Source organism: Herbaspirillum lusitanum (assembly GCF_046025995.1).
Classification (GTDB): Bacteria; Pseudomonadota; Gammaproteobacteria; order Burkholderiales; family Burkholderiaceae_D; genus Herbaspirillum; species Herbaspirillum lusitanum_A.
Genome location: NZ_JAQQFM010000002.1, coordinates 519,044 through 634,386, shown reverse-complemented (window position 1 = coordinate 634,386; position 115,343 = coordinate 519,044). Strand labels below are relative to the sequence as shown.

The window sequence follows — 115,343 nt, the reverse complement described above, 5'->3', positions numbered from 1 at the left end:
GTTAAGTTCAGTAGATCAAAAAACTGCATGCGCCGGGATGCGTCTGCCGCCCCGTTCAAATGCCCTCAGGCACTCACATCTTCAGCACCTGATCGCGCGGGCCGTCGGCCACAATCTTGCCGCCGTCGATGGCAATGATTCTGTCCATATGCTTGAGCAAAGCAGGACTATGCGTCGCCACCACCAAGGTACGCTGCGCCGAAAAGGCAATCAGATGCTCGATGATGCGCGCCTCGGTGCCCTGATCGATGCCGGTGGTCGGTTCGTCCAGCAGCATGATGCGCGGCATGGCGGCAATCGTGCGCGCCAGCGCCACCATCTGGCGCTGGCCGCCGGACAAGTTGCCGGGCGCCTTCAGCACCTGATCCAGGCGCAGTTCGCCGCGCGCGATCAGATCGCTGAGCCCGGACACCGCCAAAGCTGCTTCATACACATTGCCGGGCACGCGATCGCCGATGAAGATATTCGCCGCCAGGCTGCCGTCGAAGACGAAGGGTTCTTGCGGTTTGAAACCTATGCAGCGCATGCGCACCGGCGCCGCATAGGCGGTCACGGCGACGCCGTCGATCAGCACGTGGCCCTCCTCCGGCCGATGCAAACCCGCCAGCGCGCGCAGCAAGGTCGATTTTCCTGAACCTGAACGGCCGACGATGCCGACCTTTTCGCCGGGACGGATGGTCAGTGAGACATTCTGCAGCGTGGGCTTTTCTTTCTTGTCCAGATGCAGCATCAGATTGCCGACCTGAATCAGGCCGCCCATGTCCTGACGCATGACATCCACGATCGCCTGTTCCGGCTCATCGTCGAAAATGTCATCGAACTCGGCCCGCGCGCGCTTGAACATGTCGATACGGCCCAGCAACAGCGAAACGGTGGACAAGGTCGATGCGGCGCGGCTGATCAGCAAGGAGCTGGCGATCAGTGCGCCGACCGTCAGCACATTGTCTTCCACCAGATAGACGCCCACCACCAGCGTAGCCACTGCGATGATGGTGTAACCGACCGTCGCAACGGCGTAGCCGACATTGCCCCAGAAACGGCTCTTTGCCAGCGCCAGCGCATTGTCGCTGGCGTCGTTCAGGAAAGCGCGCAGCAGACGCTCCTGCAGCGGCGAGGTCTTCAGGGTATCCATGCCGAACACGATGCTGGCCAGCTTATCGATCTTGCCGATGCCCGCCTTCATCGCGGCATTGGCGTAATCGATGGTCGGCACCTTGAACAGCAATTGCGTGGTGACCAGCAAGGCGCCCCCGACCAGAATCACCCACACCATGTGGCCGCCGATCAGACCCAGGACCACCAGATACAGCAGCAGGAACGGCAGATCGACCAGCAGCAGCATGTAGTTCGACGACAGCAGATCGCGCGCCGAACTGAGGTCGCGATATTTGGCCAGCACCACGCCCACCGGTGCATTGACTTTGGCGCTGAGCAGACGGCGCGCAGACACGGCATCGAACTCGACGTCCATGCGGCCGGCCAGTTGCTCGATATAGAACACGCGGATGATGCGCAGCACCAGCTCCAGCACGATGAACAACGCCATGCCGAGGGTCAGCATCCACAGCGTTTCCGGGATGTGATTGCCGATCACCTTGTCGTACACCAGGCGCGAATACACCGGCATCAGCAAGCCCAGCAGATTCACCAGTATCCCGGCCACGATGATCTCGACAAAGCGGCTGCCGTAGGCGCGCAGCAGCGACAGATAAGTCGGGTCCTTGCGCAGGGCCTGAAGATCGGCCTGCGGCTGGTCGACGTGAATCTGATCGCTTTCGTTCATGCTGCCACTCTCCCGGTGAAACTGTTCAGGCTGCGCCTGCCCTCAAACTGAAACTCAGGATGAAGTCGGCTTGTTGGCGGCCGACATTTCGCGGATCGCTTCGCGCAGTTCGAGACGCAGATCCTTGACCATGGTCTGGCGGCCGGTGCGCATTTCGTCGATCACGGTCTGCCAGTTGATGTTCTGACGCATCAGCGCTTCGGTGATCGAGGTCAGCGATTGCGGAATCGCGCTCAGGCTCTTGACGCGGTCGTTCTGCATCGCCATGTGCTTGGCCAGATCGATCTGCAACTGACGCGCCGACAAGGCATCGCGCGCCATATTGCTGGAGTTCTCGCCGATGGTGTTGCCCAGCTCGCCCAGACGCGACGCCACGGTCGAGTGAATTTCGCCCTGGTGCTGAATCGCGCCCAGTTCGTCGGCCATGCGGATCGAAATCTGATTGAGCAGATTCGGCAACTGCGCGATGTTCTGCGCCGACTTTTCGTTGACGTTGGCCAGTTCCGACTGCTGCGCCTGCAATGAGGTCAGCGAAGTGGATAAGGACATCTGACCGGCCTGGATGGTCGACATGATCTGCGGCAGCACGTCGAAGGTGCGCAGCGCGATGTCGCCGTTGACCGAGAGGCGCTCTTCCAGCAGCGACAGGCTGTCGGTCAGATCGCGCGCAGAGGTAATCTTTTGATTGATGATCTGGCCGACGTTGCGGATTTCTTCCAGCGTCTGCTGCCCCACTTCGTGCATGCGCGGACCGAAGGCCACCAGCTGGCGCAGATTGCGCGACTCTTCCATGCTGTCGTTGAACAGCTGGACGATGTTGTTGAGGCGATCGTTCAGGCCTTCCAGCTTGATGCCGGCCTGCAGCGAGGCTTCCGAACTGTTGCGCGCAGCCATGATGGATTCGCGTTGCAGCACCATCAGATCCTGCAGGAACTCGGCGAGGAAGGTTTCCGACACGCCCTGGCGCTGCGTCGCGGCCGGGCCGGAGGCATCGTGAATCACGTGCTGCACCATTTCGCTGATGCATTCGCGCGCGCGCGCCACCAGCTTCTTGCCGGCGCCGCGCAGCGGGGTCAGCGTCAGCCCCAGCACCAGAGAACCGATCAGACCGAACATCGAGGCCGAAAACGCCGTGCCCATGCTGGCCAGCGGTTTTTGCAGATCGGCCACCAGATGCAGGAAGGAAGCATCCATGTCGCCGCCCTGGCTGGCCTTGCCGAAACCGTCGATCAGTGCTGCCGTGCCGACCAGCGTTTCCAGCAGACCGATAAAGGTACCGAGCAGACCGAGCGCGATCATGAAGCCGGCCAGGAAATGCGGAAACTCCAGTTTGGCTTCCAGGTGCGCCTGCAAATCGGCCAGCGAACGTTCGATGGTTTCCTGCTCGATACGCGATGTCAGACGTCCCTTGGTGCTCGCCACACTGACCAGCACCTTGCCGATTTCACTGCCGACGAATTCGGGCGCCTTGCTCAGATCGTCCATCGACTCGCCGGCAGTGGTACGTGCATAAAACTGACCCAGCTTGCCGAACTCCCAGTTCACGCGCCACAGGTTGTAGCCGATCAGGCCGACCCCGAACAAGGCCACCGAAATGATGAACAGGTTCAGAAACGGATTGATATGAATCGCGTGCAGCACGAAGTCCCGGAACAGGAAACCTCCCAGCAGCAGGAACAGCGAGGGAATGGCAGCGAGTGCATAGAAATGGCGCAGATTTTTCATACGTTCAAAGTTCCGGGGAAGTGGACGCAAACAACAACAAGGTCAACCATGCCGGCGGCGTCGGAGGAAACCGGCGCCGCTGCATCGTCTGAATTGAAAAACGAAAACGTGCGGGCGCTCATCGCGGCTCCCGCAGCGCCGTCTGGCCGAAACGGCTCAACGGCGACATGATGTATTGCCAGACGGTGCGACGACCGACGATGACGTCGGCGGTGGCGGTCATGCCCGGCATCAGCGCCAGATTGCGCTGCAATTCACCCGCGCCGCGCTTGACCTCGATCTTGACGCGGTAGAAACGTTCGCCGCGCTGTTCTTCCGGCACGGTGTCGGCGCTGACCTCGGTCACCACCCCCTCCATCGCGCCGTAGACGCCGTAGTCGTAGGCAGAAACTTTCACGCGCGCCGGCGCGCCGGTTACCAGCTGGGCACGGTCCGACGGAGAAATTTTAGCTTCGATCACCAGCTTGTCGTCGGTGGGCGTCATTTCGATAATCGGATCACCCGGCTTGACCACGCCGCCGATGGTGTTCATCAGCACCCGGTTGACCACGCCATCCATCGGCGCCCGCACTTCGGAGCGCGACACGCGGTCGTTGCGTGACTTGATTTCTTCCAGCAGACGCGCCAGTTCGGTTTCATTGGCGGTAAGTTCGGTGCGGGCATCGGAACGGAATTTGGACGTGGCTTCAGCCATCTTGGCCTGCGACTCGGCGATCGCCGCATTCAGGCGCGGGATCATGGCGTTGGTGGCGCTCAGGCGGCTTTGCGCGTCCTGGGTCTTGGCCTGCGCCTGGATGTCTTCCAGCTGCGACGCGGCGGCGCGCTCCAGCATGCTGTGAATCAGCTTGGACTGGCGCTGCGCCAGTTCGTATTCGCTGACCTGACTTTTCTGGCGGCTGAGAGCTTCGCCCAGCTCGGCCTGACGTTGCGCAGTCTGCTCGCGCAGCACGCTGAGTTCTTGCGTCAGTTTGGATTGGCGTGCCGAGAAGGACGCCTGTTCGCTTTGCACTGCAGGATCATCGCGCGCCAGATCAGCCGGCATCTGCAGCACGCCGGCGCCGCTGGCTTCGGCCGAGAGCCGGGTGATCTTGGCGCGCAGGCCGAGAATCTTGACGCGGCCTTCGCCCAGATCGGCATTGGCGCGCACATCGGCGATGGAAATCAGGGTCTGCCCTTTTTTCACGGCAGCGCCCTCGCGCACCAGGATGGCGGAAACGATGCCGCCTTCCAGATGCTGAATCACCTGATTATGTTCGGAGGCGACAATGCGACCGCTGCCGCGCACCACCATGTCGATCGGCGCGAAGATCGACCAGATCAGCAGCAACAACAGCAAGACGGTGCAGACCAGCACGAACAGGCGCGGACGCGGCATGCGGGTCCAGTCTCCGAGGCGTCGATCCAGCTTGGGCGCGATCCGCCGCATGACGCCTTTGCTGCCGGCGGCAAGCGCGCCGTCAGTGGCTGATTTGAACGCGCCGCCTATCATTTATTTGGCTCCCGCCGCCAGGTATTGCACAATCACGCGCGAGTTGGATTCGGCACCGTTTTCGGCGGTCGCCACACGACTCACCACGCGCTCCTTGTCGACCCCTGCATCAATCAGGTGATTGCGCACGGCAACGGTGCGGTAATACGCGCGACGACGGCTCTCGCTGTACTCCGCCGAACCAATCACGCCGGTCACCACGATCTTGCCCTGCGAGGCCTTGGCGCGGCGCACCCAGTCGCCGATGCTGCCGTCGAGCGACTTGGCTGCGGCGTCATTGAGCTGGGTCGAGTCGTTGTCGAAATTGATCACCACCGACTTTGAACTGCCGTCCACCCGTACGCCGGGCGCGATTTCCTTGGGCGTGGGCTCGGTCTTGACCTGAATAGCGTTGTTGCTGGCGGCGGCGTCGCTGCGCAGGCTGCCGGCATCGGATTGCAGCGGCGGCGCGGCGGCCAGTTTGGTCTTGAGCACCGCGACTTCACGCCGCAGTTGCTCCAGCTCCTGGTTCTGGGAACGGTCTCTGGTTTCGCTCTGGATCTGCGAGCTATTGACGGCCTGGCCGTCCGGCGCATTGACCGGATCGACCTTGCTCTTGGTCTTGACGTTGGCCGATTCGATTTGTGTCTGGCCCTGCGCCACCAGCTTGCTGACCTTCATCTGCGCCAGCTTCTGCGAGTAGTAGAACAGCGTCACGACGAACACCACGACCACGAAAATCATGACCAGCACGACGTTGGACAACGCGTCCACAAACCCCGGCCAGAAATTCTGTTCCTTGCCCCCTTCCATAGCTCCCCAAGCCCCTTATTTCTCTGATGGCGACTGATTGATCGGTGGTGTCTGCGGCTGCGGCATCACTTGCGGCTGATCCGGCACCAATGGCTGTTGCGGCTGTTGCGGCTGTTGCTGCCGTTGTTGCGCCTGCGACGCCTGAGGCGGCGCCGACGTGCGGCCGGTATTACGCAAAATCTGATAGCTGATATCGGCCTGCTGGAACAACAGCGCAGCAAAATCCATGCGCGCCTGATAAGCCTGCTGATACGCATCCAGCACGTCCAGCAACTGCTTGCTGCCGGTGGACAGTTGCTCGAGGAAGACGTCGGCCACATTGGCGGTGGTCTGATAGGCCAGGCGCGAGATTTCCATGCGCTTGCGCACTGCGCTCAGGGTGCGATAGTTGATCTCGACCTGCTCTTTCAGCTTGCGCTCCAGATCGAGCGCGGTGTTGCTCTTTTCCACATACTTGGCGCCGATCTGCTTCTGGTAGTACATGTCAGTGCCGCCGTTGAGCAGGTTCATGCTCATGACCAGCATCAGACGGCGATCGGTCGCCAGTTGCAGGCTGCCGTCGCCGGTATTGACGGCGCCGCCGGCGCCGCGCGTCTTGGTTTGCGTCAGCTCCACCGCGAAGGTGGGCGAAAAGCGCGAACGCGCCGACTTCAATTCTTCATTGGCGGCATCGACGTCGCGCCGCGCGGCCAGAATGCCGGGGTTGGTTTCGTAGATGTCTTTCAGCGCCAGCTTGGAGGTCAGCGGCACCGCCGGCATCATGTGGTCCGGCACCTCGACCTTGCGAATGTCTTTACCGGTGAGCTGATTGAGCGACACCATGGTGCTTTCCAGCGCGCCTTCGGCTTCGGCCACTGCTGCCTGTGCCGTCAGGGAACGGCCGCGCACGCGCTCAAAATCGATACGGCTGGCGCCGCCGCCTTCCAGACGCTTGCGCATATAGTCCAGCAAGGCATTCATGCGGGTCGAATAGCTGCGCGCGAAGGTCAGCGAAGCGTAGGCGCGCATGACGTCGTAATAGGCCTTGATGGAGGTGTAATACAGCGTTTCGCGAGCGTCGTCGCGGCGCAGATCGGCCGCCTTGGACATGGAGCGCTGCTTCTGGAAATCGAAATAGGAGCCCGGCGCAAAGATGGGCTGACGACCGATCAGGGTCACATCCCAGCGCTTGTGGGTGGAGGCGTCGGCGACGCTGCCGGTGGCCGGATCGATGGCCGAAGATGGCGACGAATATTCACGCCCCTTCTGCGCGCGCAGATCAATGGTCGGCCCCAGCTGGCCCAGCGCGGCCTTCATCGCATAATCGGCCTGATCGGCCTGAGCCGAGGTCGCGGCATAGCTGTAGCTGTTGTTGAGCGCCAGATCGAGCACTTGCTGCAGACTCAGAAACGGAATCTGCTCGCCTTCGATATCGATCGCCACCTGAGGCAGTGCGATGGCATTGCCTGTAAAGTCAGCATCGGACTGGCGCAACAGCACCAGAATTTCATCGTCCGGACCGGGAACGGCGTTGGCATCCAATGGGGGGAAAACAGGAACCGGCGCCTGCGCGGCCGCGGTAAGGGCGGCAGCCCCGGCCGGATCGGCGCCGAGGCGAATTTGTGGCGGCACTGCCAGCGCATCTGCCGGCTTTTGCTGAACGGTGGCCGCGACATCCTCCGCAGGCGTTTGGGAATTCTGAGCTTCGGAGGCAGTCACCCATCCAAGCTGAGCAAGCAGACCGAAGAAAATACCAAAGAAAAAATTCTTGCGCTTAGACACTATCATTGAACAAACAAGACCAGCACCAGACTAGCCCCCGCCCCATCACGAATGAAGAAAATTGACAGCCTTTCAGAGTAGCTGCCGCGACATCACTGACTTCAATCGCCCCCCGATTCCGATGGCGACGTTTCTTTTTATTGATGTTGAAAGATTACCAATTATACGTGAGGCAATCTTTGCTTTATGACAAAAATAATTCTAACACTTGCAGGTTGCAGGAAAATTACAGAAAAACCGTAAAAAACCATTTAATTTCAATTGACTCGGTGCATTTGATAACAACGCCGCAATTATCTTCAGGTTGACCTAAAAGCGCCATAAGGACTTTCAGAAAAGTTGCCAAATCGCAAAAGAAACAAATAAAAGTGCAGTTGAAAAACCACATAAGCACACCATATCTGCGCAATCGTTTCATTTAGTTTTACTGTTCGTCGCTTTCCCTGGATTCATTCAGTCATTCATTCTGTTTTATTGATGAGGTAAACATGGCATCACCCGAGAAGCAAACCCTGGGCTTTCAGGCCGAAGTCAAACAACTGCTGCAGTTGATGATCCATTCGCTGTATTCGAACAAGGAAATTTTCCTGCGCGAACTGGTTTCGAACGCATCCGACGCTGCCGACAAGCTGCGCTTTGAAGCAATCAATAACGGCGCGCTGTTCGAAAACGACCCCGAACTGAAAATCAAGATCAGCTTCGACAAGGCAGCCCGCACCATCACCATTTCCGACAATGGCATCGGCATGAGCCGCGAAGACGCGATTTCGCATCTGGGCACCATCGCCAAGTCCGGCACCAAGGAATTTTTCTCCAACCTGTCGGGCGACCAGCAAAAAGATGCGGCACTGATCGGCCAGTTCGGCGTCGGCTTTTACTCCGGCTTCATCATCGCCGATCGCATCACGGTCGAAACCCGCCGCGCCGGCCTGCCTGCGAGCGAAGGCGTGCGCTGGGAATCAGAAGGCGCCGGCGAGTTCTCGATCGAAGCGATCGAGAAGGCGACCCGCGGCTCCGACATCATCCTGCATCTGCGCGAAGGCGAAGATGAGTTCTTGTCGAGCTGGCAACTGAAATCGGTGATCCGCAAGTATTCCGACCATATCTCGCTGCCTATCCTGATGCAGAAGGAAGAATGGGACGAAGAGAAGAAGGAAACGGTCCTCAAGGACGAACTGGAAACCGTCAACCAGGCCAGCGCGCTGTGGACCCGCAGCAAATCGGACATCACGCCTGAACAGTACGAAGAGTTCTACAAGCACATCTCGCATGACTACGGCTCGCCGCTGGCCTATACCCACAACCGCGTGGAAGGCCGCAGCGAATATACCCAACTGCTGTACATCCCGACGCGCGCGCCGTTCGACATGTGGGATCGCAACAAGCGTGGCGGCATCAAGCTGTACGTCAAGCGCGTGTTCATCATGGACGATGCCGAGCAGCTGATGCCGGTCTATCTGCGCTTCGTCAAGGGTGTGATCGATTCGGCCGATCTGCCGCTCAACGTATCCCGTGAAATCCTGCAGGAATCGCGCGACGTCAAGGCGATACGTGAAGGCTCGACCAAGCGCGTGCTGAGCCTGCTGGAGGAACTGGCCAACAGCGACGAGCAGGAACAGAAAGACAAGTACGCCGGCTTCTGGACCGAGTTCGGCCAGGCGCTGAAGGAAGGCATAGGCGAAGATGCACCCAACAAGGAACGCATCGCCAAACTGCTGCGCTTCGCCTCGACCCACAATGACTCGGACGCCCAGACCACTTCCTTCGCCGATTACATCGGCCGCATGAAGGAAGGTCAGAGCAAGATCTATTACGTCACCGGCGAGAGTTATCACGCCGCCAAGAACAGCCCGCATCTGGAAATCTTCCGCAAGAAAGGCGTGGAAGTCTTGCTGCTGACCGATCGCGTCGACGAATGGATGCTGTCCTTCCTGCAGGACTTTGAAGGCAAGGAACTGGCTTCGGTAGCCAAGGGCGATCTGGATCTGGGCACGCTGGAAAATGAGGCAGAGAAGAAGCAGCACGAAGAAACCGAAACCCAGTTCAAGGAACTCGTCGACAAGATGAAGACTTCGCTGGGCGACAAGGCCAAGGACGTGCGCGTGACCTTCCGTCTGACAGACTCGCCGGCCTGCCTGGTGGCAGACGAAAACGAATTGTCGGGCAATCTGATGCGCATGCTGAAAGCGGCCGGCCAGGCTGCACCGGAAGCCAAGCCGATTCTGGAAATCAATCCGGATCACCCCCTGGTGCAACGCCTGAAGTACGAAGAAGCCAAGTTCGACGACTGGTCGCACATTCTGTTCGACCAAGCTTTGCTGGCCGAAGGCGGCGCGCTGAGCGACCCGTCCGGCTTCGTCAAGCGCCTCAACGACATGCTGCTGGGCATGGCGTCGAAGTAAGCGACTTGCACGTTCTGCAATAAACGTCTTGCTTCATGTGGCGCCGGTGATTTTTGCAGCACGCCGGCGACCACACTGAAAGATAAGCTTGTTGCTACTGACGGCGGCCACCACGGCCGCCGTCGGCTTTTCAGCGTGCCGCATTCACGCTGCCCTCCCTCTCCTCCTCACTCGGATCGGCTCAATGACAGTTGCCACAAGCGCGGCTGATCCTATACAGTGAAGCCCATCATTTGCCGAGGAGAACCGCATGACCCGCACATCACTCCGTCGTCTGGCCGCTTCATTGCCATTCCTGCTATCCATCGCTGCTACCGGCAGCCCAGCCTTTGCCGCCGATCCGGCGCCGCTCGCTGGCTGCGCCGCCAAGCGTCAGGATGTGCAGACCCAACTGGACTACGCCCGCGCGCACAAGAACAAGGCGCAGGAGGCCAAACTCAACATCGCACTCAAGCAAATCGAAGAAAACTGCACTGACGAAGGCTTGCGTCGTGAACGCGAAGCCGACGTCAGCAAGAAGGAAAAGAAAGTCGCCGAACGCAAGGCCGAGCTGGAAGAAGCCAAAGCTGCAGGCAAGAACGCCAAAGTCGGGAAGTTGCAAAAGAAACTGCAAAGCGCAGAAGATGAACTGGCGAAAGCCCAGAGCCAGCTCTCGAAATAAAATCATCGACGCACTCGTCCGCCAGCAGCGGACGCAGTGCATCCGGGCCCATCCGACACATCCGCACCGCGAGACTGCGGCATCTGCATCACCCACATGGAATTCAACTTCATCAGCCCGCGCAAGAATGCGCTGGTCTACCTCATCAAGATTCTCAGCGGTTCATTGATACTTTGGTACGGCCTGCGCGCGCTCGGCGTTGAAGAGCCCTACTGGGCCATGATCTCGCTGATCATCGTAACCGAGCCGGATATGACGGTGGCCAAGGCCAATTTTCGCGCGCGCCTGATCAATACGATTTCGGGTTGCATCATTTCATGCGTGGCACTGGTGATCTTCGGCGCGACCTTCCTGACGCTGATCGTTGCATTGACGGTGTCGGTACTGGTGGCGATGCTGTTTCAGAATTACCCCAGCAACTGGCGCCTGGGCCCGGCCACGGTGGTCATTCTGCTGTCGGCGGCATTCTCCGGCAGCGGCCTGAATCAGGAACTGCACCTGGCCTTGATGCGTGTCGGCGAAGTGATTGTCGGCAGCACCGTGGCGCTGCTGCAGACCGTGATTTATATGCAAGTCATCAAATATCGCAAGCGCACTGCCGATGACACAGACCATTGATTTTTCCTTGCACGGCGAACGCGTGCTGCTGCGCAGCTGGCGCGCCAGCGATCTGGCGCCATTCGCCGCGCTCAATGCCGACGCCGATGTCATGCGCCACTTCCCTTCGCGCCTGACGCGCGAAGAAAGCGATGCACTGGTGATGCGGATCCAGACGCATTTCATCAAGTATGGTTTCGGGCCCTGGGTGCTTGAGATTCCCGGCCAGATCGAGTTCGGCGGCTTCGTCGGCTTGCTGCACGTTTCTTTTGATGCGCCCTTCACACCCGCCGTCGAAATCGGCTGGCGCCTGCTGCCGCAACTATGGGGCAAGGGCTATGCCACTGAAGCGGCGCAACTGGCCTTGCGCTACGCTTTCGAATCGCTGCATCTGAAACGCGTGGTCTCGTTTACGGCGCCGGCCAATCTTGCCTCGCTGGCGGTGATGCACAGGCTGGGCATGCAGCCCGCACTTCCATCTGAATTCCAACACCCCAAACTGCCGCCCGGCCATCACCTGCAATTGCATAAGCTGTTTGAGATCAGACTGGAAGAATGGCTGTCGCGCAAAGCCTGACGCAGCCGGGCTTGCGCATGGCAATCCGAAATCAACGCCAGGACATTCGATGTGATGAGGAAGACAATGCAAGAAGTGAAACAGCAAAACCGTGAGTGAAGCAATAAAAAAGCCGGCTTGCGCCGGCTTTTTACTTACTGCAGAACGTGCAAAGCGTTGAATTACGCTTGCTCGCCCTTGACAGCGATGGTCACATCGATGACGACATCGGTGTGCAGCGCCACGGAGACCGGGTGCTCGCCCACGATCTTCAGCGGGCCGTTTGGCAGACGCACTTGCGACTTTTCGACCGGGAAACCCTTCTTTGCCAGCGCATCAGCGATGTCGAAGTTGGTCACGGAACCGAACAGACGGCCATCAACGCCGGCCTTTTGTGCGATTTCAACAGTAGTGCCGCCCAGCTTTTCGCCTTGAGCTTGTGCTGCTGCCAGCTTTTCAGCTGCTGCCTTTTCCAGCTCAGCGCGCTTTGCTTCGAATTCAGCGATAGCCGATTCAGTAGCACGACGAGCCTTGCGTTGCGGGATCAGGAAGTTACGTGCGAAACCGTCCTTGACGCGGACAACTTCACCCAGACCGCCCAGATTGGCGACTTTTTCCAACAGAATGACTTGCATGTTTTTCTCCTATATCCAGTCGTCGATTACGCGTTGTGCAGATCGGTGTACGGCAGCAGCGCGAGGTAACGTGCGCGCTTGATTGCTGTATCGACTTGACGCTGGTAGTGGGCCTTGGTGCCGGTCAGACGTGCTGGCATGATCTTGCCGTTTTCCTGAACGAAATCCTTCAGGGTGTCGACGTCCTTGTAATCCACCTGTTCAACGCCAGCGGCGGTGAAGCGGCAGAATTTCTTGCGCTTGAACAGCGGGTTTTGCTGTTGACGCTTGTTTTTCAGTTTGCTTTTATCGAACTTTTTACCGAATGCCATTTTTGGCTCCTGTATCTTAAATTGGGTTAAACCTGTGTGAACGGGTCAAAATCAATGATGTGAAACACAAGGCTTTTGCTGTTGCGATTCTTGCGGGCCAGAAATCCGGAAAACCGGAACAATCCACCCAACGGCGTCTGACTGAATCGACCTGAAATTTCTCCGGCGGCCATGGCCACCATTTCAAATTCGACCAGACGCTTGATACCTGCCTCAACCTGTTCCGACTGATGCTGCAATCTTGCCTGCACGATCGGAATGCCTGCCGGGGTATAACGCACTACATCGCGCTCTGCCACGGTGCCTACAAATTGAAACTGATTCACGCTCCGTTCATTCGCAAAAATCGTCAGATCAGCAATTAAGCTGCTGGTGCTTCAGTGCGGCTCTTGGCTGCGTCTTCCTTCTGTACTGCCTTCAGGATTGGCGAAGGACCGGTTTCGGCCTTCTTCATCTTGACGGTCAGGTGACGCAGAACGGCATCGTTGAATTTGAAGCCGGTTTCGATTTCGGCCAGTGTTTCGCTGTCGACTTCGATGTTCAGGCAAACGTAGTGCGCCTTGGCCAGTTTTTGAATCTGATATGCCAATTGACGACGACCCCAATCTTCGACGCGGTGAACCTTACCGCCGCGAGTTGTGACGATGCCCTTGTAACGCTCGATCATCGCTGGAACTTGCTCGCTTTGATCCGGATGGACGATAAATACGATTTCATAATGACGCATGTAGACTCCTTTTGGACTGATTGACAAATCGCCCACCCCGGCGTCAAGACGGGTGTGGGAAGAGGAAAACGCGCAATCATACAGAAGAACCGCTAAAAACTCAATTCTTTCAATGCTTTGCGTGAAAGATGCCGAGTGCGCTGGCGGTTTTACCACGATCCCCATTGCGCCTCCTCGGGAGAAATTGCGCTTGCCTTGCGCAAATGTTGCATTGACACAAACAGACAACTGTATAAAAATACAGACTGTTGATCCAACCAGTCCTCACCCGGAAAGCCCGCCACCATGCTGAAACTGACTGCGCGCCAGGAACAGATTCTCAACCTGATCAAGAACGCGATCGAAAATACGGGCTTCCCCCCGACACGCGCCGAAATCGCCACCGAACTGGGCTTCCGCTCCGCCAATGCAGCCGAAGAACATTTGCAGGCACTGGCCCGCAAAGGCGCCATCGAAATCTCTCCCGGCACTTCGCGCGGCATTCGGCTGCGTGAATCCGGCCTCAGCAGCCAGGCCCGCCAGATGGCGCTGCCGCACCCCGCCCTGATGCAACTCAGCCTGCCGCTGATCGGACGCGTCGCCGCCGGCTCACCGATTCTGGCGCAGGAACATATAGAGAAGAACTTCCAGGTCGATCCAGCCTTTTTCCCCACCAAACCCGACTATCTGCTGAAGGTACGCGGCATGTCGATGCGCGACGCCGGCATCCTCGACGGCGATCTGCTGGCGGTCAAAAAGGCCGATCAGGCCCGCAACGGGCAGATCGTGGTGGCCCGCCTAGGCGACGATGTCACGGTCAAGCGCTATCAAAAAACCGGATCGCTGATCGAACTGCTGCCGGAGAATCCGGATTTCCAGCCCATCCAGATACGCGCCGGCGAGGAGGATTTCGTATTGGAAGGTTTGGCCGTGGGACTCATGCGCAACTGGGGTTGATGCGGACAGCGTGATATTGAGATTGAATGGCTCGTCACGCAACAGCGGCTCCGATCACTCACTCTCAATATCTAGAGCTATCTATATATATGCATGCGGAGCAACTGCTGGTGAGCAGAAAATACTCGCCTTTGGCCTCTCAAGCCAAAGTATCAGCGTGCAGACTATATAGATACGCCGTCCGGCAACGCCATCCAGAAGAAGTTATTGATCAGTAGCGCCCTCCGGCACCACCATCGAGAAACGCCCTGCAATTTGCGGCCAAACGCTCAAAAGCCCCAAACGATAGTTACCAATAGTCGACCAATTTCAATCCGATAAGTCAGCCCGCGCCAAAACGCGGGCTTTTTTGCTTTCTGTTTGACAATTAGGAAGCGGGCTTTGACGCATATGATGCAGGCTATAGAATTCTGTCAGCACTGCACGCAGCTATAGCACAAGACAAGTTCGCAGCATTCCTTATCCATACTCAAGCCACCGATACCACCTACACATCGCAAGGGAAATGTTTGATGTCCACGCGCAAGAGCAGCACTAAAACCGCCAAAATCTCGGGCAATCCTCAACTGAAAGACCTGCTCGATGTGCGGGAATGCCTGGACTTGCTGGATAACCGCAAGGTCGAGGAAGCAAAAAGACTTTGCCTCGAAGTGCTGAAGCGAGCACCAACATTGGTGTTCGCCAACCACGCACGCGGCCTTATCGCGTTGCGGGAAGAAGCGTACAAAGAAGCTGAGACCTATCTGCGCAAAGCCGTCAGCGCCGATCCTCAGAATGCCGAATACATCACCAATCTGGCTGGTTCAATCCTGAAGCAGGATCGTATCGATGACGCCATCAAATGTTACGAACAAGCCATCGCCATCGACACGGAAAATCGCGAAGCCCGCGTCGGCCTTGCCAATGCGCTTCACGAAAAAAACGATCCGGATGCCTCCATTGCCTACTTTGAAGATGCAGTAAAGCGCGAACCCGAAGCCCCCGGCCCGCTGTCGCACCTGGGCCGCGCGCTGATCGATGCCAAGCGCTACAACGAGGCCATCGCCACGATTCTGAAGTCACTGGAACTGCAAATCAGCTTCGCCCCCGCACACACAGCCCTGGGCGAAGCGTTTTATGCAATGGAGATGCTCAAGGAGTCGCTGGAGTCGCACAAGACATCCCTGCTGCTGGATCCGAACGACATTTATGCGCACAACAAGATTGCAGATACTTACCTGAAACTCAAGGATGCTGACAAGGCGCACGAACACTATCAACGCGTCATCGAGATTGCGCCCAAAGACCCGAACAGCTACGCCAAGCTGGCCGCCAGCTATTTCGGCACCCAGGATCGTTACGATGAGGCCATGGCGCTGTTCCGCAAATGCCTGGAGCTCGATCCAAGGCACGCACTTACCTACAACAATATCGGCGCGGTCATGTACGACCACGGCGAAACGCACGAGGCGCTCGATTATTTCGTCAAAGCACTGGAGCTGAAGCCCAACTATCTGACGGCGACACACAATCTTGCGCTAGGGCAATTGCTTCACGGCGATCTGAAGGAAGGCTGGAAAAATCATGAAAGCCGCCTGACGGTCAAAGAACGCAATCACGTCTATCGGCTTATTCACAAATTATTCGGCATCATTCCCAAATGGGACGGCGTGTCGTCGCTGGAAGGCAAACGCATTTTGCTGATGCACGAACAAGGCTTCGGCGACAGCATTCAATTCGTCCGCTACGTCAAATTGCTGCTGGCGCGCGGCGCCCAGGTCGCCTTGCATGTAAAGGATCCGCTTTACCGCCTGTTCCATAGCGTATCGGATCAGGTCATCCTGGTTCGCGAAAAAGATAAGCTGCCGAAATGTGACTGCGCCTATGTGTTAATGAGCTTGCCGCACGCACTGGGAACCGACCGCGTCGAAGACATCCCGTCCTATCCGTCTTATCTGGCCTCGCCCCCCGAAGACCGGGCGCGATGGAAGATCAATATGGCCAGCATATCAAAAAACCAAAAAGCGCTGAAGGTAGGCTTTGTCTGGGGCGGCAATCCGGAACATGGCAATGACCGCAAGCGTTCAATGCCCCTGGATAAATTACTGCCGCTGTTTCACACCCCGAACGTCGAATTCTATTCGCTGCAAAAAGGCGGCCCGGTCGCGGATCTTAAAAACATCCCGCCTGGACTGCCGGTTTTTAATATCGGAGAGGATTTCAAGGATTTCGCCGACACGGCAGCCGCAATGGACAACCTGGACCTGATCATCAGCGTCGACACCTCGGTGGTGCACCTGGCGGGCGCGCTGGGAAGACCTACGTGGACGCTGTTAGCCTTCACCCCCGATTGGCGCTGGCTCAAGGATCGCGAAGATTCGCCGTGGTATCCGAGCATGCGCCTGTTCCGTCAACCGAAGGCTGGCGACTGGGACGATGTGGTGAGCCGGATGGGGCAGGAACTGATCAAATTGCGAGACAGCAAGACCGCGGCTTAAATACCCGCCAATACAAAGCTCGCCGGGCAAAACGTACCCCGGCGAGCTTTTCTTATCAGGAAATTCCTTAAATCAGAGGAATTTCTCCCTCCCCAACAAAATTCTCCTAAAGTTTTTCCAAATGCCGTCGAAATATGACTTGCTTGGATCATTAAAGCACGTGGTTTTAGTTCGGATGGCACAGGAAAAAGAATTTTGCGAATAGCCCTAAACTTTTTCCGATACCTTCCGATAAAGCATACAACAGCGGTTGAATCGCCTGAGGCTCATGGGTAAAAGACCAAAGTTAAGCACTGAAACTCGGATTATCGGTCTCAAATCTTAGGAGAATTAACATGGCATCAGTCATTAATACCAATATTGCGTCGCTTAACACGCAACGCAATTTGAACACCTCGCAATCGTCGCTGAATACTTCGATTCAACGTTTGTCCTCCGGTCTGCGCGTCAACAGCGCCAAGGATGACGCCGCCGGCCTGGCAATTGCCGACCGCATGAACGCTCAGGTCAAGGGCCTGGCCGTTGCACAACGTAACGCCAACGACGGCATCTCGCTGGCGCAAACCGCTGAAGGCGCCCTGAGCACCGTCACCGACAACCTGCAACGTATGCGTGAACTGGCCGTTCAAGCCACTAACGGTTCGAACAGCGCTCAAGATCGCAAGACACTGAACGACGAATACAAGCAACTGTCGGACGAAGTTTTCCGCGTCCTGAACGGCACAACTTTCAACGGCCAAAACCTGTTCACCGGTGTTGGTTCGGGCGCCAGCGCCGGCACAGGTGCTGACTCCGCCAACGTTTCGGCTTCGCTGACTCTGACTTTCCAAGTCGGCGCCAACGTTACCGACAACAAGCTGAATGACCAGATCAGCATCTCCCTGTCCGACCTGTCGAACGACTCGACCATGGCTGACGTGATCGGTACCAGCGCCAAGGGCCTGATCGGTCTGGGCACCACCACCAGCGTCGACTCCGCTCAAGTGACTTACACTTCGGCCAAGGCTGCTCTGGACAACCTGTTCGCAACCGGCTCGACTCTGACTGCTTCGGCACTGGCTTCGTCGGCAGTGACTCTGCAAACAGCGATCGACAGCGCCAAGCTGGATCTGGACAAGGCAATTGCCGACCCGACCGCACAAAGCGATGCGCAAAAAGCGATCAAGAATCTGGACAAGGCGATCAGCCTGATCTCCTCCAAGCGCGCCGAGTTCGGTGCGGTTCAGAACCGCTTCACCGCCGTCATCAGCAACTTGCAGATTTCGAGCGAAAACATCACCGCATCGCGCAGCCGTATCATGGATACCGACTACGCGGCGGAAACTGCCAACCTGACCCGTGCGCAGATTCTGCAACAGGCTGGTACAGCGATGTTGTCGCAAGCGAACTCGGCACCGCAATCGGTACTGTCGCTGTTGAAATAAGTCTGACAGCTAGGTAGCATGACGTGCGGGGGATATGGAAGTATTCTCCGCACGTTTTTTTGTCAAAGGGAGTAACACCATGTCGATTTCCCCGCTCAATATAACGGCTGCAAGCGATTCAGGAACTGCGTATGCAGCACCAAAATCAGCAGCGACAACTCCAGATCCAGTGGTATCGACGATTGCAGCACCTGCTACGCCGGAAGCGCGCCGCGCCTCGGAAAGCGATGTCGCAGATGCGGTGGACAAGCTCAACAGCTTTGCCAGCGCCAATGCAGCAGCAATCACTTTCTCCCAGGACAAGGAAACTGGCAAAACCATCGTGAAAGTTGTCGACACGGCAACCGACAAGGTATTGCGCCAGATCCCCAGCCTGGAAGCACTCGAAATTGCGAAGTCCATCGACAAGCTGCAAGGCCTGTTGATCAAAGACAAAGCTTGATCAAGTCTGGTACGAACTGTTGTTTGCGAATTCAGTCATGCGCAGATATGTTTCTCTCGCGCATGATATCTTTCGCCTTCACTAGTTCATAACAGATTTGCATTTGTTCTTCTATTCTGGCACCACCGCTTCGGCGAAACCGATCGCCAGAAAGCGGAACTCATGAAGGACCTTGGGCGGTAAGGCGTAACTCCATCTGCGATGGAACGCTTATTCGATACCGGACAAGATGCACAGTAGAAAACAGGAGTGAAAAATGGCCACCTCTACCGGGACGATTTCAACCTCAGCCGGGCCCCTTGATGTAGCAACCCTCGTTTCGCAATTGATGACAGCGGAAAGCCAGGTTCTTACTCCGCTCACCACACAAGCCAGTAGCTACAACACGCTCATTTCGGCATACGGCAATCTGAAGAGCGCCGTCTCCAGCTACCAGTCGGCACTGACCGCCCTGACTTCGGCCAGCTTCAGCGCACAAAAAGCAAGCGTCAACAATAGCGGCACCGGCACGACACTTACCACGGATCCGTTTACCGCAGACGTCAACAGTGACGACTCGACCAAAATCCTGGCACAAAAAATCCAGTCTGCAGGCTATCCAAGCTCGCAAACCTTTAACGCCGGAGACTCCCTGGCGATCAAGATCGGCACCAACTCGCCGACCTTTATCACGCTGCAGGCAAACTCCACGCTGTCTGGCGTGCGCGATGCCATCAATGCATCGAAAGCAGGCGTAACGGCCTCCATCACGACCGATGGCAACGGTGACCATCTTGTACTCGAATCGAATACCGGGGGCACGGCCAACACCATCAAAGTGACGGCCAACAATAGCTTGTCGACCCTGGCTTACGATGCATCCAGCAGCAATCCAAGCACCGTTACTCAGATTCAGGCAGCGCGTGACGCGACCGCAGCGGCGTCCGGCAGCTATACCATCGCGGTTTCCCAGTTGGCGCAAGCGCAAAAAATTAGCTCGACCGGCTTTGCATCGGGGACGACGTTCGACTCCGGTATTCTGGCGATCAAGACCGGCGACGGTTCGACTGCCATCATCAAGCCGACCAGCAATTCGCTGGCTGGCGTGCGCGATGCGATCAATGCAAGTTCTGCCGGCGTATCGGCAACCATCGTCAGCGATGGCACCAACGATCACCTGGTCATCGCAGCCAAAGACAGCGGCTCGACCAACTCCATTCGCATCACCGGCACCGAGAGCTTCTCTTCGCTGGCATTTGATCCGTCAGGAAAAATCACATCGACCGGCATTACCACCGGTCAGACATTTGACACCAGCACCGGCGGCTTGTCGCTGAAAGTCGGCGACACCACAACCGCCATTTCCTTGAGCGGCACGCCTTCGCTTGCCGACATCAAGACCGCTATCAACAGCGCCAATGCAGGCGTAACAGCCTCGATCACCAATGACGGCACCAACGATCATCTGGTGCTGACGCCAACCGGCAGCAACACCGTTGCGCTGACGGGCACAGGAGACTTTTCAACGCTGACCGGCAGCACCATGGGCCAGTTGTTGACTGCTCAAGACGCAAAACTGAGCATTGATGGCGTGGCGGTGACCAGCAAAACCAACAAGGTCACGGATGCGATTTCCGGCGTGACCCTGAATTTGTCCAAGGTCACTACCTCCTCCGACAACTTCACGCTGAATATAGCCAACGACACGACCGGCGTGACATCTACTGCGACCAGCTTCGTCTCGGCCTATAACACACTGGCCAAGGCGATCGCCGGTATGACAGCCCAAACGCCGTCGACCACATTGGGCACTTCCACCAGCTCTTCGCCCCTGGCCAGCGAATCGTCGGTGCAGAACATCATGACGCAGTTGCGCAGCACGCTGTTCGGCACGGTTGACGGAGGCAATGGCATCAGCACGCTGTCCGATATCGGCATTTCCTTCCAGAAAGACGGAACGCTGGCACTGGATTCGACCAAACTGTCGACTGCCGCCACCAATAATTTTGCCGGCATCAATAACCTCTTTACATCAACCAATGGTATTGTGACCAAGCTGCAAGCGCTGGTGACCAATATTCTGAGTGACGATGGTATTATCGCGACCAAAACGAATGGTTTGAAAGCCAGCCTGAAGATCAACACGGATCGTCAGACTGCCATCAATACCCGTCTCAGCAACATGAAAGACGCGTACACCACGCAATTCAACACATTGAATGTCACCTTGGCTAGCATGAATGCTACGCAAAGCTATCTGACACAGCAGTTGGCCAACTTGCCGAAGGCCAGCTGACCTAGTCAAATAGTCAATTCGCACGCGGGAGAATGTAATGTTCGGAACAATGAAACGCGGCGCCAACGCCTACGCCAATATCGGCGTGGAAACAGGCGTGATCGCCGCGAGCCCGCACAAACTGATTTCGATGCTGTTCGACGGCGCCCTGGTTTCGATCGCAATGGCCAAGAAATACATGAGCGCCGGCGACATCAAGAACAAGGGCGAATCGATCACCAAAGCCATTCTGATCATCGACAACGGTTTGCGCGCCAGCCTGAACAAGAATGTCGGTGGTGAAATCGCGCTGAATCTGGACGCGCTGTATGAGTACATGAGTCGCCGGCTGTTTACTGCCAACACCAGCAACGACCTTCAGATTCTGGACGAAATCCATGGCCTGCTGGATGAAATTCGCGGCGCATGGGAGCAGATCAATCCAGACGGATATTCCGGCGCTGCGCAAAACATCAACGCCGACACCAGCAACCCCAGCTACGCGAAAGCCTGAACATGAATGGCGAAGAAGTCATCGGACTCTACGAATCGATCGCTCAATTGACCGATCAGATGCTGGCTGCCGCACGCGTGGGCAACTGGGAACAACTGTCTGCACTTGAGTCGGAGTGTGAGGGCTATATCAAGACCCTCAAGCAAAATGAATCAGAAGTCACACTGACCGAAGACAAGCGTACGCGCAAGATCGATATCATCAAGAAAATCCTGGAAGATGACCGCGACATCCGCAATCTGACGGAACCGGGATTGAAGCGTCTTTCAGCGCTGATTCACAACAATAGCAACGAACGCAAACTGGCTCAGACCTACGGCGCTAATCAAGGGGGCTGATCGTGCTGCCACTGGCCGACGCAACCAGCTATGTCAAGCCCGTCGCCCCGGTAGACGCTGCAACTGCAATCGTTTCGATTGCAGACACCAAGCAGGAAGCGGTCAGCCGTCTTTCGCAAATTGCGATCGGCCAACAGATGCAAGGCCGCATCCTGTCGAACTTCAACGACGGCACCTATCTCGTCCGCATCGCCAATACAGCGGCACGCATGGTGCTACCGGCCAATGCCAAGACAGGCGATTCGCTGATGCTGACCTTGGTTGCCAAGGATCCGCGTCCAACCTTCTCCATCGTAGAAGGCAGTCACCAGCAAGACGAAGAAAGTGCAGCCGTGTTGCTCAGCAACGCCGGCCGCGCCATGCAGAAGGACCTGAAATCCCTGCGCTCGGCTCAGCAAGGCGGCACCGGCCAGGTCGCCGAAAATCCTCAACTTCCCGATGCGACCGGCAAAAGCGGCCAAGGAGCCCCCCTCTCCAGCACTAGCACCTCACTCAGCTCCGCCGGCAAACTGATCAGCACCCTGCTGCAAGCTTCGCAAGAAGATGGCATTGCCAATCACATCGTCACGACAGGCGCCCTGGCGCCGGCCGGCGCCAGCAGCACACAACTGGCCGGCGCGCTGCACGACAGCCTCGCCTACAGCGGCGTTTTCTATGAGTCGCACGTCGCGGCCTGGAGTGAAGGCAAGCGTCCGGCGGAAGAATTACTGAAAGAACCTCAGGCTCAGGCTGCCAAATTGCTCGCACCCGGCACTGTGCTGGACCAACAGGATCCGGCGCACACGCAATTGGGGCAAATTATCAATGTGCAGCTCAATACGCTGGAGCAACAACGCATCGTTTGGCAGGGCGAGGCATGGCCGGGCCAGCCCATGGAATGGGAAATCAATCAGGAACAGAATTCGGGCCACAAGCAAGATAACGCCGACGAATCAGCTCCCACCTGGCATAGCGTGGTGCGCTTCAACTTCGAACATCTCGGTACGGTAGCGGCATCCATACGCCTGATCGGGCAGCAGATCCATGTACAGATCCGCACCGACAGTGAGCAAGCAAGCAATGCCCTGAAGACAAATAGCCGCATGTTTGCAGACTCCATGGCTGCGGCAGGCACTTCTCTCGACTCTTTAATGGTGAAGCAAGATGGAGAAGAAGCCTAATACTGCCCCTCTGATCCCGATGCAGACCGCAGTGGCCCTGGCTTACAATGCCAGTCAGGTTGCTCCGAAAGTGGTAGCCAAAGGCAGCGGGCTGGTAGCGGAAGCGATCATCAGCAAAGCACGCGAAAGCGGTGTATTCGTGCATGAATCAAAAGAGCTGGTTTCATTGCTGATGCAGGTAGAACTCGATCAGCAGATTCCACCAGCGTTGTACCGCACGGTCGCCGAGCTTCTGGCATGGCTTTATCGTATTGAAAATATGCAATTAAACGAGCAGTAATGTATCATACGGGGTTAATTCAAACGAAGAACAAACCCCGGGGATAAGCGAGCTTATCTCGCGAATTCAGACGTAGGACGCAAGACGCACAGATGGCCACTAACGACGAAATTCATGACGAAGATTCTCCCTACCGTGTTCACTCGCGTAGAGAAATCGTCTCTTTGCTGACCAGCATGATGGAACGCAATCAGCTGCTGAGTCTGCTGATCAAGGGCGGTTCGGAATCCGTAATTACGTCGATTCTGGAAATCGATGAAGACGACGATTCTGTCGTTTTCGATGCAGCCCCGAGCGCCATGCTGAACGAAAGCATATTGCAGAGTTCGCGCATTGCATTCGAAGCGCTGTACAACAATATCCGCATCACTTTTACCAGCGAGAAGGCGCATCAGTGCGTTTATCAGGAACGCCCCGCACTCAAGATCACGATTCCTCCTAGCGTGGTTCGCCTGCAGCGCCGCGAATATTTCCGGATTGCCACGCCGATCGCCAAACCGCTGCGTTGTACCTTCCGCGTGACCAGACCCGACGGCTCTTTCGACACCATTGTTACGCTGCTCAACAATATCAGTGCCGGCGGCATCGGCATTACCGATGAAAAGAAACTGCTGGATCCTACCGTTGGCCGCATCTACGAAGATTGCCAACTGGAAATGACGGACAACACGCTGGTATCGGTGAAGTTGCAGATTCGCGATTGCAAGGAAGTCAAACTGGCCAGCGGCAAGACCGTAAATCGCTTCGGTTGCGAGTTCATCGACATACCACGTGCGGTTCTGGCGGCAATTCAACGCTTCATCACCAAGCTGGAGCGCGAACAGAATGCCAAGGCTTCTGGAATGATCTGATTTTCAACCCCGCACAAACAAAAAAGCCCGCAGATTGCGGGCTTTTTTTTGCATCGGCGACAATTATTCGGGCACATCACTCGAACGACACAAGGAAGCAACACAGAATGAGGCGCCGCACCGTATACAAGCGACTTAAAAGTCCGCCCCTCCGCTACCGCCACCCCGCGCGCCAAGCAATCAAAGCCAGCGCGGGCGAGCAGAAACCCACAACAGATCTACACTTGCATGGTCATGATGTCGCGATAAGCAGAAACCAGCTTGTTGCGCACCTGGATGCTGGTCTGAAAAGAAATACTCGCCTTCTGGCCGGCAATCATCACATCCGACAAATTCACGCTGTTGTCGCCCAACGCGAAGCTCTGGGACATCTTGGCGGCCGCCTTCTGGGAATCATTCACCTGGTCCAGCGAAGACTTCAGCACGTCGGCGAAATCCACCCGGGTCGCAGCCTTTTCGCCCTGGGCAACCGAGGCCGCCGGCTCGACATTGCCCTGTGCGCGGGCCGCTGCCGCCTTCAATTGCGCGACCATCGCCTCAATTCTGCTGGTATCAATTACAGTGCTGCTCGCCACGATTCACCTCGCCGATCAAGTCAAATTACGCTGCCCGCCATCGCGTCCGCAATGACGGTTTGTATAGCAGAACCTTATCATGGGAGCATTTACAACTAGTAACAATAAGGGGGGAATTTGCCATTCTGTTCAAAAGATCAAAATCTTCGGCTCACCGGACAATCCAGACTAGGGAAAAATCCTATTCAAGGACAGGGAAGCAGTGAAGAAAGTTATTTTTAGCTCGGCATCCGAGAATTCGATCAAGAGGACATCATGGCGGTAGCAGCCGACGGCACGCTCACCAGCGACGGCAATGCAACTGCCAACAACGATAACTCCGTTGGCAGCGATAACGCGCTCACTACTCAGGCTGCGCCTCGCGGCATAGCCGGTTACGCCAATACTCCGCAAGGCCGGCGCGTCATGCTGATGGTTGCAGCCGCAGCTGTCGTAGCGCTGATGATCGGCATCTGGATGTGGAGCCAGAAGGTCGAGTATCGCGTCCTGTTCTCCAATTTCTCTGATCGCGACGGCGGCGCAATTGTCGCTTCGCTGCAGCAGATGAACGTGCCCTACAAGTACTCGGAAGGCGGCTCCGCCATTCTGGTGCCTGAAAACATGGTGCATGATGCTCGTCTGAAACTGGCTTCGCAAGGCTTGCCCAAGGGCGGCAACGTCGGCTTCGAGCTGATGGAAAACCAGAAGCTGGGCATTTCCCAATTCCTCGAGCAGGTCAACTTCCAGCGCGCGCTGGAAGGCGAACTGGCCCGCTCGGTACAATCCATTTCTTCGGTGCAAACCGCCCGCGTCCACCTGGCGCTGCCCAAGGCATCGGTCTTCGTGCGCGATCAGCAAAAGCCGACCGCCTCGGTGGTGCTGAGCCTGTACGCCGGCCGCATGCTCGATCAGCAACAAGTCAGCGCCATTGTTCACCTGGTCGCCAGCAGCGTACCGGAACTATCGCCTAAATCGATCACCATCGTCGATCAGAATGGCAATCTGCTGTCCGACACCACCAAACAGCAAGCCGCAGGCCTCGATCCGACTCAGTTGAAGTATGTCCAGGATCTGCAGCAAGACATCGTCAAACGCGTCGAATCGATCATCGCGCCTATCGTCGGCAACGGCAATGTGCGTGCCGAAGCGACTGCCGACGTCGATTTTTCGCGCACCGAACAAGCCGCCGAAAGCTACAAGCCGAACCAGACGCCTGACAGCGCAGCGGTGCGCAGCAAACAAAGCAGCGAATCGCAGAACTCGTCGAACAGCACCTCCGGCGTACCGGGTGCACTGACCAATCAGCCGCCGGCTCCTGCCACCGCGCCTATCGTCAATCCGCAGGCTGCCAATGCAGCCGCCAACGGTCAGGCTGCTACGCCGAACGGTGCGACGCCGGCGCCGACCACCAGCGGCACGTCGCACAAAGACGCGACCATCAACTACGAAGTCGACAAGACCGTGCGCTACACCCAGCAACCGATGGGCGGCGTACGTCGTCTGACCGTGGCGGTGGTGGTGAACTACAAGCGCTCGCTGGACAACACCGGCAAGGTCGTGATGAAGCCGCTGACCGACGCCGAGAAGACTCAGATCACCGATCTGGTTCGCGAAGCAATGGGTTACAACAAGGATCGCGGCGACTCTCTGAACGTGGTCAATACCCAGTTCAACAGCGAAATGGAACCGGAAGTTCCGCTGTGGAAACAGCCGGACATGATTCAGCTGGCCAAGGAAATCGGCAAGTACGTCTTGCTGGCCGCGGTGTTGCTCTACCTCTACTTCGGTGTGCTGCGTCCTATCATCTGGAAGCTGTCGGGCCGCGAAGAACGCGAACGTCTGGCTGCAGAAAAGGCGGAAGCAGAAGCCGCAGCAGCGATGGCGGCAGGCTACGATCCGGACGATCCGGACGCCATCGTCAACCTGTCCGGCGCCGAAGAAGAGCCGGACGAGCGCGCGGTCTACAAGCAGAATCTGGAAACCGCCAAACAGTGGGCCAAGAACGATCCTAAACTGGTGGCAAGCATCATTAAGACATGGGTGAACAATGAGTAACGACGGCGTTCAGAAGGGTGCCATCCTGATGCTGGCACTGGGCGAAGACGAGGCTGCGGAAGTCATGAAATACCTCGGCCCGCGCGAAGTGCAAAAGCTGGGCGCCGCCATGTCGGCAATGAAAAACATCAGCTTCGAGGAAATCAACGATGTGCTGATCGACTTCGTCGGCGAAACCGGCCAGGCCTCTTCGCTGGGCCTGGATTCCGACGAATACATCCGCAGCGTGCTGACCAAGGCGCTCGGCGACGACAAGGCCACTTCCCTGCTCAACCGCATTCTGGGCGGTCGCGATGCCAGCGGTATCGAAAGCCTGAAGTGGATGGATGCACAATCGGTGGCGGAGCTGATCCGCAACGAACACCCGCAGATCATCGCCACCATCCTGGTCCACCTTGAGCGCTATCACGCCTGCGACATCATCAATAGTTTCACGGAACGTCTGCGCAACGATGTGATCCTCCGTATAGCGACGCTGGACGGTGTCCAGCCCGCGGCCTTGCGTGAATTGAATGACGTTCTGACAAAATTGCTGACCGGCAATGAAAGCCTGAAGAAGCAGCAGATGGGCGGTATCCGCACCGCTGCTGAGATTCTGAACTTCATGTCGGGCGAGAACGAAACTTCGGTCATGAACAATCTGCGCGGCTACGACGAAGACATGGCGCAGAAGATCATGGACGAAATGTTCGTGTTCGAAAACATTATCGATATCGACGGCCGCGGCATCCAGCTGCTGCTGCGCGAAGTGCAGTCGGAATCGCTCATCGTTGCGCTCAAGGGTGCATCGCAAGGCTTGCGCGACAAGATCTTCAGCAACATGTCGCAACGTGCGGCGGAAATGATGAAAGAAGATCTGGAATCGAAAGGACCGGTTCGTCTGTCCGAAGTGGATGCCCAGCAAAAGGCCATCCTGCAGATCGTGCGCCGTCTGTCCGACGAAGGTCAGATTGTTCTCGGCGCCAAGGGCGAAGATGCGTTCATCTGATGGTCGCAAGGCGGCATCAATATGCGCGCCGGCCTTGCCCATGTTTCGCCCTGTTGTTTCAGTTGGAGTTTAAGTAATGCGCGCGAAGAACATCATTCCCAAAGAAGAAATGACGCCTTACCAGCGTTGGGAACTTGCGTCCTTCGACGAGGAACCGCCACAACCCGAACCTCAGCCGGAAGCGGAAGAGGAACTGGGCGAAGAACCGCCGCCGGTGCCGCAGTTGACGGCAGAACAACTCGACGCCATCCGCGAAGCTGCGCGCCAGCAAGGCTATGCCGAAGGCCGTGAGCAAGGCATGCAGGCCGGCCGCGCCGAAGGCTACATGGCCGGATTGCAGCAAGGCCAGTCGGAGGTCAACGAAACCATCCAGCATTTCCGTCAGATCGCCGTCAACTTCGGCGTTGAGGTTTCGCATTGCAGTGAAACCATGGCGCCCGAGATGCTGACTCTTGCGCTCGACATCGCCAAGGCGATGCTCAAGACTGCGCTCAAGGTCAAGCCGGAACTGGTGCTGCCGACTGTGTCCGCCGCCATTCACGCCCTGCCCGTATTGCATTTGCCAGCCTACCTGTTCCTCCATCCGGACGACGCCGCGCTGGTGCGCGAGCATCTGAAGGATGAGCTCGAACAGCACAACTGGAAAATCGAAGAAGACGACTATCTCGAGCGCGGCGGCTGCCGCGTCGAAACCCGCAGCAATCAGATCGATGCCACCGCGCAGACGCGCTGGCACCGCATCGCAGAATCCCTGAGCAAACAGCTCGATTGGCTGGATTGAAGATCATGAATGCGTGCAACGAAGGCTACTGCTCCCCGCCGTTCGCTCACGCTGAAGTCGTCGGCCAGGCATGCCGCCATGGCCATTCGAGCAACTTCAGCGAGGCCGCGCGATGAATTCTCCCATGCCCACCCACAGCAGTCTGTGGCAAGCCTATCTCCATAATTGCAGTAGCCTGGTCAACATGACCGAGCCGACCCAGACCGCCGGCCGCATTACACGGGTGGCCGGTCTGGTGATGGAAGCAGTCGGCCTGAAAATGCCGGTCGGCAGCCCCTGCACCGTTCCCTTGCCGAACGGCACGCTGATTGAAGCCGAAGTGGTCGGCTTTCAGGATGACCGCCTGTTTCTGATGCCGCAAAGCGACGTCGAAGGCATCGTGCCCGGCACCAAGGTATTTCCGGTCGAGCCGGTCAAGCCGCCGCCGCGCACCGGTCCCATCACCTTTACGCCGCGCCGCGCCGATGAGCACAGCCGCCGGCTGCCGGTCGGCGATGAACTGCTGGGACGTGTGCTGGATGGCGCCGGCCGCCCGCTCGACAGCCTCGGCCCGCTGCATACCGAACGCTCCGCTCCGCTTGCCGTGCGCGCCGCCAATCCGCTGTCGCGCGCACCGATCGAAGAAATCCTCGATACCGGGGTACGCGCCATCAACAGCATGCTGACGGTAGGACGCGGTCAGCGCATGGGCCTGTTTGCGGGTTCCGGCGTCGGCAAGAGCGTGCTGCTCGGCATGATGGCGCGCTACACCAGCGCCGACGTCATCGTGGTCGGACTGATCGGCGAACGCGGCCGCGAAGTGAAGGAATTCATTGAGCAGATTCTCGGCACCGAAGGCCTGGCGCGTTCGGTCGTGGTTGCAGCGCCGGCCGATACACCACCGTTGATGCGATTGCAGGGCGCGGCTTACGCCACTGCGATCGCCGAATATTTCCGCGATCAAGGCAAAAATGTATTGCTGATCATGGATTCGCTGACCCGCTATGCGATGGCGCAGCGGGAAATTGCGCTGGCCATCGGCGAACCGCCGGCGACCAAGGGCTATCCGCCTTCCGTCTTCGCGAAATTGCCGGCGCTGGTAGAACGCGCCGGTAACGGCGAGGTCGGCGGCGGCTCGATCACCGCCTTCTACACCGTGCTGACCGAAGGCGATGATCAGCAGGATCCGATTGCCGATGCCGCACGGGCGATTCTGGACGGCCACATCGTGCTCAACCGTCTGCTGGCAGAAGCCGGCCACTATCCTGCGATCGACATTGAGCAGTCGATCAGCCGGGCCATGCACAGCATCACCAGCGATGATCATCAGCGCAAGATGCGCCATCTGAAGCAGCTCTATTCGCGCTTCCAGCGCAGTCGCGACCTGATCAGCGTGGGCGCTTATGCCGCAGGAACCGATCCGGTATTGGACGAGGCTATTGCCTTAATGCCAAGAATCGAAGCATTCCTGCAGCAAGGCATTCATGAGCAGGCCGGTGTTGCCGAGAGTTTGGGGCAACTTACCGCTCTGTTTGAATGATTGAGCCACTGAGCGGAAAAATATAATCTAAGCACCATGGCTACGACCTCTGCCCTCGAGACGCTGATTGAACTGGCGACCAAAGATACCGACGAAGCGACAAAACGCCTCGGCCGGGCGGTACGCGTGAGCGAAGAGGCGCAGCAGAAGTTGAATATCCTGCGACAATACCGCGATGACTACGCGTTAAGGTTTCAGGACAACCTCACCGCCGGTTTGACGGCGATGAGTTTTCGGAATTATCAGTTGTTCCTTGAAAAGATCGACACGGCGATTGCCGGCCAGGAAGACGTAGTGCGCATCACTCAGCAGAAAGTGGCTGAAGCACGCACCGCCTGGCAGGCTTGCGAACGCAAACGGATGTCTTACGACACGCTGCAGACGCGCGCCAAGCAGGCGGAATTACAGCGTGAAAACAAGCGCGATCAGAAACAGACGGATGAGCATGCATCGCGCATCTCGTTTTATAAACGGTAAGAACGGTAAGCACTGGACTGGCGAACATTATGAACACACCATTGGCGCTGTTGAATGTCATTTCAGGCGTGGTCAGCGGCACGCGCTCCTCGGCCCCGCAGGCTGACAGCATGACGGCTGACGTTCCCTTCAACCAGGTTCTGAACAGCCAGGTGAACGGTCGCAACAGCGAAAACCAGTCTAAGGAACAACCGAAGGAAGCCACACCCGCTCCGGCTGCTGCAGCCAAGCCGGCCAGCTCGACCACGTCGACCGCCAGCGCAGATGCGCAGAAGGATGAAGCCAAGGACGAAGAAGATAGCGACGGCGACGATACCAGCACCGCCGCATCGGCACAGATGCTGGCGCTGGTTGCCAATCTGCAGCAGAACGCCGTCAAGCCGGTCGCCGGCAAGGGTGAACAAGGCGAAGACGCGACCTTGCTGGCCAAGTCCGCAGGCAAAAAAGGCCTGAGCGACAAGAGTCTGCTGCAGGACGGCGAACAGGTACAGAAGGACGATGGCAAGGCCGTTGATTTTTCGTCGCTGCAAGACGCCGCCAACGGCAAGACAGCTAAAGCCAAGCCCGTGGCGGAAGCGGTGCAAACCGACGCTGCCGCATCGGCCAAGACGCAAGCCCAGGCGAAGCCTGGTGCAGAACTGCAAACCGACAGCAAGACCAGCGCTCAGCAGCAACCGGATGCATTGAATGCGCGTGCCGTCGAGGTCAAGCCCGCAGTCGAGTTGACCGCCAAGGTCGAGCCCCTGCAAAATACCCCTGCCCCGACCGCCATTCCTGGCCTGCAACAGGCCATGGCAGCCATACAACCGCAAGCAGTGACCGGCGTGCCGGTCGACAAGCTGATGCCGTCGGTCGGCAGCGCCGGCTGGGATCAGGCAGTCGGCCAGAAAGTGGTCTGGATGGTCGCCGGCGGCCAGCAAACCGCTTCGCTGACCTTGAACCCGCCGGATCTGGGCCCGCTGCAGGTGGTCATCCATGTGAACAATTCGCAGGCCGACGCCACCTTCATCACGCAGCAACCTGAAGTCAAGCAGGCGCTTGAAGCGGCCATGCCCAAGCTGCGTGAAATGATGGATCAGGCCGGCATTCAGCTGGGCCAGGCCACTGTCAATACCGGTATGCCGAATCAGCAGCAAGGCGCATCGCAACAGCAGTCGCGCAACGCATCGCGCAGCGGCGCCGATCAGGGTACTGAGGGCGATGCCGAGGTGGCGCTTGCCGCAAGCGGCAACATCACCAGCAGCGGCCAGGGTCTGGTCGATACCTTTGCCTGACGGGTATCAGGCAGCAGAATCAAACGGGGTGAAAGTGGTCAAGGGAACCACGGGGGAGCAGGAATTGAACGTCCGCGCCTGAATAATATTAAATAAGAAATTTTTTTTGCCGTTAAAGCACTACCGCGCAGACGAGTACGAAAGGAAATTAGATGGCGACCAGCCCGAAAGCAAAAGCAGCACCGAAAGGCGCTGAGGCAGCAGAAGCACCAGCGAAGTCCAGCAAGAAAATGTTATTCATCATCATCGGCGTCGTGCTGGTGCTGGTGCTCGGCGGCGGTGCCGCTGCCTTCCTCCTGATGGGCGGCAAGGGCAAAAAAGCCGATGCCGAACATGCGGAAGAAAAGGCTGAATCGAAAACGCCTGTATTCGTCGTGATCGAGCCGTTCGTCGTCAATCTGCAGCAAGAAACCGGCGACCAGTTCCTGCAAGTCGCGATGACATTACAAGTACCGAGCGCTGAAACCGCCGAATCGCTCAAGCTTTACATGCCGCAAGTACGCAGCCGTCTGCTGATGGTCCTGTCGAGCAAGAAGGCATCCGAATTGCTCACGGGCGAAGGCAAGCGCAAACTGACGGACGAAATCGTTGACCAACTGGGTGAACCGTTCTCCGGAAACGGCAAGGGCCCCGTCATCAATGACGTCTTTTATACATCTTTCGTGATTCAACAGCAGTAAGAGACCATGGCCGAGCACTTTCTCTCACAGGAAGAAGTCGATGCCCTATTGAAGGGTGTGACCGGGGACGAAGACGAAGAAAAAGTCGTCGAAGAAGTCCCCGGTACGGTTCGCACCTACAATCTGGCAACGCAAGAGCGCATCGTCCGCGGACGCATGCCCACGCTGGAAATCATTAACGAGCGTTTTGCGCGGCTGTTCCGCATCGGCCTGTTCAATTTCATTCACCGCACCGCCGAAATTTCGGTGGGCCCGGTAAAGGTTTCCAAGTACAGCGAATTCATTCGCAATCTGGTGGTGCCGACCAATCTGAACCTGGTCCACATCAAGCCCTTCCGCGGCATCGGACTGATCGTGTTCGATCCGCAATTCGTGTTCCTGCTGGTCGACAACATGTTCGGCGGCGACGGCCGCTTCCACACCCGCATCGAAGGTCGCGAATTCACGCCGACCGAGCAGCGCATCATCATGCGCGTGCTGGAAATCGTCTTCGAAACCTATGCCAAATCCTGGGAACCGATCTATCCGATCGAATTCGAATTCATCCGTTCGGAAATGAACACCCAGTTCGCCAACATCGCGACCCCGAATGAAGTGGTGGTGTCCACCACCTTCACCGTCGAGCTCGGTCCGGTGAGCGGTGAAATTCACGTCTGCACGCCCTACTCGATGATCGAGCCGGTGCGCGACCGCCTCACCAGCAGCATGCAGGGTGAAGCGCTGGAAGTGGACAAGCGCTGGATCCGTCTGATGAAACAGCAGATCCAGACCGCTGAAGTGGAAATGATCGTCAATTTCGGCACCGCCCGCGTGACCTTTACCGACTTGCTGAATATGGAAGTCGGAGATGTCATCCCGCTGCAAACAGCCAAGACTGTTAATGCACAGGTCGATGGCGTGCCTGTGATGGAATGCAGCTATGGCAAATTGAATGGCCAATATGCTTTACGCGTAGAAAAGCTGCTCTCCATCACGCAACATGAAACACCCGAAAGCTTTCAAGGAGATTAGCAATGGCTGAAGACAATGTAGAAGGTCAATCCGCGGCCGAAGACGATCCATGGGGCGCGGCACTGGCCGAGCAGACCGAAGCCGAAGAGTCGCAGAAAAAAGGTCAGATGGAGGATGATGCCGGCATTACGGCACAACCGGCCGCTGCCACCATTTTCAAGGATCTGAGTTCGAGCGATATTCAGACCAATACCCCCAACGACATCGATTTCATTCTCGATATCCCGGTTCAGCTGACAGTCGAACTGGGTCGCACCAAGATCGCCATCAAGAACCTGCTGCAGCTGGCGCAGGGCTCGGTGGTGGAACTCGACGGCATGGCCGGCGAGCCGATGGACGTGCTGGTCAACGGTTGCCTGATTGCCCAGGGCGAAGTGGTGGTGGTCAACGACAAGTTCGGTATCCGCCTGACCGATATCATCACGCCAGCAGAACGCATCCGCAAACTGAATCGATGAAACGATTGAAGGCAGCATCCAGCCTCAGCGCACCGGCAGCAAAGCTGGCAAAGGCGCTGAGGCTGGGATTCGCAACAAGCGTGGCGGCCGGCATGCAAACGCTGGCGTTGGCGGCGGATGCAACGGTCAGCGGCCCCGGAGCTGCAGCGGCAGTTACAGCTCCGGCAACACCGTCAGCAACGACGGTCGCAGCCAACTCTTCCATGCCGTCGCCGACCGGCAGCGTCTTTACCATGATGCTGGGGTTGATTGCGGTGCTGGCCATCATGGCCGCCATTGCCTGGCTGTTCAAGCGCGCCGGTCTCACGCAAGGTCTCTCCGGCAATTCGGCGGCAAAGATCATCGGCGGCGTCAGCGTCGGCACGCGCGAACGCGTGATGGTGATCGAAGTCGCAGATCAATGGATCGTGGTCGGCGTTGCGCCGGGCCGCGTCAACGCCCTCGCCACCATGCCGCGCCAGGAACACGCCGCGCCGGCCAATACTCCGGTGGGCGCCGGCTTCTCTTCATGGCTCAAGCAGACCATGGATAAACGCAATCAAGGTCATCAAGGCAACAGCAGTGGCAGCAACTCCTGAACTTCATTCTTCCCGTTCCTCCGATATGACGCCGACCAAGTTCCTGCAGCGCATGTTGCGGGCAGTCTCGTCCGTGCGCCTCACTCAGCTGTTGCGCCTGTGGCCGGTCCTGATCGTGTGTCTGCCGCTAGCGGCTTCGGCGCAGCAAGGCATTCCAGCCTTCACCAGCACGCCCACCGCCGGCGGCGGCCAGTCGTACACGCTGCCGATCCAGACGATGGTGCTGCTCACCTCGCTGTCGTTCATTCCTGCGGCCTTGCTGATGATGACCTGCTTTACGCGCATCGTCATCGTGCTGTCGCTGCTGCGCCAGGCGCTCGGTACGCAATCGACGCCACCGACCCAGGTGCTGGTCGGGCTGTCGCTGTTTCTGACCTTGTTCGTGATGGGTCCGGTGTTCGACCGCATCTACACTGAGGCCTATCAGCCCTTCTCTGAAAACAAGATTCAGATGATGGAGGCGATGGAAAAAGGCGCCGCGCCGCTCAAGGAATTCATGCTCAAGCAGACCCGTGAAGCGGATCTGGCGCTGTACGTCAAACTGTCGCGCGGACCTGCGCTGCAAGGCCCTGAAGATGTGCCGCTGCGGGTATTGATTCCGGCCTTCGTCACCAGCGAGCTGAAAACCGCTTTCCAGATCGGCTTCGCCATCTTCATCCCCTTCCTGATCATCGACATGGTGGTCGCCAGTATTCTGATGGCGATGGGGATGATGATGATGTCGCCGGCCATTGTGTCCCTGCCGTTCAAACTCATGCTGTTCGTGCTGGTGGATGGCTGGCAGTTGCTGATCGGTTCGCTCGCGCAAAGTTTTTACTGAGGAATTCAGATGACTCCAGAATCAGTCATGACGCTCGGCCGTCACGCCATGGAAGTGACCTTGATGATCGCTGCCCCGATGCTGGCGACCGCGCTGATCATCGGCCTGGCGGTCAGTATTTTCCAGGCCGCAACCCAGATCAACGAAGCCACTCTGTCCTTCATCCCCAAGCTGATCGGCGTGTTTCTGGCGCTTATCATCGCCGGCCCCTGGATGCTTACCATCATGCTGGACTACATGCGCGAAATGTTCGGCGGCATCCCGGCCATGGTGCAGTGAAGTCGGCAAGAACATCGCTGTCAGTCCTGCCGCGCCGCCCTCAGGCGGCGTTCTTGATTGAGGCTGCGGCAATGCTGTCCGGCTTCGTCGCGATCATTGCTCCTGCAAGCGGAACTGCAACTGCTGCCGCCCTTCTGCTACGCGCCGTTTTCCTGCCTCATCGCATCGCCCTCTTCGCCATTTGCCGTCCATGATCAACGTCACCAGCGCCCAGCTCTACACCTGGATAGCCATGTTCATCTGGCCGCTGACGCGCATCCTCGGCCTGATCGCGACGGCGCCTCCATTCGGCAGCGCGAGCGTGCCGATGCTGGTGAAAATATTGCTCGGCGTAGTGATGGCGCTGGTCATCGCGCCCGATGTGCCGGTGCCGCCGGCGCTGGACCCGATGTCCATGTCGGGCCTCATGATTCTGTTGCAGCAAATGCTGATCGGACTGAGCATGGGCCTGGCGATTCGCATCGTGTTTGCCGCCGTCGAAATGGCGGGCGAACTGATCAGCTCGACCATGGGCCTGGGTTTCGCCGCCTTCTTCGACCCGCAGACGCAGGGCCGTACGTCGGCCATCAGCCAGGTGTTCTCGCTGCTGGCGACCATGGTATTTTTGAGCATCAACGGCCATCTGGTGTTGCTGGCCGTGATGGCGGAAAGTTTTCATACGTTGCCGATCACCGCTACGCCCAATACCGCCGAAGGCTTTCATCAGCTGGCGCTCTGGGGCGCTCGCATATTCAGCATGGGCCTGCAACTGTCGCTGCCGATGCTGATCGCTCTGCTGATCACCAATCTGGCGCTGGGCGTGCTGACGCGCGCAGCGCCGCAGCTGAATCTGTTCGGTATCGGATTTCCGATCACGCTGCTGGCCGGCTTCGTGCTGATTGCCATTGGGCTGCCTTACATGCTGACGCCGATGCAGCACTTCATGAGCGACGGCATCGAGATGATGCGCATGCTCGGTTCGGTACCAACCATCGGAGCCCCGGTCAAACCCTGACCCCTGCCTGCATGAGAAAACACCGACGTAACCAAGCGCTTCGGTGGCACATCTGTAACAGCCAAATGCGGCAAGTTCTCATCTTGCCCGCTCACATTTTTGCGAGGGCAGGCTATAATCGCCGCTCACTTCCCAGCATCCACTGCAGAAGACGCAGCTAACATCTTTTAAAGTTTCCCCTACTATCATTTACAGCGGTGAAACAAAAATTTTGCGCGTCTTAACAATTGCACAGCCAGGCACCGGGCACACTCTCGCACTGAGTTTCATCCTCTGCGCGGATTTCCGCCGTCTACATTCGTATGCATATCAAAATACTAAAAAACAAGAAGTACCTCGCACTTGCGTTCATCGCCATCGTCGTCGCCGGGCTCATCGCCCGCAAAGTATTGGCGCCGCCGCCGGCCCCCGCCTATCTCACCGCGAACGCCAACGTCGCCGACATCCAGGACACCGTGATGGCCAGCGGTACCGTCAAAGCCTATAAGCAGGTCAGTGTCGGCTCGCAGGCCTCGGGCCAGATCAAGTCGCTCAAGGTGGCGCTCGGGGATCAAGTCAAGAAGGGCCAGCTGATTGCCGAAATCGATTCGCTGACGCAGGCCAATACGCTGCGCACGCAGGAATTCTCGCTGGAAAATCTGCGCGCCCAACTGCGTTCGAAAGAGATCACGCTGAAGCAGGCGCAACTTGCTTACGAGCGCCAGAAGACCATGCTGGCGGGCGACGCCGCCTCGCGCGAGAACTACGAAACGGCTGATGCCACGCTCAACACCACCAAGGCCGATATCGAAGCGCTGAAGGCGCAGATCGACGGCGGCAAGATCGCGGTGGATAACGCCAAGGTCAACCTCGGCTATACCAAGATCACCTCACCGATCGACGGCGAGGTAGTCGCCATCGTCGCGCAGGAAGGCCAGACCGTGAACGCCAACCAGAGCACGCCGACCATCATCAAGGTGGCGCGCATGGATACCGTCACCATCAAGGCGCAGATTTCCGAAGCCGACGTGGTGAAGGTCAAACCCGGCCAGGCGGTCAATTTCACCATCCTCGGCGCGCCGGACAAACCTTACACCACCACACTGCGCTCGATCGAGCCGGCGCCGGATTCCATCCTGCAGGACGATACCTCGACCACCTCGACGAGCTCCTCATCGTCGAGCAGTTCAAGCTCGACCGCCATCTATTACAACGGTCTGCTGGACGTGCCCAATCCGGATGGCAAGCTGCGCATTTCGATGACGACTCAGGTCTACATCGTGCTGGCGGAAGCCAGGAACGCCATCGTGATTCCCTCCACCGCACTCGGCGAAAAGCACAAGGACGGCAGCTACAGCGTGCATGTGATGGATGAGGCCGGCCAGGTGCAGGCACGCAGCGTGAAGATCGGCATCAACACCAATGCCCAGGTGCAGATCACCGAAGGTCTGAAAGCCGGAGAAAAAGTCATCACCGGCAGCGCCGGCGGCACGGCCGCCGATAGCCAGACATCCGGTCGCCGCGGTCCGCCGCCCATGATGTAAGGCGCGGCATGACGACACCATTACTGGACATCAGCGAGCTGCAGCGGGATTTCCCCGCCGGTGAAGGCACCATCACGGTGCTCAAGAACATCAATCTGCGCATTCACGCCGGCGAGATGGTCGCCATCGTCGGCGCCTCGGGCTCGGGCAAATCGACGCTGATGAATATTCTCGGCTGCCTCGACAAGCCGACCTTCGGCAGCTACCGCGTGGCCGGGCGCGAGACCGGACAACTGTCGCCGGATGAACTGGCGCAACTGCGGCGCGAACATTTCGGCTTCATTTTTCAGCGCTATCACCTGCTGTCGGACCTGAACGCGCAAGGCAATGTGGAAGTGCCGGCGGTGTATGCCGGCAAGGAAAGCGGCGACCGCCGTCTGCGCTCGGCCGAGCTGCTGCGCCGGCTCGGCCTGGCGGATCGCATGCACCATCGCCCCGGCCAGCTTTCCGGCGGCCAGCAGCAGCGCGTGAGTATCGCGCGCGCGCTGATGAACGGCGGCGACGTGATTCTGGCGGATGAGCCGACCGGTGCGCTCGACAGCCACAGCGGGCAGGAGGTGATGAACATCCTCAAGGAGCTCAACGCCGAAGGCCACACCATCATCATCGTCACCCACGATATGCAGGTGGCGCAGCATGCGCGCCGCATCATCGAAATCAGCGACGGCGCCATCATTGCCGACCGGGCTCAGCCGGATGCGGCAGCAGCGCCGGCGCCGCCGGCGCTGGTCAAACCGGTTCAGGCGCAGGCCAGGCCATGGCGCGCCAATCTGGATCGCCTGAAAGAAGCCTTCCACATGTCGCTGCTGGCGATGAATGCGCACAAGCTGCGCAGCTTCCTGACCATGCTCGGCATCATCATCGGCATTGCGTCGGTGGTGTCGGTGGTGGCGCTCGGCGCCGGCTCGCGCGAGCGCATTCTGAAAGACATCAGTTCGATGGGCACCAACACCATCGACATCTTCCCCGGCGCCGATTTCGGCGATATGAAATCGGCTGCGATCAGAACCCTGGTGCCGGCCGATGCCTATGCTCTGGCCGAACAGAATTTCGTCGACAGCGTGACGCCCAGCGTCGCCACCTCGTCGTCGGCGCGTTACGGCAACATCTCGGTAACGGCTACCATCAATGGGGTCGGCGAGCAGTATTTCCGCGTGCGCGGCCTGGAGTTCGAACTGGGACAGAGCTTCAACCAAGACAGCGTCACGCGCCGCACGCAGGACGTGGTGATCGATGCCAACACGCGCGTCAAGCTATTCCCCAATGGCAGCAATCCGCTCGGTGAAGTGATCTTCCTGGGCAGCGTGCCCTGCCGCATCATCGGTGTCACCAAGAAGCGCGAAAACGGTTTCGGCAACAACGACTCGCTCAATGTCTGGATCCCCTATACCACAGCGATGAGCCGTTTGCTGGGACAGAACTATCTGAAGGGCATCACGGTGCGCGTGAGCGATCAGGTCTCCACCGCGGCCGCCGAGCAAGGCATCGTCAACCTGATGACGATGCGCCATCGGACCAAGGACTTCTACGTTTTCAATACCGACAGCATTCGCCAGACCATAGAAAAAACCACCGCCACGCTGACCTTGCTGGTCTCGCTGATCGCGCTGATTTCACTGGTGGTCGGCGGCATCGGCGTGATGAATATCATGCTGGTATCGGTCACCGAGCGCACGCGCGAAATCGGCGTGCGCATGGCGGTCGGCGCGCGCCAGAGCGACATCATGCAGCAGTTCCTGATTGAAGCGGTGCTGGTGTGCCTGGCCGGCGGTCTGCTGGGCGTATTGCTGGCGCTGTCCTTCGGCCTGCTGCTGTCCTATCTCATCAGCAATTTCACGATGGTGTATTCGACCACATCGATCATCACCGCCTTCACCTGCTCGACCCTGATCGGCGTGGTGTTCGGCTTTCTGCCGGCGCGCAACGCCGCCCAACTGAATCCAGTCGACGCACTGGCCAGAGAATGAAAAATTCAATCATGCAAGCAATCGACATGCCGTCATTCCAGTTAGATCAAACACCGCAGCTCTCTGTGCCGCGCTTCGCCTTGCACCGCATGAGCCTGCGCCTGGCGCCGCTGGCGCTGGCGCTGACGCTGGCCGGCTGCGGGTCTCTGATGAAGACACCCTATGAGGCGCCGCAGACGCAGATCCCGGCCAACTGGAGCAATCGCACCGCCGAGCAGGAGGTCTCCGCCGACCAGTGGTGGAAGCAGTTCGGCGATGCCGAACTGAACCGGCTGATCGACGAAGCGCTGCGCAAGAACAATGATCTGGCGGTGGCGGGCATCAAGGTGCGGCGCGCGCAGTTGACTGCCGGGCTGGCTGACGATGCGCGCGTGCCGGCGCTGAGCTCGAGCACGTCCACCAGCGGCAACAAGAATCTGCGCGGCAATCACAGCAGCTACCAGTCCAGTTCGGCCTCCGTCACACTGAGCTACGAAGCGGATCTCTGGGGCCATCTGGACAGCGCCTATGACGCCAAGAAATGGGAGGCGCTGGCGACCGAGCAGGATCGTCAGAGCACCGCGCTGACGCTGATCGGCACCACCGCCAACCTGTACTGGAACGGCGCGTATCTGAGCCAGCGCATCGCCGTGAGCGAAGAAAGCATGGCTTACGCGCAAAAGACGCTGGACCTGATCAACACGCAATACAAGGCCGGCGCGGTCTCCACGCTGGAAGTGCTGGAAGCGCAGCAAAATCTGATTACCCAGCAATCCAGCCATACCGAATTGCTGCAGCAACAGGTGGAAAACAATAACGCGCTGGCGATCCTGTTCGACAGCCCGCCGGGCAAGACCCGCATGCTGCCGGACCGCCTGCCGCAATATCCGCTGCCCAATCTGCAGGCGGGCTTGCCGGCCGATCTGCTGGCGCGTCGGCCAGACCTGCGCGCGGCTGAGCTGCGCCTGCGCGAATCGCTGTCGACTGTGGATGCGACACGCACGAGCTACTATCCGACCTTGACCCTGACCGGCTCGGTCGGCGGCAGCAGCGATGCCTTGCGCAATGTCTTGCAGAATCCGATAGGAACGCTGGGCGCGGGACTGGTGCTGCCCTTCCTGCAGTGGAACGAGATGAAGCTGAATGTGAAGGTGTCGCAGGCCGATTACGAAAGCGCCGTGGTCACTTTCCGGCAGACGCTGTATTCAGCCTTGAGCGATGTCGAAAACGCGCTCTCGGCACGCCAGCAATACGCGACGCAGGAGCAACTGCTGATCGCCAATCTGAAGGCAGCGCAAGGCGCGGAACGCTTGTATGAATTACGTTACCGGGCCGGCTCGGTTACGCTGCAATCCTGGCTGGATGCACAGGAAAAACGCCGCACCGCCGAGACCTCGCTGGCCGAAAACCGCCTCAATCGCCTGAAGAATCAGGTGACGCTGTATCAGGCGCTGGGGGGCGACATGCAGACCAATACTGAGAATGGGATGAACGGCACCTCGCCTGCACAAGCGGTGCAGATGCAAGGCCGTTCGGATCGCGACGATTCGCTGAACAAGGGGCTGCACACCAGCGGCAAATCCTGAGGCCGGCACTCCCCCTGCGGTCGGCACTGCGGCGCAGTACCGGCCGGTCGAACTACCCTGCCCCGTTACCAGCAAGTGCCGGCAAATACAGGCAAATACGATCAGCAGAAGCAGCGAAAATGAAAAGGGCGAACCGAAGTTCGCCCTTTTTTCTTACCGGTAAAAACTCTGTACTGCTTACTTCAGATAGTTCAGCAAGGTCAGGCTGCTGGTCGACACGAACACCTTTTGCGCGGCCGACAAGTAGGTCGACTTGAGTGTCAGGTCGCTGACCAGCTCACTGACATCGGAGGTGTTGGCGCCCAGTAAATCATTCATGGTCTGCTGATAATTCTGCTTTTGCACCGCACCGGCCGCATCCAGATTATCCAGTTCGGACTGACGCGCACCGACCGAAGCGGTGGTGGTACCCACCGTATCGATCATCGAAGAAAACGCCGTTCCCATCTGCGCCAGCTTGCGGCTCAGCGCTTCCTGACTGCCAGCCACCGGCGTACGCGCAGCATTCGCTGCATCCGACTTCAGTTTCAGCGCTGCTGCATTGGAGAACAGCGTGTTGTAATTGGGATCCGTCGGCGACGCCGCATCCAGCGCGGTCTGGGCATCCTTGTAAGCCTGGATCGGGTACTGCGCGGGGGAACTGCCAACCGGATAGTTAAAGGTATTGGCGGCTTGTTCATCCGCATTGTTCGCGGCCTCAGTGACAGGCACTGCCAGCAGGCTGATCAGATCGTTCATGCTCTTGAACACATCCTGGCCGCCGCCCTGGAAAATCGCCTGGCCGGATGCACTGATGTCCATCTGGCGGGTGGAGTCCACCTGCAGACTCATCTGGCCCTGATCGCCGTTGTAGACAACGCCGCCGTTGCCATCCAGCGTGAACGGCTGCGTGGTGCTCTTGAAGCCGGAGAACAGATAATTGCCCTGACCGTCGGTCGCATTGGCGTAACCGAGAACCTCTTTCAGGTTGCCTTGCAGTTCGCTGGCAAGATTGACGCGCTCCGAATTGGTGTAAGAAGCATTGCCGGCCTTGATCACGTCGGACTTGATCTTGGTCAGCATGTCGGTATAGCTGTCCAGCGTGCTGCTCACCTGCGCCAGCGAGCTGTTGGCGTTCTTGCGATTGGTCACATACTGTTCATTGAGCGCCTGGGTCTGGCTCAGATCCAGTGCACGTGCCGAAGCTACCGGGTCGTCGGATGGATTGAGCACTTTCTGACCGGCGCTGATCTGCTGATTCAGCTTCAGGATCGAGCCTTGCATACTGGTCAGCTCGGTATTGCTCATCTGATACAACATCTGTGTGCTGATACGCATCTCAGTTTCCTTTTAATTAGCTACCCAGCGTCAACAAGGTATTGAGCATGTCGCTGGCCGCCTGAATGATCTTGGCCGCCGCCTGATAGGCCTGCTGGTTCTTGATCATGTTGGCCAGTTCTTCGTCCTGATTGACGCCGGATTCGGATTGCTGTTCCTGGGTAATCGCCGACAAACGCGCCTTCTCGGCGGTGTTGGTCACATTGATTTCATTGGTCTTGTTGCCGATGGTGCTGACCAGCTGCGAATACGAACCCTGATAGTTGGTGTTGCCGATCGTATTCTTGGTCTGCAGACCTGCCAGCAGCAAGGCGTTGCGGTTGTCCGTTACACCGCTGGTGTTGGGCTGGACGTAGAACTTGTCGCCGTTGTTCGGCTGGCCGCTCACGGTGAACGAGATGCCGCCCGAGGTGTAAGTGTCGCCCGCTACATAAGGCAGATTGGTGGCACCGGCCGCCACAGTCGACGTGGTGCCATCCTTATGCGTGATGGTGTACGCACTGGTGGTCGGCGAAGTCGGCGGCGTAAAGCCCGGCGGCGTCGCCGAGGAGTTGTAGGTGTAGGTCAGCTTGGCGCCAGCAGCCAACGGGGCACCCAGATAAGTCGAATCGACCGAACCGGCACTCACCGTCGCCGTGCCGCTATTAGCGGCCACTGGCGTGAACTTGAACTTGTCACCGTTTTGCGGAGTTCCGCTCAGTGCGAAACTTACGCCACCGCTGCTATAGGTCGAACCGCTCGCGTAAGGAATTGCCGCACCGGATGCATACGTCGTCGAGTTGCCGCTGGTGTCAGTCACTACCACCGACGCCGCTGGCGACAATGTGACGGTGTTGGGCGTGCCGGTTGCATACGTATAGGTCTGGCTGCTGCCTGCAACAAAGGTCGCGGTATCGAGCGTCGCGCCGGAAACGATTCCGTTGCCGAGATTGCCGGTGGTGCTCAGGCCCATGTCGGTAGTTGCGCTGATCGACGTCACGATAGGCGCCGCCGCTGCGATGCTCTGCGTATTGGTCATGGCCATCGAGATCGATGCAGCACCGTTGCGCGTCGGCTGGATCAGGAAGCTGTCGCCCGCAGTCATGGTAGGCGCATCAGGGGTACCACTGCCGTCACCGGCATAGGTCACGCCATCGATGACCTTAGGGAAATCAGCCGCGACCATGGTGGTCTTGGTGTTGTCCGAAAGGCGGGTCAGGGTGTAATTGGTGCCGTCGTAGCTCAGCGTGTAATCGCTGACGGTCAATGCAGACGCATTGGTGATGGTAGCGGTCAAGGCGGCCGTCGCGCTGTTGGTCGACTTGCCTGTCACCGCCACCGGAGCGACGTTGAAGAAATCCGTGCCCGCAACACCGTTCTGATCCAGACCCAGCTTCATCTGATCATTGAGAGTGGTACCCAATGCTGTCGCAATGCGGCCCAGCGTATTCTGTGCCGAGTCCAGCGTCTCGCTGCGGTACTTCAGCAGACCACCGAGGCTGCCGCCGTCATAGAAGGAGCTGTCAGGAATCAGTGCGGTCTTGGTGCTGGTGATCTGATAGGAAATCTGCAGGCGGGTCGGGTCATCCGAAGACGGGGTCGCCACCAGTTTGGAAACCTGATCGCCCACCACCAGCGGCTGGCCGGTACCGATGAAAACGCTGACGGCACCGCTGTCCTGAGGAACCGTCGCCACCTTGGTGTACTTGTTGAGCTCGGCAATCACCTGATCGCGCTGATCCAGCAAATCGTTCGGCGCGGCATTGCCGTTCGCGCCCTGCGCCTTGATGATGGCCTTGTTCAGTTCGGCCAGTTGCGTGGCATACGAATTGATGGTGTCGACAGTGGAAGTGATCTGGCTGTTGACGCTGGTACGGCTCTGCGCCATCTGATCGTTCAGACTCTGGAAGCGCGCCACCAGTGTTGAACCCGCCGACAGCATGGCTTGCCGTGAAGCATCCGTGTTCGGATTCGAGGCCAGGCCCTGAATCGAAGAAAACAAACCCTGCAATGCAGGCGTCAGACCGGCACTGCTGTCGGCCAGCAGATTGTCCAGCTGGCTGATCTGCGAGTAGTAAGAGTCGAGCGAACTGGCCGTCGTCTGCGAGGCCAGTTGTTGCTTCGTCAGGAAATCGTTATAGACCCGCTTGATCTCGGTCACGCTGGTGCCCTGACCAATGAAACCGGCGCCATAGTTGATCCCGCCGGCGGAGCTCTGCACCACCACCTGGCGGTTGTAGCCCGCCACGGTTGCGTTGGAGATATTGTGACCGGTCGTGGCCTGCGCGGCTTGTGCTGCTGCCAACGCGCTCTGGCCGATGCTAAAGATATTGGTTGCCATGCTCGATCTTCTTTAACGGAATAATCTTGTCATCGGCATTTAGCTGAAAAACTTTAGCCCGGCCGGAGGCCGATTCTGAAATTTTTGCTTATGCAGACAGCGATTGACGGATGATGCGCGACAGCTTTTCCGCATAGTGCGGATCGGTCGCGTAGCCGGCGCGCTGGAGGCCGTAGGCGAAACCATGCGCGTCCTGCGCATTGGCCAGCACCTTCTCGTAGCGGGGATTGCTTTTCAGCAAATTGGCGTAGTCGCGGAAAGCATCCGCATACGAATCGTAAGCACGGAATTTCTCCACCTTGCGCTTGGCGACGCCGTTGACGTATTCAATGGTGGTGGCCTCGACCACCTTGCCGGTCCAGTTGCCGGTGGCCTTGATGCCGAACAGATTGTGGGCGGAACGACCATCGCGGGCGACGATCTCCTTCTTGCCCCAGCCGGTTTCCAGCGCGGCTTGCGCCAGCATGAACTTGGCCGGAATACCGGTCATCTTGCTGGCGACCTCGGCGTCAGCCTGCAGGCGGTTCTGGAACGCCTCTACGTGCGCAGGCTTGTTCGAAGTACGACGTTTGTTGCGCGAATTGTCATTGCCGTTTCTGTCATCTGCGGCATCTGCCAGGCGATGTCCGGCCACGCTTTGCATCAGCTTGGCCTTGTCCATCTCGGTCAGATCCTTGGCCAGCGGCAAGCTCATCGGCAGCGCATCGTCCAACTGTTGCTGTTGCTGCAACAAATCCTCGGCACCCGGCAGTTGCTTGGGCAGCGAGGCCGACAACTGACGCGTCAGCACATCAGCCAAGCCGATGCCGCGCTGCGCCAGGTTCTGGCTCATCTGCTGATCCAGCATCGATGTAAACATCTTGGTCTGCTGATTGTCGAAAGGACCGTCCTGCGGCGTAGCGTCACGCATGCTTTTCATGACCATGTTCAGGAACATCGCTTCGAATTGCTTGGCGGTGCTTTTCAGCGCCTCCGGCGAATTCTGCTTGGCAGCTTCGCGCAAACCGTTCAGGCCATTTGCATCGACTGCCAGGCCGTCGGTAGGATTCGACGCGTTGATGTTGTTGATCATGAAATACCCTTGAAATTCCTGCGTTGTCCTGTCGGCGTTTGGCGGTCATTCAATCCTGAGCACATCCATTGAATGACACACAAACAATACGACGGACGCCGCACGTCCGTCTTTCGGCCTGATGATTAAGATTAATCGCCCGATTAAATCACTTCAAGCTCAGCACGCAGCGAACCTGCGGCCTTCATGGCCTGCAAAATGGCCAGCAAATCCTGCGGTGTTGCACCGATGGCATTGAGCGCCTTGACCACATCGGACAGCGCCGCACCGCCACGCAAAAGCATGACCTTGCCCGGCTCTTTGTTGATCGAAATCTGGGCATTCTGATTGGAAGCAGTCTGGCCTCCGGCCAGTGCATTCGGCTGGCTGACACTGTTGTCGGCGCTGATCACCACGGACAGATTGCCGTGCGATACCGCGCAGGTATCCAGCATCACGCTCTGATTCATCACCACCGAGCCGGTACGCGCATTCAGAATGACCTTGGCCGCCACACGGCCTGGCGTGACATCGATGTTTTCCAGCGCCCCGAGGAAGGACACGCGGTCGCCATTCGACAGCGGCGCCCGCACGCGAATCACACGGCCATCCTGCGCCACCGCGGTATCCATGCCGAAGCGTTTGTTGACCGCTTCCACCACCCGGCTGGCGGTGGAAAAGTCGTTGTCGTTGAGCTCCAGATTGATCATGTCGCCGGCGCCCAGCGTGGTCGGCACGGCACGCTCCACCGTTGCACCGTTGGAAATACGACCTGCGCTCAGGTGATTGATGGTCGTGCTGCTGCCGGCTGCCGAAGCACCCGCGCCGCCGATCACCACATTGCCCTGTGCGATTGCATAAATCTGGCCGTCGGCGCCTTTCAGCGGCGCCATCAACAAGGTGCCGCCGCGAATGCTTTTGGCGTTACCGATGGACGATACCGTCACATCCAGTTGCTGGCCGGGCTGAGCAAAGGCCGGCAGACTTGCCGTCACCATCGCCGCCGCCACGTTCTTGAGCTGCATGTTGCTGGTGGAAGTGCTGGGCAGATTCACGCCCAGTTGTTGCAACATGCTGATCACGCTTTGTACCGTGAATGGCGTTTGCGTCGTCTGGTCACCGCTACCGTCGAGGCCGACCACGAGACCGTAGCCGACCAACTGGTTTTGCCGCACGCCCTGGATGCTGGCCAGATCTTTCAGACGCTCCGCATGCGCGGCCGACATCACGCCGGCCAGACTGAAACAGGCCAGCGCGGCGGCAGCCGCCTTGCGTATCGAAACGGGCGTCGTGATGAACGCGAAAGACCTTTCAAACATTGCAGTACTCCACATCAGAAAGGCGAAACGCTAAAGAAGAAGCGAGAAATCGAGGACATGAACTCAGCCATGTCGACCCGGGTATTGGTGCGATATTCGACCTTGGCGTCGGACACCACGGTCGACGAAACGGTATTGCCTGTGGCGATATTGTCGGGACTGACGGTGCCGGAAAAACGCACGTACTCAACGCCCTTGTCCAAGGCCACCTGCTTCTCGCCGCTGACGACCAGATTGCCGTTCGGCAGCACCTCGGTCACGGTCACGCCGATGGTGCCGGTGAAGGTATTGCTGGAGGTGGTAGCGCCCTTGTCTTCAAACTTGTTGGATGAACTGCCGCTGGCGGCCAGTTCCTTGATGGAGGTGCCGAAGATGCTCGGCGCAGTCGTCGCCACGGTACCAGTCTTGCTGGCGGAACTGCCTGCCGACTTGGCAGCGGCGGTCTTTTCGTTGATCACGATGACCAGCGTGTCACCCACCAGACGCGCACGGCGATCTTCGAGCAAAGGACGATAAGCAGTCGACTGGAAAATCGCGCCGGTCGTCGGCGGCGGATAGGAAGCAGGCTGCGGCCGCGCCGTCATCGGTCCGGTGACGATGCTTTCTGGAACGGTAGTACAACCGGTAACTGCAATGGCTCCGGCGATGGCGGCAAGTTTCAGCAACGGTTTCATGTCTGCCTCATCCCTCTTTCAACTCTGAACTCTGTTTTCAAACGCTTTGCCACTCAAATTGCAGGCCACTGATTTCACTGCGGTCAGCGTCGCGGAAGACCTTGGCGACTATCCAGCTGTCCGCAAGCACTGCTGAAATCAGCACCTCACATCACTGCATCAATTACAGCTGCGACAGTTTGGCCAGCATCTGATCCGACGTAGTGATGGCCTTGCTGTTGATTTCATAAGCGCGCTGGGTCTGGATCATGCTGACCAGTTCTTCCACCACGTTCACATTCGATGTTTCGACATAACCCTGCCACAAGGCGCCCGCGCCATTGGTGCCCGGGGTATTCGGATTTGGCGCACCGGACGAAGCGGTTTCGACGTAAAGGTTTTCGCCCTTGCTTTCCAGACCGGTAGGATTGATGAAGGTCGCTACCTGAATGGTGCCGATCTGGGTCGAAGCGGCAGCGCCGGCCTGAGTGATCGAGACGGTACCGTCACGGCCAATGCTCAGCTTGGTGGTGTTCAGCGGGACCGTAATCGGCGGTTGCAGCGTGTAGCCGCTGGACGTCACCAATTGGCCCTGGCTGTCGGTCTGGAACGAACCGTCACGGGTATAGGCAGTGGTGCCGTCCGGCATCAGAATCTGGAAGAAACCGGCGCCCTGAATCGCCAGATCCTTGTCATTGCTGGTCTGGTTCACATTGCCCTGAGTGAAGATGCGCTCGGTGGCAACCGGACGCACACCGGTACCGATTTGCAGACCGGAAGGCAATTGGGTCTGCTGCGACGACTGCGCGCCGGGCTGACGCACGGTCTGATACAGCAGATCTTCGAACACGGCGCGCGAACGCTTGAAGCCGTTGGTGCTGACGTTAGCCAGGTTATTGGAGATCACGTCCAGTTGCGTTTGTTGCGCATCCAGACCAGTTTTTGAAATCCACAGGGAACGAATCATTTATTTCTCCGGTAATCCGCTATCAGCTCAGGGAAAGAATCTGCGTCGCCTTGGTGGCGTCGCTTTCTGCTGTTTGCATCAGTTTCATGTTCAGTTCGAACTGACGTGACAAATTGATCATGTTGACCATGGACTCCACCACGTTGACATTGCTGCCTTCGAGGGCGCCAGTGGCCAGGCGCACATTGGCGTCGGCCGGGGCCTGCGTGGCATTGGTAACGCGGAACAGTCCGTCGTCGCCGCGCATCAGGCTTTTTTCATCTGGATTGACCAGTTTGATGCGACCCAGCACATTGACCGCATTGGGGACGCCTGTAGTCGGAATCGAAGACACCGTACCGTCGGACGCGATCGCCACGGTCACATCAGGCGGGATGCTGATGGGACCGCCATCACCCACCACGCTCAGACCCGACTGCGTTTGCAGGATGCCGTTTGCATTCATTTTGAAACTGCCGTTACGGGTATAGGCTTCGCCGCCATCCGCAGTCTGCACCGCGATCCAGCCCTTGCCCTGCACCGCAACGTCGAGCGCACGGCCGGTATCCTGAATCGTGCCGGTGGAAAAATCGCTGCCGGCGGTGGAGTCCACCACGAAGGTGCGCGTCGCCAAACCATCGCCGACCACCGGAGCTGCACGGAAGGTATTGAGCTGCGAACGGAAACCCGTCGTCGTCGCATTGGCCAGATTGTTGCTGGCGTTGGCCTGCTGCTCCAAGGTGTGCTTGGCGCCGGACATTGCGGTATAAATCAAACGATCCATAGTACCCCTCTGAATGGCAGGCCCGAAGGCCGCCATTGTTTCCATCTTCTACATTTGATGCCGGCGTTGAACCAGCAGCAACAGCGCTTGAATCAACGCAAGCTGACCAGTGTCTGCAGAATCGTGTCCTGCACCTTGATGGTTTGCGCATTGGCCTGATACACACGCTGCGCCACGATCATGTTGACCAGTTCGGCCGTCAGGTCAACGTTGGAATCTTCCACCGCACGTGCCTGCAAGGTGCCGAAGCTGCCAGTGGTCGGGGTGCCGATCAGTGGCACACCGGCATCAGACGATGCCGTGTACAGGTTGTTGCCGATCGGTTGCAGACCGTTGGGATTGGCAAAGTTGACCAGCAATACCTGACCCAGCGACTTTGTCTGGCTGTTGCTGTAACTGCCGATGATCTGACCGTCCTTGCCGATACTGAAACTGCTCAACGTACCGGGTGCCATGCCATCCTGGGATTGCGCAAGATTGACGAAGGAAGAACCGGTCTGAGTAGAGCCGGTGTAATCCAGGGCAATGGAGCCCATGGTCGCGCCAGCTTTGGCAAACGTCGACAGATTGATCGAAGTCGCGGTATTGGCAGTCATCGCGCCGGTAGCGTCGAAAGTCATCGACCCCAGCTTGGTCGGTGGCGTAGTCGCAGGAGCAACCGCACCGTCAACCGTTGCGTAGACGTCCCAGGAGGTCGTCACAGGCGATGTCGTCGTCGCACCCTTTACGTAGTATGTCTGTACGTTGTAGGTGTTACCGAGGCTGTCATACGCCGTCACGCCGGTCGAGTTATTGTACGAATTCGAGTTAGAAGGATCGAAGGGCGTCACGGTCGGAGAGCTCAGACGCGAATCCAGATTGACCTTGGTCGAGACCTTGGTGGTTGCCGTCGCAGGCAAGGCCGCGGTGTCGATTTGCAGCGGTACGGCATCACCGCCGGTCACGCCTGCAGGCCAGCCAGTCAGATAAGCGCCGTTCTCGCTCGGATTGATGATGTAACCGTTCTTATCCAGCTCGAACTGACCATTGCGGCCATACAGCGGCGCCTGATTGGTGATGCTGCTCACCATCCGGAAAAAGCCATCGCCATTGATCGCCACATCCAGGGGATTGTTGCTGGTGGTGATATTGCCCTGAGTGAATTGCTGAGCCACATTGGCAACCGAGACGCCGATACCGACCGGCGAATTGCCGGAACGGTTCATCGAATTTGCGTACATGTCCGCAAACTGCGCCTGGGCCTGCTTGAAGCCGACAGTACTGGCGTTCGCGACGTTGTTGCCGGTCACTTCCAGACTTTTTGCAGCGCCATTCAGACCGCTGAGACCTTGTTGAAAACTCATTTGCTATCCCCCTCGATGACCGGACAAGTCGAAAATTTGGATTGAATCTGATTAAAGAATTTGAACCACATCAGTTGGCTTGATGGTTCCGATGTTCGATACATTGAGTTTGACGCCGTCAGTACCGGTGGAGACGCTGGAGACCGTACCGAAGGAAAGCGCAGTAGCGTTCACGCCCACGCCTGCATTGGCTGCTGTCACCGTAAATGTGTATTGACCGTCGGCCGCCTTGGCGCCGGTATCGGTGGTGCCGTCCCAGATAATCGGCAAAGTGCCGGCTGCCTGGCTGCCCAGATCCAGCTGGTGCACGACCTTGCCGGTCGAGTCCTTGATGGTGACATTGACGCTGCTGGCTGCGGAATCCAGCTGCACACCGAAGATCGCTTTCTGGGTGGTAGTCGATGTACCGTCGGTCGCCGTAGTGGTATCCGAAGTCAGCGTGACATTGCTGCCAGGCGCCAGCACGCTGTGGCCGATCATATTGGCCGATTGCAGCGAGGTTGAGGAGTTCAGATTGCTCATCAGCGTCGACAGCGTGGTGTTCAGCTGGCTGATGCCCGACACCGTCGACAGTTGCGCCAGCTGGCTGGTCAACTGCGAGTTATCCATAGGATTGCTGGGATCCTGATTGTTCATCTGCGCCACCAGCAGCTTCAGGAAACGATCCTGAATATCCTGCGGGCTGTTTGCGGTAAGGCCTGAGGACGAACTTGAACTGGCGGCAGTAGTAGCCGTATTCATCGTCGACAGCAAATCGTTAGAGACTGTAGCCATGATTAAAAATTTCCTATTGACCGATGGTGAGTGTTTTCATCAACATGGACTTGGCCGTATTCATGGTTTCCACGTTGGTTTGATAAGAGCGCGAAGCCGAGATCATGTTGACCATCTCTTCGACCGGATTGACGTTGGGCATGGCGACATAGCCATTGCCATCGGCCAGCGGATGCTTGGGATCGTAGACCAGCTTGGGCGGCGCCTGGTCTTCCACCACGGCGGCGACCTTGACCCCGCTGTCGGAGATTCCGCCGACCGGCACGGCCGCAAAAACGACCTGCTTGGCCTTGTACGGCGTACCGTCAGGACTGGTGGCGCTATCGGCGTTGGCGATATTGCTGGCCACTGCATTCAAGCGTTGCGACTGCGCACTCATGGCGGAGCCGGCGACGTCAAAGATGTTGGATAAGGACATGAGTTATTACCCCGGCTGGATTGCGGCGGACAGACTTTTCAGCTGGCCGTTGATGGCGGTCACGGCAGCTTCGTAGCGAATTGCGTTATCGGTGAACTGGTTGCGCTCGACATCCATATCCACGGTATTGCCATCGACACTGCCTTGCGTCACGGTGCGATATTGCAAGGGCGAACCGCCGATGCTGCTTTCACCGCCCAGCTCAGCCCCGGCAATGTGCGCACCAGCGGTCAGTGCCATCGCCAACGGAGGCGTGGCGCTCGACTTGTTGTCGAGTGCGTTTTGCAAAGTCTTGGCAAAATCGATATCGCGCGCCTTGTAGTTCGGCGTATCGGCATTGGCAATATTGGAAGCAATCAACTGCTGGCGCTGCGATCGCAGATTCAGGGCCAGTTCGTTGAAGCGCAGGTAATCATCCAGTTTTGAGACCATTGAGTCCTCCTGACATATCGACCCGTTCGTTTCGCCCCGTACTTACAAATACATCCTAAAGTTAGTACGGATTGCGCCGATGATGGGAATTACATAGCGTCGATCATACGGTTGCACCGGAAACTTTAATGCCCAATAAGGCGATAAAACTACGCCTTGTTCGGCCTTTTGAGCTCGCGCGCGCAAAGTACCATTGCTGGCAAGATATGCCCCTGGTCTGCGCCTGCAGGCCGATTTGCCCGCCATGAAATTTTCGCCCCGCCTGCTGCTTCACTCCCTGACTTCGCTGCTGTTTGCGCTGCCGCTCTTGTGCGCACCTTTTGTTACTCAAGCGCAAAATTTGCCGGGCGACGCCGGCCTCAACGGCCAGAATCCACCGCGCCAGAAATTGGCAGATCTGCAACAAGCAGCTGAACAATTTTTGAAGCAGCAGACCTCCGGCATGCCGGGTCAGATAACGATTTCAGTCGATCCCGTCGATTCGCGACTGATTCTGGCGGCCTGTCTTGAACCGCAGGCCTTCATGCCGAACGGCGCCCGCCTGTGGGGCAAAACCACAGTCGGACTGAAATGCGTAGCACCTTCGCCGTGGACGATTTATGTGCGTGCCAACGTACAAGTGATGGCGGATTATTTCGTGACCGCGACGCCGTTGGCACAAGGCCAGACCATCGGCCCCAACGATGTCACGCGCCTCAAGGGTGATCTGTCGACCTTGCCAACTGGCGTGATCACAGAAGAGTCGCAGGCCGTCGGCCGGGTCGCTGCGATGTCTTTGCGTGCCGGCACGCCGTTGCGCATGGATGCGATCCGCAATCAGCGCGTAGTGCAACAAGGGCAGCCGGTACGGGTCGTATCGATAGGCGCAGGCTTCCAGATTTCGACCGAGGCACGCGCCCTGACCAATGCCACCGAAGGGCAGCTGGCGCAAGCCAAGACTTCTGCCGGCCAGGTGGTCAGCGGCATCGCCAAACCAGGCGGAATTCTTGAAATCAATTATTGATCTGGCAACGGATTACGTCTCTTTACAAAATAAGTGACTGCAAGACCAAATGAAATGCTTTTGAGATTAAAGTTTGCGACAAAATCGCCGATAATCTAAGCGACAGGCGGATTTAATCAACCGCCATAAACAAGGATGATGCCGTGAACGTTAATGACGCCCTCAAAAGTGGAACCGGATTGCAGGATGCTGCAACTGCCCCGACGCGTAGCCCTGGCAATACAGCAGGCAGCACGTCGACCGCAGTTGGCACGCAAAGCACTCCGGCCAGCACGACGCCAAATACTTCGGACAGCGTACGTCTGTCGACGACCTATCAAACGCTGGAAGCCAAGGTGACCAACACCGGCGGCACCTTTGATGCGAAGAAAGTGGCTGAAATCAAGGCCGCCATCGCCAGCGGCCAATTCCAGATTGATCCGGAAAAAATTGCCACCGGCCTGCTCGATACCGTCAAGGGTCTGATCGGTGCCCGCAAGTAAATAAGCAAGTAAAGAGCTACCCAGAGATATCTCATGAACACAGTTTCCGCTCAGCCCTCAGACCGCCTCGCGCAGGAAAAAGACGCCTTGTCGCGTCTGGTCGGCAATCTGCAGCAGGAACAGGTGCTGCTGGCGCAAACCGATGCCGAAGGCATCACCGACCTCATCAGCGCAAAAGCCCAGATCGTTTATGAAATGGCTACCTTTGCCGGTGAACGCCACAAGTTGCTGGCCGCGCTCGGCTTTGGCGCAGATGAAAACGGCATGCAGCAATGGATGGATCAGCAAGGCTCGGATGAGGCTCGCCAACTCTGGAGCGAACTGTTTGAACTGGCGCAAGAGGCAAAAGAACTGAATCGCGTCAATGGCTTGCTGATCGGCAAGAAAATGGCGTTGACACAGAATGCCATGACCATTCTGCAAGGCAAGGTTCAAGGCGGCAGCTTTTACGGCCCGGACGGCCAAAGCAGCATGCGCTCGGTCGGCCGCCGACTCGGCGTTGTCTGAAATCTGAACCAGCTTCAGATTTCCTCGCAGGCAACTCCTTCCTACTTTCTTTCCGATACTCGCAGCACATCAGACCCTGGCCTGGCCAGCGGCTTGTTCGTGCAGCCTGATGTCGTCTCATCGGCCTGAGGCCTGCTCAGGTAATCAGCACAGACATCCATCGCACCCAACTCAAAAGCGGCAATAGCGATGAGCGCCTGCGGGCTTAGCGCGCAGGCAGCTTAAATGCGGATGCCAAAAGACGCAGATGCGCCCTGCCCGCTGCGGTGAAAATACCAGCTGCGGAACAAAGGCAAAAAAGAAATAAAAGAGAGACCAGAGTGACCGGATCAGACCACGCCGGTCCAGGATTGCTCGCGCAAGGTCGAGCGCATGCGTGCGATTGCCTGGCTGTGCAACTGGCAGACACGCGATTCGGAAACGCCCATGACGGCACCGATTTCCTTGAGGTTCATTTCCTGCTCGTAATACAGCGCCATCAGGATTTTTTCACGCTCAGGCAAGGCCTTGATCGACTCGACCACAGCATCGCGGAAACCGCCATTGATCAGATTCTGCAACGGATCGTCAGACTGGCTGGTCTGATAGCGATCGAGGAAATGCTCGTGACCGCCGTCTTCATCATGAAAGTCTTCGTAATAGATCAGCTGGTGCCCGCCGCACTCAGTGAGCATGGACTGATATTCCGCCAGACTCAGCTTCATGTATTCCGCAACCTCCAGCTCTTGCGGATGACGGCCCAGCTGCTGCAACAGCGACTGCATGGCCTCTTCGATCTTGCGTGTGCTCTGACGAATGCTGCGCGGCAACCAGTCGCTGCTGCGCAATTCATCCAGCATGGCGCCTCTGATACGTTGCACCGCATACGTTTCAAACTGGGCGCCGTGTGTTTCCTCATAGCGATTGACAGCATCCAGCAAACCCATCATGCCGGCCTGGATCAGATCGTCAACCTCCACACTGGGCGGGAGCTTTGCCTTCATCTGATGCGCGAGCTTTTTTACCAGCGGCGCATGCAGCTCCAGCAAACCATTCTTACCCGCTTTACCCTTGACGTTATACATGACACGTCATACTCCGAGACTGGCGCCGTCAGTGGCCAAACCGAAGGCGCCATTGGTCAATTTCGTTCCGGCGAAACGCTTCGCCAGACGATGGAAGGCAATCGACGCACTCGAGAACGGAAATACATCCATCACGGCACGCCCCTGCCCGCTCGCCCGCCGAATGTGATCATCCGCAGGAATCGAACCGAGATAATTCAATTGCGCTGCCAGATAACGGCTGGCCGCCTGCGCCATGTTGGCGTACACGGTCTGCGCTTCCGCCTCCGTTGCATCATTGACAATCAAACTGAAGGGACGACGTCCCAATCTGTCGCTGAGCGTCTTCAGCAAGACATAGGCAGCCTTGATCGATGAAGCACTGGCCGATACCTGAATGACAATTTCGCCCATTTCCATGGACGGCACCGGCAAAGACTGATCATCGCTCAATACACCATTGACCAGGCTGAGATCGGCTTGTTCAATCATGGTGTCGAACACCTCGGCCAGACTGCCGGCCTGATGATGACTGGCCGATGGCAAGCTGCGGCGCGCGATGCGTGCGATGGAGAAACCTTCCGGCAACAAACGCATTGCTTCATGCAGATGACGCTCCTTGCGTGCGACTTCCTGCAGCGTCGCGAGATCGTGGCGCAGACCGATGCGCGTCAGCAGACCTGAGGTCGAAACGGCGCCGTCGATCAGCAAAACATTACTGGTGGACTGACTGAGAGAAGCAGCCAGATTGATCAGCATCGCGCTCTTTTCTTCTTCAGTCAGCACCGAGAAGAAAGTGAACAGACGCGGCACCGGACGCTCAAGCATCCGACGCAATCCTTCTGCCTGATCAATTTCATAACTAGCCAAGAATCACCTCCCGCAAGCTCTTGTCGTTCATTGCCATGGCAGTCGGTCCTACGACCACCGGCAATTCGCCTTCACGAAATTCGAAAGGTCCTGTTTCGCGTTTCAGTTTAAAGGCGCGGTCTGCCAGATACAACTTATTTGCAACATGTAAATCTTCCGGCACGCGCTGACCATTGGCGACGTAATGCAGGTTCAGCTTGTGACGGATGACGACGTCCAGCACGTTGCCGATGGTGGCCGCTTCGTCCAGTTTGGTGACGATGCAACCGGCCAGGCCTGAGCTGCTGTAGGCGTTCACGACTTCGTTCAGCGTGCCGCCGGTGGCGGTTGCATTCAGGCACAGCAGACGCTTGATGTCGACGCCGGCGCCGGACAACATGGCATCCTGCTCGGCCACCATCTGATCGCGCTGGCCCACGCCTGCAGTATCGATCAGCACGGTGTGCTTGCCCTTCAATTCTTCCAGCGCAATGCGCAAATCAGTTTCATCTTTCACCGAGTGCACCATCACTCCGAGGATCTTGCCGTAGATGCGCAACTGTTCGTAGCCGCCGATACGGTAACCGTCGGTGGTGATCAGCGCCAGCTTGCCGGAACCGTGACGCATCACGCAGCGCGCCGCCAGCTTGGCAGTGGTGGTGGTCTTGCCGACACCGGTCGGACCGACCAATGCGAACACACCACCGTTTTCCAGCAGTTCGTTTTCGTTGGCCATGGTCGACAGATTGCGCGCCAGCACCGACTTGACCCAGAACATGCAATCCTGCGACTTCGGATTCGGCGGCAGATTTTCGGTGATCAGACGCGACAGGCTGGCGCTGAAACCGGCGGCCAGCATTTCCTTCATGATCATGGCCTTGATCGGCTCGCGCTTCTGCGTACCGCCCCAGGAAATCTCGGCCAGCTGAGTTTCCAGCACACCGCGCATCGAGCGAATTTCGGTCATGACTTCCGACAGGATTTCGTCGTAGTCCTTGCCGTCGAATTCCGGCAGCGCAGATTTTGCGCGGCCATCGGAAGCATCGCTGCCTGCAGCCTGAGCGCTGCTGCGGCTGCGCCATACACGCGCATCGGCAGCAGGCGGCGCCATGGTTTTTTCTTCAGCGGTGCGCGCCACGATTTTGCCGATCGGCTGCTGATCCAGCAGCGGAGCAGCTTCCTGACGCGCCAGAGGACGCTGCTGCGGCTGCAGCATCTGCGGTGTGGCAGGCGGCGACAGCAAGGCCGGCTTGCGCGGGCTTTGCGTCGGGCGCTGCAAGGCAGCCAGAGCGGCGGCAGCATCCGCCTTGCTGGCGCCGGGCGCGACCAGCGAAGACATGTCTTCATTGGCCATCGCCAGGATTTCAACGCCATCCGGGATGTTGCGGTTGGAGAGAATGACAGCGTCGGGGCCCAATGCTTCACGTACTTGGCGCCACGCTTCGCGTGATGAGTTAGCGATAAATTTCTTAACGTTCATGCTTGCCCTCCAACTAGGCTGGTAACTTTAATCGTTTTTGAATCTGGCACTTCTGCGTGAGACAGTACCCGCAATTGAGGCATGGCACGACGCAAGAAGCGCGCCATCAATGCCCGCAACGGCGCGGGTACAAGTAATACCGGGATCAAGCCCATCTGTTCCTGACGCTGCGCAGCCTGCTCGGTCTGCATCACCAGCGCATCGGCCAAACCTGGCTCGATGCCGCCGCCGCTGTCGCCGCTGGCTTGCAGCGCTTGCATCAACAGACGTTCGAGCTTGCTGTCGAGCGTCATCACCGACAACTCGGCTTCGCCCGGGAAGATTTGCTGAACGATGGCGCGACCCAGTGCGATACGCACGATGGCGGTCAGTTCGTTCGGTTCTTGTGTGCGCGGCGCATGTTCGGCCAGCGTTTCGATAATGGTGCGCATGTCGCGGATGTGTACACCTTCGCTCAGCAGATTCTGCAGCACCTTCTGCAGCGTACCCAGAGGCAGCATCTTCGGCACCATGTCTTCCACCAGTTTCGGCGCATCCTTGGCCAGGTGATCCAGCAGCATTTGCACTTCCTGACGCCCCATCAATTCGGCTGCGTGCGTGGTGATCAAATGATTCAGATGAGTCGCCACCACGGTACCGGCATCGACCACGGTGTATCCCATGGTTTGCGCCTGTTCGCGCATCGCGTTGTCGATCCACACCGCAGGCAAGCCGAAGGCCGGATCGGTGGTCAGCATGCCCGGCAGCGGACCGGTCACCATGCCAGGATTGATCGCCAGGAACTGACCCGCATTGGCCTCGCCCTTGCCCACCTCAACACCCTTGAGGGTGATGCGATAAGCCGAAGGTTTGAGCTCAAGGTTGTCGCGAATGTGCACCGGCGGCGACAGGAAACCGACTTCTTGCGCAAACTTTTTGCGAATGCCCTTGATGCGTTTGAGCAGCTCGCCGCCCTGGCCTTTATCCACCAGCGGGATAAGGCGGTAGCCGACTTCCAGACCCAGGGTATCAACCGGCATGATGTCTTGCCAACTGGCTTCCTCAACCTCTTGCGTGGGTGCTGCGCCGCCGACGGCAGCGCTCTGCGACGGCGCCTCAACTTCTTGCTTGATCTTAGCAATACGCTTGTTGATGGCGTAAGCCGCGCCCCCCATCAAGGCAGCCAGCATAAGGAATGCAACGTGCGGCATCCCCGGAATCATGCCCATCGCGCCGATGATCACGGCGGTGATATAGAGCACCTCGGGCTTGGCGAACAATTGATTGATCAGCTGGCCGCCGACGTCTTGATCATTGGCCACGCGCGAGACCACCACACCGGCTGCGGTCGAAATGATCAGCGATGGAATCTGCGCCACCAGGCCGTCACCGATAGCCAGCAGCGTGTAGTTTTTCAAGGCGGCGTCGAAGGCCAGATCATGCTGCACCATACCGACCACCAGACCGCCGACGATGTTGACCACCGTCACGATGATGCCTGCCACGGCATCGCCGCGCACATATTTACTGGCACCGTCCATGGCGCCGTAGAACTCGGCCTCTTGCGCCACTTCTTTACGACGCTGGCGAGCTTCCGGCTCACCGATCATGCCGGCGTTCAGGTCGGCATCGATCGCCATTTGTTTACCGGGCATCGCGTCCAGGGTAAAACGCGCGCCCACTTCAGCGATACGGCCGGCGCCCTTGGTCACCACCATGAAGTTGATGATGGTCAGAATCACGAACACCACAATACCGACGGTGTAGTTGCCGCCGATCAGAAAGTGGCCGAAAGCCTCAATCACTTTACCCGCCGCATCCGGACCGGTGTGACCTTCGGTCAACACCACGCGGGTGGAGGCCACGTTGAGTGACAGACGCAGCATGGTGCTGACCAGCAGCACCGCCGGGAAGGCGATGAAATCGAGCGGCTTGACGGTGTACAGCGCCGTCATCAGCACGATGATCGACAGCGAGATATTGAAGCTGAACAGGATGTCCAGAGCAAAAGCCGGCAATGGCAGCACCATCATCGCCAGCATCATGACGATCAGAATCGGCGCGGCCAGTGCTTTACCGTGCTTGAGCGGCATCCATGCCGGGATCTTCATTGTGCTGAGATTTGCCATCGTTAATGCAATGTCCTACGTTTTTTTGTCTTTGACTTGGTGGCAGTCAGAGGATCAAGTTCTTTCGGTACTTCCAGATCGCGCGGCTCGTTAGGACGGTCGCCGGCGCCGGTGCTGTAGGTGCGCAGCTGGAAGATGTAGGCCAGCACTTCCGCCACTGCGGTGTACAGCGCCTCCGGAATTTCGTCGCCGATTTCGGTATGAGTGTGCAACGCACGCGCCAGCGGCGGCGCCTCCAGAATCGGGATGCGGTTTTCGCGGGCGATTTCGCGGATCTTGGCGGCGACTTCGTCGGAGCCCTTGGCGATCACCTTCGGCGCACTCATCGAGCCCTCGGTGTATTTCAGCGCCACGGCGTAGTGCGTCGGGTTGGTCACCACCACGTCGGCGGTCGGTACCTCAGCCATCATGCGGCGACGCGCCATCGAACGCTGCATGGCGCGAATCTTGGCCTTGATGTGCGGGTCGCCGTCGGCTTCCTTGTGCTCTTGCTTGACCTCTTCGCGCGTCATGCGCAGCTTGCGGCCGTAGTTCCAGATCTGGTAAGGCACATCGATGATTGCGATGATGATCAGCGCCGACACCATCACGATGAAGCTGGTCCACAGCAGATGCGCGCTATGGCTGGCGCTGGTCTTGAGCGACTCGACGCCCAGCCCCATCACCGAATCCATCTGGCTTTTGATGACCAGCCAGGCCACGGTGCCGACCAGCAGAGTTTTGACGACAGCCTTCAGCAGCTCGACCATGGAGTTGACCGAAAACATGTTCCCGATGCCGTTGATCGGGTTCAGCTTGCTGAATTTGGGTGCCAGGGAATCAACGTTGAACAGCCAGCCACCGAGGATCAGCGGCGATGCGACGGCTGCCAGCGTCATCATGAATCCGATAGGAATGATGGCGACCGCCACTTCCATGAAATGAGCGCGGTACATGGCGAACAACAGTTCCGGGTCGAACATCTGAGCGCGTTCCAGCGTCAGCGTGGCGACCATCACACGATCAAGGCTGGTCACCAGAGGGCCGCTGAAGGCCCAGATGGTGCTGCCGCCAATCAACAGCATCAGACAGGTCGACATTTCACGCGAACGTGGCACATCACCCTGCTCACGGGCACGCTCGATGCGTTTGCCCGTGGCTGGTTCGGTCCGTTCCATGTCGCTATCTTCGGCCATTGCCGACACCCCCGCCTTATTGCCACCCCCACATTACAGACGGATTTCGAGGATGGTCAGACGGGATTATTGGCGAGACAGCATGGGAATCATCAAGGGAATAAGGGCGAAAACGCCCCGCATTTCGGACTAGGGAAATGAGGCGGAGTCTGCCTTGGGAGATTGCTCGGGGAGAGATTCAGCGCAGGATTGCCGCCAAACCCATATGGCACTGCAGCATTCTTTTATTTTGACGCGACGCTTGCAGCGATGCGTCAACCGCCGGAATCAAGACCGCATCCGGCAAATTTCGACTGAAATTCTGACAACGTCACCGGCTCGCCACACTAGTGGCGTACCGGATCGGCGCATCAGAAGCCCAGGCTTTCCAGCAAATCGTCAACCTGACCCTGATTGGCAATAACGTCCTTGCCGGTCGGATCGATTTGAGGACCGTTCAGCAAGCCGGTGTCTTCACGCTTGGTTTCCGTCGGCGAATAATCCACCAGCAACTGCACCAACTGGCTTTCAAGATCGTGCGCCAGTTCGGTGACACGCTTTATCACCTGCCCTGTCAGATCCTGAAAATCCTGCGCCATCATGATGTCCATCAGCTGCTGCTTGGTGACGCTGCTGTTTTCACGCGCCGTTGCCAGATAGGCAAGCGTCTTACCGGCAAGCGCGCGGTAATCGGCCTCCGCGAATGGCTTCTGCTCGACGGCAGTCCACTGCTCGGTCAACTCGCTGGCGCCATCGGCAATCTTGTCCTGCAAAGGACTGGCCTGCTCGGTGGCGTTCAGCACGCGCTGTGCAGCCTGCTCCGTCATGCGCGCCACATATTCAAGGCGGTCGCGTGCATCCGGCATGTCGCTGGCCGCCTTTTCAAGCAAGCGATCAAAGCCCAGGCCGCGCAAGCTGTCATGCAGATTGCGCGTCATGTGCCCGATACGGACCAGGAACTCGTCGTGGTTCCCCGCGGCTTCGCGCGCGCCGTCCACCGGCGAGTTGTCGGAGCTGGCGCCCACCTTAGCCTCCGGCATCCAGCTTTTCGAAGATCTTGCCCAGCTTTTCATCCAGCGTTGCCGCAGTGAAAGGCTTGACAACGTAACCGTTGGCGCCGGCCTGAGCTGCCGCCACGATGTTTTCCTTCTTGGCTTCCGCCGTGACCATCAGCACAGGCAGCTTGGACAAAGCCGGATCCTTGCGGATTTCCTGCAGCATGGTCAGACCGTCCATGTTCGGCATGTTCCAGTCGGACACGACGAAATCGAACTGGTCGCTACGCAGTTTTTGCAGCGCCTGCACACCGTCTTCCGCCTCATCGACGTTGGTGTAGCCCAGTTCCTTGAGCAGATTGCGCACGATGCGGCGCATCGTGGAGAAGTCGTCAACGACTAAAAATTTTGTATTCGGGCCTGCCATGACTAGACTCCATTGTTCAAACGATTTTTGTGATTATCGGCAACCTCTTGCCGAAACTTAAGCCCGCCATAAAAATTTTACTGCAAGAATGCCGCATTTTCGCTGCACTCCCTGCAATGTACGCGCATTTTACACGCGCAAAGCCCGGCTGCCATGCTCTGCCAGGTAAGCAAGAACCCGGCCCGGCATGGCCTGCAGAGCAAGTACTTCGTGTGCAGCACCGACCGCGATCGCTTCGCGTGGCATGCCGAACACCACACACGATGCTTCATCCTGCGCAAAATTGTAGGCGCCGGCGGTTCTCATCTCCAGCATGCCCAACGCGCCGTCCTTGCCCATGCCGGTCAGGATCACGCCCACCGCATTCTTGCCGGCACAGGTTGCGGCGGAGTTAAACAGCACATCCACCGACGGCCGATGACGGTTCACTGGCGGCCCCTGATCCAGCTGGGTCATGTAATTGGCGCCGCTGCGCACCAACTTGAGATGCGAATGGCCGGGAGCAATGTAAGCATGGCCGGGCAACACACGCTCATTGCCCGCCGCCTCTTTCACCGAAATCTTGCAGAGATTGTCGAGGCGCTGCGCAAACGAACGCGTAAAGCCTTCAGGCATATGCTGAGTGATCAGAATGCCGGGGCAATCCGACGGCATGCGGATCAGGAATTCCTTGATCGCCTCGGTACCGCCGGTAGATGCGCCGATGATGATCAGCTTTTCACTACTGGTGAGCGGATTGCGGATCTGCGGCAGCACGCCGTCACCACTCTTGGCGGCATCAGCAGGCGCCGCGCGGCGCGGGCGGATACTGGCCTTGGACGCGGCGCGAATCTTGTCCGCAATCATGTCCGTGTATTCCTGCATGCCGCTCTGGATGGAAATTTTCGGCTTGGTGACGAAATCGACCGCGCCCAGTTCCAGCGCGCGCAGGGTAATTTCCGAGCCGCGTTCCGTCAGCGAGGACACCATCACGACCGGCATCGGCCGCAGGCGCATCAATTTTTCCAGGAAATCGAGGCCGTCCATGCGCGGCATTTCAACGTCCAGCGTCAATACATCCGGATTGGTCTGCTTGATCAACTCGCGGGCAATGATGGGGTCAGGCGCCACGCCGACCACTTCCATGTCCGGCTGGCTGCCGATAATTTCACGCATGACACTGCGAATCAGCGCCGAGTCGTCAACAATAAGTACTTTGATTTTCATAGCAATACATCCTACACGCTGTGCACACCACTGAATTCCGCCTGCGCGGCCGAGGCCTCAGAACAGATCGACTTCGCCGCCCACCGGCTTGGTCACCAGACGGCTGGCGTAATCGCGTTCGCGACTGACCAAGGTATTGTTGTGCAATTGTTTTAGTTTTTTGACCAGCACTTTGCCAGTTCTGGGAAAGAAATACACTTTGCGCGGATAGATGTCGTTCAGATCTTCCGCCACGACGCGAATCGACTCCGCTTTAAGATATTCGCGCACGAACTGGGCATTGCGCTCGCCGACGTTGATGGCGATAAATCCACGCAGCACATTGCCGCCGCCAAAGACCTTGGCTTCCAGATTTTCGCGCCGCGCGCCCGCCTTCAGCACATCATTGATCAGGATTTCCATCGCATATGTGCCGTAGCGCGCAGATGCCGAGACCGGGCTGTTGTCGTCGCCACCGCCATCGGGCAGCATGAAATGATTCATGCCGCCGATGCCGCTGACGCGATCACGGATACAGGCCGAGACGCAGGACCCCAGCACCGTCACGATCATCATGTCCTTGTGCGTAAAATAGTATTCGCCCGGCAGGATCTTCGCGGCATCGCAATCGAAAGTTCGATCGTAATAGAAATTGGTCGCGAACTGCTCAGGGGCCTGTTGGCTCATGGTTTGGTCCTTGCAGTGCGCTGCACTGCATTCAGTTCGTAGACCGTTTTACCTTTCAGTTTGAGTGCATCCGAGACGTACAGGAAGTTCTCGGAATGTCCGGCAAACAGCAAGGCATGCGGCTTCATCAATGGCACAAACTTCGACAGAATCTTGCTCTGCGTCGGCTTGTCGAAATAAATCATTACGTTACGACAGAAGATCACGTCGAACTGACCGCTCAAGCCCCAGCCGTCCGCCAACAAATTCAGTTGACGGAATGTCACCAGCTTGCGCAACTCAGGCCGCACCCGCACGTAACCTTCGTGATTACCCTTCCCTTTCAGGAAAAAACGCTTCACGCGTTCCGGCGACATCTTCTCGATACGTTCCATCGGATACACGCCGTTGGCCGCTGTAGCCAATACGTTGGTATCAATATCGGTAGCGATAATCTGCACCGGCGGGGTCAGCGAGCCATAGGCCTCGCACGCAGTCATGGCAATGGTATAGGGTTCCTCGCCGGTTGAACTCGCAGAACACCATATGGAAGCGGGCTCTTTTAAGGTTTTTAGAAAGTCGGCGAGAATGGGGAAGTGATGCGCTTCGCGGAAGAAGGAGGTCAGATTGGTGGTCAGGGCATTGGTGAATGCCTCCCACTCTTCACTATCCTGGCCGCGCTCGAGCAAGTCGAGATATTGCACAAAGGAATTGATGCCGGTGGCGCGCAAGCGTCGCGCCAGACGGCTGTAGACCATTTCCTGCTTGCTGTCGGCCAGCGCAATGCCGGCCCGCTGATAAATCAAGCCGCGAACGCGTTCGAAATCCTTGGCAGTGAAATCAAACTCTTTTACGGAATCCGCTTTGACTGGCTGTGTCGTTTTCAAGTCGATTCCTTTTAATTTTACTGCCTCTGATGTTGCCTGAACTGCCTGAGACAGATACCCCCGTAGTTGTCGAATAATCTATCAGCGACTTCAAACGGTCAAGCGAATCAACCAGAAATGTGGCGGATTGCGGCCTTGTCCCGAGTGCCTCGATCCGGCGGGACAAGCGCAGCGGGACGCGCAGGCGACTTCAGCGAAACGGGTGTGGCATTCACGACACTTGCGGACTCGGCCGCTTTGGCCGGCGCATGACTGGATCGATAGCCCACCCGGAAACCGCCCCAATGCTTGCCGCTCACATAGATAGGAACCGACAGGTCATGCATTACCTCGCCGGTATCGCGCTTGTAGGTCTGCAACAAAAATGGCTTGGTATTGGCGCCGCAGCGCTTGCCGGTGCGATCGCTGAAAATACGCTTGGTGCGATTGTTGATCAGGTCGATGTCGTAGTTGCCGGTGAGCGGCTGCGAGAATTTCTTGTTGTGCGTCGGGAAGTAGCCGTTGTCGTCCACCGCCCCGGCATAAGCCAGTTGCGGCATCCCCGCCAGTATTGCCTCCTGAACCGGCGGCAGCACGCGATCCGTGAAACTGTCGAAACGGGTCGAATGCTTTTGTGGCGAAGTATTCGGAATCGCCTGATAGCTGCGGTCGAACAGCGCCACTTCGCTGATGGCGCCGGAGGCGATTGCACTTTCGAACAGTTTGCCGATCTGCTGTGCCGCCTTGGTCGCGACCAGACGAATTGCATCATGCTCGGTGCGGGCATTACTTTCGGCGATCGCATCGAACACGACCTCCGCGCGCTCAGACAAGGCCATCGCCGAAGCGGCTACGCGAGGCAGTTCCTGATCGGTCTGCAGCATGCCATTGCGAATCGTCAGAATGGCTTCAAAGATGCGCTGCGTGGTCTGGACGTTGCCGCGCGATGCGCTGGCAATTTCCAGAATCTCGGTCTCAGATACGCCCGCTGCGCTTTCGATGCGGCTCAGCAAGCCATGCACGCGCTCCACGTTCTGCGATGCCTCCAGCACCTTGCCGCTCAAGGCGTGCATGCCGCCGGCAGCGCGCTCCGCCTCTTCGCTGATACCGCGCACCATGGTGCCGATGTCATCGGTTGCCTCTTTGGTCCGCTGCGCCAATTGCCGCACTTCCCCTGCCACCACCGCAAAACCGCGCCCCTGCTCGCCCGCACGTGCCGCTTCGATCGCAGCGTTCAAAGCGAGAAGATTAGTGCGCGCTGCGATTTCGCTGATCACCTCCGTAATACCGTGAATGCGCTTGGATTTTTCCTGCAACTGCGTCATCGTGAGCGAGGCCGCCTGCGCGTCATTGCGCGCCTTGCCGATCTGCTGCAAACCCTGTTCGACCTCGGCGCGCCCGGCCACGCTTTCACTGCGCACATCCGCCGCGACCTTGGCGGCACGCTCGGCGTTAGCGGCAATTTGCGCGGTGGTCTGTGCATTCTGTTCGGCGCTGGCGACAATACTATTGGCCGCCTGTACATCAAGGCCGATCTTGCTTTTGATGGTATCGACAAAGAAGGAAGTCTCGGCTGCACCGATCATGATGTGGTCGATCTCTCGAGCGACTTTATCCACGAAATTCGGCGTTGCGCCCTGGCCTCGCCCTTGCAGCAAAGTCTGTATGCATATTGAAACTACCGCCGCAAGCACCGCGAGCCAGATCGCCGAAACATATCGCCCCTGATCCAGCCATGAGATCAACGCCGCAGCGCCGATACCGGCCATCAGCGCCGCAATGCTTTTCAATAAAACAGCCGTAGAGCCTGCGACGCCGACAGCTTCGCCCGTCTTTTTCCCGAACATGAGTTTGTCTCCTCCCGAATGAAAGCCTGCTCCGCCGCCAACGGTTGAATTTTATTGTTTGACGCCGCAGAAGCGAAATCCATAGCCATGCTCGATGAAGAGCCTGCCGTCTGGTGCTGCGCCCGAACCTCCTCGATATGGAGAAAATTCACACAGCGCCTGTTTCAGGCAGAAATTATTATCGACACGAGCGGCCGCATTTTTCTTGATAGTAATCATGCCAGCTTACGCGCAGCTTATGCCGGAAGACTTCACGCGCCACGAAAAAGCTGCAGCATCTCGCCCACGCTTGACCGCTGAATGAAGAATGGAATGCAAGAAGAAGAAGAAGAAGAAGAAGAAGAAGAAGAAGAAGAAGAAGAAGCTTGAAAATTGGCATGACAGAACTGCCCGCCGAACGTGCGAAAGCACAAAGAAAAAAAGCCTAGCGAAATCGCTAAGCTTTTCATTTTTGGTCGGGACGGAGTGATTCGAACACTCTACCCCTTGCACCCCATACAATTAAATAGCAGATAGTCCCGGACACTCATGGACTATCATGGAATTCACTAATCCCTTTATTTACAATGACTTGTTATAATATATCGTCCAGGATTGTTCGTTAAAACCCACCGCCAGCCAGTCATTTTGGTGGGGTAAAAGTGGGGTAAAAATTAATTCAAGGGAAGAGGGATGAGCAAGATTACCGTCAAGGGGCTTGAGAGTTTCACTATTGAGGATGATGGCCGCACTATTCGGGAGGATGGAGGGCTGGTGGGTCGTGTCCGTTCAGGCCCGCGCGGAATAACCGTGCTGTTTCGTTATGAATTCAAACTTCAGGGAGATAAGCGGGATTACGCGCTGGGTTCATGGCCAAAGAAAAGTCTGGCGGACATCCGATCCGAGCGCGATCGTCTTCGCGTAATCGTCGCCGATGGCATTGACCCTACTGCTGCAAAAAAAGCTTCTCGAATTGAAAAGCAGAAGGCTGTGGAAACTACGCTTGCAGAGGCTGAGCAAACTCGTGTCAAAAATTCGACGGTACGGGATCTATTCGAGATGTGGGCAAAGGAAGGCGTGGCTCGCAGGGATGAAAACAAGGAGTTACGCCGGCATTTTGAAAAGGACATTCTCCAGGCCGTCGGTCATATCGAACTGCGTAAGCTGACTGATACTGATATTCGCACTATGCTTCGCAAGCTGCTCGGCCGGGGAGTGACCAGAACAGCGATCATAGCCTTTAATGATCTTGGCCAGATGTTGCGGTGGGGAGAAAAACGCCAGCCTTGGCGTGGCTTATTGGCGGACGGTAATCCGATTGACCTGGTGGACATGGAGATTCTTATCCCCGCTGACTACGAGGAAGAACGCGATAGGATATTGCCACCGAACGAAATTCGGGAGTTGGCGAACATTTTTTCCAGCACTACCGCTACGTATGAGTCCGCTGTAATTGGCACCAAACGAAATCAAGTCCATCCGATAAAACGAGAAACTCAGCTTGCGCTGTGGATCTGCCTTGGAACGCTCTGCCGCATCGGAGAATTGCTAATGGCGCGATCAGAGCACATCGATCTGGATGCCGGAACATGGTTTATTCCTCGTTCGAATGTAAAGGGTCGGCGACAGGAGCACGTTGTTTATCTCTCGGAATTCGCACGTCGGCATTTTACGGAATTGCTGGAACTCGCTGGCGGCTCCGAATGGCTGTTCGCTTCTCGAAACAAAGGTAAAGAGGAAACTCACGTTTGCGTAAAGTCAGTCAGCAAGCAGGTGGGAGACCGTCAGACTCGCTTCAAGAATCGCAGCAAACCCTTGGCCAATCGACGGAATGACAATAGTTTGATATTAGGCGACGGAGTCAATGGAGCATGGACTCCACATGATTTACGCCGGACAGGGGCGACCATGATGCAGAAAATGGGAATTCCACTGGACATTATTGATCGTTGTCAAAACCATGTTATCGCTGGCTCGAAAGTACGGCGCCATTATTTACATCACGATTATGCTGAAGAAAAAACAGATGCCTGGCGTAAATTAGGAGATAGCCTAGATGTTCTGTTAAATTGCACTCAAAATTGACCCAAAAGTGGGGGTGCGGCGTAAAACTTGGACTGGTTTATGCCGTAAATCCAAGACTCTCCCGGTATTCAATGGGACTGCGTGAGCCAAGAGATATCTTGATGCGCTTCTCGTTGTACCAACGGATGTAAGAGTCAACCGCCTGAATGAATTGTTCGATAGTAGTACCTTGCCAGTTTCTTGGGTAGAACAGCTCCGTTTTAAGTCGTCCAAAGAAACCCTCGCAAGCGGCATTATCTGGTGAGCATCCTTTGCGCGACATTGATCGAACCAGCTTTGCGTTGTGCACGCGTGAGAGCCACCCAGGCCAGCGATAATGGGTACCGCGATCGGAGTGAATCACAGGCCTGCTCACTTGGGTGGCTACTGTCTCAATGGCAGCATCGAGCATGGTGTTCACCAGGTCGGAGTCGGGACGTGTACCGAGAGTCCAGCTGACGACCAGACCATCGAAGCAGTCGATCATGGGCGAGAGATAGACCTTCCCAGCCGGGATCTGAAACTCAGTGATGTCAGTTAGCCACTTCTCATTCGGAGTGGCAGCCTGGAAGTCTCGATTGATGAGACTCTCCGGAGCAGGGCTGATTTCTCCCAGATACGACCCATACCGGCGTCTTTTGTTGGCCGCAACAAACAGGCGCTCCTGCTTCATCAAGCGTTGCACAACTTTCTCGGAGATGTACATATGACGCCGGCTAAGTGCTGCGCGCATTCGCCTGTAACCATAGCAGCGGTGATTGCAATCAAAGACTTCGGTCATGGCAAGGCGTGCATCGGCGTATTTATCCGCCATTCGCAACTGGGTGCGGTGATAGAAGTAGGAGCTGCGCGCCAAGTTCAGTTCAGCAAAGAGTTCTGGCAGTGCATAAGTCTGCTTCAGGGCGTCAATCAGCAGTGTTTTCTCCCGGTTGCTCAGGAGCTGCAGGTCGACGCCCTGGTCTTTTTTAGCAGTTCATTGGCCCTCTTCAAAAGATCATTCTCAAGCTTCAGTTTGCGGTTATCACGTCGAAGGGATTCCGCCTCCCGTTCGAGCTCAGTCAGATCAGATACTGACGGTGGATGATTTTGGTCTTTCATGGATGCAGGAACCTCGCGACCGAGTAATTGATTCTTCCAGTTGTACAACGTCGGCCTGCATACCGCTACCTTTTTAGCAATTGCCTGCGCGCTTGTCTGCCTGGTACACAAATCAATGACAGCCGCATTCTTCAGATCCAAAGGGTGCTGCACATTCGGCGCACGTCCCACCATGCGGGGACGAACCTCAGGGTGCAGTTCGTCAATCCAAGCCGTGAGTACCGCTCGGCAAGGGTATCCCAGTGCCTTCATGGTTGAAGCAATGCAACGATCGTGATCAAGGTAATGCTGAACCGCCCGTCGCTTCTGCTCATCAGAATACTTCCGCGGGCGCGCATAGCCCACCTGCAGGCCGAGACTTCGCTCGTATTCCTGATACCAACATTTCAGCGAGTTCTTTGTTGGATAGCCCAACTTTCGGATGGTCGGGCCTGTACGTTTTCCCAGCTTGATATAGAGCTTGACTGCTCGGATTCGGTCTTCGTGCGAATACATGAACTACCTCCAAGGTAGTCCAAGATTTTGTCCGCACCCCCTGATTATCAGTTTTAGATGCAAATCAACAACCGAACAGCGGCAACAGCTGCGCCCCCCCCCTGGTCGACGCCGATTTGCTAGTGCTGGACGATCTGTTCCTCGCGCGTCGTCAGCGACAAGGCCGGCGAACTGCTGCAAACACTGGCGCACCAGCGCTACAAGCTCATTGGTGGCGAACCTCAGTTCGGCTGCACCTCTCCCAGACCCCGCATTTCCTTCATGAAAATGGCGACACCGGACTGAATCGATGCGATACAACGTTCCAGCGTGCTTGTCAGCAATGCCGCGTCGGGTGCCTGGTTGACACCAGCCAAGAAACTCTCGATCGAGGCCGAGACGTTGAAGCCGTCTTCACGCTCGAACATCCACAGCTTGACTGCCTTCTTGCCGCCATTGACTTTGTTGAGCAGCGACAACATCCGTGCCTCGTCGCTGTCCCCCACGAAGTTGGGATAGACCAGGCGCATGAATTCGGGATCGTTGTCGGCATCCAGCCCGATGAAGAAATGGCCGACGCCAGGCATCTTGAACACCACGTCATTGTCTTCATCGATGTCGGCGATCACGCCGATGGCGTTCAATGCGTGGACGTAACGTTGTGCGAGCTCATGGGCGTTCATAGTCATGGTGAATTCCTTCTAAAGTGGTGATGGCGATCGTGACCGCCGTTTGCGATCCGATGCCATCGTGCATCCTGATGATGGGTTCGGCTTGCCTTCAGGGCATGCCGGCGCGGCGCGATGATGCAAGCAGCCTCGATTTCCTATTCGCAGGAAGACGCCAAAAGCGGAAAAGAAAAAACGACTTTATTGTTGTTTTATTGTTGTTCGCCGCGCGGTCGTAGCAAGAGGGCCGCCACCGCCAGCACCAGCAGCGGTCCACCACCGAAGCCCCAGCCCATTTGCATCAAGCCGACTCCGGCCAGGGTGCTGCCCCCGACCATTCCCAGGAAAATCCAGCTGGTATGCAGGGAGGGCACAGGCGCACCCGGGGAATAGCCATTGGCCCAGACGTCGCGCCGGGTCTCTTCGTCGATGGTCTGGATGGCCACGATCATCAGCGCCACGGCGATGGCCAGTTGTGGCAACAGGGATATCACGCCCGTCAGGAACAGGCAGATGCATAACACGCCCAGGCCATGCGCCAGGACGGCGACGCGGGTCCTGCCGTGCGATTCGATCAGCGCATTGGTGCGGGATGTGGACAGGCAACTGCATGACAAGCCCAGCAGCGCGCTGATGGCATTGGTAAAGGCCAGGCCGCCGACGTGGGCCGGCCAGTACACGCGGTCAGTGCCGTCCTTGCTGTCTCTGAGCGTGGTCATCGACTCCAGCAGCATGACGCAGCCCAGCAGCAGACCGATACCGATCAATGCGGGCCAGACCCACAGCGGAAGATGATGCCACGCCACATGCAGCGTGTAAGGGCTGATGACGATGTCCTGCAACAGGGAAAAATGCAGGCCGCTGCTGCCGATGGTGCCACAGTAGCCGCCGGAGACCTGGTTGGCGATGAAGAGGTAATAGCCCGCCGTGGCAAGGGCGACGGAAACCGGAATGGCCAGCGGCGCCAGGCGCGCCATCGCTGTATGCCGCAGGCCCGGATATTTGCACAGCGAATTCCACGTCAGCCCGGCGATCACACTGGCCAGCGTGACGGCGGCCGTGCGCACCGGATCGATATGCAGGCATCCCTTGAGCTGGGTCGTGCCCAGGCCGACCACGATGCCCACGCCGGTTGCGAACATGAACCCCTTGCGCAATGCCACGTTGCTGTGACTGATCCAGCGCTGCACCGTGGGGAGCAGCCCCAGCAACTGCACGGCCGCAGCCGTCATGAGCATGGTCAACAACGCCGTCAGTGCGATTTCACGACCGGCTTCGGGGATGCCGGCCTGGGCAATGGCGAACTTCATCCCCGCAATGAGCACCGCCAGCGAGGCGCTGCGGGGGCCGATCAGCAAGGCGCGGGGACGCCCGATCGCCAGCACCGAACCGACGACCACGGCGCCCAGCACCATCAGGGCGCCCAATGCACTGCCGCTGCGACCCGGCAGGGTGTCTCCCAGCGCCGCGCCAAGGCTGACATATTCCGCGTAAAAAACACAGGCGGTGAGCGCGCCGGCCCACAGGTCCAGTACCGGCTGGCGCAGCTGCTTCACTGCGAACGCAGGCATTGATCGCGCAGGGACGCCACGATCACCAGCTCCGGCATACGGTTGAGGGCGTCCACGACAGCAGCGGCCTTGTCGGGCGCGCCCGTCTCGGTCACCGACAGCTCAAAGGCGCCGTTCTCGTTCGGGCCGAAAGCGATGCTGGTATCCAGTCGTTCCAGCGCCTGGTTCAGCTTGCCCATCGGTGCATCGTCGGCAAATCTGGCAAGAATCGGATTGCAGGTTGCCGCATCCCGTGCAGCGCCTGCGCTGCGCGTGCCGCCCTGCCCGGCCTTGCTGTCCTGGTGCAGATAACCCAGCCCCACCGGCGCCAGCGCAATCAGCAGCCCCAGGAACACCATCAGGGTGATCAGGCACAGCATGGCCTGCGATGAAAAGAATCGACCCAGCACCCGGTGCCGGGAAGAGGGAGAGGGAGTGGCCGGGGAAATGGAAGAGGAAGATTCGGGTTCCTGGTGGGACATGTGCAAGGTCCTGGATTAAGGTTTTTTCACGCCGGTGGGTCCAAACATCTGCTGCAGGGCCTTTGCCGTCTCTTTGGCCTGCTCGAGGCCCTCACCGCTGAATTCAGGCAGCGACTTTACGGACTCAATCATCATCCCCACCGCCTTGGCCGTATCCTGCGGCGTGCCCCGCCCTTCTCCGGTCAGTTGCGCCAGGTCCATCTTCGGGCGGCCGTAACCGGAGCGTGCGGCCACCGACAGCCATTTGTAGGACTGCACATAATCCTGGCGCTCATAGGCCAGTTCGCCCAGCAAGGTCTGCGCCGGAACATAACCGCGCATGGCGGCGCGCTCGTAGAACTTGGCGGCCAGGCCGCGATTCTTTTGTACGCCCTGATTCAGGCTGCGGTCGCCGGCTTCCAGCAACAGCCCGGCCAGGCAAAGATCGCGGTCGCTGGCATTGTGCTGGTTTGCGCGTTTGATGGTGTCGGCCGCTTCAAAACCATCCATGCGCGGGGCGCCGATTTCGAGCTGGTGCGTCAGCGTGGCCCATTCGCCGCCGGAGGTGCCTTCGTACTGATCATCCAGCACCAGGTCTGCGCGAGAGGCCCGCAAGGCGACCGAGCGTCCCGTCGTGGAGTTCCCGCGCTGTGCCAGTGCCGTCTGCGGCAAGCTGCGCAGGCTGACCTTACCCGCGTCCAGCCACACCTGGCTGCGCAGCTCAGAGTAGAAACCCGGAATCTGCTTTTTCCCGGTCGCATCAAACACCTGCTTCTGGACGACGCGAAATACGTCTTCAAGGTCTCGCGCATGAGGATCGCTCAAGACTGCCGACAGTGCGGTCGCATAGGGGCCATTTTTCTTGTCCGACCAATCCAGCGCCTTGGTGAATTCGGCGGTCGAGTAGGCCACCAGCGTGCCATCCCATGCATCGGGGACGAGGCCCTTGTCACGGCGTTCTAGCCCCCGCGTCTGGAAGGGATTGTTGCGGCAGGCATCGACGATGACAACGGCGATGCGCGGTTTGACTTGCTCCAGCATGCCCCTGAGCGAGTCGAGATCAACCCCGGAAGACCTGAGGGTCGCCGGCGATTGCATCGTCACGTCGGTCCCCAGCAGCAAATTCTTGCCTTCGATGACGACGCCGTGACCGGAGAAGAAGAACCAGGCGATGCCAACGTTGCGGTTCTTCATCTTGCCGACGAAGTCGCCGATGGCGCGCTTGAGGGTGGGCGTCTCGAGGTTGGAAAACAGGTCGCCGTGGGCGCCCAGGCGGGCAAAGGTCTCATGCATCAACCGGGCGTCGGGGACGGCATTGACCAGTCGATCCACCGATTTGTAGTTGTTGATGCCGATGGACAGGCTGACCTGCTCCATCCCCTGCGCCTGCGCCAACAACCAGCGCGGCACGCCTGCCGCCATGGCGCCGGCTCCCAGCAAGATGGCACGCCGCATCATGCGGTCCTGGCCCCGTACGATTCCGTTCATTTTTGTGATTCCCCCTGTGCGCCGAGGATTGTATCTGAATATCGCCACCTGCCAGATGGAAGATGGAAGATGGCAGGTGGCGATAGTCGATCACTGCTGGGCCAGCACGTTGCCCTTGCGGTCGACCACGGCGATCTTCACGATCTCGGCCTTCACGGTGCGCGATGCCGGATCGGCTCCCTGGGCGAAGCAATAGACCACCAGGTCCAGGCCGTTGTAGACGCTGCGCAGGCTCTCGATCTGGCGTGCCGCATCTTCAGGAACGTTCGACAGATAGTGGAAACCGTCGCCGTTGGTAAAGCTCAGGTGATAGTTGCTGTTGTCGTTGAAATAACGGTAGGACCCCGATTCCCAGACCGAGCTGTTGAGCGGGAAGCCTTTCTTGTCGAAGTCATACTTGTCCACCGGGCTGTTCAGGACCAGCTTGAAGTAGCGGTTGCCCTTGGCCGCGCTGACTGCCGCATCGATCCGGGGTTGCAGGGCCTTGAGCAGGTCGCTCTTCTGGAATTCGTCGTTGGAGCGGGCGTAATCCACCGACACCTTGGCCGCGATTTCGCGGTAATCGATGGGCAAGCCCGCCAGCGCCAGATAGGAATACATCAGCTGGTTGCCGCTGTCGAGCGGCTGGTAACTGGCCAGCGGAGTGGACTTATCGGCCTTTTCGCGGGCATTGGCGATGACTTCCTGGCGTGCCGTTTCGGCGGCCTTGGCCGATGTGGCGTCGTTCAGGGTCGGGGCTGCCGTGGCGGCAGGCGTATTCTTCGGGGCGTTGTTGTCGTTGCAAGCGCTCAGGACGGTGGCGCAAGTGGTGGCAGCGATCAGGGAGATCAGGAAGTGGCGCATGGTATTTTCCTCTTGGTCAGGTCAAATCAATAAAAAGAATCAGGCGAAACAAATCGGTGAAACAAATCAGACAAAACAGCCAGGTCAATCCGGAGCACGGCGACAGGCCAGGGATCAGGAAATCAGGCACGCGACGACAGGAACTGGATCGCGCCGCGGCCGGCGAAGTAGAGGCCGGCGATCAGTGACAGGTAGGCGCCCAGGCCCAGCGAGACCGCACGCAACACTTCGCGCATCATGCTGGAGGCGACTTCGGCTGCCATCGCGGCTGCCTGTGCGCCGCCGAACGCTGCCGCCATTCCCTGGGCCTGGTGCATGCTGCTGCTCAGGCTGGAGTACCCGATGATGCAGACCAGCACCATGAACGCCAGCGGCGCCAGATTGCCCAGCCAGGCCAGGCGATGCCGCAGGAAGAAAGGCAGCATCGGACCGCACAGGGCCACGATGGCGAAGAAGCCGTAGATGCCGGCGCCCGATCCGGAGCCACTCAGGGCCTGCGCAATATCGGCGGGCGAGTTGAGCGCGCCGAGCAGTTTCCAGAACGACAGGCCATTGCTGTAGGAGCTGGTGATGCGCACGTCGATGGTATTGAGCAGGAACCACCCGCAGACCAGCGCCGCGATGCCGGCCAGCGTACCGATCCCGAAGCGGCCGGCCAGCTCGCGGCCAAGGGCCTGGCTGCGCAGCTTTGCTTCGCGCACCGCGCCTTCGGCCTGTTCACGCGCCAGCTGGCCTTCCGGCACGACCTGCACTGTTTCGACACCGCCGCCGGCATCGAAGCCGACATCGACCACCATGTTCACGCGGGGCGCCACGTCGGACTTCCACATGCCCTCCAGCTCGAACGGGAACTGCTCGCCGTTGATCGAGATCAGGCCACTGCCGGCCTGGGTGTCACGTACGACTTTGCCGCGCTTTTTCATGATTGCTCCATAGGTAGATTGAGTGAGGGAGATCGCCGCTCATCGGCGGGATCCGTTGCAGCGCCCGTACTGAAGCGCAGACACCCTCCTCTTCGAAGCAAGTCGGAGAAAGCGGAAGAGATTTTTTATTTTTTTTGCGGATTTTTTGCTGTTTTTTCTCTGCCCCTCGCGCGGGACAAAAAAAACCGACGCCGCAGCGTCGGTTGTTGATCAGGCAAATCGGGCAAGTTGCCGGCCTGGCGTCAGCGCGCTCCTCAGCGGGCCTCGCGCGAGCGCATGTCCATCACGCTGGCCGAGGTCACCAGGGAAGCCGCCTTCAATTGCGCGATGGCGTCTTGCAACGTGCCCTCGCTCACCTGCACCTGATAGCTGCCATCGGCAGCCGGGCCGCTGAGAATGCGCATCTTCAGCGCCTCCAGCTTGTTGCTGATCTCGCCGATCGCCAGGTCGTCACGGAACTTCACCTGCAGCACGCCCTTTTCCTGGATCTGCCCCGGCGTCACGGCCCGATAGCCTTCATCCGGGATGACATCGTTGCGCCCATCCAGCTGCGGGCGACCTTGCCAGACCAGCGCGACACCCAGCACGACCATGGCGGCCACCGCCCAGCGACTGCCCGCGCCGGATGGCGTGGCTGCCAGGCGTTGCCACCAAAGGACCAGTCGCTCCCCTAGGCCGGGCCGTTGCCGCGGGCGGGGTTGCTGCTCCAGGGCCAGGCGGATCTGCTCGAACGACACCAGCGGCTGGTGGCGTTCTTCCAGGCCCTCCCGGGCCAGGCGCACCAGCTCGCGCTCGGCCTCGACCTCCACCTGCAGCTCCGGATGACGGGCCAGCATGTCCATCATCCATGCATGCTCCTGCTCATCGAGCTTATCACAGGCGAACTGGAAGCAATGCGCCCGGAAGCGCGACAGGTCGTCGGTCATTTGCTGTCTCCTTTGCCGGGGTGATATCCCAGTTTTTCCTGGATACACGCTTTCATTTCTTGCGCGGCCTTGCGCACCCACCCGCGCACGCGCTCGTGATTGAGGTCGTGATACCGCGGCGATTGTGCCTGGAGGATGTCTTGCATTCCCTTGTAACTCAATTCATTGTCCAGTGCCAACCTGATGGCCAACTGATAGTTCGGGCCGTCATTGGGCAAGCGTTCGATGCAATCCGCGACGACTTGTTGCAACTGGCGGCCCTGCAGTTTTTCTTCCGGCCCGGGCAAGGGGCAGGAAAAACCGTCCAGCCCCGACACCTCGTCGCTGCCTTCGTCGTCATCGCGCCGCTGTTCGATGTCCACGATGCGCTTCTTGTGGACATACAGTCGGCGCAACTCGTCGACGGCGCACTGCTCGCCGATCTTCTTGGCCCAGGTCTTCACCGAGGCCAGTGCCGGGTCATAAGTATGCGCCGTCATGAAGATCTTGAGCCAGGCGTTCTGCAAGGCAGCCTGGGCCACTTCCTCGTTGTATTTCACGCTCTTGAGCACGTGCCGGTCCAAATCGTTGACCAGCAGATCGTAAAACTCGCGCTGTGCCGCCTGCATGCCACGATCGGCCGAACTCCTGGACGAAAACGACTTCAGCAGCCGCGCCAGTTTTTCGTTGTTGTTCACATTATCCGCCACGGTCAGACCTGGTGAGTGTTGTTTCCAGCCGGGGATTGTAATCCTTCCGGTTCATTTTCCATCGCATCGACAAACAAATGCACCGCGTGCACCAGTGTGTCGCGTGCACGCGCAAGGCAATCGCGCCAGGACAGGGGATCGGGCAACCACAGCTCGATGATGAAGCTGACCTGCCCCTTGTCCATGATGCCTTTGACCAGCTTGAGACGACTGTTGATGTCGTTGATCACCGCCAGCGCCTGGCTGACCTGCGCGGGCGACGTCACCTGCCAGACCCGGGGCAGCATCAGCCCGCTGAAATGGGCATCGGCCGGATCCAGGCACAGCAGGTAAGACAATCCGTACTGCGTGAAACTGATGTCGCCATCGCCGTCCAGGGTTGCGCTGATGCCATCGGCTTGCAGCTGCTCCAGCAGCGAAGAAGGGGTATTGTTCATGAAGACCTGTCCTGTTCAAGACGGCTGCTGCACCATGCAACAGCTCGTTCTTGCCTATTCGAAGCCAGGCACCGATTCCGGATAAAACGGCGGTGTTTTTTTCATGACGTCTTCATGACGCTTCAGCGCGATACGTCGCGGCAGAACTGGTCTGCATCGCCATCGATGACCACGCCGCTGGGCCAGCGCGCCGTGCGGTCGTGCGCGCGCCGCACGGCTGCCGCCAGCGCTGTATCGCCCTGCACGGCGTAGACGAACACGGGCATCTTCATCATGCTGGCATCCGACAGCAAGGTCGGGTTGGCGTCCAGCGACCGGGCGTCCACGTGCACGCCCACCGGCATTCCGATCTCGTTCTGGACCCGCATGAGCCAGTTCTGGTCCAGTTTGGGCGCACGCGCCCGGCTGGCCACGAAGCGGCTGGCGCGGTTGTCCACGGCGGCCTCGGCGTTGCGGACATCAAAGACGATCAGGCCCAGATACCCTTCCCGATCCGCCTGGCGCGCGCAGCGCAGGTTGCCGGGAACGGCGGAGGTCATGAACCAGTTGCCATGACTCATGCCGCGCCGGAACTGCGCCACCAGCGCCTGCACCGGGTTGCAGTTGGGCAGCGCGTCCTTGATTTCGGCGTTGAGCGTCTTGCCCGGGAAACGGCTCGCCAGCGTCAGCAGATCGCTGACGAACGGCGGTGCCTCTTCCACGGTGCGGCCATTGACCTTCAGCCGGGCCGCTTGCCAATCCTGGCTGGTGAGCTGGTGGGTGGACACATTGCGGGACGCCTGCACGGTACGGCCGGTGACCAGGTCGTGATGCACCACCCACGTGCCGTCGGCGAGCTGCTGCATGTCGGTTTCCACGCCATCCCAGCTGCCCTGGTATCCGGCGCCCAGGCCGCTGATGGAGTTTTCCGGCGCGCTGGCCGAACCGCGGTGCGCCTGCACCTGCATGCCCAGGCAAGCCGCCTGCACCGGCGTCGCCAGTGCGCACGACACGGCGAATGCGACGGCCGCTGCGCGCTTACCTGACCGGGTGATAACCATAATTGAGCCCTTGTAACACATTCATTCGGATGCTCTCGTTGAGCGGATAACCGTAGCCCTGCCCGACGGCCACGATATGCACCGCCCGCGTCAAGGCCCACTTCCCGATGCTGCCGCCCTCCTGCGCCTGGGCCGGGCCATGCTGCATCCAACCCATCATCCTGCCGAACAGGTCGCTGCGGGTGATGCTGTTTTCGGTGACGTTCAGGCTCAGCATCACTGCCAGGAATACCACCGCGAGGGCGCCCTTGGCGCTCCACTCCACACGCCACGGCAGTTTCGCCTCCGAGCGCACCAGCAACATGACCAGCTTGGTGATCAGGTAGAGCAGCTTGGTGAAGTGGGTGATGGCGCCCAGCAGCGAGAAGAACAGGGCGATCGGCGGCACGATGGCTGCGCGGGTGGCCTTTTCGGCGTCCGCATAATAGATGCCGCCTGGGCTCAGGGCACGCTCATCGGCGGTGAACCGCTCCAGCCGCTTGCGGGCCTCGAGCGCGACGGCCTGGTCGAACAGCTGCATGAACTCGGCGCTGGTGGCATAACTGGTCGCCACGGTGGCCGACGGCGGCAGTTTCAGCGTATTACGCAGTTCGCGCTGCACGCCGGGACGAGCCACAAAGGCCGGGAAAGGCAGGCCAGGCGGAATCACGTCGCCCGAGACCGTCACACTGCGCGCAGAAGAAGCCATAGCGCGGCGGTATTTCTGCTCCACCGCCTCGCGGAAGGTCGCTTCATCGGCCGGATCCCAGTTCGGCGGCACCGGCACCTTGCGACGCACGTTATTGACCACGGTCGCGCGGCGATTGGCGGGAACGCTGTCGGGCGTCCAGCGGTGCCGCGACAGGCTGCGCTGGTATTCCGACCAGGCCTTGTCCTGCTCCTGGCGCAGCCCCTGGTCGCTGGAGGTGGGGATGCGCGCGTACTGCAGCCACTTCTTGTGGGTTTCCCGGATGGCCTCGGTATAGTTCTTGTAATACTGCGCCGCCCCGATCTGCTTGGCCACGGCCTGGCGCATCAGGATTTCCTTCTCGTTCTTGATGCGCTCTTCGAGGTTGTTCACCGACACCGCCATCAGCGGAAACAGCGCCAGGAAGGCCTTGCCCTCGGGCCGGGCGAAAATCTTCTCGTCGTCGGACAAACCGGTCAGCGTCACGCGCCCATCGATCAGTGCGCTTTGCAGCAAGGTCGTGTTCATCGCCATGCGACGGAACTCGGTATCGCGCGACACGACCAGCCCGTCCACCAGCGCCTTGATGAAAAAGAAGACCGCCGCAATGGTGATGACACAGAACAGGGCGATGCGTCGCAACGAGGGAACATTGCCGTAGTCGCTCCGGATACGGCGATCCATCATCCTGCCGAAGACGAACAGCGCCACGGCGATGCCGGACAAGGTGCGGCCGAAAATCTCGATATTGTGCACATCGTCGACATTGCCGCTGCCGACCACATCAAGCAGCCGGGCGTTGAAGCCCAGCTCGAAGGTCAGGTAGACGAACGTGATCGCGATCAGCAAGAGGATCTGCTTGATGACAGCCCGTTGGAGCTTGTTTTCGGTAGTCATGGCTGCCTTACCTCAGGTCGATGGGAGTTGGCTTGATCTCCTCGCCGGAGAATGTCCACGCTGGCGAGGCCGGCGGCAAGGCGGCCGAGGATTTCGGTGTCGTCGGGGCGGGCCTGGGCGCAGGCGCAGCCTTGCGCCGCGACTTGCGCTCCGACTCGGAAGACGCCTCCGGCGAGCTGCCGCCCTTGCCGGTGCGTGTGCTGTCATCGCGTTGCGGCGGCAAGGGAATGTAGCGCCCACCGATGGCAGCGCCATCGCCAGCCATCGGCGGCGGGGCCTGGAGGGATTCGTCGGCGAACGGCTTGACGCGCACGTCCACGCCCGGCGGCACCGGGAGGGTGGCGGAGAGCATGCGTTTGTCCGCATACGTCACGCGCGAAATCTGGTTGTACAACGGAAAATCGAAGGTCAGCGCCCTGCCGTCCAGACTCTTCTGCACCCGTGGACGATCCATGCAGTTGCCGATCCGCCAATCCAGTACGTCGCCGCCTTCGATGGACAACACCTCGTACTTGTAGGCGCAGTTGCGCTCTGCGATTTCGACCACCACCACGGCGCGCTGCCCGACTGTTTCCACCCGGGCGATGCGCGCGGAGGTCACGTTCTGCAGCGGCACCACGCGCATGTAGCGATCGAATTTGATCGACAGCTCTCCATTGGGGGCACGCCGCAGCACGCCGCTGGAGCCGTCAGGCAACGAAAAACGGCTCATTTCGGTGCCGAACAGGCCGACCGTATCCACGGTCATGAGCGTGCCGCCCCGCCCGTTGGATGTCACGGCGCACCCCGTCAGCAGCAGGCCCGACAGCATAGACAACGCTGCCAGCCGGCATGCTCCCCTGATTGTCGCCGCAGCGCATTGCCCGGCTTCCCCTGCACGTCTCACCCCAATGAGTCCCGTGCCTTCCATGCTTTGCTTGTTCATTTTGTTGGTTTTTCTTTTAAGGCGACCCGGATTTTACGACAGTTATCGACGACATGCCTTCCAGCAATATGCTTCCGTTTCATGGTCTATTCGAAGCGAGGCAACAAAAGCGGAAATCTATTTTGGGCGGCGTGGCGTTATTGCCAGCGATTGACCTGTGTCATGGTGAATTTCCACCTATTCTGAGCGCATGAGAAAATTTCCATGTAACATTTGATGCGCGATGACAACAGAGGTTGTCGATCAAGACGCCGTGATCCATCGCTGTATCTCGCTACAAAATATTAATTCTGGGGAATGAATAATAAATTGTCGTGCCGTGCGACACCATGAACGGGGCTAGGGAAATCGGTAATTTTCCGTTTTACGCCTTTGCTATTTCCTCTTGCGGGGAAGCACGAAGGCGTGATCTATGCGCTTGTTCCGGTTGGCGGCACGACGGCAGTCAGACGTCCATAAAAGCCATCCGGGGAACTCATGATCCTTTGCACCTCTTGCAGCACCGAAAATCAGGACAGCGCGAAATTCTGTAAAAAATGTGGCACCCGTCTGGCCAGGGAAGTGGCCGGACCTGCCTGCGCCGGCTGCGGCGCACAACTCCAGCCGGGCGCCAAGTTCTGCAAGAGCTGCGGTACGCCGGCAGCCCCTGCGGCTCCGGCAACAGCAGCAGCAGAGACGCCGGCGGAGATACCTGACGCTCCCGCCGTCACCCCGACTCCCCCTGCCTCCGACGCACCGATTGCCGTCGAAGCACCGATTGCCGTCGAAGCACCGGTTGCCGTCGAAGCACCGGCTGCCGCCAACGAGCCTGTCGCACCCGAAGCAATCGCTGCGCCCGAAGTCCCGGCCGCCATCGAAGTGGCGGTGATCCCCGAAGCACCCGTTGCGCCGGAAGTCCCCGCAGCCGCCGAAGTGCCGCCTGCCGCCGAAGCACCCGAAACATCCCCGCCTCCGGCGGTTCCCGCTGAGACCACACCCGAACCCGTCATCGCCCGCGACACCGGCGCAACGCCAGCGCCGACGGCGAAGCCGGTGTCGCCGAAGCCGGCTGAGAAGCCCTCCCCCGCCAAGTCCACCGAAGCCCCCGGCGCGACCAAAGCCGCCGACAAAGCGGCACCGAAGGCTGCGCCAGGGAGCGGAGAGAGCGATAACGGCAACCAGCTGAAGATGATCATCGCCGGCGTAGCCGCCGTGGTGGTGATCGGTGGCGGCCTGTTCTGGTGGCAGAGTTCCAGCCGCCCGGTAGCAACGCCGCCTGCCGATGCCGCCGCCCAGCCGGCGCTGGAGGCCAATGCGCCCCTGCCGCCGCCGGTTCCCGACGCGACATCTTCGACCACACCGGCCGGCCTGGCCGAGCAGGCCGCGCCCGCTGCATCGGCATCATCGGCAACCACCGACGCGCCCGCCGCGCCGGCGGTCATCGAACCCGCGCCAGCAAAGGCACCGGCAGCCGTGGCAAGCACTCCCGCCGCGCCCACGCCGGATCACAAGGCCAAGGCCCCCGCCCCGACCGTCAAGGACAAGCCCGACTCCCAACTGTCGGCCACGGTCAATGCATTGCTGAAAAACGCAGAATCCTATCTGGCTGCAAACCAGTACGACAAAGCCATTGCCACCGCCGAAAGCGTCCTGGCCATCGATGCCGGCAACCGCGCCGCAAAAGCGCTGGTGAGCAAAGCCAAGACACGCCAGATGGATGCGCTCAAATCCAACAGTTCACTTGAATGATCTCCGGGGAGAAACCACAATGATGAAGAAAACAGTATCGGCCGTCTGTGCCGTCGCAGTCCTCGCCAGCGGTTGCGCCGCGCCCAATGGCAGTAGCGGTGATACAGGAATGAGCACCGAAAGCATTATCCGCTGCGCCGCATTGGGTACCGGCGGCGCATTGGTCGGCGGCCTCCTGGGCGGCACCAAGGGCGCCATCGGCGGTGCCGTCGCGGGCCTGGCCGCGTGCGCCGTGATCGAGTATTCGTCGCGCCAGACCAAGACGGCCAGCGAAGTCGACCGCGAATACAAGGCGGCCAACCGCAATCGCCTGCCGCCGGCAGCCAAGATCGACAGTTACTCCACCGTCGTCACGCCCAATGCCCCGGTGAAGGCCGGCGACACGATCAAGGTCAACTCGGCGATCCGCGCCGTCTCCGGTGCACAGGAACAGGTCACAGAAGTCAAGGAAGTCCTGGTGGCGTACGCCCCTTCCGGCGACGAATTCAAGCGCGGCGAGAAGATCGTCAGCAGCACCCCCGGCAGCGGCGAATACGACAACAGCTTCTCGCTGCGCCTGCCCCAGGGCGCCCCGCAAGGCACCTACAAGATCAAGACCCAGGTTTTCCTGAACGGCAAACCCGGCGCCACCCGTGAATCGTCGGTGCAGTTCGCGCGCGTCAACGGCCAGCCGGGCCTGGTCATGGTGGCCGCGGCATCGACCACCACCGATGCAGGAGTGAACGCGCAATGACGACCCAACTGCAATCCTCCTACAGCCTGCTGCGCGCAGCAGAAGCCATCACCAACCTGCGTGCGCTGGCCATGTGCGCCGCCGCCGGCCTGGCGACCTTCCTGTGCTTCATGCTGATGTTCTATCTGGGCTCGCACAGCATCGCGCTGTACTTCCTGATGGCCCTGCTGACCCTGGTGGTGAGCATGATCGGCTACTCGGCCGTCGGCATCACGCTGATGCGCCAGGCACAAGGCCAGACCTCGGGCTTCGTGGATACGATCCTGCAGGCCACCTTCACCCTGCATCGTTTCCTGGGCGTCGGTTTGCTGCTGGTGCTGGGTTATATCGGCGTCATGCTGGCAGCGCTGGTGCTGTTCCTGGTCTGCAAGATTCCTGCGCTGGGCTCGCTGCTGTTCGCATTTGGCTTCCCCCTGGCAGCCATCATCATCGGCATGGTCACGATCGGCATGTGGTACGTCGGTTTCCCGCTGGCTGCACCGGCGATCTGGGAGGGCAACAATACCTTCCAGACCGTTGCCCGCCTGGTGCAGATTGGTCGTCAGCGCCTGATGACCGTCATCGTCAGCATGTTCTTGCTGACCATTCTGGTCTTCTTCCTGTCGATGGTGGTGTTTGGCGTCCTGCTCACCGGCTCCAGCGCAGCCACCGGCCTGGCCACCATGGTCGGCGTCGGCCCCGGCGCAGGCAGCCTGATGGGCCTGGTCAGCATGGCCGGCATGGGCCTCGGTGGATTGGGTGGATTCGGCGGTTATGGCGGCTACGGCGATTTCGGTGGTTATGGCGGCGGCGGTCAACTGGTGGCGTTTTATTTCGGCGCCGGTCTGCTGTTCACCATCGGCATGATCATTCCGTACCTGACCTTCATCAACGGTACCTGCCTGGTTTATCTGCAGACCACCGACGGCATGGACTTCTCCGCGTCTGAAGAAACACTGCGCAAGAAGGTGGAAGAAGCCAAGCGCAAGACCGAAGAGATACGCACGCGTGCCGACAAGGCCATGCAGGACGCCAAGGAAGGAAGGCGCAAAGATGCACCGGTAACGCCGGCAGCACCAGCGGCACCGCCAGCAGTGGTTACCCCTGCTCCTGCTCCTGCTCCTGCTCCTGCTCCTGCTCCTGCTCCTGCTCCTGCTCCTGCTCCTGCTCCTGCTCCTGCTCCTGCTCCTGCTCCCGTGCCACCGGCTGTTGCCGCGCCGCCGGCCACCGCTACGATCGCCCGCTCCTGCGTGCAGTGCCATGCGCCCTTGGCGGCAGAAGATGCTTTCTGCGGTGAATGCGGGACCAAGAACCCTCTCTGACGAAATTGTATGAATGACCTGACCGGACAGCTTTCGCTGCCCGTCCTGCATTGTGGGCAATGCGGGACGGACTATCAGCAAGACGCCTGCTTCTGCGACCATTGCGGCGCGCCCATCCCTGCCACGGTAGCCATGGCTGCCGTGATAACACCGGCCGGGCCGGGCGCGGAAGCCTTCGAGATGGTGCGCACGCTGGTGCGAGACAAGACCCGTTTCGAGCCGGAAGACCTGCTGCAGACAAGCGGTGAAGACGTACAGAGCGCGCTGGTGCTCAGCGCCAGTTATGCACTCGACGCTGAGCTCAAGACCGCCGACATCAACGGCGCCCACTTCCATGCGCGCAGCCAGGACGTGCGCAGCGACCCAGCCACTGGCGTGGTGCCGGGTGCGTTCGCCGACGCCAACGACCGGGTCAGGATTGCACAGGCGACGCTCGCCAGGCAGCTGGCCCAGGCCGATACCGCCTACAACACGATCGGCAATGGCATCTATTTGCCGGCCGCCCGCCGTCATTGGCTATTGAACACTTGCGCCCCCTGCCACGGCCGGGGGCGGGTGAAGTGCTACACGTGCCACGGAAGTTGCAACGAAACGTGTTACGAATGCTCTGGCGTTGGCGACGTCCGCTGCACCGCTTACGGCTGCTACGGCGGCAAGACCGACTGCAGCTATTGCAACGGTAGAGGCCATACCACGCGTAGCGAAAGTTATGGCGAAACGGTCAACGTCGCCACCTCGGTCTACCGTGACGGCCAATACCATACCGAATATCACACCGAGTACCAAACCAAATACCGGCAAGTCCAGGACCCGTGTTATTCCTGCTCGTTCGGCAAAGTCAATTGCTCGACCTGCCGTGGCACCAGCAGGGTCAGTTGCTCGCGCTGCATTGGCAGCGGCCAGATCACGTGCCGCACCTGCAGCGGCAAGGGCAAGTTGATCTGCTCGCCGTGCGCCGGCTCTGGCGAGGCCGGTGTCGCCGCCTGGATCGACGTCAACGTCACTGTCGCACACGCATTGGCATTGCCGGCGGACGTGCCCGATGACGTCCGCCGCATTGCTGACGCCGCCGGGCCGCACGGCCTGGCCGCCATTTCCGATTCGCTGGCGCTGACGCAGGTCAACGCATCGCCGGTGCATGCCAGCAGCGTGCAGGCCGACTATGCCTTGCTGTTACGCATGGTGCGCCTGAGCGTGGCCTGCAACCAGACCGACTACAAGCTGGTCGCCTTCGGCCGTCCGCTGGACTGGCTGACGCTGGACGACATCGTCGAAGACCTGTTGCGACAGGATCTGCGCGCGCTGGAGCAAGTCCTCACGCAAGTGGCCGACGATGGCCTGCTCTCTTCCGATGTCCGGGCGTTGCTGGAACCGCTGCAAGCGGTGGCGGCCTCCGAGATGAATGCCGACGTGATCGAATCCGTCCTCGATGGCGATGCTGAACAGGCACATGCCGTAGTGGTATCGGCCGACTATGCCCAGGCAGTGCGCACCGCAGTCCTGGGCGCATTGCGCCACGTGTACACCCGCCAGGCCAAGCGCAGCTGGTGGCAAGGCGCCATCGCCGCGCTGGTCACGGACGTGTCGGCCTGGCTTTACTGGACGTCGGCCATCGGCGTGCTGGCCGGTGTGGCAGTCACCGGCATCAGCCTGGTGCTCTTCCGTCGCCGCATGCGCCAGTTGCTCACGCAGGCGCTGGGTGGCGCGAACCAGGCGGATCGCGCCATCCAGCTGGCGACACGCCAGCAACGTACGCGGCGGGCCGATGCCCTGATCCTGTTGCCGGCGTGGGCCTTGCTGGCCGGGCTTTACGCCGTGCTGCCGACCTACGGGGTATTGTCGGGCCACGTGGCGCCTTCCGCTGCGGCAGCGACCACGATCACGGCGAAGCAGCGCGCCGACGTGGACGCCGCCCTCAGGCGCTATGCCATCAACGACAAGACCGCCGCCCGACAAGCACTGGAGAAGCTGGCCGCCGCCGGCAATGCCGCCGCCTACGGGCCGTATGGATGGATCCTGCTGCAGGGTGAAGGACTCACGCCCCGGGAGCAGCAGGCAGACGGCAATGCCACCAACGCCCAGGCTCGCCTGCTGCGCGCCAAACCCTGGATCGACAAGGGCCTGACGCAAGGCGATCTCTGGGCCAAGGCCGCCCAGGCTGTCTCGTTGCTCAATACCGGCAACACCCAGGCCGATCGCGAGAAGGCGCTGGCCCAGCTGGAATCTTGCGCAGCACTGGGACACGGCGCGTCCATGCATTACCTGGCAGAGGCTTACCTCCAAGGCACCACGCAGGTCACCCGCAACATCGCGCTGGCACGCAAGTGGTATGGCCAGGCGGCTGAACTGAACCAGCCCGCCGACCTGTACCAGCTGGGTGTGTTGGAATGGCAAGGCGCCGGCGGTTCACGCCCGGATCACGCCAAGGCCATGTCCCTCTGGCGACGTGCCGCCGCATTGGGCCTGCCTGAAGCGATCAGGGCCGTCAGCACCGGAAAACCCGTCTGATCCTGCCGCATGGCGTCCGAAGCGGGTAACCGCTCCGGATCACGCCCCTCCCTGCACAGCCCCCAACCGCCACGAAATCGCATCGGCCGCCGTGCGCAGCAAGCGCGCGGTCTCGCCGTCATCACCCTGCAAGAGAGCCGCAACCAACCGAATAAAAGACAAAAGGGCATCGTTCGCCTGCGATATTTTGGTAATTTTACTAGATAGGATATCGTAGAATAACTGGCCCCTCTCCAATGACATCATAGATTTTTTCAACCACATATCACTCCTGGGAATCGAGCCTCTACTGCCCGCCCTGCCTGTTTCCCCAACAGGTATTTCTCACTCAGGAGTTTTTATGTCATCTGCCTTGTACTGCCCCCACTGCAAATCCTCCAACATCACCACCCGCAACTACGCCCGTAAAGCCGGTAGCGCCATCGGTGCGGCTGCCGGTGCCGCCGGAAGTGCTGCTGCCATGATGGGCGGCGCAGAAGCTGGTGCAGCTGTTGGTATGGCCGTTGGCCCAGTCGGTGCGGTCGTCGGCAGCCTAGCTGGAGCACTCATGGGTGCACTGTTCGGTGGTGCGGCCGGTAGCGTTGCTGGCGCTACTGCCGGCGAAGCCATCGATACCAACGTTCTCAACAACCATGAGTGTCTAGACTGCGGCCACGCTTTCAGCAAATCTTAGCTAGCTCCCACGTCATACCCTGCCTCCATCGAAAAATGCCTACAGCCCCGAAAGGGCTGTAGGCATTTTTTCTCTCTATTCCTGTTTCCACTATCCACAAGGAGTCATCATGCATCTCGTTCAATCTATGGCCTATGTCAACGAAACACCATGGCATGGCCTCGGCAATCAACTCGTCGCTCACCAACCGCTCGAAGTCTGGGCGCAACAAGCTGGCATGAACTGGCGTATCGAGGAAGCCGAAGTGCGCTTCGTATCGGGCAGTGCAGGTTCCAGCCTTGGTTCTATTTATTCCTTCCCTGATCAGAAAGTGCTGTACCGCTCCGACACCAACGCCCCCCTCTCCGTCGTCTCGTCACGCTATCAGGTCGTGCAACCCGCTGAGATTCTGGAGTTCTATCGCGACCTGACCGAAGTTGGCGGCTTCGAACTGGAAACAGCCGGCGTTTTGAAAGAAGGTAAGAAATTCTGGGCGCTCGCCCGAACCGGCCAGAATACGACGCTCAAAGGCAGAGACCGCGTCAATGGGTACTTGCTGTTGGCGACAGCCTGCGACGGCACGCTGGCGACGACGGCACAATTCACTTCCGTGCGCGTAGTCTGCAACAACACCTTGGCCATCGCCTTGGGCGACGGTACAGGTGCGATCAAGGTTCCCCATCGCAGCCAGTTTGATCCCCAAGCGGTCAAACGCCAATTGGGCATCGCCATTTCTTCTTGGGACGGCTTCTTAGCACGGATGAAGGTGCTGACCGACTGCAAAGTCAAGGACGATGCAGCCGAAGCTTTCCTGCGTCGGGTGTTGACCTACTCGGTCAATCCCACTGCCGATGGCAGTACGTCTGCGGTCAATGATCGGGCCATGAAAGTGGCCCATGAGCTATATACCGGTCGCGGTAAAGGTTCAGATATGGCCTCTGCCTCCGGCACAGCCTGGGGACTGCTCAATAGCATCACCGAGTATGTGGACCACCATCGCCGCGCCCGCAGCGGCGATCACCGTCTGGACGCTGCTTGGTTCGGATCCGGCGCAACGCTCAAACAAAAGGCCTGGGATGAAGCACTCAAGCTCGTCGCATAACCTTTCTCTATTCTCAATGACATCAGGCCCAGTAGCGTGTGAGCGCTACTGGGCCTGTCCTTTATGGAGGTCTCAACATGGCTTTATTGAAACAAGAATCTGTTTCTCGTCCAGCGCTTCGTTTGGTCGATACCCGCAAGCTCGAGCGAGCCGACTGGTTGGAAGTGCGCAAGACCGGCATCGGGGGTTCGGACGCCGCTGCCGCCGTGGGCCTGTCGCCGTACAAGAGTCAACTGGAACTGTGGTTAGAGAAGACCGGTCGAGATGCCGATCTTCCTAAGCCCAATCCCGACGACAGCACGGAACCTGTCTATTGGGGAGCGCTGTTGGAACCCATCGTCGCGGCAGCTTATACCAAGCAAACTGGCCATCGAATCCGCAAGGTCAATGCCGTTCTCCAGCATCCCAGCATTCCTTTCATGCTGGCGAATCTGGACCGCGAGGTCGTTGGAGTGCCTGGTGTGCAAATATTGGAATGCAAAACGGCGGGAGAATTCGGGGCACGGTTGTGGCAGGAAGGCGTGCCAGAGTACGTCCAACTTCAGGTACAGCACCAGCTCGCCGTCACGGGCAAGCAAGCTGCTGATGTTGCCGTGCTGATCTGCGGCCAGAAGCTGGAAGTCCATCGCATCCAGCGCGACGATCATCTGATATCTCGCCTGATACCGTTGGAAGCCAAGTTCTGGGAATACGTCGTCAACGACATTCCACCACCGGTCGATGGCTCCGAATCGGCGGATCGTGCACTGCGCTGCCTCTACCCGGGCAATTCCGCTTTCGTCGACTTCAGCAATGATCGTCGCTTGTCTGCAGTCTTTGCCGATTTGATCTTGCTGCGGGAAGACATCAAGGCTAAAGAAGCTCAGGCAGAACAATTCAAGCAGGCGCTACAGCAGGCCATGGGCGATGCCTCGGTCGCCCGACTTGAGACCGGCAAGGTCACATACAAACGCAGTAAAGACAGCATCAGTATCGACCTCGACAAGTTGCTTGCCGATCACCCCGCGCTGGCGCTGGAATATGCCATCACCAAGCCTGGTTCACGGCGCTTCCGTATTTATGACTGATAACAATCCCTCAATCACAGGAGCCTTGATATGCTGAAAGGACTAGCAATTACGCCGCCCGTTATGGGGCGCATTTCCATTGGTCGTGTCGTTGAGAAAAACGGCAAGCTGTAGATTTGCATCGAAAACTGACCCACTTTGCTGGGATTTTTGCATCGAAAATTGACCCACGTTTGAGACACAATCCTACCTAGGCAATCAGGTGGGAGATTGGAGTGATCGACGTGGCATTACTAGGAATTATTCGGCGCTGGCACCTACGAGACCAGATATCGCTAAGAGAGATCGCCAAGCGACTTGGCATTTCAAGGAACACCGTTAGACGTCACCTGCGCTCTGAAACTGTAGAGCCAGCCTACGCAGACCGACGTTCGGCCAGTGCTTTGGATGCATACGCATTCAAGCTTTCAACGTGGCTAAAAACGGAATCCACCAAATCTAGAAAGCAAAAACGCAGCCTCAAGCAGATGCACGCAGACCTGTGCGCGCTCGGGTTCGAAGGCTCATATGACCGCGTTGCCGCGTTCGCTCGCCAATGGAAGGTGGATCAGTTAGATAGGGTCAATTCTGCAAGCAAAGGAACAGCAATTGAAGAAATTCTCCCTCCCGGTATCAGAAAAACCATCAGAACACTCGTTGACTACCGATGCTGCAATCGGTGACGTCATTGGAAGACTATGGACAGAGCTATCGCCCTCAGGGAGTGAATTTGCAAAAGACAAACCCATATCGCTTGTTGTTGGGAAAATGGGAAGCGCTTATAACTTCAACGCTCAGAAAGTCCCACCTATCGGCACTGGTCTGATAGGTGGCAAAGACTCCAAGCAACGTCGCGCCCTTGCAGAGAATATCCTCAAACCCATGTTTGGTTTGGATCTCTACGTTCGGTTGATGCCACCTAAACAGAGCAGCAACAGTAAGAACGGGGATCGGACGTACTGGAAAGGAGGTGAAGAGCGCCTCCCCATTCTTCCGCCATCAAAACGCGGCCGGCCTCGCAAACAAACAGAAACAACCCAGTAGCGAATACCAAATATGATGATCGGCGGGGTAAAAATTGGGTGGGGTAAAAAGTGGGGTAAAAACGAAAAATAGAAAAGGGCTTATAGACGAAAAATCTATAAGCCCTTGATTTTATTGGTCGGGACGGAGTGATTCGAACACTCGACCCCTTGCACCCCATGCAAGTACGCTACCAGGCTGCGCTACGCCCCGACTAGCCAGAGATTATAGCAGAGACAAAATTGTTTTGTCTCCAATAGTTTCTGTTTCGAAAGTGCAGCGATGGGAAATAGATAGAATCAAGCAGATTGCCATCATCGAGCCATCATTGCCCTTGCACGGAAAGCCGGCTTAACCAAGTCGCCAATTGCTTCGGTGGCGCCCTTTGGAGCGAATGATGTGCAGCTCGTCGCTCAGATCGGCTTCGACCTCATCTTGCTGGGTACGCCGGAATACTTCGCGCCCCGTGCGCGTGAGATTGAATGCCCCGCCCAGATTCGGCACCCCCAAACCCTTGGCGATGATGCTTTTGACGATGCGACGCGGAATGATTCGAAAATCGCCCTTGAACACGCTGTACATCCAGCGAAGTTCTTCACCTGTTAATTCGATGTCCATAATGAATTTCCATCGGGAAATAAATCAAATACTATCCGAAGAAATTTGATTTTCCCAGCGGAAACGTGCGGAACTCAGCCCTGGACACAGCAAAACAACTCTTTATTTTGTAACTGTTAGCGGTATGCAAACAAGACTGGCGATCCAATTACACGCGCTAAGTTGAAGGCCTGCCATTTTGGAAAGTCTGGAAAGACAGGGCAAGCTCAGGGCTGCTGAAATTTGCGCTGCCGGGCCGACCTGCGCTGCATCTGGAAGTCGCGCTGGTCTTGCAAGACATAGGTCTGCAATTCTGCATGAACTGCAGCAACCGCTTCATGATCGCCAACACCGGCAAGCGGGCAGATTTTTTCGATGACCAGGCGGTGCGCCCGATAGACATCGCCGTCGCAGACATCCACGATGAAATGCCAACCCGGCAAAGTCGTATAAGGCTTGATGTATTCAGGAACGGATTGATGGCGATACACCGTCATGCAACGGAACAGCACGGCGAAATTGATGATAACGAGCAATGCAACAACGATCGTGATAGCGGTGGCAGACATGCTTACTCCGATTGACTGGTCAATGAAAATCAGAAGCTGTGCACCATGGCATGTTGCGTCCGATCCTTTGAAATCGCTCCGGATCGGAAGTCGATTTGAATGGACGCATTGTCCGGTTTGACCGGAACGGGAGATATGAGAAAACTCTCAATTAACTATGAGGAAAGCCCTCTTTAAGAAAAGCCGAGAGAAGCATCAGGAAGGGATTGGAATTGAGGGAATTGAGGCAAGCCGCAGACTGCACAGACAAAAGCGGTGGCAAACATGACCGTCCCTGCTGAGCAAAAAAAACCGGCTCCCGCCAGACATCAACAGAAACGTAAGGCAAACACTTTGCCTTTGCTCTCGCACAAGAACTGCGGCCTCATCCGCCGCTGCGAAAAAACTCCTGCATCAAAAATGCCTGCAGGCCCTTGGTATCGGACGGCCTTGCGGATAGCACTACCACCCGGCCGAGGCGCTGGGAATCCCAATTGAAATCGCCTGAATAATATTTGCGGATCAGCGCAATCATGCTGTCCACCACGGCCAGCTCGACATTGCCGCCCATACCGGCATCTACGCTGATCGTCTGCTGCTGGCTGCGACGCTGATCCTTGGTCCAGCCGCGGAAGGAGTACTGCGCCACGCGCGGTCCCTTGCTGATGATTTCAAACACACCATTGGTGCCGCGGCCGCGCTGTTCCTGAAAAGCGATGTTGGCGCGCGCTATGTCGTTGGCGGAGGGATTTTCGGCAGCATAGGCTGCGGCGTTTTCCTGTGCCGCCGATTCTTCGGCGGCACGCCGGCGTTCGCGTGCGGCATTGAGCATGGAGCTCATATCCTGCTCAGGCGGTGCCGGGGTAATGGCCGACGGTGCATCCGATTCGCGTACAGTCGGACGGCTTGCGGTGGATGTATCTGGCTTGGGCCTGGCGGTCTGCGTGGGACGCGGAGACTGTTTCGGCTTGGTCGATTTGGTCGGCGTTTGCTTGGGCTTGGGAGCCGGCTGCGGCTTGGATTGCGGCTTTGGTTCTGTAATCGCTTTAGGTTTTTCCGGACGAATGAAAGTCACTTGCAGCGGCGCCTCAGGCTTTCCGGATACGCTCAGCTCGATCTTCTTGTCCAACTGCGCGCGCAACACCAGAAACAGTCCCACGTGGATCAGAATCGACAGCACCAGGCCGGCGATAGTGCGGCTGCGCGCACGCGCAATCGGATCCTTGCGGTTGAAGAACGGCAAAATACTCATACCCTGCGGCATCGACTACGACTTTCCTGTTCTGGATTGGAACGCCGCAGATTGCGGCCGTCCTGAAGATATTGAGCCGCCCTGCGAGCCCAACTGATATGGCAAGCGCCCGGCGCCAGCTTCTGACGGTTAAGGACGCGACTGCCGGGGCACATTCTACAACCTTTGCCCATTCATAAAGCATCTGCACGATGCCGCGCAATGTAAATGCGTGCCAGCAAGCTCAATCCTCAGGATCTCCTCAATGGCCTGCCATGAGTCGACTTCAGCGCATCTACAAGGTGCCTCACGTCGACGCTCTCAGGGATCTGGCGTCTTGATGATGCCGTCCGGGCCTTGCCATACCGAAGCCTCAATGCCGCCAATGCCCGCGTCCACCGCCCCAACCGCCGCCGTACCCAAAATAGAACGAAGAGTAATACGGCGTATAGACCGGCTGAACCGGATAATAAACAGCCTGCGGAGAGTAATAGGGATCGTAAGGCACTGCGACACAGCCGCCCAATGCCATGACGGCAAAACTCGCAATCAGGCAGCGCAGTATGGTTCCAGACTTTTTCATGATGGCCTCCGGCAGGCGGCAAATTAAGCGAATCACTATGCGCTGCACGCGGTAACGCGGCCAGCAGGCTTACCTTTTGTTACGCAGGCACTACATTTGAGCGTAAATGACCGACGATCGCGCGTCGTTGTCGTCAAGCGCCATACCGTGACGCGCAATGTCTCTACAAGCTATACCGCCGCTTGCATAATCCGGCACACGCTTGCCTATATAATTTGCGCCAGTCAGGCCATGTACCGAGGTTTCGGCCATGCGCAGAAATGTATGCTGCGCTGCCTTGCACTTGGTCGCCCCTGGCGCACACACTTATAAGAGACCTTCAATCCAGCCGGTTGCCTTGAAATCTGTCGGTTCCACCTGTATGCAGTCGATCAGATGGCCTGCCTTCAGACTCAATGTTTCCGCATTGCCACTGATCGCTTCCATGAACTCTTCCAGTCCTTCCCGTTCTGCCCGCTCCGCCGCTCAAGCCCCTGTCGTGGTGATTGCTCCCGACTCTTTCAAAGGCTCGCTGAGTGCGGAAGAAGTCGCCACCGCCATCGGCGACGGTATCCGCGCCGCGCTGCCGGAGGCAGACATCCGCCTGTGCCCGATCGCCGATGGTGGCGAGGGTACGCTGGATGCCCTGATGCATGCCGGCGGCGAAATATGTCGCATCGCAGCGCGTAATGCAGCAGGCAACGCGGCGCAAGCGGCAGTCGGCCTGCTCAAGAACGGCAGTTGCGTCATCGAATCCGCCAGCGTGGTCGGCCTGACCGATGCCGCCGGCACTGCGGTCGCGGTTGAACAGCGCAGCACGCTGGGCGTGGGAGATTGCATGCTGGCGATGCTTGATCACGGTGTACGTCACTTCCTGGTCGGACTGGGCGGCAGCAGCAGCAACGACGGCGGCGCCGGATTGCTGGCCGCCCTGGGCGCGAAGTTCTACGACGACGCCGGCCAATTGCTGGCGCCGACTCCTCATGCACTGCAAAAGCTGGCGCGCGTCGATGTCTCCGGTCTTGATCCGCGCACCAAGGATGTCCGTATCATTGCCATGTCGGATGTCGACAATCCGCTGTGCGGAGAACATGGTGCGACGGCCGTCTTCGGCCCGCAAAAAGGCGTGACGCCGGAGCAGGTGGCAGCGCTGGATAAAGTCTTGAATCACTACGCGCAAGTCCTCGAACAAGCGCTGGAGCGCAAAGCCGCAGAACTGCCCGGCGCAGGCGCAGCCGGTGGGCTCGGCTATGCGCTGCTGATGCTGGGCGCAGAATTCCAGTCCGGCGCCGAGACTGTGGCCGACCACATCGGGCTCGATCAAGCATTGGCCGGCGCCGACTGGCTGATTACCGGCGAAGGTCGCAGCGATGCGCAGACCTTGCACGGCAAGGCGCCGTTCATCGCCAGCCAGCGCGCGCGCCGACACGGGGTGCCGACCACCCTGCTTTCAGGCGGTATCGACCGCGCTTCGCTGGCCGAACTGCAAGGCAGCTTCTCCGGCTGCTTCTCCATCGTGTTCGGCCCCGGCAGCCTGCAAGATGCTATTGGCAATGCACCGGAACTGCTGCGTGCCAGCGCGGAACAAATGGCGCGCTTGTGGAGCACCGCGGCACAGGCCGGCAACGCTGACCGGAATTAAGCGAACACAATCACTCAATGCAAAAAGCCGGCAGACGCCGGCTTCTTTTTGCATTGATGGAACATACAGCGCGACACGAGCGGTCCCGCCCCCTCCATTTGGCAGTTATTCACAAATGAAAGTCGCCCTCATCAGCCTGTGGATTTGTTCACAGGAAAAGTGGACAGACTTGTGGATAAACTGAGGAGCACTCAGCTAAGTATCTGATTCAATTTAGTTTTCCTCGATTGATAAAAGTGGATGCAATTTCGCGCATTCATCCGAAAAACGATACGCGACACTGCTTTTCATCCATCTTGAAGCCCATCCTGTGGACTTATCCACAGAAAATGGGGGCAAGTCTGTGGATAAACTGAGGAGCATCTCATCATGTCCTTGATTTATAAGACTTTTATCACTCTGGCAAAAGTGGACGCTTTCTCCGGCTCTGCAGATCGTCGCCCACTATGTTTTGCTTTACCGGGGGGGGGGCAAATCGAACTCCATCACTTCAAGTCGAAAGCCTGCGCCAGTAATCGATAGGAATTCAGGCGCGCAGCATGATCGTGGATGATGCTCACCACCATTACCTCCTGAGCACCGTAAGCGGCCGCCACAGCTTCGATCTCGGAGCGAACATGCTCAGGCCCACCGACGATTGCGCGTCGGCCTGGGGGCAGCGTATCGATCGCCAGCCCTTGCTGCCCGAAAAAGCGTAATGCGGCGTCGACCGTTGGAATCTTGTCCAGCCGCCGTCCGGTATGCATATGGATCAGGCGCATGCCATAGCTGCTGGCCAGGCGGCGCGCCTCCTCATCGGTTTCGGCGCAGATCACCTGCAGCGCGACGCCCGTATGCGGCTCCGGCATCTGCGCTGTGCTGCTGAAGTCTTGACGATAGGCTGCGCAGACGCCTTCGCCGGCGGCGTGAATGAAATCCGCAAACATATAAGGCAGGCCCAGCTCAGCAGCCCATATGCCGCTCTGCGCGGACGATCCCAGCAGCCAGGTCTCGGGCGTCTCCGGCCGCCCAGGCAAATCGGCCAGACGCGCAAACGGATGATCTTCCGGCACGCGATCCCATTGATATGCCAGCAACTCGTTCAACTGCTCGAAGAAGTCATCGGCTGGACGCTGCCGCCGGTCGCGCTGCAAGGCCGTCGCCGTCATCGAATCGCTGCCCGGCGCGCGCCCCAGACCGAGATCGATGCGCCCCGGGAACAGCCCGCTCAGCATGCCGAAGGACTCCGCCACCTTCAGGGGACTGTAATGCGGCAGCATCACACCGCCGCTGCCGACACGCAAACGCTCGGTCGCCATGGCAATCGGTCCGATCAAGACCTCGGGACTGGCGCAAGCCAGCGAACCGCCGCCATGATGCTCGGCCACCCAATAGCGATAAAACCCCAGACCGTCCGCCAGGCGTGCGAGCTCCAGAACATTACGCAGGGCTTGTGCACTGGATACGCCGTCGGACACAGGAGCCTGATCCAGGACGCTGATTTTCAACGCAGTTGAATTACTTGAAGAAGTCATTGATTAAAACCCGATTGAAATAGCCCGCAGCGGGCCAGCAAAAACATAAGGCAAGCGTGAGCGAGCAAGACAGGCTGATCTGCTGCCAGAATGGAATCATTATCCCTCAGCCATGCGCCAAGGAAATATCCTGCGCTGAACGGCTATCAGTGCCGACAACATTCCGATGAAAAAACTGGCCGAAAGAAAAACAAAATGGCATTTGCAAAAAGTTTGATATGAAAAAAAATCTGCCCCAAGATGAATTGTTGACACATCGACCAGAACAATTGCGCATAACGAAGCAATTCAACAACAGTAGAAAACATCAGGTCTCTCTCCAAAAGCAATACAAAAATTCAGACCAAAGTTACATCACGTCAATTAATTATTTTATGAACAATAAAATTTGCAGTGGGGACTTGCACTTATCAGCAGGCCAACTCCAGCGTGAAAAATTCAATTTCAAATGATGAGGCATGTTTTCCCCTCTGTATTTGATTAAAGAATTCCCAGCCAGCTTGGTGAGCCACTCAAAACAGCCTCATATTCATATTTTTTGAATGAGATTAAGACAAGCTTAATCGCTTAAAAAACAGGCAAAAAACATTTCCAAAAAGAACTAAAAAGCATGTTTTGCTGCAACGCAATTTTCCTAAACAATTCCCCGGAGAAACCTTCTGAAAGCCTTGCCAGTCATGGATTTGCGCCGATTTCAGCATCTCAAAATAATTCTTACAAAACACTGAATTTCGTTGATTTTGCGCTAACGCAATGCTAGACTTCAGTTCAGCAGTAAATGATGTCTAAAGAAAAACAGGTTGTCGGTCAAAGCTAATAAAAATAAAACGATTGGTCATGCATTTTGTTTATTACCCAAAAGCAACTATTGATCGTTTTAGTGGAACTCACTCTCGTAGTGACACAAACGCGCTGTACAAATATTTCAGTGTTTTAAGAAATCAATTCAACTTTTAGAGGGTATTAACCATGCATAAAATCTTGGCAGGCGCCGTACTGGCAGCTTCGTTGGCTTTCACCGGTGTTGCAGCTCAGGCAGCGACAACTACAACTGCGCTGACGTTCAATAATTCGACGACCAGCAACATCGGTAACACATTCACCTCAGCTGGTTCGTTCACCGACAACTACACGTTCTCGTACACTGCTGGCACTTTCGATGTCTCGTCGGCTGTGATCTCGATTTCGCTGGGTACCACGTCCGTGCTGGGCGTGAGCAGCTTCTCGCTGACCAACACCACCACTGGCGCCGTGTACAACAGCACATCGTCGTCGGCTGGCTCCCTGCAGTACTACACCATCACAGCTTCGAGCCTGACTTCGGGCAGCTACGTTCTGTCGGTCAAGGGCAATGTGACTGGCACATCCGGTGGTAGCTACGGCGGTAACATCAGCGTTTCGGCAGTGCCTGAAGCGTCGACTACCGCAATGATGCTGGGCGGTCTGGCTCTGGTTGGCTTCGTTGCTACCCGTCGCCGTCGCTCGACAACAGCACCAATGAACCTGAATCTGATGCCTGCATAATTCAAGTTCGGGAGTGGCAATCTGAACAAGATTGCAACCCTGAAAAAAAGCCCCTGCGCCATCGCAGGGGCTTTTTTTATGCGCAGTCGTTATCGAGTCATGGACAATCCCCGTGATGTCGCGCCCAAGCCTGGCGACATGCACCAGACCAACATGCAGCGCACTCCCGACCTGCCGCACCAATAAAAAAAACGGAATCACTTTGCATGATTCCGTTCTTTGACTTCTACCTGCGACCACACCAGGACGTCGAGAAAACCGCGGGGAGGACTCTCCTCGATCAAGTCGCTCCTGCCGCCATCCACATCTTCAAGCCATGCTTTCCGCCGGCGCACTCATGCGACGCTTGCCGGGAAAGCGCCTAATCAACCATGAACGGATAGCATCCCATTCGCCGGTTTCAGCTTCGTTATGTGTCTGAAAAAAGAAATAGCGCCAGAGCAGCAATGCCTCGTGGCGAGTCGATGCCAGCTTTCGAAACGCCAGCTCACGCTCGACTTCGTTCGCATGATCGAATCCGTCACGCACGCTAGCCGCCATCTTTTCAAACTCATCCGAAAAGTCGGTCTGGCCATCGACATCGAACAGCAAGCCGCCATGATTGCAAAACGGCGCAGGATCGAAATACGGTACCTTGGACAGCATGGCAAAGGCATGCACCAGATAACGCGAGACGCGCAATGAAACTTTCATCTGATCGTCAAAACGCGTCGCGCTGACATTATTTCCATGCCACCGATATTTGATCAGCTTCTGAGGCACGTTGTTGCACTTGCCCTGAATTGCCAGCTGGCCGAACAGGAAATAATCCTCAGCCAGATTCATGACGCGAATTTGCTGCTCTTGCGGCAGCAAATTCAGGAAATCATTTCCGTAGCGCACGCCAAGCCGGCTTACTTCCGCAAAATCCAGCATGGACGTCGGGTGGGCGACCGGATTTCTGAACAGGCTGGCCGCTCCGACCCGCTTGCTGCCTATCGGCATCTTCATGTCACCAATAGCGGCACCTTCGGCATTGATGACGTCAGCCTGCCCGCCGATGACGACGCAGCCCGGATTACGCGCAAAGGCTTCAAGAGAAATCGCCATGCGATCCGGATAGCAGATGTCGTCGGCATCGTGTCTCATCACGTAGCGGCAGTCGCAGATGTCCAGCCCCTTGTTCAGCAGGCCGGACAAGCCGTCCGCATCAGGAAAGGAGTGAAGTTCAACACGCGGATCGCGCGCGTGATATTGCTCCGCCAACTCCCGGCTACCGTCAGTGGAACCGTGATCCAGTACCAGCAGACGCCAATCCTGGAAAGACTGTGATTGCACGCTGTCGAGCGACTCAGCAAGAAAATTGATTCCGTTTTTGACCGGTAGCAAAACATCAATCGTCGCCATGCCGGACTCCTAAGAAAATAAGGCCCGTCAAAGCGAGGCCAATTACGACACTAAACAAGTGACTCAAGACGGCAGACTCAGGCGGCATCCGCCAGCTTCTTCGCCAGCAATTGCCAGCGCCATGAATCGGCGCACATCGTTTCAACCCCGCGCGTCGCCTTCCATCCCAACTCTTGTTCCGCGCGATCGGTGGCGGCGAAACATTTGGCGATATCGCCAGGCCTGCGGGCCACGATCTGATAGGGAATGGAGCGTCCGCATGCCTGCTCGAACGCAGCCACCATTTCCAGCACGCTATTGCTGCGACCGGTGCCGAGGTTATAGGTATGAATGCCTGCGCCTTCATCCAGCTTTTTCAGCGTCTTCAAATGGCCATCGGCCAGGTCGACCACATGAATGTAGTCACGCATGCCGGTGCCATCGGGCGTCGCATAATCGTCGCCGTAGACCGATAGGCTGGCGCGTCGACCATCGGCCACTTGTGCGATGAACGGCAGCAGGTTGTTTGGAATGCCATTCGGGTCTTCGCCAATCAGACCGCTCTCGTGTGCGCCGACCGGATTGAAGTAGCGCAGCAAGGCAATGCGCCACTCAGGATCGGCCACATGCAGATCGCCGAGAACCTGCTCGATCATCAGTTTGCTGCGACCGTAAGGATTGGTTGCCGCCAGCGGGAAATCCTCGGTAATCGGAACACTGGCCGGATCGCCGTAGACCGTGGCGGATGAACTGAAAACGATATTTTTTACGCCATGCCCGGCCATGACTTCGAACAGCAGCACGCTGCCGCTCACATTGTTGTCGTAGTAACGCAGCGGTTGAACAACCGATTCGCCGACCGCTTTGAGTCCCGCGAAATGGATCACCGCATGGATCGCATGCTCGCTGAACACCTTATCCAATACGTCACGATCGCGGATATCGCCCTCGATGAACTTCAGCGCACGTCCGCTGATCTGGCTCACGCGATCCAGTACGCTGGCGCGACTGTTGCACAGGTTATCCAGCACCACCACATCGTATCCCGCCTGCAGCAATTCGACGCAGGTGTGAGAGCCGATATAGCCGGCGCCGCCGGTGACCAAAATTGTCTGGCTTGCCATTATTTATTTTGCCTTTTAGAAGCTGGAACCGGATACCGCAAAAACGCGCGGCAAGATGTTCATTCAGGATGACCGGTTCGGAAAGCCAGCGTCATGACATGCCCGGAATCGAGACATGCCACGCGCAGCGAGGTGTGAGATTGCATTGGGGCTGAAGAGTTCGATCTGAATTGACGCATGCGCCACCCGACCATGCGAAAAAATGAAGAGCGGCAGCTACGATCAGGAAACCGGCACTTTGGCCGCGATGATGCGCGCCGGCGCGCCAACTGCCGTCGCCCCTTCAGGGACATCGGACAAGACCACCGACAGGCCGCCAATCTTGCAGTGGTCTCCGATGCGCACACCGCCATATACCTGCGCGTAGGCCCCGAAATCGACATGATTGCCGATCACCGGCACCGGCCCGTCTTCGCTGCGATTGCCGATGGTCACACCTTGTCGCAAAGTGCAGCCGGCACCGATCACTGCATCGCCGTGAATGAAAATATTACCGAAATGCCATATCCGCAAACCAGGGCCGATGCGCGCGGTTCGAGGCAGGCTGATACCGAAAGCGGTCTCCACCGTCCGGAACGCGATCAGATACAAAACATTGAGCACCTTCTTAATCAGGCCTGGCGAACGCTGCTCAATGCGACGACCCCAGCGATAAACCCAGATGGCCCAAATCGATTGCTCTTTCAAAAACGGACGGCGCATGTTGTAGCGCTTCAGATCCGCTGCCCAATCAGGGTCTTTGCTCATTCATTGTCCTTATCAGATGAATTGTGTTGCTTCAATATGCCCAGGTCCCGCGCTCCCCATCTCCGAGCGGCAACCAGAAGCCCCTTCAAGACCCTCATTTTCCACGAAAGTTTTCAAAAATCATCACACATCTTTTCAATATTCAAATAGAAAACGGATGATGTGCAGCGCAACAATATGATAGATTGTCAAAGCTGACTAAACCCTGACAATGATGGACTCAGCTGCAAGTCAACGCATTGCCGTCGAGAAATTATCGCGCCCGGTTCATCCAAAATTCGCCTGAAAACGGGCGTTCGGGAACCTAAAGCAAGCTCCACCTTTCCATAGCTTGTTATTCTTGGGCTCTCCACCCAAACCGATGCCGCAAAGCAACATCAACGGCGCGTCCGACAATCAGAAAATATTAATAAGCCAAACGCCGCATGTCCTTCAAAGAAATCGTCAAATCATCAGGCAAGACCCTTCTGACCACGGTCGGTGTCACGGTCGTCGGCTTCCTCATTTCGGTGCTGACTGCGCGCATGCTCGGCCCAGAAGGGCGCGGTCTGCTGTCAGGCGCCTTGCTGATCATTACCTTATCGAGCTCGGTTGCCGCCTGCGGATTGGCCTTCACCTACATTTATCACCGCGGCGCAGGGCGCCTGTTCAACTTCAGAAGATTCGTCTTGCTTGCCGGTTTGTTTGTCGGCCTGCTGGCAGCTTCGCTGGCGCTGGTCGGTTTATTTTTCAACCATGACGAACAACTGCGCGAACACATCGTACTGATCACGACTTTCGCATTGGTCACCGCCATTCAAAACTATCTGGTCAACCTGACTCAGATGCAGCCAAGCCTGAGTTTTCTGAACGTCACCCGCATGCTTGGCGTGCTGTTCAATGTCAGCGCACTGGCCGTGTTGTTTCTGGCCTTCCGCCCCATCAATTTCGTCTACGTGTTGAGCGGACAAATTGTTTGCGCCCTGATCCTGATCGCCATTTGCATCAACTGGGCGCGCTCCAATATTTTCCGCCCCGTGGTCAACCCACGCCAGACACCCCGCCCGGCCGAGATGGGTCACATGCTCAAGTACGCCTTCAATCAACACGGCACCGTGCTCATCGGTCTGGCGCTGACCAATTTCGACAAGGTCTATCTGCTCAAGGTCGGCACCATCGTCGAGTTCGGTTATTACTCGCTGGCCTATACCACTTCGCGCCTCATCGGCGTGCTGTACGACGCCATGAATACCGCGCTCTATTCGCGCTACGCCGGCAAAGATGAGGGCGAACTGAGCAAGAGCATCAATATTGCATTTCGCCTGACCTTGCTGCCCATGCTGGTATTGGCGGGGATTGGCGCCCTTCTGTCGCCCTGGCTTATTCAGGGCGTGTACGGCCCCAAGTTCGCCTCGGTAACGCCGACCTTTGTGGTGCTCATGTTCGAGTGCGTAGTCTCCGGCGCAGGCTGGACGCTGGCGCAACGTTTCAATGCCGCCGGCCGGCCGGGTCTGGTGCTGGTGCGGCAACTGATTTCGATTGTCCCGGTCGTCGCGCTGCTGCCCTTCCTGCCGAAAGAAAACATCTCCGTCTATCTGGGCTTGCTGATGCTGCTCGGCGCCACCTTGCGCATGGCGATCACCTTGGCCATCTATCCGTATGTATTGAAAGAACCGATGCCGCGAATATTTCCTTCGAAGGATGACCTGCAAAAGGTCATGGCCAGCGCAAGGAATGTGCTTGCGCGACGCCGTGCCCGCAAGAGCACGCCGACCTGATCGGGTAGCATCCATATCCATTTTCGTCGACTCAATAAAGAAAACACTCTCAATGAAAAGTCATTCCGAAGTCATGCAAGGGCTGAAAAAGCATCACGATGTCATTCGCGACATGCTGAAGGGACGGCGCTTCCATTACGTCGATATCCCCGTACATGACAACATCGGCGATCTGCTGATCATGCTCGGCACGATTCGCTTTTTCAGCGACAACGGGCTGTCTCCGGCGACCGTGTCGAACACCTATTACTTCGATCCGAAATGGGTAAAGCCCGGCGATGTCATCGTGTTTCATGGCGGCGGCAATTTTGGTGACCTGTACGGCAACATCCACACGCTGCGCGAAAAAGTGATCGCCGCCTTTCCACAAAACCGCATCGTGCTGATGCCGCAAACGCTGTTCTTTTCTTCGCCCGAGACCAGCGCAGCATCGGCGGCCATCATCTCTCAGCATCCTGACCTGCATCTTTTCGTGCGCGACGTCGTGTCTGAAAAACTGGCGCACGAATTCACCGACAAGGTCTATCTGGTGCCCGACATGGCGCACCAGCTCTATCCTATCCGCTACCAGCAAGGTGCAGCCACGGGCAACGTGCGCATTCAACGGGTTGATGTCGAAAAACCAAAGACGCCGGAAAGCCTGGCATCACTGCCTATCCGCACCACGACCGACTGGGTCGAAGTGATTGGCGAGGAATACAAACTGAAAACGCTGTTTGCCAAACTGGAATGGCGCTTCAAGCGATACGGCTGGGACTACGCGCTGACCAAACTGGCGCTGTGGTATTGGGTGCCGGTATCGCGGCGTTTCATGAACAAGGCCGTACGCCTGTTCGCCGATCACGAAACCATCGTCACCGACCGCCTGCACGGCCATATTCTGTCCTGCCTCATGGATAAGAAAAATATCGTCATCGACAACAGCTATGGCAAAAACTCGACCTACATGAATCAATGGACAATCGAAAGCCCACTTACCACCCTCGTCAAGGAGTAAGCAATGAAGATCGCCTATCTGATCCTGGCCCACAACAACGCCAAACTGCTGGGCCGTCTGATTGAAGAACTGTCGGGTGAGCAAAACAGCTTTTTTCTTCACATCGACCTCAAGGCGGATATCAACGCATTCGCAGCGCTGCGCGCCTATCCGAACGTGCATTTCTGCGAGCAGCGCGTCGACGGCGCCTGGGGTGATTTTTCACTGGTTCAGGGGACCCTGAATGTGATGCAGCAAGCAATGCAGTTCGACCCCGAATTCGAGCGCGTCGTATTGCTGAGCGGCTCGACCTTGCCGGTGCAGCCGAGCGGCTACATCGAGGATTTCTTTGCGAAAAATCCGGAGTCCAACTACGTGGAAGCCTATGCCATGCCCAATGAACAATACGGGAAATCGCTGGGCCGGCTTGAACATTACTGGTTGCGGCGCACGCCGCCCATGCTCAGCTACAAATGGAAGGCGCAGGATTTCATCATTGCGCATGCACCGCGCAGAAACTACAAACGCGCCTTCGGCGACATGCAGCCAATCGCCGGATCGCAATGGTGGGCCATGACCGGCAAGGCTTGTCAGTATGTTCTGGACTTCGTTCGCGACAACCAACGCTTCTGTCGCTTTTGCCACCACACCGATTGTGCGGATGAATTCTTCTTCCAGACCATACTCTGGAATTCGCCGTTCCGCGCATCGCTGCTGCCCAGCATCACCTATACAGACTGGAAACCCGGCTCGTCGAGCCCCAATACGATCAACGAAGAACATCTACGGCATTTTGCGCAAGCGCGGGTGACCAGCTCCGTCAATTGCAATAGTCCGCTGCCGCAAAGCGAGGTCTTGTTTGCACGCAAATTCGATGAGAAACCCTGGGGGCCGATAGAGCAGCTATTGGCGAGCAATCACCGAAAATCGAAACCCTCGCAGATCGAAGACCTGGGCCAGGCGCAGGCCCCTCCGTCGGCGCCGCTGCCAGCCAAGACGAAACCACGCGCAGCCTCAGAGGCCGACGCCGTGCCGGCCAGTCCCAGCAACGTCTGCTGAATCGCCGAAGCAGCCCGTCCGGCACGAGAGTGAAGGAGGAAAAAAAGAGAGCTGAAAGCTCTCTTTTTTATGCCGCAACAGGATCATGCGCGCTTGTAGATATCCTCAAAACGCACGATGTCGTCTTCGCCGAGATAACTGCCGGACTGCACTTCAATCAGGTGCAGCGGCAACTTGCCCGGATTTTCCAGGCGGTGCGTCACGCCGATCGGCAAGTAGATGGACTCGTTCTCGCTCAGCAGTTTGACTTCTTCACCGCGCGTGACCAAGGCAGCACCGCTCACCACCACCCAATGCTCGGCGCGATGATGATGCATCTGCAGCGAGAGCTTTTCGCCCGGCTTGACGGTAATGCGTTTGACCTGGAAGCGCTCGCCCGAGTCCACGCTTTCATAACTTCCCCAAGGACGGTACACGCGCTTGTGGTGGATATGTTCGGTGCGTTTTTTCGACTTGAGATTATCGACGATGCCTTTGACATCCTGGACCTTGTCCTTGTGCGCGATCAGGACCGCATCGTCGGTTTCCACCACGATCAGATCTTCGACACCGAGGACCGCGACCATGCGGCTTTCGGCCCGCACCAGCGTATTTGCAACCTGATCCAGATAGACGTCGCCGCGCACCACATTGCCGGCCTCATCGCCCGGCAGGACTTCCCACAATGCGCTCCACGAACCGACATCGCTCCAGCCGATGTCGGCCGGCACCACCACTGCGCGGCGGGTATTTTCCATCACGGCATAGTCGATCGATTCGGATGGCGATGCAGCGAATGCAACTTCGTCGAGACGGCAGAAATCCAGATCGACATAGGCTTTTGCTACCGCTTCCTCGACGGCCGCCGAGATTTGCGGACGATACTCCTTGAGCTCATTCAGATAATCGCGCGCCTTGAACAAGAACATGCCGCTGTTCCAGGAATAGGCTTCATCGGCGACAAATTTTTTTGCGGTTTCGAGATCCGGCTTTTCCACAAAACGATCGACGATGAAATTGCCCTCACCGCTCGCGTGCGCAGCACCACGATGAATGTAGCCATAGCCGGTTTCCGGCTTGGACGGCTGAATCCCGAAGGTCGCCAGCGCACCCTGTCCGACCGATACAGACGCGCGCTGCACCGCAGCCTGGAAGGCAGCCACGTCGGTGATGACGTGATCCGCCGGCAGCACCAGCATGACGGCCTGCTCATCCTGTTTCAGCAGAAAATGCGCAGCAGCAGCCACAGCGGGTGCGGTGTTCTTGCCCATTGGCTCCAGCATGATGCCCAAAGGCTTCACTTCGATTTCGCGCAGTTGCTCCGCAATCATGAAGCGATGTTCGTTACCGCAGACCATCAATGGCGGCATGATTTCCGGCCACGAGGAAACACGGCTGACCGTGTCCTGCAGCATGGTCTGCTCGCCCACCAAGGGCAAGAGCTGCTTGGGGAAGGCTGCACGCGACAAGGGCCACAGACGGGTTCCGGCGCCGCCGGAAAGAATGACGGGATAAATTTTCATGTTAGGTGCTCTTTGGTTTTTCGGTATCGACACGCGGCTTCATGCGGCGGTCGCGCGCGTCGTTCCAATACGTGTCCTGATGTTCCGAGATATGCTTCATTTCGCCATCGCGCGTGACGCTGTAATTGCCGCACACCACGGTTTCATTGATCTTTGTTCCTCCCGCCGCGCGAGTATATTCGAACAACACGCTGCGGACAATTTCGGCGCCGCTGCAAATATGGCTGCCATGACCGATCCAGGTCGGCCCTATGATCTTGACCCCGGCTTCGATATGCGATCCGGCACCGATATAGACCGGCCCCTCGATGACGGTGCCCTCCCATTCGATGCGCGTGTTCAGGCCGACCCACAGGCCTTCCTGAATCTGCGTGCCTGGCACATACATCTGCGCAATCTCGCCTTTCAGCACGCTTTGCAATACCGACCAGAAATCGGTCACGTTACCGATGTCGATCCAGTTGAAGAAACGCTTTTGCGCGAAAAACGGCACCTTCTTTTCGACCAGCAGCGGGAACAGTTCAGAGCCGATATCGAAGAAAGTATCTTTCGGGATCAGGTCCAGCACTTCCGGCTCCATGATGTAGATGCCGGTGCTGGCGAGATTCGACAAGGCTTCTTCCTGGCTGGGCTTCTCCTGAAACGACAGCACGCGGCCATCCGTATCGGTCACCACCATGCCGTAACTGGACACCTGCTCCATCGGCACTTCCTTGGTGATCACGCTGACCAGCGCACCCTTGCGGCGGTGTTCGAACAAGGCCGATTGAATATCGAGATCGATCAGCGCATCGCCGCAGATCACCAGCGTGGTTTCATCGAAGAAGCCGCCGAACTCCTGGATTTTCTTCATGCCGCCGGCAGAACCGATGGGATTCGGAAAGACCTTGCCCTCGTCGTTCACATAACCTTCGAACGAATAGCCGATGCGTGCGCCGAAACGTTGCCCTTCGCCGAAGTAGCGTTCGATGCGCTCATGCAGATAACTGACGTTGACCATGATGTCATGCACACCATACTTGACCAGATGCTCGACCAGATACTCCATCACCGGTTTGCCCAGGATGGGAATCATCGGCTTCGGCAATTCATAGGTCAGAGGGCGAACGCGCGTCCCCTTGCCTGCCGCCAGAATCATTGCTTTCATGAGCGCCTCAATAATAAAAAATGAATCAAAAATCAAAAATCCGAAACCGCACACCATGCCTGCAGCAAAAATGTCCTGCGGCGTACAAGCTCTTCATCTGCATAGCCGTCGCCGTCTGCAATCAGAACAAGTCGGCATCGGTTCAGCGCGACTCCAGCAAATAGTCGGCGCAATGCAAATAAAATTGTCTGCGCAATACCGGGCTGACCTGAGTGAATTTCAAGGAGCGGCCTTTTGCAACGCTATCGCCATACAGAAGCATCAAGGATGCCAGCGCAGCGCTATCGATGAAATGTGTCTTCGAACAATCTAGGATCAGCGGCTCGGCGGCCAAGGCCGCTGTGCGCAAGGCCACTCGCAGCGGCGCACTATTTGCCTCGCCCAAAGCCGCAGGAAAGGCCAGAACGTAAGCGCCGTCCTGATGCCTGCCGATGATTCCGGCCGGCGTAAAGTCGCTGGCCGGCGGCGCCTGCCGACGACTGGCCAGCACGCAAGGAATCACACGCGTGACCATCAATTGCAACAAAGCCACGCCATCGTCCCAGTAACGACGCCACAGCTTGGGCTCTTCCTTGATGCGCCACAGCCACTCAAGCCCGGTCTTCTGCGCCCAGACCGGTGCGCGAGAAACAGTGCCGGCGACAAAATTCACCACCGCGCCCAGATGGCTCACCAAAGGGGCGCGCAATCGGGCCAGATTGTATTGAATCCATGCCTGCCCCTTCTTGGCGCCCAGCGCCACCACCAGAAAATCAGCATCGCTTGCATTGATGCGGGCGATGGTGGCGGCATCGCTCATCTCTTCTATGCTGCCGAAACCCGGCGAGTCGAAACCGACGCAGCGCATGGCCGAGGGAATCGCGTTGAGCTTGAGGCTGGCGGCTTCGGCCACGCCCGGCGGTCCGCCAAAGAAATACACTTTCATCGGCCCATCAACGGCCGCAGAGTCCGTTTTTTCCTGCCGCTCGCGCAAAGTCTGAAACACGCTCGATCCGGCCACACGCTCACGCACTGGCAGACCAATTGCACGTGCAATCCAGATCAGGGGCATGCCGTCCGCAATCGACAAATCGCTTTGAATGACCGAGTTTCTGAACGCCGCATCGCTCATGCAGGCAATCGCAAAATTGAGATTGGGCGTGGACAGAAAGCAGCGCTGCTGGGTGGTGGAGGCTGTGCGCATCTTGCGGCTGGCCTCCGCCAGGCTCACGCGATCGAAGGGTAAACCGAGGATGCAATACACATCGCGATCGAAATCCGGCAGCGCTGCGGCAGTTGCCATCGGCGTGAGCGCGGAGTCCGCCAATTGTTCATTCTGAATCACGTTTCGACCTCACCCATTCAACCTGACGATTGACAATAAATTTCAGATAGAGCGGCAGCTTCTTTGCGACGTAGCTTACTGCCGTCAGCAACTCGCCCAGCGTCAGCACGCTGCGACCGAATCCTGACCAGGCCAGCAATATCGCCGCAAGGATCGCCAGCAGCAGCACACTCGCAAACGTGAAGGGTGCCGTCAGACCCAGGCCCAGCCAGATCAGTAATGTCAGCACCCAGCTGGAGCCGACCAGCATCACGAGCAGGGCCAGCGGCGGTATGCACAAGTCCAGCGCCATGGCCGCCAGGGCCGTGTTGCCGCTGCGGATTGCAGAGAACAGGAGCGCCGGCACCTGATTCAGGATCACGCTCAGATGGCCATGCTCCCAGCGCGTGCGCTGCGTCTGCGCACCGGCTTCGCTGCTTGGAAAATGACTGTAGACCATGGCGTCGGGGCAGAACAACGGCGCCTGATCCATCTTTGCCAGATCGACACCCAGCTTCATGTCCTCAACGATATGGCCGGTCGCCAACTCCGAATTTCTCAGTTGCAGCCAGGAAAACGCCATGCCGGTGCCCATCAATTGGCAAGGCATGCCGATGCGCTGAAAGCCCAGAGGACGCACCAGATTTTTTACCACCCATGCGAACTCTGCAATCTTGCGCATCGGCCGTGCGCCTTCGGGTGCATGCATCAGATACAAGGCCTGTACCGGGCGACCGCTGTGTTGTGCAACGCGCGCAATACGATCAAGCGCGCCGGATCCCAACAGACAATCGGCGTCGACGATGATGACGACTTCAGGCGGGTCTTCGGCCAAGTGACGAATGCCGTGGTCGAGCGCATACCCCTTGCCACGCAATTCATTGTGGAAGCGTTCGCTCACCTCTGCGCCAAGCCCACGTGCGATAGCGGCGGTGTCATCCGAACAATTGTCGGCCACCACGATCAGGCGATCATCGCCGACCAGTTGCGCTTTGACGCCGGCAATCACTTCCGCAATGCCGTTTGCTTCGTTATGTGCCGGCATCAGCACCGCAATACGCGGACGGCGCTCGACCGCCGCCGCAACAGAAGGCGGAGCGAAGCGCGCCAGCAGCACTTGCGCCAGCAGTACCAGCACCGGCACCGCCAGCAGCAGGAGCATCAACAACAATAAATATTGCACCGCAAAAATCATATTCAGGCTTTCTTAGTTTTAGTACGGGAAGCTTTTCGGAGCAGGTGATTCATTCTTTGAATTGCCGACGGCCAAGGCATTTCGGACGCCAAGCCACGACTGCCGCAATTGAATTTCTTCGGTACATTATCAAACATTTGCGCAGTAAAATGCCGCAACGCGACATTTTTTCAGATTGAAATTCTCACAAAAAAATCCTGAACCGCTTAGTTAAATATCTGGGCCGACTCAGTAAATACATTGAAATGAAATGCAACTGAATCGAGGCACTGGATTTCTTAGTGGCTATACTTGCCTTTCACGTCATCCGCGTCACACCGCACAACAAATCGACACACTGGTCTTTCCGACAACTTCATCCCTCTTTCAAGGAGTACACCATGCGACTTCACACGCGTATGTATCGCAACATTCCGACCTTGGCGCTGATCGGCGCACTCAGTGCAGCCCTGCCGCTTCAGGCTGCCGAATGGGGCACATACAAACAGCCGTTTGCAGCCGACTCCCTGTGGAACAGTCGCCCGGTCAATCCGACCTTCTCGGATGATGTCATTCCAACATCGACCTATTTTCCCAACGTCACCGCAGCGGCATTTTCAACCGGCATCTTTCTCGCCTCGCCCAGCGACCCGGCCGTCACCGTCAAAGGTCTGACGGGCAGCAAGGGCTTGTTCAACGCCGACGATGAAAATGCTCACGATGTCACGATTCCGCATTGGCCGGCATCGGTAAAACCCGGTCCCGGTTCGGACGGGCACGCGGATATTGTCGATCCCAGCACCAACATCGTTCATTCCTTCTTCAAGCTGAAACAGGAAGGCACCCAATGGACCGCTGCCATGTATTCATGGACCAAACTGGATGGTCGCGGCTGGCCCGACCCCGGACATTACTACCAGGGCGCACGCGCCACCGGCGTGCCGCCATCGGGCGGTCTGATCCGCTCTCATGAAGTGGCAGAAAAACCCGAGTACTACTCGCACGCGCTTTGCATGTCGCTCACCTTCAATGGCCTGAGCGCCAAACCGACCTACGTTTTCCCTGCAACCTCGGCCGATACCAACGCCGCCAAACTCAATAGCGGCCCCTTCCCTGAAGGCTCGCTGCTGATGTTGCCGCCCTCCTTCGATACCGCCAAGATTTCCAACCCTGAACTGCGTCGCATCGCTGAAACACTCAAACGCTACGGCGCCTATGTGGTCGACGCCAACACCGGCACACCGTTTGTCATCTACGCCGAGATTGGCTCCGGCTTCAATCTGATGCCGGCCGGCTGGAACAACACCGTCGCCAACGAACTGCAACTCATCCGTGCCAATCTGCGGGGTGTTACCGGTGCGCAGAGCTGGGTCGACGGCGATGGCAAGACCTTCACGCCGCAAAAAAATCTCAACCTGCTGTCAATGCGTGGCGCCTGGAGCCAGCAATCCGGCAGCACACTGGGTAAATTCAGCTCCTGGGATCAGGCCGTGGTGTTTCCATCCACCAGTTCGGTTTCTGAAGTGGTCAATCGCAGTAATCGCGGCATGAATGCGGTCACCTGGGCGCTGCCTGTCATCGGCGCCACTTACACGCTGACCGCCAGGACCACCGGTGGCGGCAAATTGCGTTTCACCGTCTACGATCAGCTGGCAGGCAAGATGGCGGTCGATACCGGCTATCTGGAAAACGGACAAACCAAGTCATTTAAGTGGACCGCCAGTTCGCCGGCGCTGGTGATGTATGCACAAAGCGGGGTCGGTGCTGCCTCTAGCGTAGGTGGCGAACTGATCAAAACGAGCGACTAAGTAAAGAACTGAAGGACTTCACTTGATCGTCCCCGTTTCCGCTGCAGCAAGGAAACGGGGTATTCCCACCCCGCCTCCTCTCCCTGACGTCCCTACTTGCTTCCCTTCGGCGCCACGCCATCCAGCTGCAGCAACCCGCGCGCCTGCATCGTGCTCAACAAATACTTCGAAGCCGGCAGACTGATGTGCTGGGTATCGTTGTAGAGATAAACATTGTCGCGCTTGGCGGTGCACATGCCGTCATGGCAGAACAGCGGCGTCGGATCGAACACCGTCACGCCAGGATGCTGTTTCTTCAACTCAATGACTGCAGCATCATAGTCCTTGCGCAAGGCTTCATGCTCGGCCATCGAATAGCCGCATTCGCGCGAAGTGCCGGGATTGAATCGATTGACGCAGGAGTGCGGGTCGAGCTTGAGATAAGGCACGTCCACCACGAAGACGACCTTTTTGCCGAGCTTGAGCAGGCTGTCGATCATTGCGCCATTGCCCGACAAAAACGCGTCGCGTGAACTGAGTTGCTTGCCGTCCAGATAAAACTGAGATCTCAGACTCAGGTCATCGCGCGGATAAGCGCCGCTCAGAACCACAGTCCGGACCGACGGCGTCTCGGCGGCCACCTTGATCGCCTCATTCGCAATCGCCGTGCAATTGTTGGCCCAGCGCCGCAGATACGTCGGTGTGTACGTCAGGTTGGGATACAGATGGCAGGCATGCCCCGCCACCATGATCGCGCTGGCCTGGGTATCCTTGGAAAAGATCGACGAATGCAAGGCCATCACATGGCTGTCGCCGACGAACATGGTGGTCGGCTGCGCCGAGTTGGAAAGGCAGACTTCCTCCGCGACGCCAGGCAAATGATTCAGGCGATTACAACTGCCATCGGAATTGCGCGAGCCCTCGAAAATGTCCGCAGCCGACAGGTAGTCCAGTT

110 protein-coding genes, 1 tRNA gene and 1 pseudogene (1 of these 112 cut by a window edge) are annotated in these 115,343 nt (G+C 58.1%); 49 read left to right on the top strand and 63 right to left on the bottom strand.

Annotated features, from left to right (window positions below):
* Positions 1-73: 73 nt before the first annotated feature.
* The 5 genes from PQR62_RS05860 to PQR62_RS05840 form a co-directional block, all read right to left on the bottom strand.
* Positions 74-1,783, bottom strand: coding sequence for a peptidase domain-containing ABC transporter (locus tag PQR62_RS05860; RefSeq protein WP_408155714.1), 1,710 nt, complete (start codon positions 1,781-1,783; stop codon positions 74-76).
* 54 nt (positions 1,784-1,837) lie between these two features.
* Positions 1,838-3,508 (bottom strand): biopolymer transporter ExbB, encoded by a 1,671-nt coding sequence (locus tag PQR62_RS05855; RefSeq protein WP_408155712.1) that lies wholly within the window; start codon positions 3,506-3,508, stop codon positions 1,838-1,840.
* A 118-nt stretch (positions 3,509-3,626) separates the two neighbouring features.
* On the bottom strand, positions 3,627-4,934 hold the full coding sequence (locus tag PQR62_RS05850) for an HlyD family type I secretion periplasmic adaptor subunit (RefSeq protein ID WP_408155710.1): 1,308 nt from the start codon (positions 4,932-4,934) through the stop codon (positions 3,627-3,629).
* Positions 4,935-4,997: 63 nt separating this feature from the next.
* Positions 4,998-5,789 carry an OmpA family protein gene (locus PQR62_RS05845; protein ID WP_408155708.1) on the bottom strand — a complete coding sequence of 264 codons (792 nt, stop codon included), beginning with the start codon at positions 5,787-5,789 and terminating at the stop codon, positions 4,998-5,000.
* Positions 5,790-5,804: 15 nt separating this feature from the next.
* The gene (locus PQR62_RS05840; RefSeq protein WP_408155706.1) at positions 5,805-7,400 is read right to left on the bottom strand and encodes a TolC family protein; all 1,596 of its coding nucleotides are present in this window, start codon (positions 7,398-7,400) and stop codon (positions 5,805-5,807) included.
* 638 nt (positions 7,401-8,038) lie between these two features.
* On the opposite strand from PQR62_RS05840, the gene htpG reads away from it, so the two are divergent.
* The 4 genes from htpG (at position 8,039) to PQR62_RS05820 (ending at position 11,787) form a co-directional block, all read left to right on the top strand.
* The gene (htpG, locus tag PQR62_RS05835; RefSeq protein ID WP_408155704.1) at positions 8,039-9,952 is read left to right on the top strand and encodes a molecular chaperone HtpG; all 1,914 of its coding nucleotides are present in this window, start codon (positions 8,039-8,041) and stop codon (positions 9,950-9,952) included.
* 250 nt (positions 9,953-10,202) lie between these two features.
* Complete coding sequence (locus PQR62_RS05830) at positions 10,203-10,613, top strand: DUF1090 domain-containing protein (RefSeq protein ID WP_408155702.1); 411 nt, start codon at positions 10,203-10,205, stop codon at positions 10,611-10,613.
* A 96-nt stretch (positions 10,614-10,709) separates the two neighbouring features.
* Positions 10,710-11,231, top strand: a complete 522-nt coding sequence (locus PQR62_RS05825) for an FUSC family protein (protein WP_408155700.1) — start codon at positions 10,710-10,712, stop codon at positions 11,229-11,231.
* Positions 11,215-11,787, top strand: coding sequence for a GNAT family N-acetyltransferase (locus PQR62_RS05820; protein WP_408155698.1), 573 nt, complete (start codon positions 11,215-11,217; stop codon positions 11,785-11,787). The genes PQR62_RS05825 and PQR62_RS05820 overlap by 17 nt, the downstream gene beginning before the upstream one ends.
* A gap of 161 nt (positions 11,788-11,948) precedes the next feature.
* Here the strand turns inward: PQR62_RS05820 and rplI are convergent, their stop codons facing one another.
* The 4 genes from rplI to rpsF are packed head-to-tail and all read right to left on the bottom strand — an operon-like array spanning position 11,949 to position 13,439.
* Entirely contained in the window at positions 11,949-12,401 is a 453-nt protein-coding gene (gene rplI / locus PQR62_RS05815; protein WP_408155696.1) for a 50S ribosomal protein L9, read from the bottom strand.
* 26 nt (positions 12,402-12,427) lie between these two features.
* Positions 12,428-12,712 (bottom strand): 30S ribosomal protein S18, encoded by a 285-nt coding sequence (rpsR, locus tag PQR62_RS05810; protein ID WP_006462643.1) that lies wholly within the window; start codon positions 12,710-12,712, stop codon positions 12,428-12,430.
* Positions 12,713-12,738: 26 nt separating this feature from the next.
* Positions 12,739-13,038, bottom strand: a complete 300-nt coding sequence (gene priB / locus PQR62_RS05805) for a primosomal replication protein N (RefSeq protein WP_408155694.1) — start codon at positions 13,036-13,038, stop codon at positions 12,739-12,741.
* Positions 13,039-13,073: 35 nt separating this feature from the next.
* Positions 13,074-13,439: a 30S ribosomal protein S6 gene (rpsF, locus tag PQR62_RS05800; RefSeq protein WP_006462645.1), complete on the bottom strand. Its 366-nt coding sequence runs from the start codon at positions 13,437-13,439 to the stop codon at positions 13,074-13,076.
* Between the two features lie 285 nt (positions 13,440-13,724).
* Here rpsF and lexA point away from each other — a divergent pair, with 285 nt between their 5' ends.
* The 10 genes from lexA to PQR62_RS05750 all read left to right on the top strand — a co-directional run bounded on the left by lexA (position 13,725) and on the right by PQR62_RS05750 (position 24,115).
* Positions 13,725-14,375, top strand: coding sequence for a transcriptional repressor LexA (lexA, locus tag PQR62_RS05795; protein ID WP_408155692.1), 651 nt, complete (start codon positions 13,725-13,727; stop codon positions 14,373-14,375).
* Positions 14,376-14,887: 512 nt separating this feature from the next.
* Entirely contained in the window at positions 14,888-16,852 is a 1,965-nt protein-coding gene (locus PQR62_RS05790) for a tetratricopeptide repeat protein (protein WP_408155690.1), read from the top strand.
* Between the two features lie 335 nt (positions 16,853-17,187).
* A complete protein-coding gene (locus PQR62_RS05785; protein WP_408155688.1) occupies positions 17,188-18,276 on the top strand; it encodes a flagellin N-terminal helical domain-containing protein in 1,089 nt (362 codons plus the stop codon).
* Between the two features lie 34 nt (positions 18,277-18,310).
* Positions 18,311-18,718 carry a flagellar protein FlaG gene (locus PQR62_RS05780; RefSeq protein ID WP_408155686.1) on the top strand — a complete coding sequence of 136 codons (408 nt, stop codon included), beginning with the start codon at positions 18,311-18,313 and terminating at the stop codon, positions 18,716-18,718.
* Positions 18,719-18,974: 256 nt separating this feature from the next.
* Complete coding sequence (gene fliD / locus PQR62_RS05775; RefSeq protein ID WP_408155684.1) at positions 18,975-20,993, top strand: flagellar filament capping protein FliD; 2,019 nt, start codon at positions 18,975-18,977, stop codon at positions 20,991-20,993.
* Positions 20,994-21,030: 37 nt separating this feature from the next.
* On the top strand, positions 21,031-21,486 hold the full coding sequence (gene fliS / locus PQR62_RS05770; protein ID WP_408155682.1) for a flagellar export chaperone FliS: 456 nt from the start codon (positions 21,031-21,033) through the stop codon (positions 21,484-21,486).
* Between the two features lie 2 nt (positions 21,487-21,488).
* Complete coding sequence (locus PQR62_RS05765; protein WP_408155680.1) at positions 21,489-21,824, top strand: flagellar protein FliT; 336 nt, start codon at positions 21,489-21,491, stop codon at positions 21,822-21,824.
* Between the two features lie 2 nt (positions 21,825-21,826).
* Positions 21,827-22,984: a flagellar hook-length control protein FliK gene (gene fliK / locus PQR62_RS05760; RefSeq protein WP_408155678.1), complete on the top strand. Its 1,158-nt coding sequence runs from the start codon at positions 21,827-21,829 to the stop codon at positions 22,982-22,984.
* Positions 22,968-23,264 (top strand): EscU/YscU/HrcU family type III secretion system export apparatus switch protein, encoded by a 297-nt coding sequence (locus tag PQR62_RS05755; RefSeq protein WP_408155676.1) that lies wholly within the window; start codon positions 22,968-22,970, stop codon positions 23,262-23,264. The genes fliK and PQR62_RS05755 overlap by 17 nt, the downstream gene beginning before the upstream one ends.
* A 92-nt stretch (positions 23,265-23,356) precedes the next feature.
* A complete protein-coding gene (locus PQR62_RS05750) occupies positions 23,357-24,115 on the top strand; it encodes a flagellar brake protein (RefSeq protein WP_408155674.1) in 759 nt (252 codons plus the stop codon).
* A gap of 218 nt (positions 24,116-24,333) precedes the next feature.
* On the opposite strand, the gene fliE is transcribed toward PQR62_RS05750, so the two are convergent.
* Positions 24,334-24,690: a flagellar hook-basal body complex protein FliE gene (gene fliE / locus PQR62_RS05745; protein WP_408155672.1), complete on the bottom strand. Its 357-nt coding sequence runs from the start codon at positions 24,688-24,690 to the stop codon at positions 24,334-24,336.
* Positions 24,691-24,945: 255 nt separating this feature from the next.
* On the opposite strand from fliE, the gene fliF reads away from it, so the two are divergent.
* The 9 genes from fliF to fliN all read left to right on the top strand — a co-directional run bounded on the left by fliF (position 24,946) and on the right by fliN (position 33,912).
* Positions 24,946-26,724, top strand: a complete 1,779-nt coding sequence (gene fliF, locus PQR62_RS05740) for a flagellar basal-body MS-ring/collar protein FliF (RefSeq protein WP_408155670.1) — start codon at positions 24,946-24,948, stop codon at positions 26,722-26,724.
* Positions 26,717-27,712, top strand: a complete 996-nt coding sequence (gene fliG / locus PQR62_RS05735; protein WP_408155668.1) for a flagellar motor switch protein FliG — start codon at positions 26,717-26,719, stop codon at positions 27,710-27,712. Before fliF ends, fliG begins: the two co-directional genes overlap by 8 nt.
* A 76-nt stretch (positions 27,713-27,788) precedes the next feature.
* Positions 27,789-28,493, top strand: coding sequence for a flagellar assembly protein FliH (gene fliH / locus PQR62_RS05730; protein WP_408155666.1), 705 nt, complete (start codon positions 27,789-27,791; stop codon positions 28,491-28,493).
* Positions 28,494-28,605: 112 nt separating this feature from the next.
* Entirely contained in the window at positions 28,606-30,012 is a 1,407-nt protein-coding gene (gene fliI, locus PQR62_RS05725) for a flagellar protein export ATPase FliI (RefSeq protein WP_408155664.1), read from the top strand.
* Between the two features lie 36 nt (positions 30,013-30,048).
* A complete protein-coding gene (gene fliJ, locus PQR62_RS05720) occupies positions 30,049-30,489 on the top strand; it encodes a flagellar export protein FliJ (protein WP_408155662.1) in 441 nt (146 codons plus the stop codon).
* Positions 30,490-30,518: 29 nt separating this feature from the next.
* Positions 30,519-31,763, top strand: coding sequence for a flagellar hook-length control protein FliK (locus tag PQR62_RS05715; RefSeq protein WP_408155660.1), 1,245 nt, complete (start codon positions 30,519-30,521; stop codon positions 31,761-31,763).
* A 152-nt stretch (positions 31,764-31,915) separates the two neighbouring features.
* Positions 31,916-32,443: a flagellar basal body-associated protein FliL gene (fliL, locus tag PQR62_RS05710; protein ID WP_408155658.1), complete on the top strand. Its 528-nt coding sequence runs from the start codon at positions 31,916-31,918 to the stop codon at positions 32,441-32,443.
* A 6-nt stretch (positions 32,444-32,449) separates the two neighbouring features.
* Positions 32,450-33,454 carry a flagellar motor switch protein FliM gene (gene fliM / locus PQR62_RS05705; protein ID WP_408155656.1) on the top strand — a complete coding sequence of 335 codons (1,005 nt, stop codon included), beginning with the start codon at positions 32,450-32,452 and terminating at the stop codon, positions 33,452-33,454.
* Positions 33,455-33,456: 2 nt separating this feature from the next.
* Positions 33,457-33,912, top strand: a complete 456-nt coding sequence (gene fliN / locus PQR62_RS05700) for a flagellar motor switch protein FliN (protein ID WP_408155654.1) — start codon at positions 33,457-33,459, stop codon at positions 33,910-33,912.
* On the opposite strand, the gene PQR62_RS05695 is transcribed toward fliN, so the two are convergent.
* Positions 33,875-34,180, bottom strand: a complete 306-nt coding sequence (locus tag PQR62_RS05695) for a hypothetical protein (RefSeq protein WP_408155653.1) — start codon at positions 34,178-34,180, stop codon at positions 33,875-33,877. The two genes, fliN and PQR62_RS05695, sit on opposite strands and share 38 nt — an antisense overlap.
* Here PQR62_RS05695 and fliO point away from each other — a divergent pair.
* From fliO to PQR62_RS05660, 7 genes are all read left to right on the top strand, one after another.
* Entirely contained in the window at positions 34,146-34,490 is a 345-nt protein-coding gene (gene fliO, locus PQR62_RS05690; protein WP_408155651.1) for a flagellar biosynthetic protein FliO, read from the top strand. The genes PQR62_RS05695 and fliO overlap by 35 nt on opposite strands.
* A gap of 52 nt (positions 34,491-34,542) precedes the next feature.
* Complete coding sequence (fliP, locus tag PQR62_RS05685) at positions 34,543-35,310, top strand: flagellar type III secretion system pore protein FliP (protein ID WP_408155749.1); 768 nt, start codon at positions 34,543-34,545, stop codon at positions 35,308-35,310.
* Between the two features lie 9 nt (positions 35,311-35,319).
* Positions 35,320-35,589 (top strand): flagellar biosynthesis protein FliQ, encoded by a 270-nt coding sequence (gene fliQ / locus PQR62_RS05680; RefSeq protein ID WP_408155649.1) that lies wholly within the window; start codon positions 35,320-35,322, stop codon positions 35,587-35,589.
* 190 nt (positions 35,590-35,779) lie between these two features.
* Positions 35,780-36,583 carry a flagellar biosynthetic protein FliR gene (gene fliR, locus PQR62_RS05675; protein ID WP_408155648.1) on the top strand — a complete coding sequence of 268 codons (804 nt, stop codon included), beginning with the start codon at positions 35,780-35,782 and terminating at the stop codon, positions 36,581-36,583.
* A 302-nt stretch (positions 36,584-36,885) separates the two neighbouring features.
* Positions 36,886-38,106, top strand: a complete 1,221-nt coding sequence (locus tag PQR62_RS05670; RefSeq protein ID WP_408155646.1) for an efflux RND transporter periplasmic adaptor subunit — start codon at positions 36,886-36,888, stop codon at positions 38,104-38,106.
* A gap of 8 nt (positions 38,107-38,114) precedes the next feature.
* Positions 38,115-40,073 (top strand): MacB family efflux pump subunit, encoded by a 1,959-nt coding sequence (locus PQR62_RS05665; protein ID WP_408155644.1) that lies wholly within the window; start codon positions 38,115-38,117, stop codon positions 40,071-40,073.
* Positions 40,074-40,162: 89 nt separating this feature from the next.
* A complete protein-coding gene (locus tag PQR62_RS05660; protein WP_408155748.1) occupies positions 40,163-41,638 on the top strand; it encodes an efflux transporter outer membrane subunit in 1,476 nt (491 codons plus the stop codon).
* A gap of 177 nt (positions 41,639-41,815) precedes the next feature.
* Here the strand turns inward: PQR62_RS05660 and flgL are convergent, their stop codons facing one another.
* The 11 genes from flgL to flgB all read right to left on the bottom strand — a co-directional run bounded on the left by flgL (position 41,816) and on the right by flgB (position 52,995).
* Positions 41,816-42,955 (bottom strand): flagellar hook-associated protein FlgL, encoded by a 1,140-nt coding sequence (gene flgL, locus PQR62_RS05655; RefSeq protein ID WP_408155642.1) that lies wholly within the window; start codon positions 42,953-42,955, stop codon positions 41,816-41,818.
* Between the two features lie 16 nt (positions 42,956-42,971).
* Entirely contained in the window at positions 42,972-45,275 is a 2,304-nt protein-coding gene (gene flgK / locus PQR62_RS05650) for a flagellar hook-associated protein FlgK (RefSeq protein ID WP_408155641.1), read from the bottom strand.
* A gap of 88 nt (positions 45,276-45,363) precedes the next feature.
* A complete protein-coding gene (flgJ, locus tag PQR62_RS05645; protein WP_408155640.1) occupies positions 45,364-46,347 on the bottom strand; it encodes a flagellar assembly peptidoglycan hydrolase FlgJ in 984 nt (327 codons plus the stop codon).
* A gap of 143 nt (positions 46,348-46,490) precedes the next feature.
* Positions 46,491-47,645, bottom strand: a complete 1,155-nt coding sequence (locus tag PQR62_RS05640; RefSeq protein WP_408155639.1) for a flagellar basal body P-ring protein FlgI — start codon at positions 47,643-47,645, stop codon at positions 46,491-46,493.
* A gap of 14 nt (positions 47,646-47,659) precedes the next feature.
* Positions 47,660-48,319, bottom strand: a complete 660-nt coding sequence (locus tag PQR62_RS05635; protein ID WP_408155637.1) for a flagellar basal body L-ring protein FlgH — start codon at positions 48,317-48,319, stop codon at positions 47,660-47,662.
* A gap of 163 nt (positions 48,320-48,482) precedes the next feature.
* Positions 48,483-49,265 (bottom strand): flagellar basal-body rod protein FlgG, encoded by a 783-nt coding sequence (gene flgG, locus PQR62_RS05630; protein ID WP_408155635.1) that lies wholly within the window; start codon positions 49,263-49,265, stop codon positions 48,483-48,485.
* A 22-nt stretch (positions 49,266-49,287) separates the two neighbouring features.
* Positions 49,288-50,028 carry a flagellar basal-body rod protein FlgF gene (gene flgF / locus PQR62_RS05625; RefSeq protein WP_408155633.1) on the bottom strand — a complete coding sequence of 247 codons (741 nt, stop codon included), beginning with the start codon at positions 50,026-50,028 and terminating at the stop codon, positions 49,288-49,290.
* A gap of 92 nt (positions 50,029-50,120) precedes the next feature.
* Complete coding sequence (gene flgE / locus PQR62_RS05620) at positions 50,121-51,371, bottom strand: flagellar hook protein FlgE (protein WP_408155631.1); 1,251 nt, start codon at positions 51,369-51,371, stop codon at positions 50,121-50,123.
* Positions 51,372-51,422: 51 nt separating this feature from the next.
* Complete coding sequence (locus PQR62_RS05615; RefSeq protein ID WP_408155629.1) at positions 51,423-52,145, bottom strand: flagellar hook assembly protein FlgD; 723 nt, start codon at positions 52,143-52,145, stop codon at positions 51,423-51,425.
* 13 nt (positions 52,146-52,158) lie between these two features.
* Positions 52,159-52,563 carry a flagellar basal body rod protein FlgC gene (flgC, locus tag PQR62_RS05610; protein WP_408155627.1) on the bottom strand — a complete coding sequence of 135 codons (405 nt, stop codon included), beginning with the start codon at positions 52,561-52,563 and terminating at the stop codon, positions 52,159-52,161.
* 6 nt (positions 52,564-52,569) lie between these two features.
* Positions 52,570-52,995, bottom strand: coding sequence for a flagellar basal body rod protein FlgB (gene flgB / locus PQR62_RS05605; protein WP_408155626.1), 426 nt, complete (start codon positions 52,993-52,995; stop codon positions 52,570-52,572).
* 244 nt (positions 52,996-53,239) lie between these two features.
* Between flgB and flgA the strand changes: the two genes are divergently transcribed.
* The 3 genes from flgA (at position 53,240) to PQR62_RS05590 (ending at position 54,987) form a co-directional block, all read left to right on the top strand.
* Positions 53,240-53,998 (top strand): flagellar basal body P-ring formation chaperone FlgA, encoded by a 759-nt coding sequence (gene flgA / locus PQR62_RS05600; RefSeq protein WP_408155624.1) that lies wholly within the window; start codon positions 53,240-53,242, stop codon positions 53,996-53,998.
* Between the two features lie 143 nt (positions 53,999-54,141).
* Positions 54,142-54,480 (top strand): flagellar biosynthesis anti-sigma factor FlgM, encoded by a 339-nt coding sequence (gene flgM / locus PQR62_RS05595; RefSeq protein WP_408155622.1) that lies wholly within the window; start codon positions 54,142-54,144, stop codon positions 54,478-54,480.
* A gap of 33 nt (positions 54,481-54,513) precedes the next feature.
* The gene (locus PQR62_RS05590; protein WP_408155620.1) at positions 54,514-54,987 is read left to right on the top strand and encodes a flagella synthesis protein FlgN; all 474 of its coding nucleotides are present in this window, start codon (positions 54,514-54,516) and stop codon (positions 54,985-54,987) included.
* A 329-nt stretch (positions 54,988-55,316) separates the two neighbouring features.
* Here the strand turns inward: PQR62_RS05590 and PQR62_RS05585 are convergent, their stop codons facing one another.
* The 13 genes from PQR62_RS05585 to PQR62_RS05525 form a co-directional block, all read right to left on the bottom strand.
* Entirely contained in the window at positions 55,317-56,051 is a 735-nt protein-coding gene (locus PQR62_RS05585; protein ID WP_408155618.1) for an RNA polymerase sigma factor FliA, read from the bottom strand.
* A 6-nt stretch (positions 56,052-56,057) separates the two neighbouring features.
* Positions 56,058-56,858, bottom strand: a complete 801-nt coding sequence (locus PQR62_RS05580) for a MinD/ParA family ATP-binding protein (RefSeq protein WP_408155616.1) — start codon at positions 56,856-56,858, stop codon at positions 56,058-56,060.
* Positions 56,859-56,892: 34 nt separating this feature from the next.
* On the bottom strand, positions 56,893-58,359 hold the full coding sequence (gene flhF / locus PQR62_RS05575; protein ID WP_408155614.1) for a flagellar biosynthesis GTPase FlhF: 1,467 nt from the start codon (positions 58,357-58,359) through the stop codon (positions 56,893-56,895).
* Positions 58,356-60,467, bottom strand: a complete 2,112-nt coding sequence (gene flhA / locus PQR62_RS05570; RefSeq protein ID WP_408155612.1) for a flagellar biosynthesis protein FlhA — start codon at positions 60,465-60,467, stop codon at positions 58,356-58,358. Before flhA ends, flhF begins: the two co-directional genes overlap by 4 nt.
* A 2-nt stretch (positions 60,468-60,469) precedes the next feature.
* Positions 60,470-61,642 carry a flagellar biosynthesis protein FlhB gene (flhB, locus tag PQR62_RS05565; RefSeq protein ID WP_408155610.1) on the bottom strand — a complete coding sequence of 391 codons (1,173 nt, stop codon included), beginning with the start codon at positions 61,640-61,642 and terminating at the stop codon, positions 60,470-60,472.
* A gap of 350 nt (positions 61,643-61,992) precedes the next feature.
* Complete coding sequence (gene cheZ / locus PQR62_RS05560) at positions 61,993-62,661, bottom strand: protein phosphatase CheZ (protein WP_408155608.1); 669 nt, start codon at positions 62,659-62,661, stop codon at positions 61,993-61,995.
* The gene (gene cheY, locus PQR62_RS05555) at positions 62,648-63,043 is read right to left on the bottom strand and encodes a chemotaxis response regulator CheY (protein ID WP_408155606.1); all 396 of its coding nucleotides are present in this window, start codon (positions 63,041-63,043) and stop codon (positions 62,648-62,650) included. The genes cheZ and cheY overlap by 14 nt, the downstream gene beginning before the upstream one ends.
* Positions 63,044-63,172: 129 nt before the next feature.
* On the bottom strand, positions 63,173-64,249 hold the full coding sequence (locus PQR62_RS05550; RefSeq protein ID WP_408155604.1) for a protein-glutamate methylesterase/protein-glutamine glutaminase: 1,077 nt from the start codon (positions 64,247-64,249) through the stop codon (positions 63,173-63,175).
* A 57-nt stretch (positions 64,250-64,306) separates the two neighbouring features.
* Entirely contained in the window at positions 64,307-64,915 is a 609-nt protein-coding gene (cheD, locus tag PQR62_RS05545; protein WP_408155603.1) for a chemoreceptor glutamine deamidase CheD, read from the bottom strand.
* Entirely contained in the window at positions 64,912-65,781 is an 870-nt protein-coding gene (locus tag PQR62_RS05540; protein WP_408155601.1) for a CheR family methyltransferase, read from the bottom strand. Before PQR62_RS05540 ends, cheD begins: the two co-directional genes overlap by 4 nt.
* Before the next feature lie 107 nt (positions 65,782-65,888).
* Positions 65,889-67,607 carry a methyl-accepting chemotaxis protein gene (locus PQR62_RS05535; RefSeq protein WP_408155599.1) on the bottom strand — a complete coding sequence of 573 codons (1,719 nt, stop codon included), beginning with the start codon at positions 67,605-67,607 and terminating at the stop codon, positions 65,889-65,891.
* 51 nt (positions 67,608-67,658) lie between these two features.
* Positions 67,659-67,826, bottom strand: a complete 168-nt coding sequence (locus PQR62_RS05530; RefSeq protein WP_408155597.1) for a hypothetical protein — start codon at positions 67,824-67,826, stop codon at positions 67,659-67,661.
* Between the two features lie 32 nt (positions 67,827-67,858).
* On the bottom strand, positions 67,859-68,056 hold the full coding sequence (locus PQR62_RS05525; RefSeq protein ID WP_408155595.1) for a hypothetical protein: 198 nt from the start codon (positions 68,054-68,056) through the stop codon (positions 67,859-67,861).
* 223 nt (positions 68,057-68,279) lie between these two features.
* On the opposite strand from PQR62_RS05525, the gene PQR62_RS05520 reads away from it, so the two are divergent.
* Positions 68,280-69,671 (top strand): tyrosine-type recombinase/integrase, encoded by a 1,392-nt coding sequence (locus PQR62_RS05520; RefSeq protein WP_408155593.1) that lies wholly within the window; start codon positions 68,280-68,282, stop codon positions 69,669-69,671.
* Between the two features lie 37 nt (positions 69,672-69,708).
* Here the strand turns inward: PQR62_RS05520 and PQR62_RS05515 are convergent.
* From PQR62_RS05515 to PQR62_RS05455, 13 genes are all read right to left on the bottom strand, one after another.
* Positions 69,709-71,243, bottom strand: a protein-coding gene (locus tag PQR62_RS05515; RefSeq protein ID WP_408155591.1) for an IS3 family transposase whose coding sequence is annotated in 2 segments (ribosomal slippage) — positions 69,709-70,610 and positions 70,610-71,243 — 1,536 coding nt in all. Because the reading frame shifts where the segments join, the coding sequence is not laid out codon by codon here.
* 221 nt (positions 71,244-71,464) lie between these two features.
* The gene (locus PQR62_RS05510) at positions 71,465-71,911 is read right to left on the bottom strand and encodes a hypothetical protein (protein WP_408155589.1); all 447 of its coding nucleotides are present in this window, start codon (positions 71,909-71,911) and stop codon (positions 71,465-71,467) included.
* Positions 71,912-72,102: 191 nt separating this feature from the next.
* Complete coding sequence (locus PQR62_RS05505) at positions 72,103-73,461, bottom strand: SulP family inorganic anion transporter (RefSeq protein WP_408155587.1); 1,359 nt, start codon at positions 73,459-73,461, stop codon at positions 72,103-72,105.
* The gene (locus PQR62_RS05500) at positions 73,443-73,922 is read right to left on the bottom strand and encodes a hypothetical protein (protein ID WP_408155585.1); all 480 of its coding nucleotides are present in this window, start codon (positions 73,920-73,922) and stop codon (positions 73,443-73,445) included. Before PQR62_RS05500 ends, PQR62_RS05505 begins: the two co-directional genes overlap by 19 nt.
* Positions 73,923-73,937: 15 nt before the next feature.
* On the bottom strand, positions 73,938-75,389 hold the full coding sequence (locus PQR62_RS05495) for a caspase family protein (protein ID WP_408155583.1): 1,452 nt from the start codon (positions 75,387-75,389) through the stop codon (positions 73,938-73,940).
* A 90-nt stretch (positions 75,390-75,479) separates the two neighbouring features.
* Positions 75,480-76,232 (bottom strand): DUF4852 domain-containing protein, encoded by a 753-nt coding sequence (locus PQR62_RS05490; protein ID WP_408155581.1) that lies wholly within the window; start codon positions 76,230-76,232, stop codon positions 75,480-75,482.
* A gap of 122 nt (positions 76,233-76,354) precedes the next feature.
* Complete coding sequence (locus PQR62_RS05485; RefSeq protein WP_408155579.1) at positions 76,355-77,155, bottom strand: hypothetical protein; 801 nt, start codon at positions 77,153-77,155, stop codon at positions 76,355-76,357.
* A 254-nt stretch (positions 77,156-77,409) separates the two neighbouring features.
* Positions 77,410-78,081, bottom strand: coding sequence for a hypothetical protein (locus tag PQR62_RS05480; RefSeq protein WP_408155577.1), 672 nt, complete (start codon positions 78,079-78,081; stop codon positions 77,410-77,412).
* Positions 78,078-78,689: an RNA polymerase sigma factor gene (locus PQR62_RS05475; protein WP_408155575.1), complete on the bottom strand. Its 612-nt coding sequence runs from the start codon at positions 78,687-78,689 to the stop codon at positions 78,078-78,080. Before PQR62_RS05475 ends, PQR62_RS05480 begins: the two co-directional genes overlap by 4 nt.
* Before the next feature lie 83 nt (positions 78,690-78,772).
* Positions 78,773-79,207 (bottom strand): hypothetical protein, encoded by a 435-nt coding sequence (locus PQR62_RS05470; RefSeq protein ID WP_408155573.1) that lies wholly within the window; start codon positions 79,205-79,207, stop codon positions 78,773-78,775.
* A 122-nt stretch (positions 79,208-79,329) separates the two neighbouring features.
* On the bottom strand, positions 79,330-80,247 hold the full coding sequence (locus PQR62_RS05465; RefSeq protein WP_408155571.1) for a glycerophosphodiester phosphodiesterase: 918 nt from the start codon (positions 80,245-80,247) through the stop codon (positions 79,330-79,332).
* Positions 80,225-81,811, bottom strand: a complete 1,587-nt coding sequence (locus PQR62_RS05460; RefSeq protein WP_408155569.1) for a hypothetical protein — start codon at positions 81,809-81,811, stop codon at positions 80,225-80,227. The genes PQR62_RS05465 and PQR62_RS05460 overlap by 23 nt, the downstream gene beginning before the upstream one ends.
* A 7-nt stretch (positions 81,812-81,818) precedes the next feature.
* A complete protein-coding gene (locus tag PQR62_RS05455; protein WP_408155567.1) occupies positions 81,819-82,559 on the bottom strand; it encodes a hypothetical protein in 741 nt (246 codons plus the stop codon).
* 654 nt (positions 82,560-83,213) lie between these two features.
* On the opposite strand from PQR62_RS05455, the gene PQR62_RS05450 reads away from it, so the two are divergent.
* The 4 genes from PQR62_RS05450 to PQR62_RS05435 all read left to right on the top strand — a co-directional run bounded on the left by PQR62_RS05450 (position 83,214) and on the right by PQR62_RS05435 (position 89,006).
* Positions 83,214-84,464 carry a zinc-ribbon domain-containing protein gene (locus tag PQR62_RS05450; RefSeq protein ID WP_408155565.1) on the top strand — a complete coding sequence of 417 codons (1,251 nt, stop codon included), beginning with the start codon at positions 83,214-83,216 and terminating at the stop codon, positions 84,462-84,464.
* 109 nt (positions 84,465-84,573) lie between these two features.
* Complete coding sequence (locus PQR62_RS05445) at positions 84,574-85,197, top strand: hypothetical protein (RefSeq protein WP_408155564.1); 624 nt, start codon at positions 84,574-84,576, stop codon at positions 85,195-85,197.
* Positions 85,194-86,498 (top strand): hypothetical protein, encoded by a 1,305-nt coding sequence (locus PQR62_RS05440; RefSeq protein WP_408155562.1) that lies wholly within the window; start codon positions 85,194-85,196, stop codon positions 86,496-86,498. The genes PQR62_RS05445 and PQR62_RS05440 overlap by 4 nt, the downstream gene beginning before the upstream one ends.
* 132 nt (positions 86,499-86,630) lie before the next feature.
* Positions 86,631-89,006, top strand: a complete 2,376-nt coding sequence (locus PQR62_RS05435; RefSeq protein WP_408155561.1) for a hypothetical protein — start codon at positions 86,631-86,633, stop codon at positions 89,004-89,006.
* Between the two features lie 39 nt (positions 89,007-89,045).
* Here the strand turns inward: PQR62_RS05435 and PQR62_RS05430 are convergent, their stop codons facing one another.
* The gene (locus PQR62_RS05430; RefSeq protein ID WP_408155560.1) at positions 89,046-89,270 is read right to left on the bottom strand and encodes a hypothetical protein; all 225 of its coding nucleotides are present in this window, start codon (positions 89,268-89,270) and stop codon (positions 89,046-89,048) included.
* 76 nt (positions 89,271-89,346) lie between these two features.
* Here PQR62_RS05430 and PQR62_RS05425 point away from each other — a divergent pair, with 76 nt between their 5' ends.
* The 5 genes and pseudogenes from PQR62_RS05425 to PQR62_RS05405 all read left to right on the top strand — a co-directional run bounded on the left by PQR62_RS05425 (position 89,347) and on the right by PQR62_RS05405 (position 92,850).
* The gene (locus PQR62_RS05425; protein ID WP_408155558.1) at positions 89,347-89,679 is read left to right on the top strand and encodes a hypothetical protein; all 333 of its coding nucleotides are present in this window, start codon (positions 89,347-89,349) and stop codon (positions 89,677-89,679) included.
* Positions 89,680-89,788: 109 nt separating this feature from the next.
* Positions 89,789-90,760 (top strand): DUF932 domain-containing protein, encoded by a 972-nt coding sequence (locus PQR62_RS05420; protein ID WP_408155556.1) that lies wholly within the window; start codon positions 89,789-89,791, stop codon positions 90,758-90,760.
* A gap of 77 nt (positions 90,761-90,837) precedes the next feature.
* Positions 90,838-91,827, top strand: a complete 990-nt coding sequence (locus PQR62_RS05415; RefSeq protein WP_408155554.1) for a YqaJ viral recombinase family nuclease — start codon at positions 90,838-90,840, stop codon at positions 91,825-91,827.
* A gap of 215 nt (positions 91,828-92,042) precedes the next feature.
* Positions 92,043-92,367, top strand: a pseudogene (locus tag PQR62_RS05410) (helix-turn-helix domain-containing protein); the annotation flags it as partial.
* Positions 92,368-92,415: 48 nt separating this feature from the next.
* On the top strand, positions 92,416-92,850 hold the full coding sequence (locus PQR62_RS05405; RefSeq protein WP_408155755.1) for a hypothetical protein: 435 nt from the start codon (positions 92,416-92,418) through the stop codon (positions 92,848-92,850).
* Between the two features lie 115 nt (positions 92,851-92,965).
* On the opposite strand, the gene PQR62_RS05400 is transcribed toward PQR62_RS05405, so the two are convergent.
* The 5 genes from PQR62_RS05400 to PQR62_RS05380 all read right to left on the bottom strand — a co-directional run bounded on the left by PQR62_RS05400 (position 92,966) and on the right by PQR62_RS05380 (position 95,788).
* Positions 92,966-93,042 (bottom strand) — tRNA-Pro (locus PQR62_RS05400).
* Positions 93,043-93,180: 138 nt separating this feature from the next.
* Positions 93,181-93,447, bottom strand: a complete 267-nt coding sequence (locus tag PQR62_RS05395) for a hypothetical protein (protein ID WP_408155552.1) — start codon at positions 93,445-93,447, stop codon at positions 93,181-93,183.
* A gap of 206 nt (positions 93,448-93,653) precedes the next feature.
* The gene (locus PQR62_RS05390; protein WP_408155550.1) at positions 93,654-93,995 is read right to left on the bottom strand and encodes a hypothetical protein; all 342 of its coding nucleotides are present in this window, start codon (positions 93,993-93,995) and stop codon (positions 93,654-93,656) included.
* 364 nt (positions 93,996-94,359) lie between these two features.
* A complete protein-coding gene (locus tag PQR62_RS05385; protein WP_408155548.1) occupies positions 94,360-95,226 on the bottom strand; it encodes a hypothetical protein in 867 nt (288 codons plus the stop codon).
* 352 nt (positions 95,227-95,578) lie between these two features.
* The gene (locus tag PQR62_RS05380) at positions 95,579-95,788 is read right to left on the bottom strand and encodes a hypothetical protein (protein ID WP_408155546.1); all 210 of its coding nucleotides are present in this window, start codon (positions 95,786-95,788) and stop codon (positions 95,579-95,581) included.
* A gap of 424 nt (positions 95,789-96,212) precedes the next feature.
* Between PQR62_RS05380 and PQR62_RS05375 the strand changes: the two genes are divergently transcribed.
* Positions 96,213-97,409 carry a glycerate kinase family protein gene (locus PQR62_RS05375; protein ID WP_408155544.1) on the top strand — a complete coding sequence of 399 codons (1,197 nt, stop codon included), beginning with the start codon at positions 96,213-96,215 and terminating at the stop codon, positions 97,407-97,409.
* A 485-nt stretch (positions 97,410-97,894) separates the two neighbouring features.
* Here the strand turns inward: PQR62_RS05375 and PQR62_RS05370 are convergent, their stop codons facing one another.
* The gene (locus PQR62_RS05370; protein ID WP_408155542.1) at positions 97,895-98,896 is read right to left on the bottom strand and encodes an LLM class flavin-dependent oxidoreductase; all 1,002 of its coding nucleotides are present in this window, start codon (positions 98,894-98,896) and stop codon (positions 97,895-97,897) included.
* 996 nt (positions 98,897-99,892) lie between these two features.
* On the opposite strand from PQR62_RS05370, the gene PQR62_RS05365 reads away from it, so the two are divergent.
* Positions 99,893-100,447, top strand: coding sequence for an FxDxF family PEP-CTERM protein (locus tag PQR62_RS05365; RefSeq protein WP_408155540.1), 555 nt, complete (start codon positions 99,893-99,895; stop codon positions 100,445-100,447).
* 309 nt (positions 100,448-100,756) lie between these two features.
* Here PQR62_RS05365 and PQR62_RS05360 read toward each other — a convergent pair whose 3' ends face one another.
* The 3 genes from PQR62_RS05360 to PQR62_RS05350 form a co-directional block, all read right to left on the bottom strand.
* Positions 100,757-101,833, bottom strand: a complete 1,077-nt coding sequence (locus PQR62_RS05360) for a glycosyltransferase (protein WP_408155538.1) — start codon at positions 101,831-101,833, stop codon at positions 100,757-100,759.
* A gap of 77 nt (positions 101,834-101,910) precedes the next feature.
* The gene (gene galE / locus PQR62_RS05355) at positions 101,911-102,936 is read right to left on the bottom strand and encodes a UDP-glucose 4-epimerase GalE (RefSeq protein WP_408155536.1); all 1,026 of its coding nucleotides are present in this window, start codon (positions 102,934-102,936) and stop codon (positions 101,911-101,913) included.
* Positions 102,937-103,158: 222 nt separating this feature from the next.
* Complete coding sequence (locus PQR62_RS05350) at positions 103,159-103,683, bottom strand: serine O-acetyltransferase (RefSeq protein ID WP_408155534.1); 525 nt, start codon at positions 103,681-103,683, stop codon at positions 103,159-103,161.
* A 425-nt stretch (positions 103,684-104,108) separates the two neighbouring features.
* On the opposite strand from PQR62_RS05350, the gene PQR62_RS05345 reads away from it, so the two are divergent.
* From PQR62_RS05345 to PQR62_RS05335, 3 genes are read left to right on the top strand one after another with little or no spacing between them, the layout of a single operon-like run.
* Positions 104,109-105,440: an oligosaccharide flippase family protein gene (locus PQR62_RS05345; RefSeq protein WP_408155532.1), complete on the top strand. Its 1,332-nt coding sequence runs from the start codon at positions 104,109-104,111 to the stop codon at positions 105,438-105,440.
* A complete protein-coding gene (locus tag PQR62_RS05340) occupies positions 105,403-106,437 on the top strand; it encodes a polysaccharide pyruvyl transferase family protein (RefSeq protein ID WP_408155531.1) in 1,035 nt (344 codons plus the stop codon). The genes PQR62_RS05345 and PQR62_RS05340 overlap by 38 nt, the downstream gene beginning before the upstream one ends.
* Before the next feature lie 3 nt (positions 106,438-106,440).
* The gene (locus PQR62_RS05335) at positions 106,441-107,475 is read left to right on the top strand and encodes a beta-1,6-N-acetylglucosaminyltransferase (protein ID WP_408155529.1); all 1,035 of its coding nucleotides are present in this window, start codon (positions 106,441-106,443) and stop codon (positions 107,473-107,475) included.
* A gap of 83 nt (positions 107,476-107,558) precedes the next feature.
* Here the strand turns inward: PQR62_RS05335 and PQR62_RS05330 are convergent, their stop codons facing one another.
* The 4 genes from PQR62_RS05330 to PQR62_RS05315 form a co-directional block, all read right to left on the bottom strand.
* Positions 107,559-108,977: a mannose-1-phosphate guanylyltransferase/mannose-6-phosphate isomerase gene (locus PQR62_RS05330; RefSeq protein WP_408155527.1), complete on the bottom strand. Its 1,419-nt coding sequence runs from the start codon at positions 108,975-108,977 to the stop codon at positions 107,559-107,561.
* A gap of 1 nt (position 108,978) precedes the next feature.
* Positions 108,979-110,115: a nucleotidyltransferase family protein gene (locus tag PQR62_RS05325; RefSeq protein ID WP_408155746.1), complete on the bottom strand. Its 1,137-nt coding sequence runs from the start codon at positions 110,113-110,115 to the stop codon at positions 108,979-108,981.
* 151 nt (positions 110,116-110,266) lie between these two features.
* Positions 110,267-111,448: a WecB/TagA/CpsF family glycosyltransferase gene (locus PQR62_RS05320; protein ID WP_408155525.1), complete on the bottom strand. Its 1,182-nt coding sequence runs from the start codon at positions 111,446-111,448 to the stop codon at positions 110,267-110,269.
* Positions 111,435-112,589 carry a glycosyltransferase family 2 protein gene (locus tag PQR62_RS05315; RefSeq protein WP_408155744.1) on the bottom strand — a complete coding sequence of 385 codons (1,155 nt, stop codon included), beginning with the start codon at positions 112,587-112,589 and terminating at the stop codon, positions 111,435-111,437. The genes PQR62_RS05320 and PQR62_RS05315 overlap by 14 nt, the downstream gene beginning before the upstream one ends.
* A 413-nt stretch (positions 112,590-113,002) precedes the next feature.
* On the opposite strand from PQR62_RS05315, the gene PQR62_RS05310 reads away from it, so the two are divergent.
* The gene (locus PQR62_RS05310) at positions 113,003-114,409 is read left to right on the top strand and encodes an Atrophin-1 multi-domain protein (protein WP_408155523.1); all 1,407 of its coding nucleotides are present in this window, start codon (positions 113,003-113,005) and stop codon (positions 114,407-114,409) included.
* A 92-nt stretch (positions 114,410-114,501) separates the two neighbouring features.
* On the opposite strand, the gene PQR62_RS05305 is transcribed toward PQR62_RS05310, so the two are convergent.
* Positions 114,502-115,343 carry the final stretch of an acyltransferase family protein gene (locus PQR62_RS05305; RefSeq protein WP_408155521.1) on the bottom strand. The gene runs 1,159 nt beyond the window's last position, so only the last 842 of its 2,001 coding nucleotides appear in the window; the start codon falls outside the window, past its right edge; its stop codon occupies positions 114,502-114,504.

Bases quoted from the DNA above. Each gene is read 5' to 3' on its own strand.
- PQR62_RS05455 (WP_408155567.1), bottom strand. From the start codon at position 82,559: ATGACCGTGGATACGGTCGGCCTGTTCGGCACCGAAATGAGCCGTTTT.
- PQR62_RS05790 (WP_408155690.1), top strand. From the start codon at position 14,888: ATGTCCACGCGCAAGAGCAGCACTAAAACCGCCAAAATCTCGGGCAAT.
- lexA (WP_408155692.1), top strand. From the start codon at position 13,725: ATGCTGAAACTGACTGCGCGCCAGGAACAGATTCTCAACCTGATCAAG.
- htpG (WP_408155704.1), top strand. From the start codon at position 8,039: ATGGCATCACCCGAGAAGCAAACCCTGGGCTTTCAGGCCGAAGTCAAA.
- fliS (WP_408155682.1), top strand. From the start codon at position 21,031: ATGTTCGGAACAATGAAACGCGGCGCCAACGCCTACGCCAATATCGGC.
- fliH (WP_408155666.1), top strand. From the start codon at position 27,789: ATGCGCGCGAAGAACATCATTCCCAAAGAAGAAATGACGCCTTACCAG.
- PQR62_RS05660 (WP_408155748.1), top strand. From the start codon at position 40,163: ATGAGCCTGCGCCTGGCGCCGCTGGCGCTGGCGCTGACGCTGGCCGGC.
- fliF (WP_408155670.1), top strand. From the start codon at position 24,946: ATGGCGGTAGCAGCCGACGGCACGCTCACCAGCGACGGCAATGCAACT.
- fliP (WP_408155749.1), top strand. From the start codon at position 34,543: ATGTTGCGGGCAGTCTCGTCCGTGCGCCTCACTCAGCTGTTGCGCCTG.
- fliR (WP_408155648.1), top strand. From the start codon at position 35,780: ATGATCAACGTCACCAGCGCCCAGCTCTACACCTGGATAGCCATGTTC.
- fliG (WP_408155668.1), top strand. From the start codon at position 26,717: ATGAGTAACGACGGCGTTCAGAAGGGTGCCATCCTGATGCTGGCACTG.
- fliI (WP_408155664.1), top strand. From the start codon at position 28,606: ATGAATTCTCCCATGCCCACCCACAGCAGTCTGTGGCAAGCCTATCTC.
- PQR62_RS05850 (WP_408155710.1), bottom strand. From the start codon at position 4,934: ATGCGGCGGATCGCGCCCAAGCTGGATCGACGCCTCGGAGACTGGACC.
- fliM (WP_408155656.1), top strand. From the start codon at position 32,450: ATGGCCGAGCACTTTCTCTCACAGGAAGAAGTCGATGCCCTATTGAAG.
- flhA (WP_408155612.1), bottom strand. From the start codon at position 60,467: ATGGCAAATCTCAGCACAATGAAGATCCCGGCATGGATGCCGCTCAAG.
- PQR62_RS05440 (WP_408155562.1), top strand. From the start codon at position 85,194: ATGACGACCCAACTGCAATCCTCCTACAGCCTGCTGCGCGCAGCAGAA.
- PQR62_RS05550 (WP_408155604.1), bottom strand. From the start codon at position 64,249: ATGAAAATCAAAGTACTTATTGTTGACGACTCGGCGCTGATTCGCAGT.
- PQR62_RS05350 (WP_408155534.1), bottom strand. From the start codon at position 103,683: ATGAGCAAAGACCCTGATTGGGCAGCGGATCTGAAGCGCTACAACATG.
- PQR62_RS05475 (WP_408155575.1), bottom strand. From the start codon at position 78,689: ATGCAGGCGGCACAGCGCGAGTTTTACGATCTGCTGGTCAACGATTTG.
- PQR62_RS05860 (WP_408155714.1), bottom strand. From the start codon at position 1,783: ATGAACGAAAGCGATCAGATTCACGTCGACCAGCCGCAGGCCGATCTT.
- flgF (WP_408155633.1), bottom strand. From the start codon at position 50,028: ATGGATCGTTTGATTTATACCGCAATGTCCGGCGCCAAGCACACCTTG.
- PQR62_RS05445 (WP_408155564.1), top strand. From the start codon at position 84,574: ATGAGCACCGAAAGCATTATCCGCTGCGCCGCATTGGGTACCGGCGGC.
- PQR62_RS05390 (WP_408155550.1), bottom strand. From the start codon at position 93,995: ATGTCTGCCACCGCTATCACGATCGTTGTTGCATTGCTCGTTATCATC.
- fliJ (WP_408155662.1), top strand. From the start codon at position 30,049: ATGGCTACGACCTCTGCCCTCGAGACGCTGATTGAACTGGCGACCAAA.
- PQR62_RS05310 (WP_408155523.1), top strand. From the start codon at position 113,003: ATGCGACTTCACACGCGTATGTATCGCAACATTCCGACCTTGGCGCTG.
- PQR62_RS05430 (WP_408155560.1), bottom strand. From the start codon at position 89,270: ATGTGGTTGAAAAAATCTATGATGTCATTGGAGAGGGGCCAGTTATTC.
- PQR62_RS05365 (WP_408155540.1), top strand. From the start codon at position 99,893: ATGCATAAAATCTTGGCAGGCGCCGTACTGGCAGCTTCGTTGGCTTTC.
- PQR62_RS05825 (WP_408155700.1), top strand. From the start codon at position 10,710: ATGGAATTCAACTTCATCAGCCCGCGCAAGAATGCGCTGGTCTACCTC.
- PQR62_RS05330 (WP_408155527.1), bottom strand. From the start codon at position 108,977: ATGAAAATTTATCCCGTCATTCTTTCCGGCGGCGCCGGAACCCGTCTG.
- cheY (WP_408155606.1), bottom strand. From the start codon at position 63,043: ATGGCAGGCCCGAATACAAAATTTTTAGTCGTTGACGACTTCTCCACG.
- PQR62_RS05510 (WP_408155589.1), bottom strand. From the start codon at position 71,911: ATGACTATGAACGCCCATGAGCTCGCACAACGTTACGTCCACGCATTG.
- cheZ (WP_408155608.1), bottom strand. From the start codon at position 62,661: ATGCCGGAGGCTAAGGTGGGCGCCAGCTCCGACAACTCGCCGGTGGAC.
- cheD (WP_408155603.1), bottom strand. From the start codon at position 64,915: ATGAGCCAACAGGCCCCTGAGCAGTTCGCGACCAATTTCTATTACGAT.
- PQR62_RS05530 (WP_408155597.1), bottom strand. From the start codon at position 67,826: ATGATTACTATCAAGAAAAATGCGGCCGCTCGTGTCGATAATAATTTC.
- PQR62_RS05335 (WP_408155529.1), top strand. From the start codon at position 106,441: ATGAAGATCGCCTATCTGATCCTGGCCCACAACAACGCCAAACTGCTG.
- PQR62_RS05420 (WP_408155556.1), top strand. From the start codon at position 89,789: ATGCATCTCGTTCAATCTATGGCCTATGTCAACGAAACACCATGGCAT.
- PQR62_RS05425 (WP_408155558.1), top strand. From the start codon at position 89,347: ATGTCATCTGCCTTGTACTGCCCCCACTGCAAATCCTCCAACATCACC.
- PQR62_RS05665 (WP_408155644.1), top strand. From the start codon at position 38,115: ATGACGACACCATTACTGGACATCAGCGAGCTGCAGCGGGATTTCCCC.
- PQR62_RS05380 (WP_408155546.1), bottom strand. From the start codon at position 95,788: ATGAAAAAGTCTGGAACCATACTGCGCTGCCTGATTGCGAGTTTTGCC.
- PQR62_RS05765 (WP_408155680.1), top strand. From the start codon at position 21,489: ATGAATGGCGAAGAAGTCATCGGACTCTACGAATCGATCGCTCAATTG.
- PQR62_RS05520 (WP_408155593.1), top strand. From the start codon at position 68,280: ATGAGCAAGATTACCGTCAAGGGGCTTGAGAGTTTCACTATTGAGGAT.
- PQR62_RS05505 (WP_408155587.1), bottom strand. From the start codon at position 73,461: ATGCCTGCGTTCGCAGTGAAGCAGCTGCGCCAGCCGGTACTGGACCTG.
- PQR62_RS05715 (WP_408155660.1), top strand. From the start codon at position 30,519: ATGAACACACCATTGGCGCTGTTGAATGTCATTTCAGGCGTGGTCAGC.
- PQR62_RS05830 (WP_408155702.1), top strand. From the start codon at position 10,203: ATGACCCGCACATCACTCCGTCGTCTGGCCGCTTCATTGCCATTCCTG.
- PQR62_RS05450 (WP_408155565.1), top strand. From the start codon at position 83,214: ATGATCCTTTGCACCTCTTGCAGCACCGAAAATCAGGACAGCGCGAAA.
- PQR62_RS05640 (WP_408155639.1), bottom strand. From the start codon at position 47,645: ATGTTTGAAAGGTCTTTCGCGTTCATCACGACGCCCGTTTCGATACGC.
- PQR62_RS05360 (WP_408155538.1), bottom strand. From the start codon at position 101,833: ATGGCGACGATTGATGTTTTGCTACCGGTCAAAAACGGAATCAATTTT.
- rplI (WP_408155696.1), bottom strand. From the start codon at position 12,401: ATGCAAGTCATTCTGTTGGAAAAAGTCGCCAATCTGGGCGGTCTGGGT.
- PQR62_RS05435 (WP_408155561.1), top strand. From the start codon at position 86,631: ATGGCTGCCGTGATAACACCGGCCGGGCCGGGCGCGGAAGCCTTCGAG.
- PQR62_RS05695 (WP_408155653.1), bottom strand. From the start codon at position 34,180: ATGATGGCCAGCACCGCAATCAACCCCAGCATCATGGTAAAGACGCTG.
- flhF (WP_408155614.1), bottom strand. From the start codon at position 58,359: ATGAACGTTAAGAAATTTATCGCTAACTCATCACGCGAAGCGTGGCGC.
- PQR62_RS05535 (WP_408155599.1), bottom strand. From the start codon at position 67,607: ATGTTCGGGAAAAAGACGGGCGAAGCTGTCGGCGTCGCAGGCTCTACG.
- PQR62_RS05500 (WP_408155585.1), bottom strand. From the start codon at position 73,922: ATGTCCCACCAGGAACCCGAATCTTCCTCTTCCATTTCCCCGGCCACT.
- PQR62_RS05395 (WP_408155552.1), bottom strand. From the start codon at position 93,447: ATGGACATCGAATTAACAGGTGAAGAACTTCGCTGGATGTACAGCGTG.
- PQR62_RS05855 (WP_408155712.1), bottom strand. From the start codon at position 3,508: ATGAAAAATCTGCGCCATTTCTATGCACTCGCTGCCATTCCCTCGCTG.
- PQR62_RS05580 (WP_408155616.1), bottom strand. From the start codon at position 56,858: ATGCTTGAGCGTCCGGTGCCGCGTCTGTTCACTTTCTTCTCGGTGCTG.
- PQR62_RS05590 (WP_408155620.1), top strand. From the start codon at position 54,514: ATGAACACAGTTTCCGCTCAGCCCTCAGACCGCCTCGCGCAGGAAAAA.
- flgK (WP_408155641.1), bottom strand. From the start codon at position 45,275: ATGGCAACCAATATCTTTAGCATCGGCCAGAGCGCGTTGGCAGCAGCA.
- PQR62_RS05785 (WP_408155688.1), top strand. From the start codon at position 17,188: ATGGCATCAGTCATTAATACCAATATTGCGTCGCTTAACACGCAACGC.
- PQR62_RS05470 (WP_408155573.1), bottom strand. From the start codon at position 79,207: ATGAACAATACCCCTTCTTCGCTGCTGGAGCAGCTGCAAGCCGATGGC.
- fliO (WP_408155651.1), top strand. From the start codon at position 34,146: ATGATGCTGGGGTTGATTGCGGTGCTGGCCATCATGGCCGCCATTGCC.
- PQR62_RS05635 (WP_408155637.1), bottom strand. From the start codon at position 48,319: ATGAAACCGTTGCTGAAACTTGCCGCCATCGCCGGAGCCATTGCAGTT.
- PQR62_RS05780 (WP_408155686.1), top strand. From the start codon at position 18,311: ATGGAAGTATTCTCCGCACGTTTTTTTGTCAAAGGGAGTAACACCATG.
- flgL (WP_408155642.1), bottom strand. From the start codon at position 42,955: ATGCGTATCAGCACACAGATGTTGTATCAGATGAGCAATACCGAGCTG.
- PQR62_RS05670 (WP_408155646.1), top strand. From the start codon at position 36,886: ATGCATATCAAAATACTAAAAAACAAGAAGTACCTCGCACTTGCGTTC.
- fliD (WP_408155684.1), top strand. From the start codon at position 18,975: ATGGCCACCTCTACCGGGACGATTTCAACCTCAGCCGGGCCCCTTGAT.
- flgB (WP_408155626.1), bottom strand. From the start codon at position 52,995: ATGGTCTCAAAACTGGATGATTACCTGCGCTTCAACGAACTGGCCCTG.
- PQR62_RS05325 (WP_408155746.1), bottom strand. From the start codon at position 110,115: ATGATTCTGGCGGCAGGCAAGGGGACGCGCGTTCGCCCTCTGACCTAT.
- flgG (WP_408155635.1), bottom strand. From the start codon at position 49,265: ATGATTCGTTCCCTGTGGATTTCAAAAACTGGTCTGGATGCGCAACAA.
- PQR62_RS05345 (WP_408155532.1), top strand. From the start codon at position 104,109: ATGTCCTTCAAAGAAATCGTCAAATCATCAGGCAAGACCCTTCTGACC.
- PQR62_RS05460 (WP_408155569.1), bottom strand. From the start codon at position 81,811: ATGACTACCGAAAACAAGCTCCAACGGGCTGTCATCAAGCAGATCCTC.
- PQR62_RS05495 (WP_408155583.1), bottom strand. From the start codon at position 75,389: ATGAACGGAATCGTACGGGGCCAGGACCGCATGATGCGGCGTGCCATC.
- PQR62_RS05485 (WP_408155579.1), bottom strand. From the start codon at position 77,155: ATGAAAAAGCGCGGCAAAGTCGTACGTGACACCCAGGCCGGCAGTGGC.
- PQR62_RS05375 (WP_408155544.1), top strand. From the start codon at position 96,213: ATGAACTCTTCCAGTCCTTCCCGTTCTGCCCGCTCCGCCGCTCAAGCC.
- PQR62_RS05385 (WP_408155548.1), bottom strand. From the start codon at position 95,226: ATGAGTATTTTGCCGTTCTTCAACCGCAAGGATCCGATTGCGCGTGCG.
- PQR62_RS05480 (WP_408155577.1), bottom strand. From the start codon at position 78,081: ATGACCGACGACCTGTCGCGCTTCCGGGCGCATTGCTTCCAGTTCGCC.
- PQR62_RS05750 (WP_408155674.1), top strand. From the start codon at position 23,357: ATGGCCACTAACGACGAAATTCATGACGAAGATTCTCCCTACCGTGTT.
- PQR62_RS05465 (WP_408155571.1), bottom strand. From the start codon at position 80,247: ATGGTTATCACCCGGTCAGGTAAGCGCGCAGCGGCCGTCGCATTCGCC.
- PQR62_RS05525 (WP_408155595.1), bottom strand. From the start codon at position 68,056: ATGAAAAGCTTAGCGATTTCGCTAGGCTTTTTTTCTTTGTGCTTTCGC.
- flhB (WP_408155610.1), bottom strand. From the start codon at position 61,642: ATGGCCGAAGATAGCGACATGGAACGGACCGAACCAGCCACGGGCAAA.
- flgJ (WP_408155640.1), bottom strand. From the start codon at position 46,347: ATGATCAACAACATCAACGCGTCGAATCCTACCGACGGCCTGGCAGTC.
- PQR62_RS05315 (WP_408155744.1), bottom strand. From the start codon at position 112,589: ATGCTCCTGCTGCTGGCGGTGCCGGTGCTGGTACTGCTGGCGCAAGTG.
- PQR62_RS05490 (WP_408155581.1), bottom strand. From the start codon at position 76,232: ATGCGCCACTTCCTGATCTCCCTGATCGCTGCCACCACTTGCGCCACC.
- fliQ (WP_408155649.1), top strand. From the start codon at position 35,320: ATGACTCCAGAATCAGTCATGACGCTCGGCCGTCACGCCATGGAAGTG.
- fliL (WP_408155658.1), top strand. From the start codon at position 31,916: ATGGCGACCAGCCCGAAAGCAAAAGCAGCACCGAAAGGCGCTGAGGCA.
- PQR62_RS05585 (WP_408155618.1), bottom strand. From the start codon at position 56,051: ATGTATAACGTCAAGGGTAAAGCGGGTAAGAATGGTTTGCTGGAGCTG.
- PQR62_RS05615 (WP_408155629.1), bottom strand. From the start codon at position 52,145: ATGGCTACAGTCTCTAACGATTTGCTGTCGACGATGAATACGGCTACT.
- galE (WP_408155536.1), bottom strand. From the start codon at position 102,936: ATGGCAAGCCAGACAATTTTGGTCACCGGCGGCGCCGGCTATATCGGC.
- flgA (WP_408155624.1), top strand. From the start codon at position 53,240: ATGAAATTTTCGCCCCGCCTGCTGCTTCACTCCCTGACTTCGCTGCTG.
- flgE (WP_408155631.1), bottom strand. From the start codon at position 51,371: ATGAGTTTTCAACAAGGTCTCAGCGGTCTGAATGGCGCTGCAAAAAGT.
- PQR62_RS05755 (WP_408155676.1), top strand. From the start codon at position 22,968: ATGGAGAAGAAGCCTAATACTGCCCCTCTGATCCCGATGCAGACCGCA.
- rpsR (WP_006462643.1), bottom strand. From the start codon at position 12,712: ATGGCATTCGGTAAAAAGTTCGATAAAAGCAAACTGAAAAACAAGCGT.
- PQR62_RS05845 (WP_408155708.1), bottom strand. From the start codon at position 5,789: ATGGAAGGGGGCAAGGAACAGAATTTCTGGCCGGGGTTTGTGGACGCG.
- PQR62_RS05820 (WP_408155698.1), top strand. From the start codon at position 11,215: ATGACACAGACCATTGATTTTTCCTTGCACGGCGAACGCGTGCTGCTG.
- flgC (WP_408155627.1), bottom strand. From the start codon at position 52,563: ATGTCCTTATCCAACATCTTTGACGTCGCCGGCTCCGCCATGAGTGCG.
- fliN (WP_408155654.1), top strand. From the start codon at position 33,457: ATGGCTGAAGACAATGTAGAAGGTCAATCCGCGGCCGAAGACGATCCA.
- PQR62_RS05415 (WP_408155554.1), top strand. From the start codon at position 90,838: ATGGCTTTATTGAAACAAGAATCTGTTTCTCGTCCAGCGCTTCGTTTG.
- rpsF (WP_006462645.1), bottom strand. From the start codon at position 13,439: ATGCGTCATTATGAAATCGTATTTATCGTCCATCCGGATCAAAGCGAG.